At 69.6% G+C, this 115,343-nt stretch carries 93 protein-coding genes, 1 tRNA gene, 3 rRNA genes and 1 other RNA gene (1 of these 98 cut by a window edge); 64 read left to right on the forward strand and 34 right to left on the reverse strand.

Annotated features, from left to right (window positions below; translation table 11 throughout):
- Positions 1-733, forward strand: partial view of a hypothetical protein gene (locus HEB94_RS30390; protein ID WP_192753054.1) — the 3' portion only. The gene continues 647 nt to the left of window position 1, outside the view; the window shows 733 of its 1,380 coding nt (coding positions 648-1,380); its start codon lies beyond the left edge, outside the window; it ends in the stop codon at positions 731-733.
- A gap of 42 nt (positions 734-775) precedes the next feature.
- Here HEB94_RS30390 and HEB94_RS30395 read toward each other — a convergent pair whose 3' ends face one another.
- The 6 genes from HEB94_RS30395 to HEB94_RS30420 form a co-directional block, all read right to left on the reverse strand.
- Positions 776-1,555 (reverse strand): class I SAM-dependent methyltransferase, encoded by a 780-nt coding sequence (locus HEB94_RS30395; protein ID WP_192753055.1) that lies wholly within the window; start codon positions 1,553-1,555, stop codon positions 776-778.
- 24 nt (positions 1,556-1,579) lie between these two features.
- Entirely contained in the window at positions 1,580-2,023 is a 444-nt protein-coding gene (locus HEB94_RS30400) for an NUDIX domain-containing protein (RefSeq protein ID WP_192753056.1), read from the reverse strand.
- A gap of 24 nt (positions 2,024-2,047) precedes the next feature.
- Positions 2,048-2,428 (reverse strand): fluoride efflux transporter CrcB, encoded by a 381-nt coding sequence (gene crcB / locus HEB94_RS30405; protein ID WP_192753057.1) that lies wholly within the window; start codon positions 2,426-2,428, stop codon positions 2,048-2,050.
- Positions 2,425-2,769, reverse strand: coding sequence for a DUF190 domain-containing protein (locus HEB94_RS30410; RefSeq protein ID WP_192753058.1), 345 nt, complete (start codon positions 2,767-2,769; stop codon positions 2,425-2,427). Before HEB94_RS30410 ends, crcB (HEB94_RS30405) begins: the two co-directional genes overlap by 4 nt.
- Positions 2,770-2,774: 5 nt before the next feature.
- On the reverse strand, positions 2,775-3,302 hold the full coding sequence (gene crcB, locus HEB94_RS30415; protein WP_192753059.1) for a fluoride efflux transporter CrcB: 528 nt from the start codon (positions 3,300-3,302) through the stop codon (positions 2,775-2,777).
- A gap of 215 nt (positions 3,303-3,517) precedes the next feature.
- A complete protein-coding gene (locus tag HEB94_RS30420) occupies positions 3,518-4,954 on the reverse strand; it encodes a hypothetical protein (protein ID WP_192753060.1) in 1,437 nt (478 codons plus the stop codon).
- Between the two features lie 239 nt (positions 4,955-5,193).
- On the opposite strand from HEB94_RS30420, the gene HEB94_RS30425 reads away from it, so the two are divergent.
- Positions 5,194-6,660 carry an MFS transporter gene (locus HEB94_RS30425; protein WP_192753061.1) on the forward strand — a complete coding sequence of 489 codons (1,467 nt, stop codon included), beginning with the start codon at positions 5,194-5,196 and terminating at the stop codon, positions 6,658-6,660.
- A gap of 243 nt (positions 6,661-6,903) precedes the next feature.
- On the forward strand, positions 6,904-8,604 hold the full coding sequence (locus HEB94_RS52810) for a lytic transglycosylase domain-containing protein (RefSeq protein WP_192753062.1): 1,701 nt from the start codon (positions 6,904-6,906) through the stop codon (positions 8,602-8,604).
- A 19-nt stretch (positions 8,605-8,623) separates the two neighbouring features.
- Here HEB94_RS52810 and HEB94_RS30435 read toward each other — a convergent pair whose 3' ends face one another.
- Positions 8,624-9,919, reverse strand: a complete 1,296-nt coding sequence (locus HEB94_RS30435) for a hypothetical protein (protein ID WP_192753063.1) — start codon at positions 9,917-9,919, stop codon at positions 8,624-8,626.
- Between the two features lie 115 nt (positions 9,920-10,034).
- Here HEB94_RS30435 and HEB94_RS30440 point away from each other — a divergent pair, with 115 nt between their 5' ends.
- The 6 genes from HEB94_RS30440 (at position 10,035) to HEB94_RS30465 (ending at position 15,685) form a co-directional block, all read left to right on the forward strand.
- A complete protein-coding gene (locus HEB94_RS30440; RefSeq protein ID WP_192753064.1) occupies positions 10,035-11,276 on the forward strand; it encodes an AAA family ATPase in 1,242 nt (413 codons plus the stop codon).
- Entirely contained in the window at positions 11,273-12,268 is a 996-nt protein-coding gene (locus HEB94_RS30445; RefSeq protein WP_337918055.1) for a DUF58 domain-containing protein, read from the forward strand. Before HEB94_RS30440 ends, HEB94_RS30445 begins: the two co-directional genes overlap by 4 nt.
- On the forward strand, positions 12,265-13,218 hold the full coding sequence (locus HEB94_RS30450; RefSeq protein WP_192753065.1) for a VWA domain-containing protein: 954 nt from the start codon (positions 12,265-12,267) through the stop codon (positions 13,216-13,218). The genes HEB94_RS30445 and HEB94_RS30450 overlap by 4 nt, the downstream gene beginning before the upstream one ends.
- A gap of 34 nt (positions 13,219-13,252) precedes the next feature.
- Entirely contained in the window at positions 13,253-14,014 is a 762-nt protein-coding gene (locus HEB94_RS30455) for a DUF72 domain-containing protein (protein ID WP_192753066.1), read from the forward strand.
- Positions 14,015-14,159: 145 nt separating this feature from the next.
- On the forward strand, positions 14,160-14,654 hold the full coding sequence (locus HEB94_RS30460) for a DUF3145 family protein (RefSeq protein WP_192753067.1): 495 nt from the start codon (positions 14,160-14,162) through the stop codon (positions 14,652-14,654).
- A gap of 494 nt (positions 14,655-15,148) precedes the next feature.
- Positions 15,149-15,685: a TetR/AcrR family transcriptional regulator C-terminal domain-containing protein gene (locus HEB94_RS30465; RefSeq protein ID WP_192753068.1), complete on the forward strand. Its 537-nt coding sequence runs from the start codon at positions 15,149-15,151 to the stop codon at positions 15,683-15,685.
- 48 nt (positions 15,686-15,733) lie between these two features.
- On the opposite strand, the gene HEB94_RS30470 is transcribed toward HEB94_RS30465, so the two are convergent.
- The 4 genes from HEB94_RS30470 to HEB94_RS30485 all read right to left on the reverse strand — a co-directional run bounded on the left by HEB94_RS30470 (position 15,734) and on the right by HEB94_RS30485 (position 21,548).
- A complete protein-coding gene (locus tag HEB94_RS30470; protein WP_192753069.1) occupies positions 15,734-17,119 on the reverse strand; it encodes a (Fe-S)-binding protein in 1,386 nt (461 codons plus the stop codon).
- 139 nt (positions 17,120-17,258) lie between these two features.
- Positions 17,259-18,428 (reverse strand): FAD-binding protein, encoded by a 1,170-nt coding sequence (locus tag HEB94_RS30475; protein ID WP_202896641.1) that lies wholly within the window; start codon positions 18,426-18,428, stop codon positions 17,259-17,261.
- 4 nt (positions 18,429-18,432) lie between these two features.
- Positions 18,433-19,887, reverse strand: a complete 1,455-nt coding sequence (locus HEB94_RS30480) for an FAD-linked oxidase C-terminal domain-containing protein (protein ID WP_192753070.1) — start codon at positions 19,885-19,887, stop codon at positions 18,433-18,435.
- Positions 19,888-20,090: 203 nt separating this feature from the next.
- Positions 20,091-21,548, reverse strand: coding sequence for an MFS transporter (locus HEB94_RS30485; RefSeq protein WP_192753071.1), 1,458 nt, complete (start codon positions 21,546-21,548; stop codon positions 20,091-20,093).
- 140 nt (positions 21,549-21,688) lie between these two features.
- On the opposite strand from HEB94_RS30485, the gene aceB reads away from it, so the two are divergent.
- Positions 21,689-23,287, forward strand: coding sequence for a malate synthase A (aceB, locus tag HEB94_RS30490; protein WP_192753072.1), 1,599 nt, complete (start codon positions 21,689-21,691; stop codon positions 23,285-23,287).
- A gap of 61 nt (positions 23,288-23,348) precedes the next feature.
- Entirely contained in the window at positions 23,349-24,608 is a 1,260-nt protein-coding gene (locus HEB94_RS30495) for an IS701 family transposase (RefSeq protein ID WP_192753073.1), read from the forward strand.
- A gap of 245 nt (positions 24,609-24,853) precedes the next feature.
- Here HEB94_RS30495 and HEB94_RS30500 read toward each other — a convergent pair whose 3' ends face one another.
- From HEB94_RS30500 to HEB94_RS30510, 3 genes are read right to left on the reverse strand one after another with little or no spacing between them, the layout of a single operon-like run.
- Positions 24,854-25,624 carry an SDR family oxidoreductase gene (locus HEB94_RS30500; protein ID WP_192753074.1) on the reverse strand — a complete coding sequence of 257 codons (771 nt, stop codon included), beginning with the start codon at positions 25,622-25,624 and terminating at the stop codon, positions 24,854-24,856.
- Complete coding sequence (locus tag HEB94_RS30505) at positions 25,621-26,724, reverse strand: mandelate racemase/muconate lactonizing enzyme family protein (RefSeq protein ID WP_192753075.1); 1,104 nt, start codon at positions 26,722-26,724, stop codon at positions 25,621-25,623. The genes HEB94_RS30500 and HEB94_RS30505 overlap by 4 nt, the downstream gene beginning before the upstream one ends.
- Positions 26,724-27,752, reverse strand: coding sequence for a LacI family DNA-binding transcriptional regulator (locus HEB94_RS30510; protein ID WP_192753076.1), 1,029 nt, complete (start codon positions 27,750-27,752; stop codon positions 26,724-26,726). The genes HEB94_RS30505 and HEB94_RS30510 overlap by 1 nt, the downstream gene beginning before the upstream one ends.
- A 290-nt stretch (positions 27,753-28,042) precedes the next feature.
- Between HEB94_RS30510 and HEB94_RS30515 the strand changes: the two genes are divergently transcribed.
- The 5 genes from HEB94_RS30515 to HEB94_RS30535 all read left to right on the forward strand — a co-directional run bounded on the left by HEB94_RS30515 (position 28,043) and on the right by HEB94_RS30535 (position 34,886).
- Positions 28,043-29,338 (forward strand): ABC transporter substrate-binding protein, encoded by a 1,296-nt coding sequence (locus HEB94_RS30515; RefSeq protein WP_192753077.1) that lies wholly within the window; start codon positions 28,043-28,045, stop codon positions 29,336-29,338.
- Positions 29,339-29,488: 150 nt separating this feature from the next.
- Positions 29,489-30,355: a carbohydrate ABC transporter permease gene (locus HEB94_RS30520; RefSeq protein ID WP_238361678.1), complete on the forward strand. Its 867-nt coding sequence runs from the start codon at positions 29,489-29,491 to the stop codon at positions 30,353-30,355.
- The gene (locus tag HEB94_RS30525; protein WP_238361679.1) at positions 30,337-31,167 is read left to right on the forward strand and encodes a carbohydrate ABC transporter permease; all 831 of its coding nucleotides are present in this window, start codon (positions 30,337-30,339) and stop codon (positions 31,165-31,167) included. Before HEB94_RS30520 ends, HEB94_RS30525 begins: the two co-directional genes overlap by 19 nt.
- 120 nt (positions 31,168-31,287) lie before the next feature.
- Positions 31,288-32,739 carry a hypothetical protein gene (locus tag HEB94_RS30530; protein ID WP_192753080.1) on the forward strand — a complete coding sequence of 484 codons (1,452 nt, stop codon included), beginning with the start codon at positions 31,288-31,290 and terminating at the stop codon, positions 32,737-32,739.
- On the forward strand, positions 32,736-34,886 hold the full coding sequence (locus tag HEB94_RS30535) for a beta-galactosidase (RefSeq protein WP_192753081.1): 2,151 nt from the start codon (positions 32,736-32,738) through the stop codon (positions 34,884-34,886). Before HEB94_RS30530 ends, HEB94_RS30535 begins: the two co-directional genes overlap by 4 nt.
- Positions 34,887-35,006: 120 nt before the next feature.
- Here HEB94_RS30535 and HEB94_RS30540 read toward each other — a convergent pair whose 3' ends face one another.
- From HEB94_RS30540 to HEB94_RS30570, 7 genes are all read right to left on the reverse strand, one after another.
- A complete protein-coding gene (locus tag HEB94_RS30540) occupies positions 35,007-37,784 on the reverse strand; it encodes a hypothetical protein (RefSeq protein ID WP_192753082.1) in 2,778 nt (925 codons plus the stop codon).
- 211 nt (positions 37,785-37,995) lie between these two features.
- On the reverse strand, positions 37,996-39,450 hold the full coding sequence (locus HEB94_RS30545) for an acyl-CoA carboxylase subunit beta (RefSeq protein WP_192753083.1): 1,455 nt from the start codon (positions 39,448-39,450) through the stop codon (positions 37,996-37,998).
- Between the two features lie 47 nt (positions 39,451-39,497).
- Positions 39,498-40,733 carry a beta-ketoacyl-[acyl-carrier-protein] synthase family protein gene (locus HEB94_RS30550; RefSeq protein WP_192753084.1) on the reverse strand — a complete coding sequence of 412 codons (1,236 nt, stop codon included), beginning with the start codon at positions 40,731-40,733 and terminating at the stop codon, positions 39,498-39,500.
- 96 nt (positions 40,734-40,829) lie between these two features.
- Entirely contained in the window at positions 40,830-41,075 is a 246-nt protein-coding gene (locus HEB94_RS30555) for an acyl carrier protein (RefSeq protein ID WP_192753085.1), read from the reverse strand.
- Positions 41,076-41,142: 67 nt separating this feature from the next.
- Positions 41,143-42,141 carry a beta-ketoacyl-ACP synthase 3 gene (locus HEB94_RS30560; RefSeq protein ID WP_192753086.1) on the reverse strand — a complete coding sequence of 333 codons (999 nt, stop codon included), beginning with the start codon at positions 42,139-42,141 and terminating at the stop codon, positions 41,143-41,145.
- Positions 42,138-43,328, reverse strand: a complete 1,191-nt coding sequence (locus tag HEB94_RS30565; RefSeq protein WP_192753087.1) for an acyltransferase domain-containing protein — start codon at positions 43,326-43,328, stop codon at positions 42,138-42,140. The genes HEB94_RS30560 and HEB94_RS30565 overlap by 4 nt, the downstream gene beginning before the upstream one ends.
- A gap of 87 nt (positions 43,329-43,415) precedes the next feature.
- Positions 43,416-44,588, reverse strand: coding sequence for a PucR family transcriptional regulator (locus HEB94_RS30570; RefSeq protein ID WP_337918056.1), 1,173 nt, complete (start codon positions 44,586-44,588; stop codon positions 43,416-43,418).
- 254 nt (positions 44,589-44,842) lie between these two features.
- Here HEB94_RS30570 and HEB94_RS30575 point away from each other — a divergent pair, with 254 nt between their 5' ends.
- From HEB94_RS30575 to HEB94_RS30585, 3 genes are all read left to right on the forward strand, one after another.
- Positions 44,843-45,868 carry a PHP domain-containing protein gene (locus HEB94_RS30575; protein WP_192753088.1) on the forward strand — a complete coding sequence of 342 codons (1,026 nt, stop codon included), beginning with the start codon at positions 44,843-44,845 and terminating at the stop codon, positions 45,866-45,868.
- 161 nt (positions 45,869-46,029) lie between these two features.
- Positions 46,030-46,230 carry a hypothetical protein gene (locus HEB94_RS30580; RefSeq protein WP_192753089.1) on the forward strand — a complete coding sequence of 67 codons (201 nt, stop codon included), beginning with the start codon at positions 46,030-46,032 and terminating at the stop codon, positions 46,228-46,230.
- A gap of 511 nt (positions 46,231-46,741) precedes the next feature.
- Positions 46,742-48,241, forward strand: coding sequence for an SPFH domain-containing protein (locus HEB94_RS30585; protein ID WP_192753090.1), 1,500 nt, complete (start codon positions 46,742-46,744; stop codon positions 48,239-48,241).
- Between the two features lie 157 nt (positions 48,242-48,398).
- On the opposite strand, the gene aceE is transcribed toward HEB94_RS30585, so the two are convergent.
- Entirely contained in the window at positions 48,399-51,164 is a 2,766-nt protein-coding gene (gene aceE / locus HEB94_RS30590) for a pyruvate dehydrogenase (acetyl-transferring), homodimeric type (protein ID WP_192753091.1), read from the reverse strand.
- 210 nt (positions 51,165-51,374) lie between these two features.
- Here aceE and HEB94_RS30595 point away from each other — a divergent pair, with 210 nt between their 5' ends.
- From HEB94_RS30595 to HEB94_RS30615, 5 genes are all read left to right on the forward strand, one after another.
- On the forward strand, positions 51,375-51,575 hold the full coding sequence (locus tag HEB94_RS30595; protein WP_192753092.1) for a DUF1918 domain-containing protein: 201 nt from the start codon (positions 51,375-51,377) through the stop codon (positions 51,573-51,575).
- A gap of 16 nt (positions 51,576-51,591) precedes the next feature.
- Complete coding sequence (locus HEB94_RS30600) at positions 51,592-51,990, forward strand: YjbQ family protein (protein WP_337918057.1); 399 nt, start codon at positions 51,592-51,594, stop codon at positions 51,988-51,990.
- Positions 51,991-52,122: 132 nt separating this feature from the next.
- Entirely contained in the window at positions 52,123-52,554 is a 432-nt protein-coding gene (locus HEB94_RS30605; protein ID WP_192753094.1) for a DUF3052 family protein, read from the forward strand.
- A 16-nt stretch (positions 52,555-52,570) separates the two neighbouring features.
- Positions 52,571-53,119: a peroxiredoxin gene (locus HEB94_RS30610; RefSeq protein WP_337918058.1), complete on the forward strand. Its 549-nt coding sequence runs from the start codon at positions 52,571-52,573 to the stop codon at positions 53,117-53,119.
- A gap of 32 nt (positions 53,120-53,151) precedes the next feature.
- Positions 53,152-53,226, forward strand: a tRNA-Val gene (locus tag HEB94_RS30615).
- Between the two features lie 79 nt (positions 53,227-53,305).
- Here HEB94_RS30615 and HEB94_RS30620 read toward each other — a convergent pair.
- Positions 53,306-54,343 (reverse strand): Gfo/Idh/MocA family protein, encoded by a 1,038-nt coding sequence (locus HEB94_RS30620; RefSeq protein ID WP_202896645.1) that lies wholly within the window; start codon positions 54,341-54,343, stop codon positions 53,306-53,308.
- 215 nt (positions 54,344-54,558) lie between these two features.
- Here HEB94_RS30620 and HEB94_RS30625 point away from each other — a divergent pair, with 215 nt between their 5' ends.
- Complete coding sequence (locus HEB94_RS30625) at positions 54,559-55,701, forward strand: Gfo/Idh/MocA family protein (protein WP_192753095.1); 1,143 nt, start codon at positions 54,559-54,561, stop codon at positions 55,699-55,701.
- A gap of 96 nt (positions 55,702-55,797) precedes the next feature.
- Here the strand turns inward: HEB94_RS30625 and HEB94_RS30630 are convergent, their stop codons facing one another.
- From HEB94_RS30630 to HEB94_RS30660, 7 genes are all read right to left on the reverse strand, one after another.
- Positions 55,798-56,463 (reverse strand): hypothetical protein, encoded by a 666-nt coding sequence (locus HEB94_RS30630; protein WP_192753096.1) that lies wholly within the window; start codon positions 56,461-56,463, stop codon positions 55,798-55,800.
- On the reverse strand, positions 56,463-56,663 hold the full coding sequence (locus HEB94_RS30635; RefSeq protein ID WP_192753097.1) for a hypothetical protein: 201 nt from the start codon (positions 56,661-56,663) through the stop codon (positions 56,463-56,465). The genes HEB94_RS30630 and HEB94_RS30635 overlap by 1 nt, the downstream gene beginning before the upstream one ends.
- 246 nt (positions 56,664-56,909) lie before the next feature.
- Entirely contained in the window at positions 56,910-58,283 is a 1,374-nt protein-coding gene (locus HEB94_RS30640) for a mannitol dehydrogenase family protein (protein ID WP_192753098.1), read from the reverse strand.
- The gene (uxaC, locus tag HEB94_RS30645) at positions 58,280-59,695 is read right to left on the reverse strand and encodes a glucuronate isomerase (RefSeq protein WP_192753099.1); all 1,416 of its coding nucleotides are present in this window, start codon (positions 59,693-59,695) and stop codon (positions 58,280-58,282) included. The genes HEB94_RS30640 and uxaC overlap by 4 nt, the downstream gene beginning before the upstream one ends.
- Positions 59,692-60,600, reverse strand: a complete 909-nt coding sequence (locus HEB94_RS30650; RefSeq protein WP_192753100.1) for a VOC family protein — start codon at positions 60,598-60,600, stop codon at positions 59,692-59,694. The genes uxaC and HEB94_RS30650 overlap by 4 nt, the downstream gene beginning before the upstream one ends.
- A gap of 12 nt (positions 60,601-60,612) precedes the next feature.
- Positions 60,613-61,425 (reverse strand): sugar phosphate isomerase/epimerase family protein, encoded by an 813-nt coding sequence (locus HEB94_RS30655; RefSeq protein ID WP_192753101.1) that lies wholly within the window; start codon positions 61,423-61,425, stop codon positions 60,613-60,615.
- A 102-nt stretch (positions 61,426-61,527) separates the two neighbouring features.
- Positions 61,528-62,640: a LacI family DNA-binding transcriptional regulator gene (locus tag HEB94_RS30660; protein WP_337918059.1), complete on the reverse strand. Its 1,113-nt coding sequence runs from the start codon at positions 62,638-62,640 to the stop codon at positions 61,528-61,530.
- 235 nt (positions 62,641-62,875) lie between these two features.
- Here HEB94_RS30660 and HEB94_RS30665 point away from each other — a divergent pair, with 235 nt between their 5' ends.
- The 8 genes from HEB94_RS30665 to HEB94_RS30700 all read left to right on the forward strand — a co-directional run bounded on the left by HEB94_RS30665 (position 62,876) and on the right by HEB94_RS30700 (position 71,166).
- Positions 62,876-63,703 (forward strand): sugar phosphate isomerase/epimerase family protein, encoded by an 828-nt coding sequence (locus HEB94_RS30665; protein WP_192753103.1) that lies wholly within the window; start codon positions 62,876-62,878, stop codon positions 63,701-63,703.
- A 127-nt stretch (positions 63,704-63,830) separates the two neighbouring features.
- Positions 63,831-64,922: a Gfo/Idh/MocA family protein gene (locus tag HEB94_RS49600; protein ID WP_202896646.1), complete on the forward strand. Its 1,092-nt coding sequence runs from the start codon at positions 63,831-63,833 to the stop codon at positions 64,920-64,922.
- Positions 64,919-65,776, forward strand: a complete 858-nt coding sequence (locus HEB94_RS49605) for a sugar phosphate isomerase/epimerase family protein (RefSeq protein ID WP_238361680.1) — start codon at positions 64,919-64,921, stop codon at positions 65,774-65,776. The genes HEB94_RS49600 and HEB94_RS49605 overlap by 4 nt, the downstream gene beginning before the upstream one ends.
- Positions 65,777-65,842: 66 nt before the next feature.
- The gene (locus tag HEB94_RS30680; protein ID WP_337918060.1) at positions 65,843-67,102 is read left to right on the forward strand and encodes a lactate racemase domain-containing protein; all 1,260 of its coding nucleotides are present in this window, start codon (positions 65,843-65,845) and stop codon (positions 67,100-67,102) included.
- Positions 67,103-67,155: 53 nt separating this feature from the next.
- Positions 67,156-68,322, forward strand: a complete 1,167-nt coding sequence (locus HEB94_RS30685) for a glucuronyl esterase domain-containing protein (RefSeq protein ID WP_192753105.1) — start codon at positions 67,156-67,158, stop codon at positions 68,320-68,322.
- Positions 68,323-68,357: 35 nt separating this feature from the next.
- A complete protein-coding gene (locus HEB94_RS30690) occupies positions 68,358-69,212 on the forward strand; it encodes a Nif3-like dinuclear metal center hexameric protein (RefSeq protein ID WP_337918061.1) in 855 nt (284 codons plus the stop codon).
- 20 nt (positions 69,213-69,232) lie between these two features.
- Positions 69,233-69,952: a zinc ribbon domain-containing protein gene (locus HEB94_RS30695; protein ID WP_238361681.1), complete on the forward strand. Its 720-nt coding sequence runs from the start codon at positions 69,233-69,235 to the stop codon at positions 69,950-69,952.
- Positions 69,949-71,166, forward strand: coding sequence for a bifunctional RNase H/acid phosphatase (locus HEB94_RS30700; protein ID WP_202896647.1), 1,218 nt, complete (start codon positions 69,949-69,951; stop codon positions 71,164-71,166). Before HEB94_RS30695 ends, HEB94_RS30700 begins: the two co-directional genes overlap by 4 nt.
- A 23-nt stretch (positions 71,167-71,189) precedes the next feature.
- Here HEB94_RS30700 and HEB94_RS30705 read toward each other — a convergent pair whose 3' ends face one another.
- Positions 71,190-71,729: an adenine nucleotide alpha hydrolase family protein gene (locus HEB94_RS30705; RefSeq protein WP_192753106.1), complete on the reverse strand. Its 540-nt coding sequence runs from the start codon at positions 71,727-71,729 to the stop codon at positions 71,190-71,192.
- A 56-nt stretch (positions 71,730-71,785) separates the two neighbouring features.
- Positions 71,786-73,075: an SLC13 family permease gene (locus HEB94_RS30710; RefSeq protein WP_192753107.1), complete on the reverse strand. Its 1,290-nt coding sequence runs from the start codon at positions 73,073-73,075 to the stop codon at positions 71,786-71,788.
- 284 nt (positions 73,076-73,359) lie between these two features.
- On the opposite strand from HEB94_RS30710, the gene HEB94_RS30715 reads away from it, so the two are divergent.
- The 3 genes from HEB94_RS30715 to HEB94_RS30725 all read left to right on the forward strand — a co-directional run bounded on the left by HEB94_RS30715 (position 73,360) and on the right by HEB94_RS30725 (position 76,693).
- Positions 73,360-74,796 (forward strand): RNB domain-containing ribonuclease, encoded by a 1,437-nt coding sequence (locus tag HEB94_RS30715; protein ID WP_337918062.1) that lies wholly within the window; start codon positions 73,360-73,362, stop codon positions 74,794-74,796.
- Positions 74,797-74,877: 81 nt separating this feature from the next.
- Positions 74,878-75,280: RNase P RNA component class A (gene rnpB, locus HEB94_RS30720), an RNA gene on the forward strand.
- Between the two features lie 174 nt (positions 75,281-75,454).
- Entirely contained in the window at positions 75,455-76,693 is a 1,239-nt protein-coding gene (locus HEB94_RS30725) for a CaiB/BaiF CoA transferase family protein (protein ID WP_192753108.1), read from the forward strand.
- 43 nt (positions 76,694-76,736) lie between these two features.
- Here the strand turns inward: HEB94_RS30725 and HEB94_RS30730 are convergent, their stop codons facing one another.
- Entirely contained in the window at positions 76,737-77,360 is a 624-nt protein-coding gene (locus tag HEB94_RS30730; RefSeq protein WP_337918063.1) for a uridine kinase family protein, read from the reverse strand.
- A gap of 134 nt (positions 77,361-77,494) precedes the next feature.
- Between HEB94_RS30730 and HEB94_RS30735 the strand changes: the two genes are divergently transcribed.
- The 9 genes from HEB94_RS30735 to HEB94_RS30775 all read left to right on the forward strand — a co-directional run bounded on the left by HEB94_RS30735 (position 77,495) and on the right by HEB94_RS30775 (position 87,792).
- Positions 77,495-78,478, forward strand: a complete 984-nt coding sequence (locus tag HEB94_RS30735; protein WP_192753109.1) for a CE1 family esterase — start codon at positions 77,495-77,497, stop codon at positions 78,476-78,478.
- Positions 78,479-78,825: 347 nt separating this feature from the next.
- Positions 78,826-79,449, forward strand: a complete 624-nt coding sequence (gene infC / locus HEB94_RS30740; protein WP_420481607.1) for a translation initiation factor IF-3 — start codon at positions 78,826-78,828, stop codon at positions 79,447-79,449.
- Between the two features lie 138 nt (positions 79,450-79,587).
- Positions 79,588-79,782, forward strand: coding sequence for a 50S ribosomal protein L35 (gene rpmI / locus HEB94_RS30745; protein WP_192753110.1), 195 nt, complete (start codon positions 79,588-79,590; stop codon positions 79,780-79,782).
- A gap of 115 nt (positions 79,783-79,897) precedes the next feature.
- The gene (gene rplT, locus HEB94_RS30750) at positions 79,898-80,275 is read left to right on the forward strand and encodes a 50S ribosomal protein L20 (protein ID WP_192753111.1); all 378 of its coding nucleotides are present in this window, start codon (positions 79,898-79,900) and stop codon (positions 80,273-80,275) included.
- A 55-nt stretch (positions 80,276-80,330) separates the two neighbouring features.
- Positions 80,331-81,194, forward strand: a complete 864-nt coding sequence (locus tag HEB94_RS30755; RefSeq protein WP_192753112.1) for an RNA methyltransferase — start codon at positions 80,331-80,333, stop codon at positions 81,192-81,194.
- Positions 81,195-81,388: 194 nt separating this feature from the next.
- On the forward strand, positions 81,389-82,498 hold the full coding sequence (gene pheS / locus HEB94_RS30760; protein WP_192753113.1) for a phenylalanine--tRNA ligase subunit alpha: 1,110 nt from the start codon (positions 81,389-81,391) through the stop codon (positions 82,496-82,498).
- Positions 82,498-84,987 (forward strand): phenylalanine--tRNA ligase subunit beta, encoded by a 2,490-nt coding sequence (gene pheT, locus HEB94_RS30765; RefSeq protein ID WP_192753114.1) that lies wholly within the window; start codon positions 82,498-82,500, stop codon positions 84,985-84,987. Before pheS ends, pheT begins: the two co-directional genes overlap by 1 nt.
- Positions 84,988-85,061: 74 nt before the next feature.
- On the forward strand, positions 85,062-85,916 hold the full coding sequence (locus HEB94_RS30770; protein WP_192753115.1) for an SDR family NAD(P)-dependent oxidoreductase: 855 nt from the start codon (positions 85,062-85,064) through the stop codon (positions 85,914-85,916).
- Positions 85,917-86,217: 301 nt separating this feature from the next.
- The gene (locus HEB94_RS30775; RefSeq protein WP_192753116.1) at positions 86,218-87,792 is read left to right on the forward strand and encodes an MBL fold metallo-hydrolase; all 1,575 of its coding nucleotides are present in this window, start codon (positions 86,218-86,220) and stop codon (positions 87,790-87,792) included.
- 22 nt (positions 87,793-87,814) lie between these two features.
- On the opposite strand, the gene HEB94_RS30780 is transcribed toward HEB94_RS30775, so the two are convergent.
- Positions 87,815-88,636, reverse strand: coding sequence for a siderophore-interacting protein (locus HEB94_RS30780; protein ID WP_192753117.1), 822 nt, complete (start codon positions 88,634-88,636; stop codon positions 87,815-87,817).
- A gap of 429 nt (positions 88,637-89,065) precedes the next feature.
- Here HEB94_RS30780 and HEB94_RS30785 point away from each other — a divergent pair, with 429 nt between their 5' ends.
- The 19 genes from HEB94_RS30785 (at position 89,066) to rrf (ending at position 115,280) form a co-directional block, all read left to right on the forward strand.
- Positions 89,066-89,902, forward strand: coding sequence for an SDR family NAD(P)-dependent oxidoreductase (locus HEB94_RS30785; RefSeq protein ID WP_192753118.1), 837 nt, complete (start codon positions 89,066-89,068; stop codon positions 89,900-89,902).
- Positions 89,903-89,911: 9 nt separating this feature from the next.
- Positions 89,912-90,649, forward strand: a complete 738-nt coding sequence (locus HEB94_RS30790) for a M50 family metallopeptidase (protein ID WP_192753119.1) — start codon at positions 89,912-89,914, stop codon at positions 90,647-90,649.
- 642 nt (positions 90,650-91,291) lie between these two features.
- Positions 91,292-93,256, forward strand: coding sequence for an ABC transporter substrate-binding protein (locus HEB94_RS30795; RefSeq protein ID WP_192753120.1), 1,965 nt, complete (start codon positions 91,292-91,294; stop codon positions 93,254-93,256).
- Between the two features lie 46 nt (positions 93,257-93,302).
- Positions 93,303-94,295: an ABC transporter permease subunit gene (locus tag HEB94_RS30800; protein WP_192753121.1), complete on the forward strand. Its 993-nt coding sequence runs from the start codon at positions 93,303-93,305 to the stop codon at positions 94,293-94,295.
- Between the two features lie 12 nt (positions 94,296-94,307).
- Positions 94,308-95,474: an ABC transporter permease gene (locus HEB94_RS30805; RefSeq protein ID WP_192753122.1), complete on the forward strand. Its 1,167-nt coding sequence runs from the start codon at positions 94,308-94,310 to the stop codon at positions 95,472-95,474.
- Positions 95,475-95,511: 37 nt separating this feature from the next.
- A complete protein-coding gene (locus HEB94_RS30810; RefSeq protein WP_192753123.1) occupies positions 95,512-97,836 on the forward strand; it encodes an ABC transporter ATP-binding protein in 2,325 nt (774 codons plus the stop codon).
- Between the two features lie 202 nt (positions 97,837-98,038).
- Positions 98,039-99,070 carry an N-acetyl-gamma-glutamyl-phosphate reductase gene (argC, locus tag HEB94_RS30815; protein ID WP_192753124.1) on the forward strand — a complete coding sequence of 344 codons (1,032 nt, stop codon included), beginning with the start codon at positions 98,039-98,041 and terminating at the stop codon, positions 99,068-99,070.
- Positions 99,071-99,211: 141 nt separating this feature from the next.
- Complete coding sequence (gene argJ / locus HEB94_RS30820) at positions 99,212-100,390, forward strand: bifunctional glutamate N-acetyltransferase/amino-acid acetyltransferase ArgJ (protein ID WP_192753125.1); 1,179 nt, start codon at positions 99,212-99,214, stop codon at positions 100,388-100,390.
- 154 nt (positions 100,391-100,544) lie between these two features.
- The gene (gene argB / locus HEB94_RS30825; RefSeq protein WP_192753126.1) at positions 100,545-101,525 is read left to right on the forward strand and encodes an acetylglutamate kinase; all 981 of its coding nucleotides are present in this window, start codon (positions 100,545-100,547) and stop codon (positions 101,523-101,525) included.
- Positions 101,522-102,730 carry an acetylornithine transaminase gene (locus HEB94_RS30830; protein ID WP_192753127.1) on the forward strand — a complete coding sequence of 403 codons (1,209 nt, stop codon included), beginning with the start codon at positions 101,522-101,524 and terminating at the stop codon, positions 102,728-102,730. The genes argB and HEB94_RS30830 overlap by 4 nt, the downstream gene beginning before the upstream one ends.
- On the forward strand, positions 102,730-103,701 hold the full coding sequence (gene argF / locus HEB94_RS30835) for an ornithine carbamoyltransferase (RefSeq protein ID WP_192753128.1): 972 nt from the start codon (positions 102,730-102,732) through the stop codon (positions 103,699-103,701). Before HEB94_RS30830 ends, argF begins: the two co-directional genes overlap by 1 nt.
- Positions 103,698-104,234: an arginine repressor gene (locus HEB94_RS30840; protein WP_192753129.1), complete on the forward strand. Its 537-nt coding sequence runs from the start codon at positions 103,698-103,700 to the stop codon at positions 104,232-104,234. Before argF ends, HEB94_RS30840 begins: the two co-directional genes overlap by 4 nt.
- Positions 104,235-104,238: 4 nt before the next feature.
- Entirely contained in the window at positions 104,239-105,438 is a 1,200-nt protein-coding gene (locus tag HEB94_RS30845) for an argininosuccinate synthase (RefSeq protein ID WP_192753130.1), read from the forward strand.
- Positions 105,439-105,609: 171 nt separating this feature from the next.
- Entirely contained in the window at positions 105,610-107,082 is a 1,473-nt protein-coding gene (argH, locus tag HEB94_RS30850; protein ID WP_192753131.1) for an argininosuccinate lyase, read from the forward strand.
- Positions 107,083-107,098: 16 nt separating this feature from the next.
- Positions 107,099-107,800, forward strand: a complete 702-nt coding sequence (locus HEB94_RS30855; protein ID WP_192753132.1) for a DNA-3-methyladenine glycosylase — start codon at positions 107,099-107,101, stop codon at positions 107,798-107,800.
- Between the two features lie 99 nt (positions 107,801-107,899).
- Entirely contained in the window at positions 107,900-109,198 is a 1,299-nt protein-coding gene (gene tyrS / locus HEB94_RS30860; protein ID WP_337918064.1) for a tyrosine--tRNA ligase, read from the forward strand.
- 794 nt (positions 109,199-109,992) lie between these two features.
- A 16S ribosomal RNA gene (locus HEB94_RS30865) occupies positions 109,993-111,507 on the forward strand.
- A gap of 398 nt (positions 111,508-111,905) precedes the next feature.
- Positions 111,906-115,022, forward strand: a 23S ribosomal RNA gene (locus HEB94_RS30870).
- A 141-nt stretch (positions 115,023-115,163) separates the two neighbouring features.
- Positions 115,164-115,280, forward strand: a 5S ribosomal RNA gene (gene rrf, locus HEB94_RS30875).
- The 16S, 23S and 5S rRNA genes sit together here, the layout of an rRNA operon.
- Positions 115,281-115,343 lie beyond the last annotated feature (63 nt).

The following is a 115,343-nucleotide window of genomic DNA, read 5'->3' on the forward strand; positions in this document are numbered from 1 at the left end:
GTCGGCCCGGCTCGCCCGCCCGCTCGGCGACGTCGACCTCGTACTCGACTGGCCGTGCTGCCCGCTGTGCGCGGCGGCCCAGCGGGTCGAGTGGCGCTACCTGCGGTGGTTGGTGGGGCTGCCCGCCGCGGAGGCGGGGGAGTTGCGCGGTGCGGCGACCCTGTGCACGACCCATCTCGCCGACCTCACGAGCAGTCGCGTCACCACGGGCGACATGGCGGGCGTCGAACTCACCGAGGACGGCCTGCTCGCTTCGGTCGGGAGCGTCATCGAGCATGTGGGCGGTCTGTGGCGTACCGACCTGCAGACCTTCCTCCGCAAGGTGGTGGACGGTTCCTCGGCCGGAGCGTCCCGCACCGCGGCGGGCGACGTCGGTCGCTGGATCCGGTGTCACCTGTGCGACCTTCGGGACGCGGCGGTCGAACGTGAGCGGCGCCTGCTGACCCTGGTGGCTGCTGATCCGGCCTACGGCGAACGGCTCGGCCACGCGCACGGTGTCTGCCTGCGGCACGGACTCGCGGGTGAGCTCGCGCCCGCCTGGCGGCACCTGCTCGCGGCGCGGATCGGGCTGTTGTCGTACGAGGTCGACGAGGCCGAACGCAAGGCGGCCTGGGAGGCACGGTGGGAGGTCCGCGGTACGGAGATGGCGGTGTGGCGGCGAGCCCCGTACCTGCTGGACGGCTTCGTCCTCGGCCCCGTCGCACCGGGCATGCCGGAGGGCGACGGCGACTGACCGGGCAGCGACAGGCCGGCCAGCGACTGACAGGCCTGAGCGTCAGGCCGGCGAGGCGGCAGCGCCACGCAAGGCGGGCTTGACGGCGGTGACGCGAATCCGCCGGTAGTCGGCCCACCAGGATCCGTCCCGGTACAACACGGGTCGCAGGCGGGTCGCGAGCTCGGCGAGGAAGCCGTCCACGTCGGGAACACCGACCAGCAGGTGCGCGCAGAACATCGTGAGCCAGTTGGCGAGCCCGTCCTCGCCGACGAGCTGGGTCGGCCGGTCGAACAGCCAGGCGCCGCTCACCTCCAGGCCCACCGCCTCGAGCATGGCGGCGTAGACACCGATGGTCGGGAAGAACCACGGGCTCTGCGCGGGTGCCAGTCCGAGGTCCTTGCGCAGGGTCTGCGCGCCGTCGGCGATCGTCGCGATGTTGCCGGCGCCGCCGAACTCTGCGACGAACCGCCCACCAGGTGCCAGGGCACGGGCGATCGAGGAGGCGGCCGCGGGCGCCTCGCGGACCCAGTGCAGTGTGGCGTTGCTGAGCACGGCGTCAAACTCCGCGTCGAAGGGCAGATCGCGGACGTCGGCCACCCGCACCGGGAGGTCGGGAAACTTCTCCCGCGCCCGGCTGATCATGTCGGCACTCGCGTCCACCCCGGTCACCTCGACTCCGGCGGCTCGCAGCGAGGCGACGTGGTCGCCGGTGCCGCAGCCGACGTCGAGGACCCGCTCGCCCGGCCTGGCGTCGAGCAGGTCGATGACACCTGCTCCCAGCGCGGAGACGAAGCCGTGCTTGTCGTCGTACAGCGAGGCGTTCCAGGTCTGTGACGTCATGCGCGGCACGTTACTCGTGCTTGCTCAGAATTCGAGACCCGAGTCTCGACATATGGACAGACGGTTAAGGTGGGGGAGCGCGAGGGACACCTGGCGATCGTCGGCGAGCAGCGACAGGTCCCGCCAACCGACCTGCCGGATCACCCGGGCGTCGGCGGCGAGTTCCGGGTCGAAACCCTTCTCCGGTCGCGCGTCAGGCGAGACCTCGACCAGGAAGCACGTCTCCAGTACGTCGCGGTCGTCGACGGAGCGATACGCCCGCTCGTACAACACCGGACCCACGGTGCCGGCGAGCCGCGTCTCCTCCGCGACCTCGCGCAGCACCGCCTGGGCGGGCGTCTCTCCAGCCTCCACCCCACCGCCGGGCAGGGTCCAGAACTCGCGCCGCTCCTCGACATGACGCACCATCAGAACTCGCGTGCCGCGCAGGATCACCGCGCACACCCGTACGACAACAGGTCGCCTCATCGGCTGATCGTGTCAGGCGGCAGCTCATCCGGGCCAGATGGCGTGGCCCAGGGCGAAGCCCAGGAACGCCGCGGCCAGGCCGGCGCCGAGACTGCCCCCGACGTTCGCCGACGCGGACCGGAACGCCCCGCTCTCGAGGAGCCGCAGGGTCTCGAAACTGAACGTGGAGTAGGTCGTGAACGCTCCGCAGAAACCTGTCCCGAGCAGGGTGTAGAGCGTCGGGCCCAGTGCACCGGTCAGGCTGCCCGACCACAGGAAGCCGAGCACGAGGCAGCCGAGGACGTTGACGAGCAGCGTGCCCCACGGGAACGTCGAGCCGATCCGGTTCTGCACCAGCCGGTCCAGGTGGTAGCGCAGCGGCGCGCCCACGACCGCTCCGAGCGCGACGGCGAGCACTGGGCTCATGCCTGGCGCCCGACGTAGCGGACGACCTCGACGTCCTCGACGATGACCAGGCCGCCGTTGACCAGGAGTTCGTCGAGGCCGGGGAGGAAGGCCTCGATCCGCTCCGCGACGTCGACGATGATCACGGTGAGGGGGAGATCCTCCGACAGGCTGAGGAACCTGCCGGTGTGCAGACGCCGGGACGCGCCGTATCCCTCGATGCCACGGATCACCGTCGCCCCCGCGAGGCCAGCCTCCCGGGCCCGGGCGACGATCTCGGCGTAGACGGGCCGGTGCTGCCAGAGGTCGTCCTCGTCGACGAAGACGCTCAGCCGTTTGGCCGGACCCTCGATCGGATTCATCCGCGTCACCCCGTCCCAGGCCGATGGTCGTCCTGATGATCTTTCAGATGGTCGTTCCGCGCTCGTTCTGCCGGACCTCTCGGGTACGCGTGGAGGACGAGGCGAGTGAGGTGGGCGCCGAGCCAGACGGCGACGAGGGCGGCGGCGAGGGTCCCGAACAGGTACGCGAGTCCGGTGGCCGCCGCGCCGTCACGGAACAGGCCCAGGGAGTCGACCGCGTAGGTCGAGAACGTCGTGAAGCCGCCGAGAACACCCACACCGAAGAACGGCCGCAGCAGCCGGTGTGGCTTGGGTGCCTCCAGTAGCAACGCCATCAGAACGCCGATCAGGGCGCAGCCCACCGCGTTGATCAGGAACGTCGACCACGGAAAGGCGTGCGTACCGTGCGGGATCAGCACCGAGAGGGCGTAACGGGCGAGCGCGCCGAGAACACCACCCACGGCGATCGCCGCCGTGGTGTCGAATCCCCGTAGCCGCTGAAGCGGTGTCGCGGCCGTGCGGCCGGTGCCGGATCCGGTGCTCTGTGCCGCCATGGTTCCTCCCATTGCGCGTCGACCGTCGTGCGCAACAGGGACCGTTGGCGGCGTCGTTGCCGCGGTTGTGGTCCGGCGAGCCCCACCGCCGGTCAGCCCGGACCCGGGCCCCGAACCGCTTCAGGATACGTGAGCGCCGACCAGCGCCTGACGGCAGCGCTGGTCGGCGCGTTGGGTTCGGCGGGGTTGGTTCGGTCCTCGCCGGGCGGGCGCGGTCAGCGGCGCCAGAGGACGGCCGTGGGCTGGTCGGCGGTGAGGGTCATGTCCCCGGACCAAGTGAGGAACGACGGCTGCGGCAGGTAGTCGGTGCCGAGGAGGAAGCCGCGCTGGATTCCCGTCACGTGGACGGCCGCGCCGGAGTCCGTTCCGACGACCACCCGGCGGGCGGTGATCTCCGCGATGTCGTCCTGCGTCGTACCGGCCGGAAGTTCGACGGTCGTCGCGGCCGGGTCGTCGCGCTGGAGCGACCGGGTGGGATCGACGTGGTGGGAGAGGTAGACCGTCTCACCGGAGGTGAGGCGAACGCCGAGCGCGACACCGACCCACGAGGAGCCGGTGTTGGCGCCCTCCGTCGTCTTCTTCACCACAGCGTAGAGGTAGTTGCGCTGGTCGCTGACCTCCGGCGTGTCGGGAGCGTTCGGCGCGGCCGCCTCGATCTTGCCCTCACGGATGAGCTCCTTGGCCATCACGAGGTAGGTCCAGGGGTTGGCGTCCATGACCGCTTCGCGGGCCTGGTCGGCCGGGCGCGTCTCCAGGGTGGAGAGGAAGAACCGCATCGGGTCGTCCACCTGGTCGCAGAGGTTGTTGTTGGACGTGCAGGTCTGCAGCTTGGCGTGGTCACCCTCGTACCCGCCCTTGAACTGCAACGTCGCGTGGTTGGGCGCCTGGTAGGTGTCGCTGCCCGCCACCCGCTCGCCGTTCGCGTCGAGCTCGACGGCGTAGATCCACTCGATGTCCGTCGTCCGTCCCCATCGGGCCATCAGAGCGGGTGTGTTGGTGCCACCGTCCTCGTTGCTCCAGATGACGGAGTAGGTGATCCGGACGTGGCCGGGCTTCGACCCTGGTCCGGTCTCGTGCCAGGCGATGAGCGGGGTGTCGGTGGTGGCGTTCTGGTAGGCGTCACCGAACTCCGCCATGTTGCGGCCGTACAGGATCGGCGCGAAGCGCAGGGCGGAGTACTCCGGGTCGTTGCGGGCGTACGTCTCGACCTGCAGGTCCGACGCCACGACGCTCTTCGCGCCCGCCGCCGAGGACGCGTCGGCGTAGCGGAGTTCGAGGGTGTGGGGGCCGCGGCGCAGCTGACCGAGGGCCACCTGGTGGGCGGAGGGCGCGTCGCCGGTGACAACGACGTCGGTGGCGTAGCGGCGATCGACATACACCGAGACGACCGCCGACTCCTTGCCCTCCACCGCCCAGTCCGTGCCCGGCGCGGCGACGGTCAGGTCCAGGAGTGCTTCGCCGGTCGAGTCGGCACGGACGTGCAGCCGCTGAGTCGGGCGGTCGCGCTCGACGACGATCGGAGCGCTCGGGCGGGCCTTGGCCTGGACCGGCTCCGCCGCGGCGGGCACGGCGGTCGCCACGGTGGGAACGACGAGGGTGAGTGCGGCGGCGGCGATTGCCGCTGCCGAGACGCCGGTACGGCGGACGCGCATGGATTCCTCCCCAGAGGTCGGCGAGTTCCCCACCCTGGTGGAAAGGTCCGGAGTGCGCAGGTAGCTCGGGAGGAACTTCTGACCAACAGCCGTCGGCGGAGCCGGGGAAAGCACCGGCACGATGCGCTGAAGGTCGGGTGCGGGTGAGGCGGTCCGCGACCTAGGCCTGATGGCGGAGAAGAGCTTCGGTCAAATTCCGGATAGGTGTGCGAGGGTCCTGGCTATTAGCGTGACTCCTCGTGAACGTCTCGAAGACCCCGTCATCCGGAGAAGTCAGGACCGAGCCCGACGACCAGACAGCGAAGGAGGGTAAGCCGGGAGACGGCGGAGCGGGCGTCCTCAGCCCGACCTACCGTCCGCTCACCATCGGCATCGTCGCCCTCGTCCTGCTGGTGGCCTTCGAGGGGATGGCCGTCGGTACGGCGATGCCGGTGGCCGTCGCCGACCTGCACGGTCTGGAGTTCTACGCGTGGGGCTTCTCCGGCTTCATGACGGCGAGCATGTTCGCGACCGTGCTGTCCGGCGAACTCTGCGACCGGGTTGGTCCGCGGCTTCCGTTCCTGACCGGAGTGGGATTCTTCGCCGTTGGTCTGGTCGTGGCCGGCGCGGCGCCCTCGATGGTGCTGTTCGTGCTCGGCCGGATGATCCAGGGCCTCGGTGGCGGTGCCGTCGTCGTCGCGCTGTACGTCATCGTCGGGCGCGCGTTCCCGCAGGCGCTTCGGCCCCGGGTGTTCGCCGCGATCTCCAGCGCCTGGGTGCTGCCCTCGATCGTTGGACCGGTGATCGCGGGCACCATCACCGAGCACGCGTCCTGGCGGTGGGTGTTCCTCGGCCTGGTGCCGTTCGCGCTGGTGCCCATCGTCCTGGTGCTGCCGCGCATGGGCGGGTTGCCGACGGTGGAGCCCGCCCCGCGCCGGGCGGGTCGCAAGCGTCGTGCGCTCGGTGCCGCGCTCGGGATCGGGCTGCTGCAGTACGCCGGGCAGGAGCGGACCTGGTGGAGCCTGCTCCTCGTGGTGGTGGGCGTACTCGCCCTCGTCGTGAGCCTGCCCCGACTGCTGCCGCCAGGCACGCTCCGGTTCGCCCGTGGTCTGCCCAGCGTGGTCGCCATGCGCGGCATCTTCGCCGGCTCCTTCTTCGGCGCCCAGTCGTTCGTGCCCCTCATGCTCATCGAGCACCGAGGTCTGTCGGCCACCCTCGCGGGGATCGCCCTCACTGTCGGCTCGCTCGGCTGGAGCACGGGCTCGTGGTGGCAGAGCCGGCCCAGCCTGCGGATGACCCGTACGCGACTGGTGGAGACGGGTGCCATCTTCCTCACCGCCGGTCTGGCCCTGTGGCTGATCAGCGTCATCCCCGCCGTACCCGTCTGGGTGGCGGTGCCCGGCTGCGTGGTGGCCGGACTCGGCATGGGCCTCGCGACGGCCAGCCTGTCCGTCCTGCTGCTCGGCTACTCCCGCCCCGAGGAGCACGGAGCCGCCGGTGCGGCCGCCCAGATGTCGGACTCCTTCGGAAACGTCGCGCTCGTCGGCCTCGGCGGGGTGATCTTCGCGGCGCTCCATCAGAGCGCGCATCCAGCCGTTGTCTTCGGGGCGATCTTCGCGTCCATGATCGTGGTCGCCGGCGCCGGGACGATCCTGGCGCCCCGGGTCCGGGCCGACGTGGCCCCCGCCGGTGGCCTCCCGTCGGTCGCGAACACCGGCGCCGACTGACCGGGCCGGTCGCGAAAATCGGGAGCAGACCGAGGGTTTCGGACGGCGGCGCGTCCGTGCACGCGGGGCCGACGGCTGAAGCCGCGAGGGGGAGGAGCGCATCCTCCCCTTCGCGGGGTTCGGCCCACTCGACCGGTTGCTTCCGATCCTTCGTCGGTAGTCCCCCGAAGGTTCGTCGTCGGGCTGCCAGCCGCTGACTCCCCGTGTCATCGTGGGGTGACCGGGGGGTTGGCGATGAGGCTGATGACGGCAGTGCGCTTTGCCGCGGCAGCTGTCGTGGTGTCGCTCGTTCCGGGCGTGTCCAGCCTGCCGTACCGCGACAACGCGTCGGCCTATCCGTCCGACGGCACCAGCAACGGCACCCGCACCGAACTCGTGCCGGGCGAGCCGATCGGTGGGGGAGGGCACGGCGGGTCGGACAACGGCGAGTTCGGGATTCCCGCGATCCTCGTGCAGGCCTACCGTGGCGCCGCGCTCCGGCTGGCGTCCTCGACCCCGGGCTGCCGGCTCACCTGGCAGATGCTCGCCGGTGTCGGGAAGGTCGAGACCGACCATGCCCAGGGCGGTGCCGTCGACTACCGGGGTACGACACTTCGCCCTATCCTCGGACCGGTCCTCGACGGGAAGCGGTACGTCGCCGTCGCGGACACCGACGACGGTCGGATCGACGGCGACACCGCCTGGGACCGTGCCGTCGGGCCGATGCAGTTCATTCCGGGTTCGTGGGAGCGCTACACCGCCGACGGCAACAACGACGGTCTGTCCGACATCAACAACGTGTACGACGCGTCGCTCGCGACGGCGACGTACCTGTGCGCCGGTGGACGGAACCTCTCCAGCCGGATGGACCTCGCGGCCGCGGCCTACAGCTACAACAACTCCGCGTCGTACGTGCAGTCGGTGCTGTCGTGGATCGACGCCTACACCGCGGGCAGGTCGGAGCCGCTGCCCGGTGGGGATCAGAACCTGCTCGCGGGCGGTCCGATCCTGCCCACGCCCGAACCCACAGGAGCATCGACGACGCAGCCGACGCCGGGGGCGTCGCCTGGGCCCGGAACGCCTGCTCCGGGTACACCCGCGCCGACGCCTGGTGCGCCGACGCCTGGTGCGCCGCCGCCTGGTGCGCCGACGCCTGGTGCGCCGACGCCGGGGGCGTCGCCTGGGCCCGGAACGCCTGCTCCGGGTACACCCGCGCCCACGCCTGGGCTGACGTCGGGACCGACGGCACCTCCGTCGAGTACGCCCGTACCGACGCCCGCGACGCCCGGAACGGCGACACCTACGCCCAGTCCGGCGCCCACGGATCCGGCGCCGACTGAGACGCCAGATCCAGCTCCATCACCGACCGCGGAACCGGAGCCGACCGCGGAACCGGAGCCGACCGTGGAACCGGAGCCGACCGCGGAACCGGAGCCGACTGAGACGCCAGATCCAGCTCCATCACCGACCGCGGAACCGGAGCCGACCGCGGAACCGGAGCCGACCACGGAACCGGAGCCGACTGTCGAACCGGAGCCGACTGTCGAACCCGAGCCGACCGAGCCGCCGACACCAACCGACACACCCACGCCTTCGAGCACGCCCACGCCCACGCCCACGCCGACGCCGACGCCGACGACGCCTCCGGCAACTCCCACACCCACGCCCACCTGTCCGCCGCGGGTACCGCCGTCGCCGAAGCCCAGCGCCAGCGCGACGCCCGCACCCACGCCGACGCCCGGGGTGACGTCCTCGCCCACACCGCGAAAGCCGACGCCATCCCCCTCGAGCAGCACCTCGCCGGAACCGTCGCCGACGAACGCACCGCCGCCCTCGTCCACGCCGGAGCCGACCGCACCGACGGGCGCCGCGCACTCCACGAGCACCCCGACGCCCGCGCCGGAGCCCGGCCCTTCGGCCTGCCCCAGGCCATCCGCGTCCGCGACGCGAGCGTCAGGCTCGTGAGGCGGCCATGGACCGTCGCTCAGGGGGTCCGGTTGCGGACGTCGTTGATCACCTTCTGCATGGCTCTCAACTCCTGCGGCGGACCCGCGAACCGGACCATGACGTGCCGGTTGTTCGGTCCACCAGGGGTGGAGGGGAACACGTGACTCATCGCGACGGAGACCTGCGTCGAGCCCTCGAAGTCCACGGTCACTTCGGAGTACTCCGTCACCGAGTCGATGCGTTGCCAGGTTCTGGACGCCACGGAGGCCTGATCCCGGACCTGGGTCCGCTCGACCTCACCGCACGGAGCTGGACAGGTGGTCACGTCGATGAGACCGCCGGGCCCCTCCTCCACCAGTCCGGCGTTCGCGTAGACCTGGTCCAGGCACGCCACCCGGAGCACCCCCGGCGGGCCGGTGTCGACGGGCAGGCAGTCCCAGGACGCGGGTGTCCGGAAGTCGAAGGGCAGATCGTTGACGTCCTGGAGGGCGGTGGGTTCGTTCTCGCCGAACGTCGGACCCACGACGAGCCCGTTCTGGCCGTCGAGCTCGGTGGGCTGGGGGGCGGGGATCGAGGCCAGCGGAGACCTGGTGGGGGCCGGTATGGCAGGCGGCAGCGAGGTGGGCAGGGAGGGCAGCCCCGGGAAGGACAGGGTCGGTTCGGGTATCGGGATCGTGAAGTCGGTCGACCCTGGGAGGGGCGGGGGAGGCACGGTCAGCTCGAACTCGGGCGTCGGTGTGGACCCGCCGGCGCTGGTCTCGCCCTTCTTCGTCGTGAAGAAGCCGCCGATGACGAACGCACCTCCCACGACCACCGCGAGGGCGGTCACCACGGCGACGGCCAGGATCGCCAGCGAGCGGGAGGAGTTCGCCGGCCGCACGCCTGCCTGCGCGGCGAGGGGGACCGGTCGGGGTGCGTCGCCGTCGCTCCCGGGCGTGCCGGGAGTCAGGTGTGGCCCCGTCCCGGGCACCTGGCCCGGTCCAGCGCCGGTTCCGTCGACGACTGGCATCGCCGCGGCGCCGGCGAGCAGGCGGAGTGCCGGGTCGACCGCGTTGCCGGCGTGCGCCGTGGCCACCCACGGAACCGGCGCACGGAGGCCCGCGGTGAGTACCCTGCCAGGCTCGCGGACGGCGAGGTTGTCGACCTCGCGCCCGAACCGGTCCCGGACGGCTGGGTCGGCGGCCGCTCCCGCATGGAGCACGGTGAGGACGCCTGGACGTCCCTGAGCGTCGTATCCGAGAAACACCGTGCCAGCGCTGTGCCAGGCGAGTCTCTCTCGCAGCGTGAACGGTCCAAGCGCGCTCGGATCACCTGGTCGAAGCGGCTCTGTCATCCGTACCCCCCGTCCGGTCGGCCCCTGGGAAGGGCGAGGTGCACACACTGATGGCACGCTTGGTCGCGTGGCAGACGACGAGACGACGTCCCCATGCCCGGAGAGGAATCGCCCCATGACGACGCCGGAACGCAGCGAGGCCGAAACCGGGGGAACACAGGACCCGAACCCGACACCGGTACGTGACGGGCAAACCGCGCACGAGTCGGAACGCCATGCCGTCGACCCACCCCCTCTGTCCCCGCGGGTGAGCGGCGACGGGGAGGCCACCGCAGATTATCCCGGAGCATCCGCCTTCGGACATCCCTCGCCGGCGGAACCTTCCGCGCCACCCGGCGAAACCGGTCGGGGGAGCGGTGCCGAGGCGGCCATCCTGGGCGAGGCTCTGCACGAGATCAAACGGGTCATCGTCGGCCAGGAGCACATGGTCGAGCGGCTGATGGTCGCGCTGCTCGCCCGTGGCCACTGCCTCCTCGAGGGTGTTCCGGGCGTGGCGAAGACGCTCGCCGTACGCACCTTCGCGACGGTGGTCGGCGGTGACTTCGCCCGCCTGCAGTTCACGCCGGACCTCGTGCCCTCCGACATCGTGGGCACGCGGATCTACCGTCCGAGCAAGGAGTCCTTCGACATCGAGCTCGGTCCGGTGTTCGTCAACTTCGTGCTGGCGGACGAGATCAACCGCGCACCGGCGAAGGTGCAGTCGGCGATGCTGGAGCTGATGGGGGAGCGGCAGGTGTCGATCGGCGGCCGGACGTTCCCGATGCCCGCGCCGTTCATCGTCATCGCCACGCAGAACCCGCTGGAGTCCGAGGGCGTCTACCCGCTTCCGGAAGCCCAGCGCGACCGGTTCCTGGTCAAGGTCGACGTGCACCTGCCCGACGCCGAGCAGGAGTACCACATCCTCGAGCGGATGAGTGTCGATCCGCCCCGGCCTCGCAGGGTGCTCGACGCCGACCGGATCCTCGCCCTCCAGCACGCGACCGACCGCGTGTTCGTCCACCGTCTCGTCGCCGACTACATCGTGCGCCTGGTACTCGCGACCCGACGCCCGGTCGAGTACCACCTGCCCGAACTCGCCCCGGTCATCGAGGTGGGCGCGAGCCCCCGTGCCACGCTCGGCCTGGTCTCGTCGGCGCGGGCGCTCGCGTTCATGCGCGGGCGCGACTACGTGCTGCCGCAGGACGTCCAGGAGGTCGCGGGCGACGTGATACCGCACCGCCTCGTGCTCGGGTTCGACGCCGTCGCCGACGGCATCAGCGCGGCCGGTGTGGTCGACCGGGTTCTCTCCGTCGTACCCCCACCGCGCCCGGTCTGGAGACAGGAGCACAACGACGCGGGTCGGCCGGAGTTCCGGTGACACGGCAGATCCCCACCAACGCCCGGGGCGAGATCAGCCTCGCGCGTCTCGCGCCCGAGCGCGCACTGCGCCGGCTCGAGCTCACCATCGTGCGGCGGCTGGAGGGGTTCCTGCACGGCGAGCACCTCGGGCTGCTTCCCGGCCCCGGCACCGATCTGGCCGAGGCGCGCGTCTACCGCCCCGGCGAGGACGACGTACGCCGAATGGACTGGGCCGTCACCGCACGGACCACCACACCGCACGTGCGGGACGTGATCTCCGACCGGGAGCTCGAAACGTGGACACTGGTGGACATGTCCGCGTCGATGGACTTCGGCACCGCCGCCCTGGAGAAGCGTGAGCTCGCGGTCGCGGCGGTGGGGACGGTCGGCTTCCTGACCCACCGGCTGGGTGACCGGTTCGGTGGCGTGATCCTCCGCGGCGGCCGGACCCGGCGCTGGCCGGCGCGTTCCGGACGCCTCGCGCTCTACGGCCTGTTGCGCTCCCTGCTCGACGAACCCCGCACGGCCGCGGACGAGCCGGACGACGACTTCTCCGGAGCGCTGGACAAGTTCTCCCGCAACTACCAACGGCGCGGCCTGCGGGTGGTGGTGTCGGACTTCCTCGACGGGTCCGGCGACGACCCGAGCGTGCCCTTCGGATGGGAGCGCCCGCTGAGACGCCTGTGCGGACGGCACCAGGTCCTGGTGGTGGAGGTCCTCGACCCCCGGGAGCTGGAGTTGCCCGACGTGGGCGTGGTGTGGCTGACCGACCCGGAGTCCGGTGAGGCGCAGGAGGTGGACACCGGCAACGTCGTACTTCGCGCGAGGTACGCCGAGGCCGCCGCCGCGCACCGGGCCCGCGTCCGCGCGACGCTGCGGCGTTCGGGCGCGGCGCATCTCACGCTTCGGACGGACCGGGACTGGGTGGCCGACACGGCCCGCTTCGTGCTGGGGCACCGGCGGGTGGCCCAGCGCCTGCACGGCACGCCGACGAGAGGAGCCGGCGCATGACGTTCCTTGCACCCGGACGGCTGTGGTTGCTGCTCCTCGTTCCGTTGCTGGTCCTGGCGTACTTCCTGCTCCAGCGCCGCCGGCGAAGGTACGCCATGCGGTTCACCAACCTCGCGCTGCTCTCCCGGGTGGCGCCGCGCCGTCCCGCCTGGCGGCGACACGTGGCGATGGTGCTCATGCTGGTCACCGTCGGGCTGATGGTCACGGCGTTCGCCCGCCCGCAGACCGAGGTGCGCGTACCCCGGGAACGCGCGACCATCGTCGTGGCGGTCGACGTGTCCATCTCCATGCGCGCCGATGACGTGAGCCCTGACCGGCTGCGCGCGGCGCAGGAGGCCGCAACGGAGTTCGTGGGCAGCCTGCCGAAGAAGTTCAACGTCTCGCTGGTGTCCTTCGCCGGCACCGCGAGCATCCTCGTGCCCCCGACGACGGACCGCGGAGCGGTGGACCGCGCGATCGACGGCCTGGAGTTGGCGGAGTCGACCGCCACGGGTGAGGCGATCTTCACCTCGCTGGACGCGATCAAGCAGGTCCCGAACGACCCGTCGCATCCGAGCGAGCCGGCACCGGCCCGGATCGTGCTGCTCTCCGACGGCTACCGCAACGTCGGCCGGAGCGTGGAGCAGGGTGTGGCCGCCGCCCGGCAGGCGCACGTGCCGATCTACACGATCGCGTTCGGTACGCCGTTCGGCACCGTCGACATCGAGGGACAGCGGACCCCGGTGCCGGTCGACGAGGACACCATGCGGGCGATCGCCCAGCAGACCGGCGGACAGACCTACACCGCCGAATCCGGGCAGGAGCTCGAGCAGGTCTACGCCGACATCGGCTCCTCGGTCGGTTACACGACCGAGGAACAGGAGATCACCTCGTGGTGGGCGGGCCTCGGCCTGCTCGCGGCGATGGCCGCCGCCGGAACGTCGCTGTTCCTGCTTGGCAGACTTCCCTAGCAGCTGCCCTGATCCTGGAAGGGGAGGAGCGCGGATGCCGATCCTCGTGGGGACCTGCGGATGGAGTTACCGGGACTGGCGTGGCGTGTTCTACCCGGAGAAGCTTCCCCAGCGTGCCTGGCTGGATCACTACGCCGAGCACTTCGCCACCGTCGAACTCGACAACGCGTTCTACCGGCTGCCGTCGTACGACACCTTCCAGGCCTGGCACGAACGGCTGCCGGCCGACGTGGTGGTGGCGGTGAAGGCGAGCCGCTTCCTCACCCACATCCGCCGCCTGCGTGAGCCGGTGGAGCCCGTCCACCGGCTGATGGAGCACGCGGCGGGCCTGCAGGGTCACCTCGGCCCGATCCTGGTGCAGCTGCCTCCGAACCTGCGGGCCGAACCGGACCGGCTCGCCGAGTGTCTCGCCGCGTTTCCCGCCGGCACCAGAGTCGCGGTGGAGCCGCGGCACGAGTCCTGGTGGACCGACGACGTACGCCGTCTGCTCGAGCGTCACGGCGCGGCTCTGACCTGGGCGGACCGGCTCGGCCGGCCTGTCACGCCGCTGTGGCGTACGACGGACTGGGGCTACGTCCGTCTTCACGAAGGGCGGGCTCGACCGTGGCCCCGCTACGGCAAGGCCGCGCTCGCGTCCTGGATCGATCGGATCGCGGCCGGCTTCGACGACGGAGCCGACGTCCACGTGTACTTCAACAACGACCCAGGTGGAGCGGCCGTGTCGGACGCCGCAACGTTGGGTCGGATCGCCGCTCGGGCCGGCCGGACAGTCACCAGAACCCCGAATTCTTCATGATCGCTTCGCGACTCGCCGGGGGCGACACGCGGAGGACAGATGGCGCGTCGGCTGTCGTTCCGGCACACTGAGCGCGGTACCGGGTCTGTCCCACTCAATCGAGGACGCTGGGGAAGGCGCTCCCTCGACCAGAGAGGTGGTCCCGGTGACAACACGAGGCGTGCTGTACATCCACTCGGCGCCGTCGGCGGTTTGTCCCCACGTGGAGTGGGCCGTCGCCGGCGTTGTTGGTACGCGGGTGAAGTTCGACTGGATATCCCAGCCGGCCTGCGTAGGCACCCAGCGCACCGAGCTCTCCTGGCAGGGAGAGCCCGGCACTGCGGCGACGATGGCTTCCGCCCTGCGCGGATGGCGTCAGCTGCGCTATGAGGTGACCGAGGAGCCCAGTCCGGGCTGCGAGGGTGCCCGCTACTCCTACACACCCGACCTGGGGTTGTTCCACGCCGTCACCGGCCCCCACGGCGACATCCTCATCCCCGAAGACCGACTCAAAGCCGCGATGGTCAAGGCGAGCCTGGGCGAGTCGCCGCTCGAACACGAGCTGACCCGGTTACTCGGGAAGCAGTGGGACGACGAACTCGAGTCGTTCCGGTACGCCGGTGAAGGTGCCGCGGTGCGCTGGCTGCACCAGGTCGTCTGAGCTGGACGAACCCCCGAGGCTGCGAAGTGTGTCGACTTCGCGGCCGGCATCCGCGAGCCCAGTGGGCCGGATTCCCCAACGGGACAACGAAGTTCACGAAACTTACTCGATGGTCAGGTCTTGACCCGGACAACGTGCTTATGGGTAATCTCTTGGTGACGCAGGGCTGCAGGTGAGGAAACTCCCCGCACCGGGCAGGGGCAACCAGACGTGGCCGCGCGGCGAGCCGACAGGGGCGACCTCGGCAGCCGACAACGCGGCCGCACCACGTAGGGCGTGGCCGATTTCCTCGGCCACGCCCTTGGCCTTTCCGGCCCGTCCGTCCTCACCGTCAGCCCGCACCGCGTGGTCCCTGGTCCCGACGCCCGCCTGCGGGCTCAGCTTTCAGCGAGCTGTTCCTCCGCCGTGACGAAGACCGGCGTGACGGACACCGGCACCCGGATGAAGCCGTCGTAGGTCTCGACGTCGGCCGACGACTCGGCCCCTACACCCCGATGGCGCTCTATCGGTACGTCGGCAGCAAGGACGGGTTGACGGATCTGATGCTGGACGCCGCCGTCGCCGAGGTCGCGCTGCCCGAGCGCGGCAGCGACTGGCGCGCCGACCTGCACGAACTCGCCCTGCGCAGCTGGGCGATGGTCCGGCGACACCGGTGGTACGCCCAGCTGGTGCACACCCGTCCGCCCGCCGGTCCGCACATGATGCGGCGGACGGAGTTCATGCTGAGCGTCCTCACCGACCGGGGCGTTCCGCTGGTGTCGGCGATGACGTACGCCGCGCTCGTCGACCGGCACATCTTCGGCAGCGGCCTGCAGGACGCGGAGGAGCACCGCATGCGGACGCGATACGGACTGGACAGCGCGGAGAAGTTCCTCGCCGCGATCACGCAGGTGCGTGACCTCGCCGCCGCCGACGGTCGCTGTCCGCAGCTCACCCGATGGCTGTCCGAACCCGCCGGTCCGAGCATGGACGAGCAGTTCGAACTCGGACTCGACTGCCTGCTGGACGGCATCGCCGAACGCCTGCCCTAGTGCCGGCTTCGAGGCGCGACCCGGTCATGGCCCCGAGCTGGGCGGCCGCTACTTCTGGGTCGGCAGCGCCTCGCCCCGGATGGAGGCGTCGACGAGCTCGATCGGATGCAGCAGCGGAAGGCCGGGATCGTCGAGGTGCCGCCGCATCTGCAGCAGGCAGCCGGGGTTGGCGGTGGCCACCGCGTCCGGGTGCACCGACCGGACGTTGGCCGCCTTGCGCTGACCCAGGTCGCTCGCCGCCTCCGGCTCGAGCAGATTGTAGACACCGGCCGACCCGCAGCACAGCTCCGCCTCGGGCAGGTCCACGACCTCCACGCCGGGAATGGTCCGCAGCACCGCACGCGGCGCGGCCCGGACGCGCTGGGCGTGGCCGAGGTGACAGGCGTCGTGGTAGGCGACCCGGGCCTGGATCGGATGGCGCGGCGCCCGGGGCTCGAGTTCGGCGAGCACCTCCGTCACGTCGCGGACCTTGGCGGAGAAGGCCGTCGCCCGGTCGGCCCACTCGGGGTCGTCCCGCAGGAGCGTGCCGTACTCCTTCATCGTCGAACCGCACCCGGCGACGTTGACCACGATGGCGTCGACGTCGTGGGCCTCGAACGTCGCGATCGTCCGGCGCGCGCGTTCGAGCGCCTCCGGCTCGCGACCGGAGTGCATGCTGAGGGCCCCGCAGCATTCCTGGTCGCGGGGGATCAGCACCTCACACCCCTCGGCGGCGAGCGTACGGACGGTGGCGGCGTTGACCCCGGTGAAGAAGACCCGCTGGACGCACCCGGTGAGGACGGCCACCCGTCGGCGCGGGGTCCCGACGGCGGCGACCCGCTCGGGTGGTGACGCCACCAGGTCGCGCACCTTCACCGGCGGCAGCAGTGCCTCCAGCGCCCGGAGCCGGGGCGGCAGCCGGTCGAGCAGCCGACGTCGACGGACCACGCCCGCCAGTCCGCTGCGCTGGTAGAACAGGCCGCCGAGGGCCGCCACCCGCAGCCGGCGCGGGTAGGGGAAGAGGGCGAAGATCAGCTCACGGAAGGTGCGGTCGCCCCGGCCGCGCTCATGGTGGCGCTCGATCTGGGGCCGCATCGACTCCAGCAGCTTGTCGTACTGCACGCCGGACGGGCAGGCCGTCACGCAGGCCATGCAGCCGAGGCAGGTGTCGAAGTGGCGTACGAGGGGCTCGTCGAGGGACGCGGTGCCCTCCCGCACCATGTCCATGAGATAGATGCGGCCGCGCGGCGAGTCCATCTCCTCGCCCCAGAGCGCGTACGTCGGACAGGTCGGCAGACAGAAGCCGCAGTGCACGCAGTCGTCGATGAGTGCCTTGTCCGGGGGATGGTGCGCGTCGAAGTTGCCGGGCCCCTTGTCGGTCGGGGCATCGAGCCCCGCCTCCAACCCCGCGAAGATGTCGCCGGACTCGGGGGAGTTGGCGAGATGCTGGGTCATCGGAGTCCTCCCGGGGTCCGTGGGGCGGGCGTGAGGTGCGCGAGACGGATGACGTGGCTCACCCGGTGGCTCACCCGGTGGCTCACGCAGAGGCTGACCCGGTGGCTCGGTCCTGCGCCCACCTGGTCACCGTGACGGCTCAGAACCATGGCGCGAACCGTCCCGGTGCGAGTCGGTGCTCGGGGTCGAGTTGCTTCTTGATCGACTGGAGGAGCGGCACGGTCGCCGGTGCCGGTCCCCAGCTCGGGACCAGGTCGTCGAGCCCGACGATCCGGCGATGGAGCGTCACGCTGGCCCCAGATGCCAGGAGGGCCTCCCGCCACCCCGCGACCACCGCGGCGTGTCCCGCCGGATCGCCACCGGACAGGGCGACGGTCTGGACACCCACGCCCACGCTCGTCGTGAGCCTGGCGGTGACGTCGTACTCGGCGGCCAGCGCCTCCAGCGCGGCGGCGTGGATCGGGAGCTCGTCTGGTCGGGTCCCGGCACGCATGACGGTCTCGCCCTCGGCACCCCGGACGAGGTCGGCCAGCGACGTCCAGGCGGCGTCCTCCTCCTCGCCCTCGAGCACCACACCGTCGGCGCCGGCGAGTTCGGCCGCCTTGCGCACTCTGGTCTGCGCCCCGCTCGCCGTCCCCTCGAACCGCGCCAGCAGGCGACCGGCGTGCCAGTCCAGAGCGACCGGCTCCAACGGGGAGTCGAGCAGTGTGCGGGCCCGGTCGAAGGCCGTGCCGACCTCGCAGGCAACCGCGAGCGTCGCGGTCGCCTCCGGAGCCGGGTGAACCCGCAGCACGATCTCCGCGACCAGGCCGAAAGCGCCGAGCGAGCCGGTGAACAGCTTGGCGAGGTCGTAGCCCGCGACGTTCTTGATCACGTGACCACCGGAGCGGGCGACCGTGCCGTCGGCGAGGACGACGATGACGCCGATGACGAGGTCGCGCAGCGTGCCGTACGTCGCGCGGACCGGCCCGGCGTCGGCGGTGGCGAGCAGGCCACCGACCGTGGCGCCGTCCGTCACGCGGGCGGCGTCCAAGGCCACCCGCTGGCCGTCGAGACTCTGCTGCAGCTTCGCGAGCGGCATGCCGGCACCGACGGCGACCGTCATGTCGGCCGGGTTGTAGGCCACAAGATTGTCGAGCCCGGTCGTGTCCACCACCAGGTCGGCCTCGCGCACGGGCGCGCCCCAGGACTGCGCGGTGCCCGCACCTCGCAGCAGGACACGCTGACCCGCGCGGGTCGCGTCTCGCAGCGCGTCCCGCGCCTGCGCGAGGTCGGTGGGCCGGATGGTCGGCAGGTCGCCCGTCCGCACGTGGTCAGAGACGCTCGATGACACCCGCGGCCTCCAGGGGATGGGGACGGTAACGGCCGGGCTTCTCACCACACAACCGTGGGGTGGGCAGCACCTTGCCGGGGTTGCACAGATTGTCGGCGTCGAAGGCGCGGCGTACGCGGTCCATCGTCGCGAGATCCTCCTCGCCGAACATCACCGGCATCGAGCACGCCTTGTCGGTGCCGATGCCGTGCTCACCGGACAGGGAGCCGCCGAGTTCGACGCAGAGTTCCGCGATCGCCTTGGACAGCCGCTCCGCCCGGTCGTGCTCGCCCTTGCTCTCGTCGTACAGCACCAGGGGGTGGAGGTTTCCGTCGCCGGCGTGGAAGACGTTGGCCACCCGAAGGCCCGCCTCGTTGCCCATCGCGCCGATCTTGCCCAGTGCCTCGGACAGCCGGGTACGCGGGACGACGCCGTCCTGGACGAAGTACTGCGGACTGATCCGGCCGACGGCGGCGAAGGCGGCCTTGCGGCCGGTCCAGATCCGGGCCCGCTCCTCGTCGTCGGCGGCGACCCGGATCTTCGTTGTGCCGTTGTGGTGGCACAACTCCTGCACCGCGTCGAACAGCGCGTGGCACTCGTCGGTCGGCCCGTCGAGTTCGACCACCAGCGCGGCCGGCGTGTCGAGGGTGTAGCCGGCCCCGACCGCGGCCTCCGAGGCCACGATCGCGAGGTGGTCCATGATCTCCATGGCCGCCGGGACGATGCCCGCCGCGATGATGTCGGTCACGGTGTCGCCGGCCTGCTCGATCGAGGGGAAGTCGGCGAGGAGTGTCCGCACCGCCTCGGGCTTGCGCAGGAGCCGGACGACGATGCCGGTGACGATCCCGAGCGTGCCCTCCGAACCCACCATCACGCCGCGCAGGTCCGGACCGGCGACCTCGGGAGAGGGGCCGCCGAGGGTCACCTGGGTTCCGTCGGGCAGCACCGTCTCCAGGGCGAGGACGTGGTTGGTGGTGAAGCCGTACTTCAGGCAGTGGGCGCCACCGGAGTTCTCGGCGACGTTGCCCCCGATGGTGCAGACCTGCTGGCTGGACGGGTCGGGTGCGTAGTAGAGGTCGTACGGCGCGGCGGCCCGGCTGATCGCGAGGTTGGTGACCCCGGGCTCGACGACGGCCCGGCGGTTGATCGGGTCGACCTCGACGATGGAGCGCATCCGCTGCAGGGAGATCACCACACCGTCGGCGACCGGAAGAGCTCCGCCGGAAAGTCCGGTTCCCGCGCCTCGTGCGACGAAGGGCACCTGGGCGCGGTGACAGGCACGGACGGCCGCGGCGACCTCCTCAGTCGACTTCGGCAGCACCACCAGACCCGGAACCACGCGGTATCCGGCCAGGCCGTCGCACTCGTAGGTGCGGAGCTGGGTGGGGTCGGAGATCACCGCGTCCGGCCCGAGGATCGCCGTGAGCGTGTCACGTAGGCGCGCGATGACGGTCATGTCGCCTCCACCCCTCATGTGTGTCGTCGGGCAACGCACCACGCGCGGACCCCGCGCGGATCCGCGCCGCGTGCGACGCTGCACGCCCGAGGTCCCGCCACCACGCTAACGCCTACCGCCCGCCCCGGGCCGGCCCGAACCGGCCAAACCAGGGCTCACCTGGCACGACCGGCCCCGGTGGGTCCCAGTCGGCCCGGGCACGGTCAGGTCGCGTCGGCGGCGCCCCGAGCGGGCCGCCGCCGGGCACCACTCTGCCGTACCAGCGCGAGGACCAGGAGGCCGGCCGCCGCGACGGTCATCACCAGCCCGACGTGGTGCAGGCCACGTGTGCTCAGGTCGCGCTCGAACACGATGCCGAGCACGCTGGTGGACATGATCGCACCCAGGTAGCGGAAGGTCTGGAAGAGGCCTCCGGAGGAGCCCATCCGCTCCGGTGAGCTCGCCTCGTACAACGCGGTCTGCAGGCCGAGGTTGTTGAAGCCGTTCGGTACGCCGAACAGCAGGGCGGCGATGAGGATGACCACCACCGGGCTGGACTCGTGCAGGACCTGGACCACCAGCGTCCCGATCAGCAGGACGACCGTCCCGAAAACCAGCGTCGCGCGGGATCCGCGCAGCCTCACCACGCGCGCCGCCACCGGTGTCATCAGCACGCCCATCAGGGCCAGCGGGAGGACCAGGAGCCCCACCGTGTCGGCCCCGAACCCGCGGACCGACTCGAGCCACACCGGGAGTCCGAAGAAGACGCAGTAGAAGACCAGGTTGACCCCGCCCTGCTGGCCGAGGACAGAGGTCAGCGCCCGGTTGGCGCGGAGGTCCCGGATGTCGAGGAAGGGCGCCGGCGCGGCGAGTTCGCGGCGGACGAGGAGGAACCCGAGCACGACCACCGCCGGCGCCAGCCACCAGGTCGGCCGGTCCGCGAGGGAGAGCAGGAAGACGAGCAACGCCGTCAGGCTGCCGCTGAACAACACGATGCCCGGCAGGTCGATCGCCGCGAGGAGGGGTCCGCGGGCCGGCTGGGGCGGCGACTTGGGGAGCAGCTTCAGGGCGAGAACGATGCCGAGGGCCGTGAAGGGCACGTTGACCAGGAAGACCGCCTCCCAGCCCGCGAACGCGACCAGGAAGCCGCCGAGGACCGGGCCGAGCCCGGCGCTGGTCGACGCGGCGACGCTGAGCGCGGCGAGTGCCCCCGCCGGTGGACCGGAGGGCCGCGGGGCCGCGCCGCCGGATCCGTCCAACTGTCCGCCTCGAGCCAGCCGGTCGTCGGCCTCGCGTTCGACGGCGGCGCGGATGAGGACGAGCGCGGCGGGGAAAGCAGTCGATGTGCCCACCGCCATCAGCACCCGGATACCGACCAGCCACCAGAACCCGGGTGCGAACGGCGCGACGGCGCATACCGCGCACATCAGCGTCAGCCCGCCGACGAAGAGCCGCCGCGCCCCGAACAGGTCCACGAACCGCCCCATCAGTGGCTGTCCGACAGCGGCGGCGAGGTAGAAGCCGGAGACCAACCAACTGGAGGTCGCGACACCGACGTCGAACTCCCGCTGCAGGGGTACCAGCGCGACGGCGATCATGGAGGAGTTCAGCGGATTCAGGACCGTGCCGAAGGCGAGCGAGGCGAGCAGGTAGGTCGGTACGCCGAACCTCGGTTTCGACACGCGCCGCTCCTTGGAGGTGTCCGGGGCACTGGTCCGTTCGACGGCCAGTCGGTCAGGGGCAGATCCTCGCGCTGACCTCCCGCCGGGAGGTCTCCGATGTGCAAGACGTTGGCACTAGTCCGGGAAGAAAGGTGCGGATCGTGGTCGAGATCACCGTCACGGGCGGCCAGGTCGAACGCGGTGAGGAGATCCTCACCGACGCGGCGATTGGCTTCCTCGGTGAGTTGCAGCAGCGCTTCGGGACCCGCCGCGACGAGCTTCTGTCCGCCCGCCGGGAACGCCGGGCGGAGGTGGCCAGGACCGGACGGCTGGACTTTCTTCCCCAGACGAGGGAGGTCCGGGAGGACCGGACATGGCGGGTCGCACCGGCCCCGTCGGACCTGCGCGACCGGCGGGTCGAGATCACCGGCCCGACCGAGCGGAAGATGACCGTCAACGCGCTCAACTCCGGCGCCCAGGTCTGGCTCGCCGATCTCGAGGACGCCAACACCCCGCACTGGGCCAACGTGATCGGTGGCCAGGTCAACCTCGCCGACGCCGTACGCCGGAAAGTGTCGTTCACGTCCCCGGAGGGCAAGTCCTACACGCTGGGCGAGGAGGAGTCGCTCGCGACCATCGTCGTACGCCCGCGCGGCTGGCACCTCGACGAACGCCACCTCTCCCTGGACGGGCGTCCTTTCGTGGGTGCGCTCGTCGACTTCGGTCTCTACTTCTTCCACAACGCGGCGGAGCTGCTGTCGCGGGGGAGCGGACCATACTTCTACCTGCCGAAGATGGAGAGCCATCTCGAGGCCAGGCTGTGGAACGACGTCTTCACCTTCGCCGAGGAGCGGCTCGGAATCGCGCCCGGTACGGTGCGGGCGACCGTGCTGATCGAGACCATCCCGGCCGCGTTCGAGATGGAGGAGATCCTCTACGAGCTGCGCGACCACGCCTCGGGCCTGAACGCCGGCCGCTGGGACTACCTCTTCAGCATCATCAAGAACTTCCGCGACGCCGGACCGTCGTTCGTGCTGCCGGACCGTAACGCCGTGACCATGACGGCGCCCTGCATGCGTGCCTACACCGAACTGCTGGTCGCGACCTGCCACCGGCGCGGCGCGTTCGCGATGGGGGGCATGGCGGCGTTCATCCCGAGTCGCCGCGACCCGAAGGTCAACGAGACCGCCCTCGCGAAGGTAAGGGCCGACAAGGAGCGCGAGGCCGGCGACGGGTTCGACGGCTCCTGGGTCGCTCACCCCGACCTCGTACCCGTGTGCCGGGAGAAGTTCGACGCGGTCCTCGGCGGCCGGCCCAACCAGCTCGACCGCCAGCGCGACGACGTACGCGTCGGCGCTGACGACCTGCTGGATGTGAAGTCCACGCCCGGGTCGGTCACCGAGGCGGGGCTGCGTAACAACATCGCCGTCGCGCTGCAGTACCTCGCGGCCTGGCTGGGCGGCAACGGCGCGGTCGCGATCTACAACCTGATGGAGGACGCCGCCACGGCGGAGATCTCGCGGTCCCAGATCTGGCAGTGGATCGCCAACTCGGTGAAGCTCGACACCGGCGACGTGGTGACGCCGGAACTCGTGCACCGCATCGAGGACGAGGAACTCACCAAGATCCGGGAAGCACTGGGCGAGGAGGCGTTCAAGACGGCTCACTTCGCGCAGGCGCGGGAGCTGTTCGAGACCGTGGCTCTCGCGAAGGACTACGCGGACTTCCTCACCATCCCCGCCTATCGCCTCATCGACTAGTAGTACTTTGTTAGGTGTGTCGTTTCGTGTTCTGTGGTTGATGTTCTGACATGGTCGGTGCATGACTCCTGATCAGATAGCGGAGTTGCGGCCGAGGCTTGGCGAGTTCGCAGCCGACATGCTGGGTTGTCTTGCGCGTTCGGATCAGCGTGCCACGGGTGAGTTGTATCTGCGTGGCCTGTTGACTGATGGTCGGCGTAAGTCGATGCAGCCGATGGCGGAGCGGCTGGGTGTGGATCATCAGCGGTTGCAGCAGTTCGTCACCTCCTCGACATGGGATTTCACCGCGGTGCGGCGCAGGTTGAGCTCGTGGGCTGCGCAGGCGATTGGGCCGCGGGCATACGTGATCGACGACACCGGATTCCCCAAGGACGGACCTGCCTCGGCGTGTGTGGCCTGGCAGTATTCCGGGACGTTGGGCAAGACCGCCAACTGCCAGATCGGGGTGAGTGTTCACGCGGTCAACGACACCTGCTCGGCGGCGGTCGACTGGCGGTTGTTCTGCCCGGAAAGCTGGGACGACAAGGCCTGTGATGATCCCGAGCAGGCCGAGAAGGTCCGCCGGAAGCGAGCCGAATCCAAAGTCCCTGACGACGTGAGGCATATCGAGAAGTGGCGGCTCGCGCTGGACATGCTTGATGAGCAGACCGAATGGGGGTCGCCGAGGCTTCCCGTCGTTGCCGATGCCGGATATGGGGATTGCACCAGGTTCCGGCTCGGCGTGGAAGAACGTGGCCTGGACTATGTGGTCGCACTCAAAGCCGGCACCAGCGCCCACCCCGGCGAAGCGGAGCCGGTGAGACCGCCACGTAACGGTGGTCCTGGCAGACGTCCCAAGCCCCACTACCCGAAGCCGGCATCGAGTCTGCGCGAGATCGCCATGGCGGCCGGCCGCGATGCCTACCAGGAGGTGGCGTGGCGGCAGGGGACCAGAAAAACGAAAGGTAATCCGAGTGCTGCCATGACCTCGAAGTTCGCGGTGTTCGTGGTACGTCCGGCCAACCGCGACATCCCTCGCGCAGACGATGGGACCTTGCCGGCGAAGCTGCTGCTGGTCGAATGGCCCGATGAGGCGAACGAGCCTACCGACTACTGGCTTTCTAACCTGCCTGCCGACACACCGATCGATCAGCTCGTCGACCTGGCAAAGATCCGGTGGCGGATCGAACATGACTACCGCGAACTGAAAACCGGGCTCGGCCTCGACCACTTCGAAGGACGCTCCTGGACCGGCTGGAACCGCCACGTCACACTCGTCGCGATCGCCCAAGCTTTCTGCACCATGGTCAGACTCGACCCAAAACAGGATGCGCCGGCCTGAGCTTGTACGCAGTCGTACACGAGCTACAAATCGTGCTCGCCCTCATCGCCGGCGCATGCCCCACCTGCCGACAAGAAGTCACCATCGACCACATCGAAGCACTCGCCCCACCATGATCGACATGACAAAGTCCTACTAGGACACGCCCTAGGTTTCGCGGCGTCGCGTCGGGCTGCGCGCCGCATCCAGGCCGGCGGCGTTGTGGCCGTCCGGGGCGGCACGGCCGCGCCGCCCCGGAGGATCGGTCAGAAGAGGGTGAACCCGCCGTCGATGACCATGACGGAGCCGGTCATGAAGCTCGAGGCGTCGCTCGCGAGGAAGACGACGGCCGGCCCGAGCTCCTCCGGAAGGCCGTACCTCTTCATCGCGGCGGGCTCGACGCACCACGGCTGGTACTCCGGCTGGTCGACAGGCGACATCTCGGTGAGGAAGTAACCGGGCGCGAGGGCGTTCACCCGGATGCCGTGCGGGGCCCACTCGGCCGCCAGCGCCTTGGTCAGCTGGTGGACCGCCGCCTTGGACGCGAGGTAGGGAGGTTGCCAGCGCGGCTGGTTGACGATCATCGCCGACATCGAGCCGATGTTGACGATGGACCCGCCTCCGCGTTCGACCATCTGTCGTCCGACGGCCCGGCTGCACAGCCACACGCCGTCGAGGTTGGTGGCGAGGACCTCGCGCCACGCCGAGTCGGGTGTCTCCAGGGCGCGTCCCGCGACACTGATGCCGGCGTTGTTGACGAGGACGTCGATCGGGCCGAGCTCCCGGGTCACCTGCTCGACCATCGACTCGACCTGGCCGGAATCGGTCACGTCGGCCTGGACGGCGCAGGTACGGATGCCCTGCTCCGCCAGCTCCTTGGCGGCCTCCCGGGTCGCCTCGACCCCCCGCGCCACGAGCGCCACACTCGCGCCGGCCTCGCCGAGCGCCTGCGCCATGGCCCGGCCGAGGCCCCTGCTCGCTCCGGTGACCAGCGCGACCTTGCCGGCGAGGGAGAACTTCTCCAGCACCTTCGTCACTCGTGCGCTCCTTCGTGCGGTGAGAGTTCCACGCCGAAGCCGGGCGCGGAGGAGAGTTCGATGGAGCCCTCGACCAGGTGGTAGCTGGCGGGCTCGACACCGGTGGTGTGTCCGGGCACCCCCTCGACGACGGCGACGTTGCCGAGGCCGGCGGCGATGTGGGCGGCGTACAGGCTCTTCAACGGCTGCCCCCAGGCGTGCGGCGAGGCGGCCACTCCAGCAGCCACCACCTCCGGCATGACCTGGCGCCAGGCCGTGAAGCCGTAGGACACGACGTCCATCAACAAGACGTCGAGCAGGCCCCCTGCGGCGAGGTCGAGCAGCAGGGGGATGTCCGGTCGGGCCTCCCCGTCGGCGATCAGCGCGGTCGACCCCAGCCGCTTCAGGTCGCCGCGCAGCCGGCGCAGATCCTCGTGCGTCTCCGGGAACGGCTCCTCGATCCAGTAGAGGCCGCAGTCGGCCACGGCCTCGAGGTAGTCGACGAACCGCTCCGCCGGATAGCCGTCGTTGGCGTCCACCAGGATCCGGGCGTCGGGATAAGCGGCCCGCACGGCTCTGGTCACCTCGATGTCGCGGGCCACCCCGTCGGCCGCGGCCATCCAGCGGTTGCCGCGGCCGATCTTCAGCTTGAACGCGCGATGGCCGAGCGCGTGGTCGGCCGCGCAGTTGGCGAGTACGGCGTCGAGGCCGCGCGGATCGTCGTCCGGATCGAGGTCGTCGAAGTAGATCGCCGCGTCGTAGCAGGGGACCGTCGTGGAGCCGGCCGCGCCGAGCATGGCGTAGACGGGCTGGTCGAGCAGGCGGCCGGCGAGGTCGTGCAGGGCGAGGTCGAGGGGCATCGCGGTCGGTTCGGTGACGCCGAGAGCGGGGTCGAACACGTCCTCGACGCGGCGTCCCACCAGCGGCTGGCAGGGGTCGACGTCGCCGAGGGCGATGCCCCAGCCGGAGGCGCCCTGGTCGGTGTGGACGACGGTGACGGTGTAGGTGCCGCCGGATCCGTGGGAGCCGAGCCGGGCGTTGCGGCCGACCGTCCTCGGGTAGTGGTCGTGGAGCTTTCTGGTCGAGATGCGGTCGATCCGGTGGTCGGCCAGTGCTGACATCAGGTCCTCTCGACGGGCGTATGGGCGGTGGATCCGCGGACGACGAGTTCGCAGGACAGCTTTGTGACGGTGGCTGCGGTCGGCTCGCTGGAGGACTCGGCGATCCGGTGGCGCAGGCGTTCGATCCCGGCCTCGACGATGCCCTGGACCGGCTGGTCGACCGTGGTCAGGTCGAACGCCTCCCACGAGGCCATGTCGGTGTTGTCGAACGCCGCCACCCACACGTCGTCGGGAACCCGGACGCCGAGTGACCGGGCGCCGTCGAGCACGCCGAAGCCCAACATGTCGGTGACCGCGAAGATGGCCGTCGGTGGTGACCTGCGGGCGAGAAGGGAACGCGCGGACCGGTGTCCGTCGGCGTGGTTGAAGGGGCCGCGGCGAACGTTGCGCTGGGGGAGTCGGACACCGGCGTCGGCGAGCGCGGCGCGGAAACCCTGCTCCCGGTCCCGGGCGGTGCTGACCGAAATCGGCGAAGTGACGAGGCCGATCTCGGTGTGTCCGGCCTGGACGAGGTAGCGGCCGAGGTCGTAGGCGCCCTGCCAGTTGTCACCGAGAACCTGGTCGCCGCCGAAGTCGTCGACGCCGCGGTGGAGGAGCACGGTAGGGGTCCCCGAGGACAGCGCCAGCGTGTGCAGCTCGGAGGAGAACGTCGCCGAGGTGAAGACGAAGCCGTCGACCAGCCGTTGGTGGATGACCTGACGCACCGTCTCCTGCGGGTCGTGCTCGACGTTCCAGAGGATCATCTGCAGCCCGAGGTCGCTCAGCCGGCGCCCGATCAGATCGAGCATCGTGGAGTGAAAAGGGCTGGTCACACGGCTCATGAAGACACCGATGGAGCCCGTGCGGCCGGTCTTCATCGCCCGCGCGAGAGCGTGCGGTGTGTAGTTGGCCTCCTCCAGAACCTTCAGCACTCGTGCGCGGGTCTCGGCATTGACCCGCGGGCTGTTGGTGAGCACCCGGGAGACAGTCGACTGTGAGACGCCCGCCAGGCGGGCGAGGTCCCTGCTCGTCGGAATGCGGTTGCCCATTCGTCTCTCCTGCCCCCATCCAGAACACGCGCCATCGCGTGGGGTGGGGGTCATCATGCCGCTCGAAGGCGCCTTCAGACCAGTCCCAGGCGCCGGCGGGTACGCCCAAGAATCGTCGCTGTCGAGGGCTCCGTCCAGTTCCTGCCGGACTGTTGACCTTGGTCGGCCAACGGGTGTACATACGTATTCACACGTTCGTTACGCCGGTGGTGAAACCCCGCCGAAGAGGCGGATTCGCTTTGTGGGAAGGAATCCGCGATGCACGACACGTATGAGTTGGGAGTTTCCCCATGACCACACACATGGCCCCGCTGAGTCGTCGCTCGCTCCTCGGTGGCGCGCTCGGCCTGGCGGGCGGGAGCCTTCTCCTCGGCTGTGGGAAGTCCGGTGGCGGCGGTTCCGGCGACGGGATCACCATGCTGAACTGGGAGCAGACGGCCGGGACGCCACTGGAGAAGGCGATCCGCGAGTACGAGAAGCAGAGCGGAACCAAGGTCACCATCCAGCCCGCCGTGACCGGCGATGCCTACGACACGAAGATGCGGACGCTGCTCGCCGGTGGCGACCCGCCCGACGTGATGAGGATCAACGACGACTTCGTCCGCGGCTTCTCCGACCAGGGCGCGCTCCTGGACCTGAACACCTACGTCAAGCGCGACAAGCTCGACACCAGCCAGTTCGCCAAGGAGGCCTTCGAGTTTCCGAAGCAGGCGGACGGCTCCCATACCGCCTGGGTGCTCGGGTACCAGCCACGGCTGATCTTCTACAACGTCGACATGTTCAAGGAGGCCGGCGTTCCGCTGCCTCCGACGACCTGGACGTCCGACGGCTGGACGTGGGACGACTTCGCCGACGCGGCGAAGAAGCTGACCATCCCGGGTAAGCGGTACGGCGGCCTGATCTACCTCGACACCGGTTACGAGCAGACCTTCGCCGTCAACCACGGCAGCGCCACCGGCATCTTCTCCAAGGACGGCACGCAGTTCACGCTCGCCGACCAGAAGGAGGTCGAGGCGATGCAGTGGGCGACCGACCTCACCTGCAAGGCGCACGTGCAGCCGCCGTGGTCGGAGCTGCAGCAGGACAGCATCCAGAACCAGATGTTCGCGCAAGGCAAACTTGCCATGCTGTTCACCGGGTTCGGGACCGTTCCCTACCTGCGCCAGACCATAAAGGACTTCACCTGGGACATCGCGCCGCCGCCGGGTGACGTCGAGCAGAAGACCGAGTCCAGCGTCATCGTCTTCACCATCGCCAAGTCCGCGAAGAACCCGGACAAGGCGTGGGAGCTGCTGAAGTTCCTCTCCGGCGAGGAGGGCGGCAAGATCCTGCTCGAGGGCGGAGCCTTCACGCCGATCAACCTCAAGGCGGCCGAAGGACTCAAGCCCGGCAAGGAAGCGCCCGCCCACATCGAGTTGTTCGCCGAGGCAGCGAAGCACCTCACGGCGACCAACCAGACGAAGAACACCATCGGCGCCCGGCAGTTGTACCGCCCCGCTCTGGACGCGGCCTACAACTGCGAGAAGTCCGTCGGAGACGTCCTGAAGGAGATCAAGCCGCAGGTGCTGGACGCGCTCAAGGGCTAGCCCGGATCCGCGTCCCGCACGAGCGACCCCGGAGCACCATCTCCGATCACCCCAGACCCGGTGAGGCGGAATCTTATGCAGTCAACGTTGTCGGCCCGTCCGTCTGGGCCCGGCTCGATACCGATCGCACCCAAGGAGCGGCACGCCAGGTTGCGGCGCAACGTCACCGGCTGGCTGTTCATCGGCCCGATCGTGGTGGGTGTGGCGGCGTTCCAGCTCTTCCCCATCCTGGTGTCGATCGCTGCGTCCCTGACGGACTGGAACGGCATTTCCACGCCGAAGTTCGTGGGCCTTTCCAACTTCGTACAGCTGTTCACCAGGGATCCACTGTTCCTGGTGACGTTGAAGAACACGGTGTACTTCACTGTCGTCAGCATTCCCTTGACAATCGGCCTCGGCCTGGTCCTCGCGATGCTGTGCGCCAAGCCCAAGCGGGGAATCGCCTTCTTCCGGACGGCGTTCTTCGCGCCGTACGTCACCAACGTGGTGGCGATCGGGTTCGTCTGGTTCTACTTCTTCCACCCCAGCGCGGGCGTCATCAACGGCCTGCTCAAAGAGGTGGGAGTGACCGGGCCCGCCTGGCTGTCGAGTTCGACCTGGGCGATGCCGGCGGTGATCCTGGTCAGCGTCTGGCAGGGCGTCGGTTATCCGATGATCATCCTGCTCTCGGGCCTGCAGGGAATCCCGGAAGTGCTTTATGAGTCGGCGAAGATGGACGGCGCCACCGGGTGGGCCCGGACGAGGTACATCACGCTTCCGCTGCTGACCCCACACTTCCTGTTCCTGTTCATCACACAGTTCATCAGTTCGTTCCAGGTCTTCGGGCTCATCTACGTCATGACCAAGGGCGGACCTGGACACTCCACCAGCGTCTACATCTACAACCTGTACCAGAACGCGTTTGGATACGGAAAGGTCGGATACGCATGCGCGATGGCCTGGATACTCTTCGCCGTGATCGCGAGCGTGACCTTCGCTCAGTGGAAGCTCCAAAAGCGATGGGTCTTCTATACCTGAGGTTCGGGCAGTCGACTCTGTACTACGTCATCATGGCCGTCTTGGCGGTGGCGTTCCTGCTGCCGCTGATCTGGATGCTCTGCTCCTCGCTGAAACCGGAGGCGGACGTCCTCTCGATCCCGCCGACGTTCATCCCGACGAACCCGGAGTGGACCAACTACGCACAGGTCTTCGACCGCATCCCGATCTTCTTGTTCAACAGCGTCAAGCTCGCCGCGTTGAACGTCGTGGGGATCCTGATCGTGGCCTCGCTGGCGGGGTACGCCTTCGGACGACTGGAGTTCGCCGGCCGGGACGCTGCTTTCATGGTGCTGCTGGCGACCTCGATCATCCCGGGAATCGCGTACCTGATCCCGCAGTACATCGTGTTCCGCCAGATGGGCTGGGTGGACACGCACTATCCGCTGTGGGTGCCGCGAGTGTTGACGCCGGTGTTCGGCACCTTCCTGATGCGCCAGTCGTTCATGACGATCCCGAAGGAACTCGAGGACGCGGCGAAGATCGACGGGGCGTCCACCTTCACGACGTTCTGGCGCATCATGTTGCCGCAGACCAAGCCCGCGTTGGCGGCGATCGGGGTGTTCACCTTCCTGGAGTCCTGGAACGACCTGTTCGGGCCACTGATCTTCCTGAACTCCGAAGATCTGCAGACACTTCCTGTGGCGCTCGCGCAGTTCCAGAGCGAATACTTCACTCAGGTCAGCCAGATGATGGCAGGCGCTACGGTGGCGGTCGTACCAGTGATCATCGTGTTCCTGTTCGCCCAGCGTTACTTCATCCAGGGCATCACGATGACCGGACTGAAGGGGTGAGGCCTCCGGCCGTGAGTGTGGGAGGACGTTGACAGACGTCAGGCATGAACCGCTGACGAGGACGTCAGGCAAGAACGTCGTGAGTATGTAGCCCGTGGCATGAGGAAAAGGGAGCGTAGCGTGACGGATCGTATTGTTGCGATGCAGATCGGAGCCGTTTCGTTCGTCGACGAAGGCGTCGGCGAGACACTGGACATTCTCGCGGAGCGGGGTGGCGTCAACGCGCTGTTCCTCGCGACACCCACCTGGACCCGGGGCACCGGAGGGCGGCAGATCCCCGGCCACCCGCTGCCCGACCACGGTGCGCAGGACTACGACCTCGGATGGCGCGGCGGCAACTACGCCACGGTGCACCCGGAGTACTACGGCAACACCGTGCTGGGTTCGGTCGGCCGGGCGCCGGAGCACCCGGACTTCGACATGCTCGCGGAGGTTCTCCCCGAGGCCCGCAAGCGCGGCATGAAGTCCTACGCCTGGATGGAGGAGAGCGGGCCGGCGCGTGAGCTTCGCACCTACCCGAACTTCCCGAAGCTGCTCGAGGTCGACGCCTGGTCGCGGCCGGGTCTGCGACCCTGCTTCAACAACCCCGACTACCGCAACTGGCACCTCGGCTTCGTCGAGGACTACACCAAGAGCTACGAGCTGGACGGCATCGCCTGGTGCTCGGAGCGTCCCGGACCGCTGAACCTGCTGATGCAGGGCCCGGTGCTGCCCGGCGACATCGGCTGCTTCTGCCCGCACTGCAAGGCGATCGGCCGGGACCGCGGCATCGACGTCCGCCGTGCGCAGGAGGGCTACCGTGCCCTGCTCGACTGGAACCAGCGGATCGGCGCGGGTGAGCGTCCGAGTGACGGCGCGTTCGTCACCTTCTGGCGGATCCTGCTGCAGTACCCGGAGATCCTGTCCTGGCAGACGCTGTGGACCGAGGCGCAGCGCCAGATGTACCGCGACATCTACGGGGTGGCGAAGGCCGTCTCCGCGGAGATCCAGGTCGGCTGGCACGTCTACCACAACATCTCCTTCAGCCCCTTCTACCGGGCTGACCAGGACTACGAGGAGATGGCGAAGTTCTCCGACTTCATCAAGGTCGTCATCTACAACAACTGCGCGGGTCCCCGCTTCTACACCTGGGTCCAGAACATCTGCCAGGCGCTGTTCGCCGACGCGGACCCCGAGGACGTCTACCCGCTGATGCTCAAGCTGCTGAAGCTGGACGAGGGCGCCTACGACAAGCTGCCGCAGTCGGGCTTCTCCGCCGACTACGTGCGCCGCGAGACCGAGCGGGCGGTCGCCGGTGTCGCCGGGAAGAGCAAGATCCTCCCCGGTATCGACATCGACATCCCGGTCGGTGTGCTCAAGGAGCGGCTCGAGCCGAAGCGTGACGTCGGCAAGATCAACTGGGACGCCAACGAGGGTGAGCTCACCCAGTGCACGCCCGAGGGTGTGCGCGACGCGACGCTGGCGGCGTTCGAGGGTGGCGCCGAGGGCGTCGTCCTGAGCCGGAAGTACTCCGAGATGAAGCTCGACAACCTCTCCGGCGTCGGTGAGGCACTGAAGAGGCTCGCGAAGTGACAGCGGCCGCCGAAGTGCCCTGGTACCGCCGAGCCTTCCGGTGGGGGCAGACCAACCTCACCGAGAAGGACCCGGCGCGCTACGACGCGGCCTGGTGGCGTTCGTACTGGCAGCGGACCCGCGTCCAGGGCGTGATCGTCAACGCCGGCGGGATCGTCGCCTACTACCCGAGCCGCTATCCGCTGCAGCACCGGGCGGAGTTCCTCGGCGACTGCGACCTCTACGGCGAGATCGTCACAGCGGCGCGCGAGGAGGGCCTGGCCGTGCTGGCCCGGATGGACTCCAACCGCGCCGACGAGGACTTCTACCAGGCCCATCCGGACTGGTTCGCGATCGACGCCGCGGGGCAGCCCTACCGCGCCGGTCCGCTCTACGTCGCCTGTGTCAACGGCCCGTACTACCGCGAGTACCTCCCCTCGGTGCTCGAGGAGATCATCGAGCGGAGCGCGCCGGACGGCATCACCGACAACAGTTGGAGTGGTCTCGACCGCGACCACATCTGCTACTGCGGGAGCTGCCAGGCGGGCTTCCGGGCCGACACCGGTCTGGCTCTGCCCGTGAAGCCCGACTGGGACGACAACGCCTACCGGCGCTGGATCGTCTGGAGCTACCAGCAGCGGATCGCGGTCTGGGAGCTCAACAACGAGGTGACCACTCGTGCGGGCGGACCGGACTGCCGCTGGATCGGGATGAACGGCGGCGAGATCGCCTCGCAGGCCTACCGGTTCCGCGACTACCGGGCGATCTGTGAGCGGACGCCGATCCTCATGCTGGACTCGCAGTACCGGCACGAGGGCCGTGGCTTCCAGGCCAATGGTGACAGCGGCAAGCTGCTGCACGGGCTGCTCGGCTGGGACACCCTCATCCCGGAGAGCACGGCCATGTACGACGCCGGCACCCCGACCTTCCGGATCGGCAGCAAGCCCGCGCCGGAGGCACGGATGTGGGCGGTGGAGGGCTTCGCCGGCGGCATCCAGCCCTGGTGGCATCACATCGGGTCCTACCACGAGGACCGGCGTCAGTACTCCACGCCCGAACCGTTGTTCCGGTGGCACGAGGCCCAGGAGGATCACCTGCTGGGCCGGCGGCCCATCGCCACGGTCGGTGTCCTGTGGAGCCAGCGAAGCGTCGACTTCCACGGGAAGGAGGATCCGGAGAACCGGAGCATCGCGCCCTACAAGGGTTTCGCCGATGCACTCATCCGGGCGCGGATCCCCTATCTGCCGGTGCACGTCGACGACCTCGAGGAGCAGGGTGCGCAGTTCTCCGTGCTCGTCGTCCCTGACGTGGGTGCCCTGAGCGACGAGCAGGTCGCGCGGGTTCGCGCCTTCGCCGAGTCCGGCAAGGGGCTCGTGGTGAGTGGGGAGTCGGGCAAGTACGACGAGTGGGGCGACCCGCGCGCCGACTTCGCCTTCGCCGACCTGCTCGGCGTGCACGCGACGGGCAAGACCGAGGGCTCCCTCAACCCGGCGGTGGCCAGTTGGGAGGCCTACTCCGGGCACACCTACCTGCGGGCGGCCGCCGAGGTGGCGAGCCGGGAGCCCGCCGAGGTCCTGCGGGGCTTCGAGGACACCGAACTGCTGCCGTTCGGTGGCCGTATCGAGGTGGTCCGGACCGACGAGGACGTCCAGGTGCCGTTGACGTTGGTGCCGGCGTTCCCGATCTACCCGCCGGAGAAGTCGTGGATGGCCGTCGAGGCCAGCGATGTTCCGGCGGTCACGACGAGGACGCTGCCCGCGGGAAACCGGGTCGCGTACCTCGCCGCGGACCTCGACCGGCGTTACGCGCGTCACCACCACCCTGACCACGGGCGGCTGCTGGCCAACCTCGTGCGCTGGGCGTCGGCCGACGACGTGCCGCTCACGGTCGAGGGAGCCGGAGTGCTCGACTGTCACCTCTACCGCAAGGGCGACTCGCTCGTCCTGCACCTGGTCAACCTCGACCAGGGTGGCGCGTGGCAGGGGCGGCTGGAGGAGTTCACCCCGGTCGGGCCGTTCGTGGTGAAGGTACGGCTCCCTGAGGGCCTGCGGCCCGAGGTGGCACGACTGCTCGTGGCCGGCGAGGAGGTCGGCTTCTCGGCGAGCGACGGTTGGGCGTCACTGCGGATCGCGCGGGTCGTCGATCACGAGGTGGTCCTGCTCGCCTGAGCACAGCAGGTGGCCAGGACCCCGCCACGTCGAAGGTCGCCATGCCCTACCCCGCTGGGCATGGCGACCTTCTTCTTTCGCGGCCTGACCGGCTGCCTCGCTGTCCGCCGCCGGGTGGACTCAGCTCCGTCGTACCCGGAGGTGGTGAGCCGCCCGGTCGGGAAGGTCGATCGTGAACGTCACCCCGGCGTGGTCCCGCCGGACCGGCACCGGCGTGCCGTCCAGCTCGACCACGGGTCGCGCCCCGAAACCCGTCACGTCGAAGGTGAGTTCCCCGGGCGCGTACGCAGTGGCGGTGAGATCGAGAGCGCGGCCGGTCGAGTACGACGTGACGTCGACGTTCGCGTCGGTGCCCGAGGTGAGGGTCACCGGGAACGCCCCGAGGTCGGTGGGCCCGCTGCCCGCATGCGCCTGGTACAGCACGGGGAAGCGCAGCGCGTCGCCCTTCATGGCCAGCTGGTACGCGCGGACGTACTCGTCGCGGCCCAGCGCGGCCTTCGCCGCGGCGAGCTGCCCGGACGCCGGACGGTCACCGGGTCGCAGGTCACCGGTCACGTTGGCGATCGCGTCGGCCGCGTCCCGACGCCACTGGAGGACCAGGCTGCGGTCGCGTTCGGCCGGCATGTCGAGACCCGTCCGGATCGCCAGTTCGCCGCCCACGGTAGGGAAGTCGTACGCCGGGGCGACCACAGCGGCCTGGCCCGCCTGGCCCACGTGCTCGACCGTCACGTGGTAGGTCCGGCCCTTGTCCAACGTCATCACCGGTACGGCGAAGGACGCCCAGCCGTCGGCCGGCAGCTCAGCGCCGGACAGGTGTCGCATCGTCACGACCCGACCGTCCTCGTCGGACACCGTGAGCCGGAGAGCGGCCGCCGCGCCGGTCCGCCGTACCCGGACGTCGACGGTGTTCAGGAGTCGGAGGTCGCCCGCGGTGAAGGTCGTCTCCACCCGCGAACGGCCGGTGAGCTCGCCGTCGGGTGGCTGGTCGCGGCGTACGTCGTAGGGGCGCAGGTCGTCCACGAACGGGTTGACCCAGTTCGCGGCGGCGTCGGGGGAGTCCGCACCCTGCCAGTTGTAGATGGAGGTGTAGCGCGAGCCGTTGACGTAGGTCTGGCGCAGCAACAGGGTCTTGTCGGGCGCGTAGCCGGAGACGGAGTTCTCCAGGTTGGGGTTGGCGATGCGGCCGAACTCCCGACTCCGCTGGAGGTGCTCGAAGCCGCCCGGTGTGTAGTCGTCGAGCTCGATGTACTCCGAGCCCGGTCGGGCGTGGCGCAGGATCCCCTGGGCGATGCTCGCGTGCGTCGCGTCCCAGTACGGCTCCTGTTGGCGCGAGTACACCTCGGAGTGCACGTTGTGGCGCAGTTGGTCCGTGGGGTAGTCCGGCCCGCCCGTGGTCAGCATGATGCGTTCGCGGGGGAGGCCGGCGTAGAAGATGTCGGCGAACAGCTGCTGCGGATAGGACTGGTTCCGGTAGAGCCAGTGCTTCTCCTGCTCCGAGAGCCCGTCGGCCGGGTCGAGGTCGACCCCCTCGGCCTTCGCGGCCGCGACGGTGCTCGGGTTGTAGTCGGCGTAGAGGTCCCGGCGTTCGACGCCACCGTTGTAGTCGGTGTACGCCTGGTCTGCGACACCCTTGCCGTCCCGCTTCGACCAGTAGGTGCTCTCCAAGGTGGTGGAGAACGGCAGCAGCCGGTCACCCTCTCCGGTGCGCTGGAGGTCCCAGGCGAGCGGGCCGAGCAGGGCGAGGGAGTCGTCGGCCTTGCGTTCGTAGAAGGCGTTGAGGTCCGGGTCGCGCCAGGTGAGCCACGGGGTGTTGCCCCAGATGTTGGGGACGGACAGGCCGTAGCGCGGTTCGTAGCGGTCGCCGAGCAGCTGGTCCAGCCGTTCGCCGTCCCACACGTCCTGCTCCGGCCCGGTCTGGTCCTGCGGACTCCAGAGCACCTGCTGGTACTTCAGGTCCCCGAAGGTCCCGCCCTTGCCGTCAGGAACGTTGCCGGGCGTGCCCTCCCAGTCGCTGGTCGACTCGATGCCGAAGGGCAGGCCGTACTCGCGGGAGAGCCGGAGCCACATCGCGTAGTTGGCGGCGAGCTGGTCGGGGCTCCGGTTGGCGAAGTAGTCGAGCACGGCCATGCCGCGACCCACCTCGGGGCTCTCGTGGATCGCCGACGTCACGTAGTCCAGCCGGTCCCGGAAGTACGCCTCGCCTCGATGGTCCTGGCCGAGCACGAACACCATCCGGTCAGGCGTCCGCATGCCCTGCGCCGCCACCATCCCCGGCAGGTCGGCGTAGGACCAGATCTGCCCGACGTAGGCGGACTCGGCGCTGGTGCCTTCGACGGTGACGACCACCCGGCCGTCCCCGATGACGGCGGGGTCGGCGCTCTGGAGGAAGAAGGAGGTGTACGGACCGCCGCCGGCGTCCTTGCGGGCCGGATCGCGGACGTGGGCGAGGGTCCCGTCGAGCAGGACCCGGAAGCCGTACGCCACGCCCCACTCGTCGTTCGGGCGAACCTCCCGGAACTGCAGCGTCAGCGGCTGGTCGCGGGCGACGTCGAGGCGGACGGTGAAGGTGCCGCCGGCGCGTACCGAGCGGGCGGTGTAGGGCTCGGTGAGCTGGCCGGCTTCGACACTGCCACGGGCCGCGCCGCTGGCTCCGGTGGCCCGAACGTCGTGTGCGCGCTCGGCGGCGGCGTCACCGAGTCGTACGGTGTCGACGACGCGTCCGGGAGACGGCGTGTCGCCGGCCGTCGCGCCGGCCGTCGCGGTGGGCTGTTCCGTGGCCCCCGCGGTGCTGGTGGTCGCCACCGCGGTCGGGGCGATGCCGGCATTCGTGACGCCCAGTCCGGCGAGCACGGTGGCGAGCAGGAGCGCGAGTCGAGTCGCGGTATGTCGTCCCCTCATGACGGGGCCCTCACAATCGTCGCGGGAGCTGCGGACACCACCGGGATCGTGGGCCGGGCCGCCGAGACGGTCAACGTGAGTGGCGGAGAGTGGTCGCTCGCGGACCGTGACCGGTCAGCCGGGGACCGAAAAGCCGTGACGGTGGACGGTCACTGGGAACCGTCCGCCGTCACGGCCGCGACCATGATCACTGGGCGCTCGAGTGAACGGCTCAGAGCGGGATGTTGCCGTGCTCGCCGCGCTTGCCCGGAGCCTCCGCGATCGCCGCGGCCAGCCGGCCGCGGGTCAGCGCCGGGGAGACCACCTCGTCGATCACTCCGATCGACACGGCCTTGTCCAGGCCACCGACGAGCGTTTCGTGCTCGGCGGCGAGCTCGGCCTCGACCTTGGGCCTGATCTCCGGCTCGACCTCGGCCAGCTTGCGCCGGTGCAGGATGCGGATCGCCGCGACCGAGCCCATCACCGCGATCTCCGCCGTCGGCCAGGCGAACACCTTCGTGGCGCCGAGCGAGCGGGAGTTCATCGCGATGTAGGCGCCGCCGTAGGCCTTCCGGGTGACGAGCGTGACGCGGGGGACGATCGCCTCGGCGAACGCGTGCAGCAGCTTCGCGCCGCGGCGTACGACACCGTCCCACTCCTGGCCGACGCCGGGCAGATAGCCGGGGACGTCCACCAGAACGACGAGGGGTACACCGAACGCGTCGCACATCCGCACGAAACGCGCCGCCTTCTCGGCGGAGGTGGAGTCGAGACAACCGCCGAGCCGCAGCGGGTTGTTGGCGATCACGCCGACCGTGCGTCCACCGAACCTGCCGAGGGTGGTCACGATGTTGGGCGCCCAGCGTGGGTGGAGTTCGAGGGCGGTGCCTTCGTCCAGCAGGTTCTCGATCAGCGGGTGGACGTCGTAGGCCCGGCGTGCCGACTCCGGCAACAGGTCGGACAGGTCGGTGTCGACCACCGACGAGACGTCGACCTCACCCTGGGTGCCGAGCAGGTCGGCGAGCCGACGAGCTTCGCCCAGAGCGTCCTGCTCGCTGTCGGCGACGACGTGGACCACGCCCGAACGCCGGCCGTGGGGCTCGGGGCCGCCGAGCCGCAGCATGTCGACGTGCTCACCGGTGACGGAGCGGACGACGTCCGGCCCGGTCACGAAGATCCGGCCCTCCGGGCCGAGGATCACCACGTCGGTCAGCGCCGGTCCGTACGCCGCTCCACCGGCGGCGGGCCCGAGCACGACCGAGATCTGCGGGATCCGTCCGGAGGCACGGGTCATCGCGTGGAAGATGAGGCCGACCGCGTGCAGGGAGAGCACACCCTCGGCGAGACGGGCGCCACCGTTGTGCCACAGCCCGATGATCGGCACGCCGTCCGCGAGTGCTCGGTCATAGGCCTGTACGACGACGTCGCACCCCTCGTGGCCCATCGCTCCGCCCTGGATGGTCGGGTCGGAGCAGAACGCGACGACCGGACGGCCGGCGACGGTACCCGTCACGGCGAGCATCCCGCTGCGGTCCTCTGGTGTGAGGAGTTCCAGGCTGTCCGGGTCGAGCAGAGCGGCGAGCCGGTTGCGCGGGTAGCGCGGGTCCTGCTCACGGGGCGGCTTAGCCGGCGTGGCAGCGGGATTGCCCGCTGCCTTCGCGCCGGTCGGGTTCTCGGTGACGGTCACGTCCCTTTCACTCCGGTGCGGGTCAAGGTTTGCGCGGGTCGCCCCGCTCAGACCGTACGAATGGCGATGACGAGGTTGTGGCCGCCGAAGCCGAAGGAGTTGTTCAGGGCGGTCAACGGTCCGTCCGGAAGCTTGCGCGGCTCGCGGGCGATGTCGAGCGTCACCTCGTCGTCGACGTCGTCGAGGTTGGCCGTCGGCGGGACGACACGGTTGTACAACGCCAGCACGGTGGCGATCGCCTCGGCGACCCCAGCCGCACCGAGCATGTGTCCGAGCGAACCCTTGGGCGCGGTCACGACCACATTGTCCGCCGCGTCACCCAGAACGGCGCGGATTCCGGCCGCCTCGGCCACGTCACCGGCCGGGGTGGAGGTCGCGTGCGCGTTGATGTGGGTGAGCTCCTCCGGCGCGATGCCGGAGTCCTCCAGGGCCTCGACCATGGCGGCCGCGTTGCCCTTGGCCTCCGGGTCGGGCTGCACGATGTGGTGGCCGTCCGCCGACGCGCCCGCACCGGCGATCTCGGCGTAGATCCGGGCGCCACGACGCGCGGCGTGCTCCACCGACTCGAGCACCATGCACGCGCCGCCCTCGCCGAGCAGGAAGCCGTCGCGTGCCTTGTCGAAGGGACGGGACGCGTGCTCGGGGTCGTCGTTGCGGCGCGTGAGCGCCTTCATCGTCCCGAACGCCGCCATCGGCAGCGGGTGGATGATCGCCTCGGCGCCACCGACCAGGACGACGTCGGCCTTGCCCGAGCGGATGAGTTCCAGGCCGTGGCGGATCGCCTCGTTGCCGGACGCGCACGCCGCGACGGGAGTCTGGACGCTCGCCTTCGCGCCGATCTCGAGCCCCACCCAGGCAGCGCCGCCGTTCGGCATGATCATCGGGATCATGAAGGGCGAGACGTGGCGCGGGCCCTTGGTCTGGAGCACGTCGTAGCTGTCCAGCAGGGTGATCAGGCCACCGATGCCGGAGGCAAGTGAGACGGCGAGCCGCTCGGGAGGCACCTCACCCTCGGAGAGTCCGGAGTCCTTCCAGGCCTCGCGGGCGGAGATGAGCGCGAACTGCTCGTAGCGGTCGAGCTTGCGGGCGTCCACGCGGCGGATGACCTCAGACGGGTCGACGGCTGCGGGCGCGGCGATCCGACAGGGGAGTTCGGCGTACCGGGGGTCGGTCAGAGCCTTCGCGGCGGAACGACCGGCCAGCAGTCCGTCCCACGTCGAGGCGACGTCGCCCCCGAGCGGGGTCGTGGCACCTAGTCCTGTGACGACAACCTTGGTGCTCATCGGATTCTCCTTTGTTTCTGCGTCGCGCGCGCGGAAGCCGCGGGAGCCGGGTGAGCCACCGCCGGAGCGGACGGCTCACCCAGCGACCCGAAAACCTCAGCCCTGCGACCGCTCGATGTAGGCGACGGCGTCACCGACGGTCTTGAGGTTCTTGACCTCGTCGTCGGGGATCTTGACGCCGAACTTCTCCTCGGCGGCGACGACGACCTCGACCATCGACAGCGAGTCGACGTCCAGGTCGTCGGTGAAGGACTTTTCGAGCTGGACGTCGTCGGCCGGGATGCCCGCGACCTCGTTGACGATCTCCGCGAGCCCGGCGCGGATGTCCTCGGTTGTGGCCATGCCTTGGTGCTCCTTCTATCTTGTGGGGGTGCCGCGCCCGGGGAACGAGGGCGGGGGTCGCTGCTGACTAGGGAACTGTGATGACCTGGGCGGCGTAGACCAGCCCGGCTCCGAAGCCGATGACCAGTGCGGTGTCACCCGACTTCACCTCCGCCGTGGCGAGCATGCGCTCCATGGCGAGGGGAATCGACGCCGCCGAGGTGTTGCCCTGCTCGGCGATGTCACGGGCGATCACCACGTGGTCAGGCAGCTTCAGGGCCTTGGCCATCGCGTCGGTGATGCGGTTGTTTGCCTGGTGGGGGATGAAAGCGTCCAGATCTTCGGGTCGTACACCTGCACGGTCGAGCGCCTCCTGTGCCACCTTCGCCATGGCGTAGGAAGCCCACCTGAAGACCTGGTTGCCCTCCATGGTGAGGTGTGGAAACTCACCGGAGGCAAGTGCCTGCTCCCAGGTCTGCTTCTGGCGGATCACGTCGGCCTGGGAGCCGTCGGAACCCCAGACGACGGGGCCGATGCCCGGCTCCTCCGCCGGACCGACCACCACCGCGCCCGCGCCGTCACCGAAGAGGAACGCGGTGGAACGGTCGTCAGGGTCGGTGAGGTCGGAGAGGCGTTCGACACCGACGACGAGGACGTACGTGGCGGATCCCGTGCGCACCATCGACTGGGCGAGCTCGAGGCCGTAGCAGAAGCCGGCGCAGGCGGCGGAGATGTCGAACGCCGCCACGCCACCCGCTCCGAGCTCGGTCGCGACACTCGTCGCGATCGCCGGCGTCTGGGCCAGATGGGACACGGTGGAGACCAGGACGCAACCCAGCTGGTCGGCCTGGATCCCAGCGGCGGCGAGGGCCTTGCCACCCGCCGCGACCGACATGGCGGCGACCGTCTCCTCCGGCGTCGCCCAGCGCCGACTCACGATGCCGGACCGGGTGCGGATCCATTCGTCGGAGGAGTCGATCCGCTCCACGATCTCGGCGTTCGGCACGATCCGGGACGGTCGGTAGCCGCCGACCCCGAGGATTCGGGCGTGCTCGGCGCCGGTGGAGGTGCGGATCGCACTCGTCACTGGACGCTCACCGCGGGGTGCAGGCGTACGAGGGGCTGACCGGGGGAGACGGGGTCGCCGTCCTCGACCAGCCATTCGACGATGGTGCCGCCGTGCGGTGCGGAGACCTGCAGGTCGTCACGCAGGCTCTTGACGTTGCCGACGACGTCGCCGGGGGCGAGCGCGGCGCCGGTGGGTTGGTCGGTCGCGAGGTTGAAGATGCCCTTCATCGGCGAGACGAGCAGCCGCCAGGTCGGGTTGCCCTCGAGCGGGCCGCCCTCGCCGTGCTTCTCCACGAAGGCGCGCGCGTCGTCGAGCTGGTCCGGGGTCTTCAGCGCGAACGTCTCGACGCCGGGCATGGCCCGCCGGGCGATGCCGGTGAGCGTGCCGGCGGGCGGCATCTCGAGCATGCCGGTCACGCCGAGGTCCTGCATGGTCTGCATGCACAGGTCCCAGCGGACGGGCGAGCTGACCTGGGTGACGATCCGGTCCAGGACCTCGCGGCCGTTGTGGACGATGTGGCCGTCGCGGTTGGACAGCAGCCGGGTGCGCGGGTCGTGGGTGCTGATCGCCCGGGCGTAGCCGCCGAGCAGATCGACCGCGTGCGCGACGTAGTGGGTGTGGAACGCACCCGCGACCTGCAACGGCACGAGGCGGGCCTTCGCCGGCGGGTCGGCCGTGAAGCGCTCGAGGTCTGCCAAGGTGCCGGCCGCGACGACCTGACCGGGGCCGTTGTTGTTGGCGGCGATGAGGTTGTGTCGCTCGATCGCCGCGAGCACCTCTTCGGGGTGGCCGCCGAGCACGGCCATCATCCCGGTGGGGTTCTTGGCCGCCGCCTCCGCCATGGCCTTTCCGCGCTGGCGGACGAAGACCATGGCCTGTTCGGCGCTGATGACACCAACACCGGCGGCCGCCGTGATCTCGCCCACACTGTGGCCCGCGGCGAGGTCGATGACACGGAACGCGTCGCCGGCCGGGTGCGGGAACAGCGCGAGCGCCGCGACCAGGCCGGAGGCGACCAGGAGCGGCTGCGCGATCGCGGTGTCGCGGATGGTCTCCGCGTCCGCCTTGGTGCCGTAGTGGGCGAGGTCGACGTCGCTGACCGCGGACAGCCAGTTGATGCGGTCGGCGAAGGCGGGGTCCTCGAGCCACGGTGCGAGGAATCCAGGCGTTTGCGCCCCTTGCCCAGGCGCGACGATGACGAGCACGAAATCCACCATGACGGTTGAACGGGATGGAAGGGCGACCTGCGGGGACGAAAGTTCTGGGCGGTTCGCTGTAGGAACCCTACAAATTCACCGTGGCGTATGCGGCTCGTCCCCCTGGAGTCGGCCTAAAGTCAGCGCGATCCGAAGGGTGTAGGCATGGCGCGGATTGGACGGTGAGTATCCGCTGAGCTCGGTGATCCGGCGCAGGCGGTAACGCACCGTGTTGGCGTGTACGAAGAGCATCCGGGCCGTCGCCTCCACCGAGCCGCCGTTCTCCAGGAACGCCGCCAGGGTCTCCAGGAGGACCGGACCGGCGTGGGCGAGCGGGGTGTAGATGTCCACGACGAGCTGCCGGCGGGCATCCTCGTCACTCGACAGCGCGCGTTCGGGCAGCAACTCCTCCGCGGCGACCGGCCGTGGCGCGTCCAGCCAGGCCGGCGCGGCCAGGAACCCCGCGATGGCCGCCCGGGTGGCGCTGGAGGCGGCCATCAGGTCCGGAACGATCGGGCCGTAGACGACCGGGCCCGGACCGAAGTGGGCGGCGAACCTGCTGGCGGTCTTCCCCGGATCGGTGACGCCGCCGAGGATGGCGATCAGCCGGTCGCCCTGGACGCCGGTGAGGACGTCGAGCCGGGTCTGGCGGGCGTCGCGCCGGATGAGTTCGACCCCGGCCTCCGGGTCACCCGGCGGCGTACGCCCGACGACGACCAGGACCGGCGCCGCCTCCGACCAACCGAGTGCGGCCACCCGCGACCGGACCGCCTCGTCGGCCTCGCCGCGGAGGACGGCGTCGACGATCAGCGCCTCGAGCCGGGCGTCCCAGGCTCCTCGCATCTCCGCGGCCCGCGCGTAGAGTTCGGCGGCGCTGAAGGCGATCTCGCGGGAGTACAGCAGGACCGCCTCGCGTACGCGTGCGACGTCCTCGCTCGGGACGATCTGGTCGACCCGCTCCTCCGCGACCTCGATGCCGATCCGGATCATCTCCACGGTCTGGTGCAAGGTGACCTTGCGGGTGAGCTCCCGTGGTGCGGTGCCCAGAACGTCGGCAGTGAAGACCGGGCCCCGGCCCGGGTCGCGGAACCACGCGACGAAGGCGGCGAAGAACGTCTGCGCGACCAGGCCGATCCAGGAGCGGTCCTGTGGGTTCATCCGGCGGAACCACGACAGGCGCTCCTGCATCCGCTCGATGGTCGCGGAGGCGAGTACGCCGCTCGCGCGTTCCAGATGGCCCGCGGTGGACGTTCGGTGAAGACTCGGCACCTGCGCAGTGTCCCACGCACACAAGGAGTGGTCGTGACCGTTCGTGAGCGTTGCTGAAGGCCTGGCCGTACGATCTGGCCGACTTGCAACGAATTCACCAGGTTTCGTACGGTATTTGTCGAGTCCGGACGAGCTGGAAAGGCTGACCGGTCTGGACAGGGCTGGTGCGGCGCTGGTAGCGGCTGGTACGCCGCGAACGACCGGCGTCGGCGCCGCGGAGGGCGATTCGCTCTGGTTCGCTCTATCGTGTGGACGTGACCGCGACCAGGGCGATCGACCAGCTCCGACGGATCGCGTTCCTGCTCGAGCGCGGCAGGGCCGAGACGCACCGGGTGCGGGCGTTCCGTGGGGCGGCGAAGACGCTCGAGGACCTGCCCGCCGCCGAGTTCGACCGGCGGATCGAGGACGGCACGCTCACCGACCTCCCGGGCATCGGGCCCGTCTCGGCCAAGGTGATCGGTGAGGCCTTCGCCGGCGCGACCGCGGGTTACCTCGGCAGGCTCGAGGACGAGGTCGCGCCCCTGGTCGAGGGAGGGGAGGCGTTGCGCCAGGCACTGCGCGGCGACCTGCACACCCACTCCGACTGGTCCGACGGCGGCAGCCCGATCGAGGAGATGGCGGTCACCGCCCGCGACCTCGGCCACGACTACATCGTGCTCACCGACCACTCGCCCAGGCTCAAGGTGGCCAACGGCCTGTCGATCGATCGCCTGCGCCGACAACTCGACGTCGTTCGCGACCTGAACACCAAGCTCGCGCCGTTCCGGATCCTGACCGGCATCGAGGTCGACATCCTCGAGGACGGCGCGCTCGACCAGGACCCGGACCTGCTCGCCGAACTCGACGTGGTGGTGGCGAGCGTCCACTCCAAGCTGCGGATGCCGGCGGCCGACATGACGCCGCGCATGGTCGCCGCGATCGCCAACCCCGCCGTCGACGTGCTCGGTCACTGCACCGGTCGGCTGGTGACCGGCGGACGGGGGACCCGGCCGGAGTCGACGTTCGACGCCGAGGTGGTCTTCGAGGCCTGCCGCAGGTTCGGTGTCGCGGTGGAGATCAACGCCCGCCCCGAACGCCTGGACCCGCCGCGACGGCTGCTCCGACTCGCTGTCGAGGGCGGATGTGTGTTCTCCATCGACACCGACGCGCACGCACCGGGCCAGCTGGACTGGCAACCGTACGGCTGTACGCGGGCCGAGGAGTGCGGTGTTACGGCCGACCGTGTGGTCAACACACTGTCCGCCGAGGAGCTGTTGGCCTGGACCCGGTCGAAGGCTTAGCGGGCGGTCGGTCTGGTTGACGTGGCCGGTGTGGCTGCGGGGGTGCTTCCAGGCGTGCGCAGGCTCGCGGTCGTCCGGGCCGACCGATAGCGTTGATCCAGCGTGGGCATTCGTGTCCGCTGTGGTTGGTCCCTCGACGGACGGTTCCCGGAAAGGTTGCGATGGTCGGCAAGGAGGGCAGGGTCACCGGGACGATCGGACCGGGCCTCATCGGTGAGGTCATGGTGCCGGTCAGAGGTGGTGTCGAAGCGTTCTACGCCTACTCCAGCATCCCGGGCGAGCGGTTCGATCTCGGCGCCCAGGTCATCGTGGTCGAATACCTCGCGCCCCGCACCGTCTACGTCGCACCGGCACGAGCCTAGGGTGCGTCTCCCACATCCCGCCTGACTCGCGATACCCCGCATCCACGCTGGCCACGTTGTCCTCGTCGCGCGTAGAACACCGCTACGCGCTCCTCCTCCGCCTCGCCACCGCGGCGCGGATGCACCGCTCGCTTCACTGGCTCGATGTGGGAGACGCACCCTGGGCCTCTCCCACCGGGATTCCACGGCGCCGCCGGACACGACTCTTCGGCTCCGGTCCCACTCGGTCCGCCCTCACCTCACGGCCGAAGCCGGGTCCTCACCCGCGTGGGTCGCGCTGCCCGCGAGGACGCAGCCATGAGTCCCTCTGTCCACAGCCGCGCACCGTGGCGCGTTCGCGCCGTACACAGCCGCGGCCCGCGAACCCAACTGTCCACAGGCCGTCGCCACGGCCGGGTCCGGACCGCTCGTTTCGCTCTAAGCTTGGCCAACCTCACGGGGAGGCTGCACTTTTCAAGCTGGGACTGCGACCCGTCTCACCGGGTTCGCGAGGGGAGCTCTGACCTCATCCATGGCGTGGTACATCTATGCGGCCATCGTGGTTGCCGCGGTCGTGCTCATCGTGCTGACGTTTCGCGCCATCTGGAAGGTGGCCGAGCCCAACGAAGCGCTCATCATCTCCGGGCTCGGCGCCCGGGGTGAGAACGCCGACACCGCCGAGAGCCTCGGCTTCAAGATCGTGACCGGCAAGGGCAAGCTCGTGCTGCCCGGCTTCCAGACCGCGCGCCGGCTGTTGCTGGACTCCCGGTCGGCGACGCTGCAGGTCGGCTGCGTCACCAAGCAGGGGATTCCGGTCCACGTGCGGGGCGTCGTCATCTACAAGGTGGGCGACGACTTCGCGTCCATCGCCAACGCCGCCCGGCGTTTCCTCGACCAGCAGAACACCATGGACAGCAAGATCCACGAGCTGTTCGCGGGACATCTGCGCTCCATCATCGGCAACCTCACGGTCGAGGACCTCATCCTCAACCGCGAGCGGCTCGCGTCGGAGATCCGGGGCTCCTCGGCCGACGAGATGAGCAAGCTGGGCCTGGTGGTCGACTCGTTCCAGATCCAGGAGATCGACGACACGACGGACTACATCACCAACCTCGGCAAGCCGCACGCGGCGGCCGTGGCCGCCGCGGCCCGCATCGCCGAGGCCCAGCGCGACCAGGAGGCGACACGGGCGGAGCAGGACGCCGCCGCGGGCAAGGCCGGCGCCATCCGGGAGAGCCAGATCAAGCAGTCGCAGTACCAAGCCGAGGTCGACCAGGCCGCGGCGAAGGCGCGCCAGTCCGGGCCGCTGGCCGAGGCGTCGGCGAAGCAGGACGTCATCCGGGCCGAGACCGAGGCGGCCGAGCTCGCCGCCCAGCTGGCCGAGCAGCGGCTGCAGTCCGACATCCGTAAGCCCGCGGACGCCCGGGCCTACGAGACCCGGACGACCGCCGACGCCGACCGCGACGCCCGGATCTCCGCGGCGCAGGCGGCGGCGAAGGAGACCGAGCTGCGGGCCCAGGCCGAGGCGGCCCGGGTGAAGCTCGCGGCCACCGCCGAGGCCGAGGCGACCAGGGCCCGTGGTGATGCCCAGGGCCACGCGACCCGCGCGACCGGTGAGGCCGAGGCGGCGTCCGCGCAGGCACAGGGTCTGGCGAAGGCGGAGGCGGCGCGTGCGCTCGGCCTCGCCGAGGCGGAGGCCATCAAGGCACGTGCGGCGGCACTGGCCGACAACCAGGAAGCCGTCGTGGCCCAGCAGCTGGCCGAGAAGTGGCCGGAGATCGTGGGCGCGGCGTCCGGCGCGTTCAGCAACGTCGACCACATGGTGGTCCTCAACGGCGCCGACGGCGTCTCCGAACTCCTGGCCAAGGCACTCACCATGGGTGGGACCGGCCTGGGAGTGGCGCGCACCCTGCTCAGCGCGATGCAGGAGCAGGGTCAGAAGGGGGAGCTGAACGGCGCGGTCAACGGCAAGTCGATGCCCTCCGACCCGCCACCGGTCACCCTGACGGGTGGCGAGCCCAGCGCCAACTGAGGCGAGAACCGCACAGACAGATCGGGTGCCCGACCAGTGGTCGGGCACCCGATCTGTTGTGTGTGTGGGGGAGGCGGGTTGGTCTTCTCCGAACCGCCGCCCGCCCCGAGGGGCCGCGGACGCCCAGGCCGGGAACGGCCTGGGAATCGCTGACTTCCTAGGCGTCGCCGCCTTCCTGGGCGACGTCGCGCACGGCGGTCGGGTCGGCGATCGCGTAGCGGTCAGCCGCCTCCCGCACGGTGGAGGGCTTGACCTCGCCGCGCCGGGCGAGAGCGGCCAGCGTGGCGACGACGACCGAGGGAGCGTCGACGTTGAAGAACCGTCGCGCCGCCGGCCGGGTGTCGGCGAAGCCGTAGCCGTCCGTGCCCAGCGAGCTGTAGTCACCGGGAACCCAACGCGCGATCTGGTCGGGTACGGCCCGCATCCAGTCACTGACCGCGAGGATCGGCCCGGCGGCGTTCTCGAGCTTGCTCGAGACGTAGGGCACCTTCGGCTGGCTGTCGGGGTTGAGCAGGTTCCAGCGCTCGACCTCGACCGCCTCACGGCGGAGCTCGTTCCAGGAGGTGGCGGACCAGACGTCGGCGGCGACGCCCCAGTCCTCCGAGAGCATCTGCTGTGCCTCGAGCGCCCAGGGCATGCCCACGCCGGAGGCGAGGATCTGTGCCCGCGGCGTGCGCCGCTCGGTCTGTCCGGCGTAGGGCGCGTACAGGTAGAGCCCGCGCAGCAGCCCCTCGACGTCGAGGTTCTCCGGCTCGGCCGGGTGCACCAACGGCTCGTTGTAGACGGTGAGGTAGTAGAAGATGTCCTCGCCGTTGGGGTGTTCGTCGCTCGAGCCGTACATCCGCCGCAACGCGTCCTTGACGATGTGCGACAGCTCGAACGCGAAGGCCGGGTCGTAGGACACGCACGCCGGGTTGGTCGACGCCAGCAGGTGGGAGTGCCCGTCGGCGTGCTGGAGGCCCTCACCGGTGAGGGTGGTACGGCCCGCGGTCGCGCCGATCAGGAAGCCGCGCGCCAGCTGGTCGCCCAGCGCCCACATGAAGTCGCCGGTCCGCTGGAACCCGAACATCGAGTAGAAGATGTAGACCGGGATCATCGGCTCGCCGTGGGTGGCGTAGGCGGTACCCGCGGCCGTCACCGACCCCATCGCGCCGACCTCGCTGATGCCCTCGTGCAGCAGCTGGCCCTGCTCCGACTGCTTGTAGGACAGCAGCAGCTTGCGGTCGACGCTCTCATAGGTCTGGCCGTGCGGGTCGTAGATCTTCGCCGTCGGGAACATCGAGTCCATACCGAAGGTACGGAACTCGTCCGGGGCGATCGGCACGAAGCGCGAACCCATGCCCTTGTCGCGCATGAGGTCCTTGAGCAGCCGCACGAACGCCATCGTGGTGGCGATCTTCTGCTTGCCCGAACCCTTGCGGAGCTCGCCGTAGACCTTGTCGTCGGGCAGCTTCACCGACGTCGGGCGTACTCGGCGCTCGGGGGCCGGGCCGCCGAGCTGACGCCGACGCTCGAGCATGTAGGCGATCTCGTCGGAGTCCTTGCCCGGGTGGTAGTAGGGCGGCAGGTCGTTGTCGTCGATGTCCTTGTCGGAGATCGGGAGGTAGAGCCGGTCGCGGAACTTCTTGACGTCGTCCTTGGTGAGCTTCTTCATCTGGTGGGTCGCGTTGCGGCCCTCCAGCGCCTCGATCGTCCAACCCTTGATGGTGTGGGCGAGGATGACGGTCGGCTGACCCACGTGGTCAGACGCGGACTTGAACGCCGCGTAGACCTTGCGGTAGTCGTGGCCACCGCGGGAGAGCTTGCGCAGGTCGTCGTCGGACATCCCCTCGACCATCTTGCGCAGCCGCGGGTCGCCGCCGAAGAAGTTGCCCCGGATGTACTCACCGGTCTCGACGGAGTAGGTCTGGAACTGCCCGTCGGGGGTGGTGTTCATCTTGTTGACGAGGACGCCGTCGACGTCCTGGGCGAGCAGCGGGTCCCAGTCGCGGCCCCAGATGACCTTGATGACGTTCCAGCCGGCACCGCGGAAGTAGGACTCCAGCTCCTGGATGACCTTGCCGTTGCCTCGCACCGGGCCATCGAGTTGCTGGAGGTTGCAGTTGATGACGAACGTCAGGTTGTCGAGCTCCTCGCGGGAGGCGACCCCGATCGCGCCGAGCGACTCCGGCTCGCTCATCTCGCCGTCGCCGAGGAACGCCCACACGCGCTGCTCGCTGGTGTCCTTGATGCCGCGGTTACGGAGGTAGCGGTTGAACCGCGCCTGGTAGATCGCGTTGACCGCGGTGAGCCCCATCGAGACGGTGGGGAACTCCCAGAAGTTCGGCATCAGCCGCGGGTGCGGGTAGCTCGACAACCCCTTGCCGACGCCGTGGGACACCTCCTGCCGGAAGGCGTTGAGGTGGTCCTCGGTGAGCCGGCCCTCGAGGAACGCCCGGGCGTAGATGCCGGGGGAGGCGTGGCCCTGGAAGAAGATCTGGTCGCCGCCGCCGGGGTGGTCCTTGCCGCGGAAGAAGTGGTTGAAGCCGACCTCGTACAGGCTCGCCGCCGACTGGTAGGTCGCGATGTGGCCGCCGACCTCGAGACCCTTACGGTTGGCGCGCGACACCATGATGGCGGCGTTCCAACGGATGTAGGCGCGGATCCGCCGCTCGACATGCTCGTCACCTGGGAACCACGGCTCCCGGTCCGGCGGGATCGTGTTGATGAAGTCGGTGCTCCGCAACGCGGGGACGCCCACCTGACGCTCGCGCGCGCGTTCGAGGAGCCGCAGCATCAGGTAGCGGGCGCGCTCCTGGCCGCGTTCGTCGAGTACCGCGTCGAGGGACTCGATCCATTCACGGGTCTCGTCTGGATCGGTATCAGGGAGCTGGGTGGGAAGACCATCTGTAATGATGGGCCTACGCTCTGCTCCGGAAGCCACGGCGTTCCCTTTCTCGGGGGTGTGGGGGGTTGCTCCACACGAGGTACTGCATGTTCGTCCTGACCCTCATAGTCTCTCGCGAACGGGAGAACGCCGACGCCGGTCCCGGTTGTGGCGTTCCGTCGGGTGTCGACCGCAGCGGCGGGGTTTTCATCCGAACGGCAACCGGGCAGTCTCTGTGACATCGCAACTACGGGGACGGAGATCGACATGCGTGCACAGGTCGGTGACCGACTTCACGTCTACGGACGGCACGTCGGCAGCCCCGAGAAGGTGGGACGGATCGTCGAGGTCCGCGGAGATGACGGGAGCCCACCCTACGTCGTCCGTTTCGAGGACGGGCACGAGGCTCTAGTGTTTCCCGGACCGGATGCGGTCGTAGAACGTCCCTCGGAGCAGCAGAAAGGCTGATATGCGTAGTGAGGTCGTGGATGTCCGAACCGGCTCGAGCCCAACGGTCCACGACCTGACTGACGTGTGTGAGCGGTTCGTCGCCGAGTCCGCGGGCGGTGGCGACGGGCTGCTCCATGTCTTCGTCCCGCACGCGACCGCCGGCGTGGCGCTGATCGAGACCGGTTCGGGCAGTGACGACGACCTGCTGGCCCTCCTCGAGACGCTCCTGCCCGGCGGCTTCGGCTGGCGGCACCGGCACGGCTCGCCGGGACACGGTCGAGACCACGTGCTTCCGGCGTTCGTCGCGCCGTATGCGACCCTTCCAGTAATCAGTGGTCGACTGGAGCTCGGCACCTGGCAGCGTGTCTGCCTGGTCGACACGAATCAAGACAATCTGCAGCGAAAGGTCCGGTTGTCGCTCCTCCAGGGCTGAGACTGTCCCTGTGGGCGTCATGCATGATTCAGGTGCGACGTGTGCGCGACACTCCGTGGACACTTGCGTACGACGCGCCGGCACGCTGAACTACCGGCCAGCATCTAATTCGGAGAACAGGAGGGCGACGTCGTGAGTGCGACCGCAGGCGAGGCCGAGGGCCAGTCTGGGCCAGCAGAGCGGCTGGGTCTACAGCCCGGCATGGTGGTTCAGGAGCTCGGTTGGGACGACGACTGTGACGAGGACCTGCGCCGAGCGATCGAAGAGCACACCGGAAACGATCTCGTGGACGAGGAGTACGACGAGGTCGTCGACGCGGTGATCCTCTGGTGGCGGGAGGACGACGGCGACCTGGTGGACGCGCTCGTCGACACCAAGCCGGACCTCACCGACGGAGGCGTGATCTGGTTGTTGACGCCGAAGGTCGGCCGGGAGGGCTACGTCGAGGCGAGCGACATCGCCGAGTCGGCCCCCACCGCCGGCTTGTCGACGACGACGAGCCTGGCCGTGGCGCCGGACTGGCTGGGCACCCGGCTCGTCACGCCGAAGTCCCGTCAACGCTGAGCGCTGGCTGCGGGGCGTGCCGGCCGAGGGGGCGGCCGGCAACCGTTTCACCCGCGTGAGCGCCGAGTCGGAGGAGGTGTGTGCCGTGCCGGTCGAGACCGGATCGGTGGAGGTCGGGGCCGCGGCGCCGGACTTCACGCTCGCGGACCAGCACGGCGCACGGTGGCGCCTGGGCCAGCACCTACCGACGCAGACGGTGGTCGTGGTGTTCTACCCGTTCGCCTTCACCGGCGTCTGCACCGGCGAGTTGCGCGCGATCCAGGAGGCACTGCCGCGGTTCCAGGCCGAGGAGGCGACCGTGGTCGCGGTCTCCTGCGACTCGATGTTCTCCCTCCGCGTCTTCGCCGAGCGTGAGGGGCTCACCTTCCCCCTGCTGTCCGACTTCTGGCCGCACGGGGCGGTGGCCCGCGACTACGGCGTGCTCGACGAGGAGCGCGGTTGCGCGCTTCGGGGCACCTTCGTGGTCGACCGGGGCGGCGTCGTGCGGTGGAAGGTGGTCAACGCCATCCCGGACGCCCGGGAGCTCGACGACTGCCTCAAAGCGGTGGAGCAGCTGTCGGCCTGATCGACCCACCAGGTAATCTGTCGCCTCGACACGGGGCCGTAGCTCAGTGGTAGAGCATCGCGTTTACACCGCGAGTGTCGGCGGTTCGATACCGTCCGGCCCCACCAGCACCAACACCCGCAACACGGCAGGCGGTGCGAGCCAGATCCGGCTCGCACCGCCTGAGTGTTTTCTGCGGCCCTCGAACTACTGGAGGGCCGGGAGCGCCTGCGGCGCGACCGTCGTCCCGGTCGCGCAGGCCCGGTAGAACGCCTCGCACGCCGCGAGGTTCTCCCACGCGTCGTCGACCGTGGCGAGCGGCTCACCCTCCCGCCGGACGGTGGTGAGCAGGTCGTTGATCGTCGTCGGGTGGGCGACCGGCGCGGGCAGCTGGATCCAGCCGCCGTAGACCGGGTCGGTGACCGAGAGCCGCCCGCTGAGGGTGTCGTGGCTGATCGCGCCCTCGGTGCCGACCAGCGTGGTCGACTGCCGGGATCCGCCGGGAGCCGCGCACCAGGTGTCCTCGATCGCCGCGACGAGTCCGGTGTCGAACTCCATCGTGGCGTGGCCGAAGTCCTCCATCGCGAGATGGGTGTGCCGGAGGTTTCCGAGCGCACCGCCGACCTTGGTGACCCGTCCGCCGGTCAGCCACCGCAGCACGTCGATGTGGTAGATGCTGTGGTCGATCCAGCCGCCACCCGGAGCGCGCTCGGGGTCGATCCACCAGCCGGGGTCGGAGTCACCGGGCCAGCCCTTGGGGAGCCCGCCCCACATCTGGAAGCTCGCCGTCAGGAGCTTTCCGAACCGTCCCTCCTGCTGCCACCGCCGCAGCTGCAGCCCGAGCGCGCCGGCCCGATGACGCGACTCGGCGGGAACGAACACGACACCAGCCCGGTGCACGGCCTCGCGGATCTCGGTGGCCTCGGCGAGCGTGTTGGCCAGGGGCTTCACGGAAAGGATGTGCTTGCCGTTTTCGGCCGCGGCGACGCACACCGCGGGGTTCTTGTCGGTGCTGCCGAACGACGCGATGACGTCGACCCGCGGGTCCTGGAGAAGTTCCCTCTCCGACGTGGGCGTGGCGTCAAGGCCAGCTTTCGCCCTGACCTCGGCGGCGCGGTCGGGGTCGGCGTCGGCGATCGCGACGAGTTCGACCTCGGGATGGGCCGCGAAGGCCTGCGCCAGTGGAAGCGCGGTGTACCAGTGGTCGAGGCCGATCATCGCGATGCGCAAGGGCGTGGAGATCATGTCCGTGGACGCTAACAACGAGCCGCTCGGCGTGACAAGAGTCGCCCACGTGTCCTGGTCACGGTCGATCCGCCCTCGCCTCCCGCCTGTCGAGCGGTGCGCCTTTCTGGCAGGCTCGCGTTGCCAGGATCGGCGCGGACTCGACCGGACGGGCTCGTCGGCGCTGGAATACCTGGGCGGAGAACCACGGAGACGCGACGAGTGCGGAGGTCGGCATGGCGCAGGCGAACGACGGAACCACGCATCACGAACCGCTCAGGATCGGAGTCCTGGGTGCGGGGATGATCGCCAGCACGAGGGTCGGCGTACTCCCCAACCTCCCGGCGATCGCCGACAAGGTGACGGTCGTGGCGATCGCCGACACCGTCGCGGAACGCGCGAAGGAGGTGGCCAAGGAGTTCGCCATCCCCGAGACGTACGCGTCGCTCGACGCGATGCTGGAGCAGTCCGACATCGACGCCGTGGTCAACCTGACGCCGATCGCCTTCCACGGTGAGACGTCGCTGAAGATCCTGCGTGCGGGCAAGCACCTCGCCACCGAGAAGCCGCTCGGCAGCACGATGGAGGACGCGGACGCCATCATCGAGACGGCAGCCGCCTCCGGACTTACCGTGGTGTGCGCACCGCCCGACGCGTTGTTCCCGACCTATCAGGAGGCGCGCCGGCTGCTCGACCAGGACGCCATCGGGAAGGTGGCGTTCGCGCGGGTACGCAGCTCGCACGCCGGACCCGGCGGCGGACCCTTCGGCTGGCCGACCGACCCGAGCTGGTTCTACCAGCTGGGCTCCGGCCCGCTGCTCGACATGGGCGTCTACGGCATCCACGAGATCACCGCGCTGCTCGGGCCGGCCGAGCGGGTGGTGGCGTTCTCGGGCATCACCGAGCCGACCCGGGTCGTGCGCGGAGGTCCGTTCGAGGGCACGGTCATGGACGTCACCGCCGACGACAACACGCTCTTCATGCTCGACTTCGGTGGAGCGACGTTCGCGGTCGTCGACGGCACGTTCAACGTCCATGCGGCGAAGAGCCCCAAGATCGAGATCTTCGGTCGACGCGGCGCCCTCAACATCAAGGACGGTGGCGGCGGAGACTCGCCGATCGAGCTCTACCGCGCGGACGCCGCACCGGGCCTGGACGGCTGGGTGGACCCCCGCGGTTGGCGCCACCTCCAGGCCGGGCAGCGGCGGCTGGACACGCTGCACCGGGCGGTCGTGGTCGACCACCTCGTCGACTGCGTACGCACGGGCGCGCGGCCGGTCCTGAGCGCGGAGCACGCACGGCACGCGCTGGAGATCATGCTGAAGGTCGTCGAGTCGTCGCGGACCGGCCAGGCGCTGGATCTGGCCACGACGTTCTGACCCGACGTCCTCCGCCGGACGTTCCCAGCGGAGTGTGTCGGGTCCGACCCTTCCGGCCGGGGCGCGGTGGAGGCCATGCCCCGGCCGGAAAGCCTTCTACCGGTGGTCGGCGCAGCCGTCCTTGCGCGGCCGGGCGAGGATGCTCTGCCGGACTCGCGTGCCTCTCCGCGCGGACTGGCGCAGCCGGCCGACGGTGAAGAGGTAGACGACGCCGGACAGCAACGCGATCATGGGCGGCCGGACCGTCGACTGCGGGAGCCGGTGCCGCCCCGCCGGGTGGGTCAGGCGGTCGTCACGCCGGCCGGGACGATGCGGATGGGTCAGTCGCTCGCTCTCGGTCGCGCCGGCCCGGACGTCCGTTACCTCGCCGAGTGCCCCGGCGTGCCTCGAAGTGTCGTCGACGCGCACCCTGTCGTCGGCAGGCTCCCTGTCGTCGCCGGGCTCGGTGTCGTCGCTGGGCTCGGTGTCGTCGGCGGGCTCGGTGTCGTCTGGGGACGACGGGGAGACCGGCTCGTTCGACGTCGTGTCAGGCGAGGGGGCACCGGTCTCGTCGACGGTGGTGTCCGGGTCGAGCGGGCTCGCGTCGAGCGGTGTCCGTTCGGCCGTGGTCGGCGCCTCGTCGAGGGCGGCCGGGCTGGTCGTGGACCGTGCTCCGGGCGTGGCCGCGGCCGTGCTGGCGCGGCGCCGGCGCGTCGTGGTCGTGTCGGTGCGCCGCCGGCGGGAGGTCGCGGTCTGGTTCGTGGCGGTCTGGTTCGTCGGCATCATGCGGCTCCGATGACGTCGATCTGTTGGCCCGTCCGTCTCGGCTGTTGCCGCGGACGGCTGTTCCCGGTCGGCCGCACGGTGTCGTCGCGTAACGGGCTCTTCCGGGGCGCGGGGACGGCGCGGACGGCGACCTCCGGGTGGGAGGTGCCGAGGTAGGCGCGGTGAGGCCGAAAGACGACGGGTGGCAGGGACGTCATGTGCCGGGCTCCTGGGTCGATGACAGTGCGGATCACCGGGGACCAGGGCAATACCGACGGAGTGTGGCACAAATATTACATGCGGTGATTATCGACGAGGTGGAGACCTTCACGACCCCCGCTGGTGAAGTGCGCGTTTGTCCGATGTCGGGAGTCCGTGGGTCAGGTCGCCGCCGGACGCGCCTCCCCGGACCGTGCCCGAGGACGGGGCTCGGCGTCTATCGCCGAGCCCCGTCCTCGCGAGTTTCAGGCCTCGAGTTCGCGCAGGGTGGCGCCGACTGCGGTCACCAGGTCGGCGTCGTCGGCGAGTGCCGGGTCCAGCAGGGCGAGAACCTGGTGTACGGCCGTCGGCACGGACCCCGCGGCGAGGTCGGTGAGCTCCGCGGCCCGTGGGTCGCGGACGTCACTGCCCTTCCGCAGGTGCGCGAGCCAGCCGGCGAGGGCGCGGACGCCGCCCTCGGGAAGTACGCCGTTGGCGCGCTCCCGCGTGAGCACCGGCAGGATGCGGATGGGCAGCTTCTGCGAGCCGTCCATCGCGATCTGCGCGAGCGCGTGCCGGATCCGGGGGTTGGCGAACCGCTCGACCAGATCCGCCCGGTACTTCGCGATGTCGTCAGCCGTGAGCGGCAGGTGGCGGGCGGCCTCGTCCCACCACGCGTCCACCCAGCCGCGGCAGATCGGATCCTCGATCGCCTCCGCCACGGTGGTGTGGCCCCGGGTGGGTCCGGCGTAGGCGAGCAGTGAGTGCGCGCCGTTGAGCAACCACAACTTGCGCTGCTCGAACGGCTTGACGTCGTCGACGAACCGCGCCCCGCCGCGCTCCCACTCCGGTCGCCCGGCCGGGAACTCACCCGCGAGCACCCACTCGGTGAACGGCTCGGTCACCACGGGCGCCTGGTCGGCGAAGCCGGTCAGGGTGGCGACGACCTGGCGGTCGTCCGGTGTCGTCGCCGGCGTGATCCGGTCGATCGTGGTGGAGACGAAGGAGACGTTGTGCTCCACCCAGTCGGCGAAGCCCTCGTCGACCGCCGCGGCGAGCCCGACGACCACCTTGGCGAGCGTCGGCCCGTTGTCGACGAGGTTGTCGCACGGGACCACGGCCAGCGGGCCCCCCTCCGCGGCGCGCCGGGCGAGCAGCCCACTGACCAGCCGCGCGGGCGCGGTGGCGACGTCGGCGTTGCCGGCCCGGAGCCGGACGAGGTCGTCGGCCAGGGCCGGGTCGTCGAGGTCGGGCCCGCCGTCCGCGCCGCGACGGTAGCCCGCCTCGGTCACGGTGAGGGTGACCGAGCCGACCTCCGGTGCCGCGAAGGTGGCGTGCCGGCGAGCGGTGTCGGCACCGTCGTACGCCCCGGACAGGCTCGTCACGAGTTCGGTCTGGTCGCCCTCGCGGTCGCGGACCAGGACGTGGTAGAGCCCGTCCTGGTCGCTGATCGGACGGGCCGCGTCGGGACGCCGGCCGGTGAACGCCGCGATGCCGGCTGGCTCCGCGCCACCCTCGGCGTTCGCCCGGTGGGTGTACCACGCCTGGTGTGCCCGGAAGAAGGCGCCCAACCCGAGGTGGACGACGCGGACCGGGGCGGGTTCGGGGGCTCCCGCGTTCGCCCTGCTCAGCGGCTTCATGCGACGCGGAAGGTCGAGGCCGGCAGCCGGTAGGCGAGGTCGGCGGCGGTCTCCGCCGCCTCGTCCTCGGGCAACCGGTGTTCGGCGACCAGCCGGGCGAGGAACCCGCAGTCGAGCCGGCGCGCCATGTCGTGGCGGACCGGGATCGAGCAGTAGGCGCGGGTGTCGTCGACGAAGCCCGCCGTCTTGTGGAAGCCCACCGTGTCGGTGACCGCCGCGCGGAACCTGCCGATCGCGTCGGGTGTGTCGATGAACCACCAGGGCGCGCCGACGAACACCGACGGGTAGAAGCCGGCGAGCGGGGCGATCTCGCGGGAGAACACGTCCTCGTCGACGGTGAAGAGCACCATCCGGAAGTTCGGATGGGTGCCGTAGCGCTGCAGGAGGGGCCGCAGTGCGCGGGTGTACTCCGTGACGACCGGGATGTCGCAACCGACGTCGCGGCCGAACGCCTCGAACGTCGCGGTGTGGTGGTCGCGCAGGACGCCCGGGTGGAGTTGCATGACGAGGCCGTCCTCGGAGGCCATCCGGGCCATCTCGGTCAGCATGTGGCGCCGGAACGCCGTCGTCTCCTCGAGGGTCGCGGCGCCCTTCAGCGCCGCGGCGAAGATCCGGTCCGCCTCGGCGGACTCCAGGGGTTCGCTGCCGGCGTCGGCGTGCCCGTGGTCGGTCGCGGTGCCGCCGTGCTGCTTGAAGTACGCACGGCGCTGCTCCAGGGCGGCGACGTAGCCGGCGTAGGTGGTGGTGTCCTCGCCGGTGACCTCACCCAGTCGGGCGACCCTGCTCGCCCAGTCCTCCCGCGCGGGTTCGAGGTAGGCGTCCGGCCGGAACGTGGGGACGACCCGCCCCTTCCACGAAGCGTCCTCGGCGAGCCGCTGGTGCGCACCGAGGTCGTCGCACGGGTCGTCGGTGGTCGCCATGACCTCCAGACCGAACCGCTCGTACAGTGCCCTCGGCCGGAACTCCGGTGTCGCGAGCCGCTCGGTGAGCTGGTCGAAGATCGCGTCCGCCGTCTCGGCGGAGGGGCGCAGGTGGATGCCGAAGACCTCGACGAGCTCCGCCTCCAGCCAGTAGCGCGACGGCGTACCGCGGAACGCCCACCAGTGCGAGCAGAACGTACGCCAGATCTCCCGCGGTGCCACGTCGCTTCGGGGCGCTCCCGGCGGCACGCCGAGCTGGTCCAGTCCCACGCCGTGGGCGTGCAGCAGCCGGGTGACGTAGTGGTCCGGTACGACGAGAAGGTTCGCGGGATCGCCGAACGGCTCGTCGTCGGCCAGAATCGCCGGGTCGACGTGCCCGTGCGGGGAGATGATCGGCAGTCCGGCCACCTCGTCGTAGAGCCGCCGGGCGATGGAGCGCACCGTCGGGTCGGTCGGGAACAAGCGGTCGGGGTGGAGCTCGATGTCGCTCATCCGATCCCTTCTCCTGGGTCTGGGTTCTGCGCGGCGCCGTTCGGCGCGTCGCTGTCGTGGGTTCCGCCGCGAGGGCGGTCGATGCTGGCTAGGTCGTCGCGACCCGTCGTGGGCAGGTCACGAAGGTCCGGCCGGTCGACGAAGAGGACCAGGACGTCGTCGGGGTCGCGGACCGCGCACCACCCTCCGATGCCGTCGCCGGCGGCCTTCGGGTGTCCCGGCTCGATCTGGACGCCCGCCGCGCGCAGCCGCTCGCTGGTCTCCTCGACGTCGTCGACGCGCAGGCCGATGTGCCGGATCCGGGGCAGGCCCGGGTCCGGGGTGGCCGGGTGGTGCAGCTCCAGCGTGTCGATGCCGAAGTGGAAGTAGGAGCGGGTCACCTCCTCGTCGTAGTCCGCGAGGGTGGTGAGCGGGCTCATCCCGAGTTGGCCACCGTAGAAGGCCTCGGAGGCGGCGAGGTCATCGGAGGCGACCGAGAGGTGGTCGAGTGAGCGCACGAGGCCGTCGCTGATCGCCGGTACGCGGAACTCCTCCTCGCGCTGGAGCAGCTCGACCCGCACGCCGCTCGGGTCGGAGAGGAACGCCAGCCGACCGCGGCCGGTTCCGGCCACCTTGGGCGTCACGGAGAACGCGAAGCCGGCGCCGGCCAGGCGTTCGTGTTCGGCGTCCAGGTCGTCGGTCATGAACGCCACGTGGTCCAGACCGAACGTCGATCCGGCCGGTGGGTCGGCGGGGCGGAGCAGCTCGATCATGCCGCCCGCGATCTGGATGTAGACGCAGTCGGTGCGCGAGGCCGGAATGAAGGCCTCGCTCACCACCTTCGCACCGAGCAGCCCGCTGTAGAACGCGAGACTCGCGTCGAGGTCACGGATGCGCACACCCGCGTGGTTGAGCTCGTAGAGCATGGCGGCCGCGTCTCAGAGCGCGCGCATGTAGGTGGCGTACTGCGGGATCGCGACCTCGGGCTCCTCGATCTCGGGGTGCCAGGCCTTCTCCCACTCAAAGCTCAGGTAGCCGTCGTACCCCTCGCGCTGGAGCAGCGACACGAACTCCCGGATCGGCATCGTCCCCTCGCCGGTCAACCGGAAGTCGAAGGAGGTGGGCGAGTAGGCGGCGGAGTCCTTGAGGTGGACGTGCTTGATCCGGTCGCCGAGGGCGTTCCAGGTGTCCTCGAGGGCCTCGCCGTTGCGGTAGGAGTGCAGGACGTCCCACAGGATGGCGAGGTCGTCGTTCGGCGCGTACGCCAGGAGTTCGGCGACCTGGACGGAGGTGCAGAAGCTGTCGTGGGTCTCGAGGACCGCGGTCACGCCCTCGCTCCTGGTCGCGGCGGCCGCCTCGGCGAGTCCTTCGGCGATCCGCCTGGTGGTCGCCTCGCGCTCGGGGCCGGAGTCGGGGACGGTACCGCCGAAGACGCGGATGTAGCGGGATCCGAGCTCGGCCGCGAGCCGGGCGTAGGTGCGGGCGGACTCGAGCTGCTGCGCCCGCTCCTCCGGGTCGGGGGAGGTGAACCGGACGCTCGTGTCGAGGCAGGCCACCTCGATGCCGGCCTGCTCGAGCTTCGCCCGGGTCTGCTTGATCCCGGTGGGGGAGAACTCCTCGAGGTCGTGCAGGCCGACCTCGCCGCGCAGGAACCGCAGCTCGACGCCGTCGTAGCCGCTGTCGGTGGCGGTGGAGATCACCTGGTCGAGGGTGTACTTGGGGCAGCCGAGCGTGCTGAAGCTGAGTTTCATCACGAAGACCTCCGCGTGGGTTCCGGCGGACTCGATGGTCCGGCGGACGAGGGCTGAGCTGTGGACGGGTACTGCGGTGCGGTCGGGGTGGACTGTCTGCGGTCAGTGCGCGGCGCTGACCGGCCCCGCCCGGTCCTGCGCTGATCGGTCGGGTCCGGTCGTGGGGGCGACGGCGGTGCTGTCGCGGATGGTGAGTCTGGTCGGCAGGACGACGTCCTGCCGCGGCGGCGCCCCGGGTTCGTCGCCGTCGAACAGGCTGAGCAGCAGGTCGACCGCGGACCTGCCGGCCGACTCGATCGGCGCCGTCAGGGTGGTGAGCGGCGGGTGGCAGAAGTCGGCGCCGAAGATGTCGTCGCAGCCGACCACGCTGACCTGGCCGGGTACGTCGACGCCGCGGGCGCGCAGCCGGCGCAGCACGCCGATGGCCAGCAGGTCGTTGAAGGTCACCACGGCGGTCACGTCGTTCAGCACGACCGCGTCCGCCGCGGCCACGCCGGCCTCCACGGTCGGCGCCAGCGGTCCGATCCGAACGACACTGAGGTCGCGCTGCCGGGCGACGGCCTGCAGGGTCCGCCACCGGCGGGCGTCCGACCACGAGGCGCGTGGGCCGGCGAGGTAGGCGATCCGCCGGTGACCGAGGGACGCCAGGTGTTCGGCGGCCTGCCTGGTCCCGGTCGCGCTGTCGATGAGAACACCAGGCACCGGTCGCACCCGCCGGTTGACCACCACCAGCCGCGTCTTGGCGTACACCTCCCGCAGCCGCGCGTCGGAGAGGCGGGACGACGCCAGCACGAAACCGTCGACGGCGCCGGTGAGCCGGTCGACCACCGTCGTCTCCTGCTGGCTGGTCTCCTCGGTGTCGGCGAGGACCAGCGTGTAGCCGGCGGTGGCCGCGGCGCGTTCGGCGCCCCGGATCAGGTCCAGGAAGAACGGGTTGGTGATGTCGGGGACGAGCAGGCCGAGCGTCCGGGTCCGGCCGGAGGGCAGGGCCCGCGCGATCGGGTTGGGGTGGTAGCCCATCTGAGCGGCGATGGACAGGATCCGCTGCCTGGTCGCGGGGTTGACGCGCTCGGGCCGGGAGAAGGCTCGCGACACCGTGGACGCGGCGACGCCGCAGCGCGCCGCGACGTCGTGGATCGTCGGCGTTCGACCTGGATCGGGAGAGTCGCCGGCCGGCTCGGCTCGCTGTGCTCGGTCACGGTCGCGGGTCGGCACGGTCTCCCTCCTCCGCGTCGCGGCCGCCATGCGTCGTCATGTCGCCCGTCCTGCGTTGCTCGGTGTGCTGGAGTCGCCACGCCGCGACGCAGCCGTTGTCGGACGGCTCAGTGTCACCCCTCTTGACAAACTTTGGCAACCGGTTGCCATAGTTGCCACAACCGGTCGTGTGTCCGTCGCCGCGTGGGCGCACCGATCCGACCGGCAGACGACAAACAAGGAGCGCGACGCCAGGATGTGGACCCTCTCCGGATTCGCCGACGAGATCGATCCCGACCCTCACACGCAGTTCCAGACCCTGAACGAACTCGGCATCCGCTACGTCGAGTTCCGCAGCGCCTGGGGAACCAACGTCCTCGACCTGAGTGACGTGCAGATCGCCGAACTGAAGCGCCTTCTCGCGCAGTACGGCATCGGCGTGTCCGCGATCGGCTCGCCTATCGGCAAGGTGGGTGTCCACGACGACTTCGACGAGCACCTCGCGCGTTTCGACCGGGCCCTGTGGGTCGCCCGCGAGCTGGAGTCGCCCTACATCCGGATCTTCTCCTTCTGGATTCCCGACGGCGACGACCCGGCCAAGCACCGCGACGAGGTGCTGCGCCGGCTGTCCGCCCTCGCGGCCCGCGTCGGTGACCAGGACGTCGTTCTCGCCCACGAGAACGAGCGCAAGATCTACGGCGATGTGCCCTCGCGCTGCCTCGACATCGTGGAGTCCGTCGGCTCGGAGAAGCTGCGGCTGGTCTGGGACCCGGCCAACTTCGTCCTGTGCGACGTTGCGCCGTTCACCGACGGGTTCGCGAGCCTGCGTCCCTACATCGACTACCTCCAGATCAAGGACGCGCGCCGCGCGGAGGGTCAGGTCGTTCCGGCGGGCGAGGGCGACGGTGAGATCCCGGAGACGATCCGCGCGCTGCGGGACGACGGTTTCGACAGCTTCTTCTCGATGGAGCCGCACCTCGCCTACATGGGGGAGTCCGGTGGCTTCTCCGGCGTCGACCTGTTCGGCAAGGCGACCCGTGCCTTCACCGGCCTACTCGACGCCGAGGGCATCGCCTACCACTGAGCGTTCCCGGTCCGGACCACCCGGGCCGCGTTTCGATCCACCCGGAGTCCGGCCGGTTACCTCGCGAAGGACCGGACGCGCGAGACCAGGTACCGCTACCCAGCGAGCGCGACAGTAAGGGGTATTGATGCGATTCGGAGTGATCGGCGCCGGGGTGATCGGTCGCACCCACGCCCAGACCATCCAGTCCTTGAGCCCGCGGGCGGAGTTGGCCGTGGTGGCCGACATCATCCCCGAACGGGCACACGAGCTCGCCACCAAGCACGGTGTCGACGCGGCGACCTCGATCGAGGAGGTGCTGGAGCGTTCCGACGTGGACGTCGTGACCATCGCCACCCCGAGTGGCCGGCACGCCGACGGGGCCGTCGCGGCGCTCGACGCCGGTAAGCACGTCATCATCGAGAAGCCGCTCGACATCAACCTCGAGGCGGCCCGCCGGGTCGCCGAGGCGGAGAAGCGCTCGGACCGTACGGCGATGGTCGTGAGCCAGCACCGTTACGACCCGGCCAGCCAGATCGTGCACAAGGCGGTGCGGGCCGGGAAGTTCGGTCGGCTCACCTCCGGCAACGCGATCATGTCGTGGTGGCGCAGCCAGGGCTACTACGACTCCGGTGACTGGCGCGGCACGTGGGAGCTCGACGGCGGCGGCGCCCTGATGAACCAGGGCATCCACACCATCGACCTGATGACGTGGTTCCTCGGCGAGCCGGTCGAGGTCTACGCCTGGGCCGACCTCCTCGCCCACGAGCGGATCGAGGTGGAGGACACCGCGGTGGCCACCGTCCGCTTCGCCAACGGCGCGCTCGGCGTGGTGCACGGCACGACCGCCGCCTACCCGGGTCTCACCACGAAGGTCCACGTCCACGGTGACCAGGGCTCCGCGGTGATCGACCACAACAAGCTCGTCTACTTCCACTCCGCCGGCGACAGCTCCGAGGACTACGCCTACGGCGCGGGCGGTTCGGCCAACCAGGCCGAGGCGGCGCTCGCCGCGGCCGGCTATGCCGCGAAGGAGGAGAAGAAGGACGAGCCGACGGTCGCGGGACTGACCGCGACGTCGCACACGACGCAGTTCGGGGACTTCCTCGACGCGGTCGAGCAGGGCCGTTCGCCGCTGGTCACGGTGGCCGAGGGGACGCAGACCCTGGCGCTCATCCGCGGGATCTACGAGTCCGCACGCACCCAGAGCCCGGTCAAGATCAAGGAGCTGACCTCATGAGTTCCGCGGGGTTGAAGTTCGCCGTGTTCACCGCGAGCCTTCCCGAATGGACCCCGGAGGAGGCGGTCGGGAAGCTCGCCGAGCAGGGCTGGGACGGCATCGAGTGGCGCGTCGTCGACCAGCAGCCGCCCGCGGGCGCGGGCAGCTTCTGGACGGGCAACAAGTGCACCTGGCCGCTCGCGACGTTCGAGGACGACGTTCCCCGGATCAAGGAGATCACCGAGAAGGCCGGCCTCGGCATGCCCTCGCTCGGTGCCTACGCGCGCTCCCACGAGATCGAGGACGTCGAGCGCCTCATGCGGGGAGCGGCCGCCCTCGGTGTGAAGCAGATGCGGGTGACGGTCGGCAAGCCTGGACCGGAGGGCTACAACGCGGCGTTCGCTCAGCGCCGCAAGGAGTACCACCGGGTCGCCGAACTCGCCGAGCAGTACGGCGTGAAGGCCCTGATCGAGCTGCACCACCAGTCCCTCACCTCCAGCGCCTCCTCGGCGGCGAGGTTCGTGGAGGGCTTCGACCCGAGGTACGTCGGTGTCATCCACGACATCGGCAACATGCTCCGCGAGGGATACGAGTTCGACGCGTGGAGTTTCGAGATCCTCGGTGAGTACCTCGCGCACGTGCACGTGAAGAACGCCGCGCCGGTGGCCAAGCCGGTCGAGGGCGCCAACCGCACCGACTGGGAGTGGGCCTGGGCGCCGATGCGACACGGGTTCGGCAACCTGCCCAAGCTGTTCGCGGCGCTGCGCGAGCACGGCTACACGGGCTGGGTGTCGGTCGAGGACTTCTCCACGGAGGTCCCGCTGGAGGACCGGGTGCGCGACAATCTTGCGTACCTGAAGGAGATCACCAGCTAGTTCCCGGTCAGACGGTCCGGCCAGCCTCCTGGCCGGATCTCTGGCCGAGGAGCACTGAGGAGCACAGTGAGCGCTGACCTCATCGGAGGGCCGGGCCGCACCGTCACCGCGGAGCAGGCCCGGCGCTTCGTTCTCGAGAGTCTCTCGGACGTTCCGCTGGACGGCCGGAGCCTGTGCGTCGTCGTCCCCGACTCGACGCGCAGTTGTCCGCTACCCGAGCTGCTCGCGGCCGTGCACGCGGCTGTGCACGGCCGGGTCAGCCGGCTGACCGTCCTCGTCGCGCTGGGTACCCACCCGGCGATGGACGAGGCCGCGCTGGCCACCCACCTCGGCTACGCCGAGGGTCGGCTCGCGCAGACCTATCCCGACACCGTGGTGGCCAACCACGAGTGGTGGGTGCCGGAGGCACTGGTCTCCCTGGGTGAGATCCCGGCCGAGGAGATCGCCGAGCTGACCCAGGGACGGTTCGAGGAGCCGGTCGTGGTGCGGGTCAACCGCCACGTCGTCGAGCACGACGTCGTCCTGGTCCTCGGTCCGGTGTTCCCGCACGAGGTCGTCGGCTTCTCCGGCGGCAACAAGTACTTCTTCCCCGGCGTGGCCGGTCGGGAGATCATCGACCTCTCGCACTGGCTCGGGGCGCTGATCAGCAACGTCGAGATCATCGGTACGCCGGGGGTGACGCCCGTCCGCGCCGTGATCGACCGGGCCGCCGCGCTCATCCCGGCCGAGCGCCTGTGCTTCGCGCTCGTCGTCGGCTCGGGGACGAAGGATCTGCACGCGGTCGCGTTCGGCACGCCGGAGGAGGCGTGGGCGGCGTCGGCACAGGTGTCGGCGCAGACCCACGTGCGCTACCTCGACCGCCCGGTGCGCCGGGTGCTGTCCCTCGTCTCCGACCGCTACGACGAGATGTGGACGGCGTCGAAGGGCATGTACAAGGTGGAGCCGATCGTGGCGGACGGCGGCGAGGTCGTCCTCTACGCACCGCACGTCGACGAGGTGAGCCGCACCCACGGCGCCCTGATCGAGAAGATCGGCTACCACTGCCGCGACTACTTCACCGGTCAGTGGGAGCGGTTCAGTGACGTCTCGAGGTCGGTGATCGCCCATTCCACCCACGTCCGCGGGGCCGGTACGTACGACCCGGAGCACGGCGAACGCTGCCGGATCACGGTGACTCTCGCGACCGGCCTGGACGAGGCACGCACCCGCGCCCTCGGGCTGGAGTACCTCGACCCCGACCTGGTCGACGAGGAGGAGTGGGCGCGCGACCCGGACACCCTGGTCGTACCGAACGCCGGCGAGGTGTTGTTCCGGCTGCGGGGTTGAACGTTCGACCGAACGCAACGCACTGTGCGACGACGCGACGGAGAGGGGCGGTCGTGACGGGAATCGTGACGGGCCGGCTGGACGTACCGGAGGCAGACCTCTCGGTGCCGGGCGGACTGCCCGACCCACTGGTGTGCGAGGACGGTACGCCCGTCCGGACGCCGGAGCAGTGGTGGGAACGTCGCCGCCCCGAACTCCTCGACCTCTTCGAGCGGCAGATGTTCGGGCGCACGCCGTCCACGCCGGTCGAGGTACGCACGCAGGTGGTCGAGGTCAGCGAGGACGCCCTCTCGGGACGGGCGACCCGGCAGGTGGTCCGGCTGTCGTTCGGGCCGGACGGCTCCAGCACCACGGTCGACGTGCTCGTCCACCTGCCGAACGCCGCGTCCGGACCGGCCCCGGTGTTCCTGGCCCTGAACTTCCGCGGCAACCACGCGGTCGAGGCCGGCCCGACGGACGGCGCCGACCTCCCCGCGAAGGCCTGGCCACTGGCGGCCATGATCGAGCGTGGCTACGGCGTCGCCACCGCGTGCTACGAGGACGTCGATCCCGACGTCGACGACTTCGGCAACGGCGTCCACCCGTTGTTCTACGCCGCGGGGCAGACCCGGCCCGGCCCGCAGGAGTGGGGCGCCGTCGGCGCGTGGGCGTGGGGACTCAGCCGAATCCTGGACCACCTGCTCGAAAACCCTCGGGTGGACCCGAACCGGGTCGTCGTCGTGGGCCACTCCCGGCTCGGCAAGGCGGCGATGTGGGCCGCCGCCCAGGACCAGCGCTTCGCGATGGCCGTGTCCAACAACTCCGGCTGCGGGGGAGTGGCGCTCTCCCGGCGCCGGGTCGGAGAGACGGTCGAGGCCATCACCGGGCGCTTCCCGCACTGGTTCTGCCCGACGTTCGCGACGTACGCCAACCGCGAGGAGGCGCTCCCGATCGACCAGCACCAGTTGGTCGCGCTGGTCGCGCCGCGGCCCGTCTACATCGCGAGCGCGCAGGACGACGGCTGGGCCGACCCGTACGGTGAGTTCCTCGGCGGCCGGTACGCGAGTCCCGTCTACCACCTCCTCGGGGTCGAGGGACTCGCGGCGACCGAGCAGCCGGCCCTGTCGGAGCCCGTACCCAGTCGGCTCGGCTACCACATCCGGCCGGGCGGGCACGCACTCACCGGCTATGACTGGGAGCGGTTCGCCGATGCCGCCGACCGCCACCTCGGGCGTCCCTGATCCCCGCGACCCGCTCTCCTCGCTAGGGTGGCCAGGTGGCGACGCTTGGGCAGGTGGTCGAGGCCCTCGACGAGTTGTACGACCCACGGTGGGCTGCTGACTGGGACGCCGTCGGCCTGGTCTGCGGCGACCCGGACGCGCCGGTCGAACGCGTGTTGTTCGCCGTCGATCCCGTCCGCGAGGTGGTCGCGGAGGCCCTCGAGGTCAAGGCCCAGCTGATCGTCGCCCACCATCCGCTCTTCCTGCGTGGTGTGCACGGTGTCGCCGCGACGACGCCGAAGGGCCGGGTCGCCCACACGCTCGTCCGCGAGGGCGTCGCCCTGCAGGTGTGCCACACCAACGCCGACGCGGCCGATCCGGGCGTGTCCGACGCGCTGGCCGCGGCGCTCGGCCTGACCGACCTGCGTCCCCTCGACCCGCTCCCGGACACGCCCTGGCTCGGCGTCGGCCGGATCGGCGTTCTGCCACGACCCGAGCCGCTGCGGGAGTTCCGCGAACGGGTGGCGGTGGCGCTGCCGGAGACCGCGCACGGCGTCCGGGTCGCCGGTGATCCCGCCCGGGTGATCCAGACCGTCGCCGTGTGCGGGGGCGCGGGCGACTCCTACCTTGACGCCGTACGAGCCGCCGGCGTCGACGCGTACGTCACCGCCGACCTGCGGCACCATCCGGCGTCGGAGGCGGGGCAGCACCTGGACGCCCCCGCGCTGCTCGACGTGTCCCACTGGGCCAGCGAGTGGCTCTGGCTCCCCGACGCGGCCGCCCGGTTGGCGCAGCTGCTCACTACGCGGGGCACTACGGTGGAGACCCGCGTCTCCACGATTTGCACGGACCCCTGGGCGAGCCACGTTCCCAGTGAGGCCCGGCGTGACCAGGGAGGGAAATCCCACTGAACGCCGACCCCTTCATTCAGATGCGGCTGCTCGACGTCCAGGCGCTCGACCTGCGACTCGACCAGCTGGCTCACCGCCGCCGCACGATCCCCGAGATCGCCGAGAGCGAGCGCTTGCGCGTTGAGCGCAAGCAGCTGGAATCCGACATGATCACGGCGGAGACGCAGGTGACCGACCTCACCCGCGAGCAGCGCAAGGCCGAGGCCGACGTCGAGCAGGTCCGCAGCCGTCGTACCCGCGACGAACAGCGCCTGCAGGCGGGCCAGGTGGGCTCGCCCAAGGAGCTGGAGAGCCTCTCGCACGAGATCGAGTCGCTCACCCGGCGCCAGTCCGACCTAGAGGACGTCGAGCTCGACGTGATGGAACGCCTCGAGACGGCGGCCGCACGCCACGACGAGCTCCGCGGCCAGTACACCGCGCTCGAGGAACGCCTCGCCGAGGTCGACCGGTCCCGCGACGCGGCGTTCGCGGGAATCGACGCGGAGTCCGACCAGATCCGCCGCGAACGCGCCGACACCGCGGCCGGGGTGACCGACACCCTGCTGACGCTGTACGAGAAGCTGCGCGCCCAGTTCGGTGGTGTGGGAGCGGCAGCGCTACACCAACGGCGGTGCGAGGGCTGCCGGATGGAACTCGACGCCAGCTATCTCACCAAGATCGCCTCCACGCCCGACGACACCGTGCTGCGCTGTGAGGAGTGCGGTCGGATCCTGGTCCGCACCCTGGAGCCGGGCGTTTGAGCGCGATCGGGCACCAGGCAGACGCCAACCGACGCCGGCTGGTCGTCGAGGCTGACGGAGGTTCACGTGGCAACCCCGGCCCGGCCGCGTTCGGCGCACTGGTCCGCGACCCTGGCTCGGGTGCGGTGCTCGCCGAGGCGGCGGAGCCCATCGGCACCGCCACCAACAACGTCGCCGAGTATCGCGGCCTGATCGCCGGGCTCCGGCTCACCCGTGAGATCGACCAGGGCGCTGCCGTCGAGGTTCGGATGGACAGCAAACTGGTCGTCGAGCAGATGGCCGGTCGCTGGAAGGTGAAGCACGCCGACATGCGGCGCCTCGCGTTGGAGGCGCGCGAGATCGCACCGCCGGACACCGTGTGGACGTGGGTGCCACGCGAACGCAACAAGGCGGCCGACGCACTGCTCAACAAGGTCCTCGACGGAGGCGACCCGGTCTGGGCGATCACCGGCGTGGCCTCGGCAGACGGTGCGGACTCAGGGACGCCGGGATCAGGGCAACCGGGATCGGTCTCGCCGGAGGATGTCACCCGGGCCACCTCGGAGGAGGAGCCCCGCCCGCTGCTCGGATGGGGTGACGCCACGGGCAGCGCGACGACGTTGTTGCTGGTGCGGCACGGCGAGACGGTCCGTTCGGTGGCGAAGCGCTTCAGCGGCACCGGGGGAGAGGACGTCTCCCTGACCGAGCGAGGACGTGCGCAGGCGCAGGCCGCGGCGGCCCTGGTGGCGGCACGCGCGGACCGGTCGGAGATCGCCGCGGTGGTGAGTTCGCCGCTTCGGCGTACACGCGAGACCGCTGCCTTCGTGGCTGAGGCCCTGGGCCTTCCGGTGACCGTCGAACCCGGATTCGCGGAGACCGCGTTCGGTGACTGGGACGGTCTCACCTTCGCCGAGGTACGGGACCGCTGGCCGGCGCAGATGGACGCCTGGCTCGCCTCGACCGCGGTGGCCCCGCCGAACGGCGAGTCGTTCGACGATGTCCTGCGGCGGGTCCGCTCGGCCCGTGACCGGCTCATCCGGAACTACGCCGGCCGGTCGGTCGTGGTCGTCACCCACGTCACCCCGATCAAGCTGCTCACCTGCATGGCGCTGGACGTACCGACGCGGACGGTCTTCCGGATGGAGTTGCCGCCCGGGTCCGCGACCGAACTGCAGTGGTACGCCGACGGGCTCGCGGCGCTGCGCTCCTTCGGCGTCGTCCCGTCCGACTCCTAGATCGCCGGCGCGCGTCCGGGTCGCTAGCGCGGCGGGGGTGGATGGTCTCCACCCGGTGGATGCGGCCGATGGTGGCCGGGCGGTGGTGGCAGGGTCTCGACACCCGGCGCCTGCGCCGGCCACACCAACAGGACGGCGCAGGGCGCGTGGTCGACGACGAACCTCGTGGCCGGGCCGAGGCTCGGTGGGCCGAGGCGACCCAGGTCGCCGTCGCGCGCACAGACCAGGAGTCGGGCGTCCGCGGCGAGGTGGACGACCTCGCGCTCCACGTGGCCACGGAGTCCGACGGTCGCCACCGGCCCGGATCGGGTTCCGATCCGCTCGGCGGCCGCGGCCAGGAGTTCGCGGGCACTCTGGGTGGCGAGATGGTCGATCAGGTCCGCCGGATCCTGCCCGTAGCGCCGCCGCCCGAACAACGCGCCGAACGCGCCCTCGGCGGCTCCGTGCAACTGTGCCGGAGTGACGTGGGCGAGCAGGATCTTCTCCCCGGGCTGGGCGGCCTCCGTCCCGGCGGTGACGCACGCCTCCCAGGTGTTCTCGGCGACCCAGACGAGCACGGTCATCGCGGTTGCCTCCGGTACGGTCCCCGCGCCGGCGCCGGCGGACGCCGCACGGGCGCTCAGGGACCAACGACGGCGAGTGAACCCCAGAGTGCCACGACCGCGACGACGAGGGTGACCGGAACGGTCAGGGCGCCGAGCGACAGGAACTCCCGCAGGGCCGGATCGATGCCTCGCTGGCGCAGGGTCCGCCGCCACAACAGGGTGGCGAGCGAGCCGACGTAGGTGAGGTTGGGTCCGACGTTCACCCCGATCAGGGCGGCGAGGACCGGACCGGGTCCCCCCGCGCCGAGCAGCGGCAGCAACAACAGCATCGCCGGGAGGTTGTTGACGAGGTTCGCGAGCAGGGCCGCGACGGCCGCGACGCCGAGGAGGGCCAGGAACGACGTCCCCGAAGGCAGGATCGTGTCCACCGCCCGGCCGAGACCACCGGCGGCGACCGCACTCACGACGACGCCGAGGCCGAGGACGAACAACGCGAAGTCCAGGCTCACGGCCCGGCCGACCCGGCGCGGGGTGAGGCGCCGCCGGCGCAGGCCGTCTCCGGAGAGGACGACGGCCCCCGCGACGGCGAACCAGACCGGCTCCAGTCCGAACGGCTGCGCCACCGCGAACCCGGCCAGCACCAGCCCGACGACGACCAACGCGACGACGGGAAGCCGCTCCCGGGTCGGCGTATCCGCCTCCGGCCGGCCGCCCTCGCCCGGCCTGTCCGGGGCTGCCGCGGATGCCTGCTCGCGCAGGTCGCCGGCGAAGAAACGGCGGAAGACGGCGTACTCCACCACGATCACCGCGAGCCACGGCACCAGCATGAGACCCGCGAACGACAGGAACGACAGGCCCGAGGTGGACAGCGCCAGCAGGTTCGTGAGGTTGGAGACCGGCAGCAGCAGCGACGCGCTGTTGGCGAGGTGCGTACACGCGTAGACGTGCGGGCGCGGCGAGACCCGGGCCCGCAGCGCGGACGCGACCACGACCGGGGTGAGGAGCACGACCGTCGCGTCCAGGCTGAGGACCGCGGTGGTGAGCGAGGCGACCACGAAGACCCAGGTGAGCAGGCGGCGCGGGTGGCCGCGTGCGGTCGTGTTCAGGAGGCCGCCGAGGGAGGTGAAGAGACCCTCGGCGTCACACGCGTCGGCGATCACCAGGATCGCCATCAAGAAGACCACCACCGGCAGCAGGTCGGTGATCTGGCGCCAGGCCTGGTCCAGACCGATGCCGCCGGTGACCAGGACGAGCGCCGCCGCGGGCACCGCCGCGACCGCCTCCGGATAGTTGCGGGGACGGGCGACCGCGAAGGCGAGCACACCCACCAGCGCCACGATGGCGACGGCCTCGTGCCAGCTCACCGCGCTGACCACGGTGCCGTCGAGATGCTCACGGCCACCGAGCCTAGGGTCCGCCCCACGTCGATCCGCGCGGATCCCTCCCGAACGCCGTGAGGTCGGCCTCCAGCCCCCCGCCCACGACCGCGGCGAACCCACCCAACCGCTGACCCAGCCGCCGACCCGGGCCGCCGACCCGCGCCGAACCCACGCCGAACCCACCCAACCGACGACGGAGACACCGCCGTTCCGGTCCTCAGGGTGAGCCGGCACTTGCGGTCCTCCGGCGGATATTCGAGGCTTTGGCCGTGCTCCGACGTCAGATCCGACTGGCCGCGGCTGACGGCGCCGACGTTCGCGCCGGATTTGTGCGGATCCGTGCCGAGCTCGACCTGCCCAACGGGTTTCCCGCGCCGGTGGCCGAGGCCGCCCATCGGGTCGCGGCGGAGAGCTTCGCGGTCGGGGGCGAACGGATCGATCGGACCGACCTGCCGTTCGCGACCATCGACCCGGTCGACTCCCGCGACCTCGACCAGGCCCTGCACATCGAACGCCGGCGCGGCGGCTATCGCGTCCACTACGCGATCGCCGACGTCGCTGCGTTCGTGGCGCCCGGTGGACCGCTCGACCAGGAGGCCCATCGCCGCGGAGTGACGCTGTACGCCCCCGACCGGCGCATCCCGCTCCACCCGGAAACCCTCTGCGAGGGCGCCGCGAGCCTGCTGCCCGGTGCCGACCGACCCGCCCTGCTGTGGACGATGGACCTGGACTCCGTGGGCGAGGGCGTGGCCGTCGAGGTACGCCGGGCGATGGTGCGCAGCCGGGCGAAGCTCGGCTACCACGAGGTGCAGCGCTCGATCGACGGCGGCACCGCCTCCGAGCAGATACTCCTCCTCCGCGAGGTCGGGCGGCTGCGCGAGGACCGCGAGCACGACCGGGGCGGCGTCGACCTGCCGACCCCGGAGCAGGAGGTCGTCCAGGACGGATCGGGCTGGACCCTGAAGTTCCGCGCCCCCCTGGCGATCGAGCGCTGGAACGCTCAGATGTCGCTGATGTGCGGCATGGCCGCGGCCCACCTGATGCTCCACGGCGAGATCGGCGTCCTGCGCACGCTTCCGCCGGCCGATCCGCGTGACCTCGCGCGCCTGCGCCGCTCGGCGCAGGCGCTGTCGGTTCCCTGGCCCGAGGACACGTCGTACGCCGCCTTCATCCGCACCCTCGACCCGACCCGCCCGTCGCACGCGGCCCTGCTGGCCGGCTCCACGGTCATGCTGCGCGGAGCGGGCTACACGGCCTTCGACGGTGGTGTGCCGGACCAGCCGTTCCACGCGGCCCTCGCCTCGGAGTACGCCCACGTGACCGCGCCGCTGCGGCGCCTGGTCGACCGGTACGCCGCGGAGACCTGTGTCGCGCTGTGCGCCGACCGGGAGGTTCCGGAGTGGGTCCGGCTCGCGCTCAACGCCGTCCCCAAGGAGATGTCCGAGGCCGACCGCCGCGCCCACCAGTACGAGCGTGCGATCGTCAACCTGGTCGAGGCCGCGCTGTTGCAGGGGCACGTCGGCGCCCAGTTCACCGGCGTCGTCACCGAGGTCGACGAGCGCGCGGCGAAGGGCACCGTGCAGTTGCAGGACCCGGCGGTCGAGGCGAGCATCGCCGGTAAGGACCTGCCACTGGGTGAGCGGGTCCAGCTTCGACTCGTCGAGGCCGACGTCCAGCGCCGGAAGGTGCGCTTCGAGCTCGCCTGAGCTGGCGGTCGCGGCCCGAGCCGGTTGTCGCTCGGCGTCGAGACAGGGCCACCAACGGCCACGTACTACGCTGGTCGCGGACGAGTCGGCCGGGCGGCCGCGTCGAGCGCTCCGTGCGTCTCGTCGAGGAAAGTCCGGACTCCGCAGGGCAAGGTGGTGGGTAACACCCACCCGGGGTGACCCGCGGGACAGTGCCACAGAAAACAGACCGCCAGCGGTCCTCGGCTCCCAGAGTCGAGGATGCGGGTAAGGGTGAAACGGTGGTGTAAGAGACCACCAGCGCCCGGGGCGACCCGGGCGGCTTGGTAAACCCCACCCGGAGCAAGGCCAAGAAGGGTCCGGTGCCTTCGGGTACTGGTCCCGCGCAGACGTTCGAGGGCTGCCCGCCCGAGTCTGCGGGTAGGCCGCTAGAGGTCGTCGGCAACGGCGACCCGAGAGGGATGGCCGCCGACCACAGAATCCGGCTTACAGGCCGACTCGTCCGATCCGCTCGCGTCGCCGGTCCGGTGGCCAGTTGATGCCAAGCCCTTCGTGCGAGACCGGACGCGATGATGTGCTTCCCGGGAAGGCCGCTCGCGCCGCCCGGGCGGGCGGGGTACGTCCCCGGGTGCGGGTTCTGGTTCGATCACTCCCACCGCTATGACCCGGAGGACACCGTATGGCTGGACCGTTGTCGGACGTCGTGGTCGTCGACCTGTCCCGGGCGCTCGCCGGGCCACACGCGGCGATGATGCTCGGCGACATGGGTGCCCGGGTCATCAAAGTGGAGCATCCCGACGGCGGTGACGACTCCCGCGGCTGGGGTCCACCGTTCGTCGGTCCCGACGAGGCTCCCGAGGCGACGTACTTCCTGTCCTGCAACCGGAACAAGGAGTCTGTCGTCCTCGACCTGAAGAGGCCGGACGGGCGGCAGCAGCTCGGCCGGTTGCTCGCGCGGGCCGACGTCCTGGTGGAGAACTTCCGCCCCGGCGTCCTGGACCGGCTCGGCTTCTCCCAGGAGACACTCGCGGAGCTCAACCCACGGCTGGTGGTGCTGTCCATCACCGGGTTCGGGCACGACGGCCCGGAGGGCATGCGCGCGGGTTACGACCAGATCGCCCAGGGCGAGGGCGGCCTGATGTCCCTGACCGGCGCGGGACCGGACGAGCCGACCAAGCTGGGCGTACCGATCGCCGACCTGCTGGCCGGGATGTACGGCGCCTACGGTGCGGTGGCCGCCCTGCACGAGCGGAACACGACCGGGCGGGGCCGCACGGTCCGGACGTCCCTGCTCGCCGCGATCGTGGGAGTCCACGCGTACCAGGGCACCCGCCACACCGTCGCCGGCGAGGTGCCGCGCGCCCAGGGCAACCACCATCCCTCGATCTGTCCGTACGGCACCTTCCACTGCGTCGACGGCCTGGTCCAGATCTCGGTGGGCAGCGAAGGGCTCTGGCGCCGGTTCGCGGCGGAGTTCGGACTACCGCTCGACGAGCCGGGGTTCGCGTCCAACGCCGACCGGGTCCGGGCGATGGAGCGGGTGATCGCCGCGGTCGAGGCGGCGTTCGCGCCCTGGCCCGTCGCCGAACTGCTCAGCCGGCTCGCGGAGATCGGCGTACCGGCCGGTGAGGTGAAGACGCTCGACCAGGTCTACGCCTGGGAGCAGACACGTTCGCAGGGACTGGTCGTCGACGTGGACCACGCGTCGCTTGGACGGATCAGCATCCCCGGCCCGCCGATCCGGCTGGACGACCAGAGCTACGCCGGGGGTCGGGAGACCAACCTCGCTCCGCCGACCCTCGGCCAGCACACCGCGGAGGTCCTCGCCTGGCTGGACCGACTGGACGAGCGGGACGGGCTGGACGAGCGGGACCGGCTCGATCACCTCGACGGGAGCGTGCGGGCCGATCCCGCGTGACCACCTCATGGGGTGGGGAGCCGCGAGCGGCGAGCGCGCCGGCTTACCCGCTGAGCACGAACTCCGCCTGGGCGTCGTACGTCTGGTCCGGGGCGCCGTCGACGTGCACGTCGGCGCGCGCCCTGGTGTCCTGCTGGGCGAAGTGGGCGGCCTCGGCGCGCGCCCATGCCGCCCAGTAGGGACCGAAGCCGCCCTGGTCGCGCGTCACGCCTCGGGCGTACCGCACTTCTTCAGGTGCCTCCACCCACAGGATGAGCGCGGCGGACCGGTCGACCACCCGGCTCGCGGAGCCCACGCCCTCGACCACCAGCACGGGCGCGAGCGGCACCTCGTGCCACTCCGCGTACTCGCCGCGGATCCAGTCGTAGCGCCGGTACCTGCCCGGACGGCCGGCGCGAACGGGGTCGAGCACCCAGTCCCGGAGTCGCTCGGTCCCGGCCTCGAGTCCGTCCCAGCCGTCGTAGAGGTCGTCCATGCGGATGGTCGGTGCACCACCCAACGCGGCGGCGAGCCGGCCCGCGAGCGTCGTCTTGCCCGAACACGTCGGTCCGTCGACGCACACCAGTCGGACCGGTCCGAGCCGAGGCGGCAGGGCGTGGATCCGTTCGGCCAGGTCGGCGAAGGTCATGCTGGCCCGCTCGTCGGGGGAGTGAAGGGGGGACGACACGCCAGCAGGGTAGGGCCTGAGGCATTCGCGGGACCGCACTCCTCCGGTTCGACAGCGTCGAAACTGGCCCGAGCGTGAGCGGAGCGCGCTGCGGTTCCGCCCAGTGGGTTCGTCCAGCCGTTAGGGTTCGCGCCATGCCGTCCCCTCGACGCTCCCGCGTCAGCCTCCGGGTCGCGATGGTCGTGACGGCGGCGACGGCGCTGACGGCGGTGATGGGCTGCGGACCCTGGAGCAGCGCGAACCCCCGCCACCACGCGGCGGCCTCACCGGGGCTGCCCACCGCCGGTGTGTCGCCCGCCGGCGCGGGCGACCCGAACGAGCAGCCGCTGCCGGGAGCGGAGCCGAGCCGTCCCACGCCGTCCGACCTGCCGCTTGGCCCGGAGGAGGTGCGGCTCAGGAGTGGTCGCGTCTACGTGCTGCCCGACCAGGCACGGCCACGTCCGGGCGCGAGCCGACCGCTGCTCATCGTGCTGCACTCCTTCGGGGGCACCTGGCAGCGACTGCGGACCGTCGGAAGGTTCGAGGAACGCGCCGCGCGACTCGGGTTCGTCGTCGCCTACGGCATCGGCGCGGACCGCTCCTGGAACGCCGGCAGTTGCTGCGGCTGGAGCCAGTCCCGCGACGCCGACGACGTGGGCTACCTGGTCTCGGTGGCGGCCGACGTACGCCGCCGGATCCCTGACGTCGACCCGCGCCGGGTCTATCTCACCGGCTTCTCCAACGGCGCCATGATGACGCTGCGTGCTCTGTGCGAGCGCCCCCACGTCTTCGCGGCGGGCGTCGGTGTCGCCGGTCAGCTCGTCGGCCGGTGCGCCGGCGGAGCGCCGATCCACTACCTGGAGATCCACGGAACGGTCGATGCCGTGGTGCCGTACGCCGGCGGCCGGGTCGGCTGGCTCGGGGTGACATTTTCTCCCGTTTCCGGACTTCCGGCCCGGGTGCGGGCGAGCGCGCCGGGCTCGGTGGTGGAGATCCGCACCCATCCCTGTGGGCACGTCTGGCCCACCGGGGGCCAGTGCGGCCTGGATGCCGCTGAGGTCGGTTGGGAGTTCCTCTCGAGGCTCGCCCTGCCGGCGTCCACGCCCCACCACGCGGCGGGACACGAGGCCACTCGGTAGCCCCAGGTGAGCACGCCTGGTAACCTAGGCGTTCGGCCGACCTGGCACGGTGCGACGCGTACCTGGCCGGGTCCCCAAGCGGAGGTCCATCTCCCACCCGCACCGATCGCCAAGATCGTCGGGTCCGGCCGGCCCCGAAGGCGCGGAGCGCCGATGGGGCCCGTGAGGTACCCGCTCAGCGCGGGCGGTGCCCCACACCGGATGATGGCTTCCGCGGACGTAGGCGCGGAAGCCTTTTTCGCGTCCTAACGTTCAGGTGGAGGTGTCCGCACCAGCGGGCACCTGACGCAGACGTCGTTCCACACAGGAGGGTAGCCATCGCCACAGAACTTCGCGTCAACGAGCGGATCCGCGTTCCCGAGGTTCGGCTCGTAGGACCGAACGGCGAGCAGGTCGGCATCGTGCGCATCGAGGATGCGCTCCGCCTCGCACAGGAGGCCGACCTCGACCTGGTCGAGGTCGCCCCGACGGCTCGGCCGCCGGTCTGCAAGCTGATGGATTTTGGGAAGTTCAAGTACGAGACCGCGCAGAAGGCCCGGGAATCCCGACGCAACCAGGCCCAGACGGTCATCAAGGAAATGAAGCTCCGTCCGAAGATCGACCCGCACGACTACGAGACCAAGAAGGGTCACGTCGTACGGTTCCTTCGGCAGGGCGACAAGGTCAAGATCACGATCATGTTCCGTGGTCGCGAGCAGTCCCGCCCCGAGCTGGGCTTCCGACTGCTGCAGCGGCTGGCGGAGGACATCGCGGACCTCGGGTTCGTGGAGTCCCAGCCACGCCAGGACGGCCGCAACATGATCATGGTGGTGACGCCGCACAAGCGGAAGTCGGAGGCACGTGCCGACGTCGAGGCCGACAAGGCCAAGCGGGCGGCCGAGCGGGAGGCGGATCGGGAAGCCGACCGTGCCGGGCGCTCTCCGCAGGTGCAGCGGGAGGAGCGCTTGCCGCAGACCGCTGACGCCGAATAACGCGGGCGTTCAACGACTCAGCGCCGCGTGGCAGACTGCCCCGGCGCGGGGTGGGCAGCGCATGTCGCTGTCGAGTAGCACACACAAAGACGTCAGGCGTGCGCCGTGCGCCTTGAACGGTCGAACCAAGGGACGACTATGCCGAAGATGAAGACCCACAGCGGGGCCAAGAAGCGCTTCAAGGTCAGCGGGACCGGAAAGATCATCCACAAGAAGGCGAACCGCGGCCACATCATGGAGAAGAAGTCGTCGAAGCGCGCTCGTTTCCTGGCCGCTCCCTCCGAGCTCCTCGCCTCCGACGGCAAGAAGGCCAAGAAGCTGCTCGGGATCTGAGTCCCGCCAGTTGCCCCACCGGCCCCCGGTACGCCGGGGACCATGCCCCCAGGTCCCGATGAAGCACCCCGCACTCCGTCACAGGAGCGCGGCAGTCTGAGCAAGGAGCTCGCCAGTGGCACGCGTGAAGCGGGCGGTCAACGCCCACAAGAAGCGTCGCGACGTCCTCGAGAAGGCCAAGGGATACCGCGGCCAGCGCTCGCGCCTCTACCGCAAGGCGAAGGAGCAGGTCACCCACTCGCTCGTCTACGCCTACCGCGACCGTCGCGTCCGCAAGGGTGATTTCCGCCGACTGTGGATTACCCGTATCAACGCCGCGGCGCGCCAGAACGGCATCACCTACAACCGGCTGATCCAGGGCCTGAAGGCCGCCGGTGTCGAGGTCGACCGCAAGATTCTGGCCGACCTCGCGGTCACCGACGCGGCGGCGTTCACCGCCCTGGTCGAGGTCGCGCGGCAGGCCCTGCCGACCGAAACGGAAGCCGCGGCCTGATCAGCACGTCACCGTCGCACTCCGAAGCGTCGATCAATTGTCCATCTCAGCCCGCGTGACAGGCCCCGAGCTCACCGACACCCGCTCAAGCCGGGTGACGGCGGCTCGGCGCCTGATCAAGCGCGCGTTCCGGGCCCGCGGACGTCAGTTCCTGGCCGAGGGTCCGCAGGCCGTGAGCGAGGCGCTCACGCTGCCCGGCGTCGTCCAGGAACTGTTCGCGACAGGTCCTGCCGCTGAGCGCAACGCCGACCTCGTCGAGGCGGCGGCGCGCGAAGGTGTCCCCCTGCGACTCGTGTCCGGCGAGGTGTTCGACTCCCTCGCCCAGACGGTCACGCCCCAGGGCGTGCTGGCGGTGTGCCGGTTCGTCGACGTGCCCTACGACGACGTCGTCGCGGCGTCGCCCCGGCTCGTCGCCGTCCTCGCCCAGGTGCGGGACCCCGGCAATGCGGGCACCGTGCTGCGCTGTGCCGATGCGGCCGGCGCCGACGCGGTGGTTCTGTCCGACGCCTCGGTCGACGTCTACAACCCGAAGTGCGTCCGCGCCTCGGCGGGCAGCCTCTTCCACCTCCCGGTGGCGGTGGGCGTGCCCGCCGCGGTCGGCGTGGCCGGGTTACGCGACCAGGGCGTCACCGTCCTCGCTGCCGACGGGGCAGGGGAGCTGGATCTCACCAAGGCCGCCGAACGCGGCCTGCTGTCCGGGCCGACGGCCTGGATCTTCGGCAACGAGGCCTGGGGTCTCCCAGCCGCGACCCGCGACCTGGCCGACGCCGTCGTGCGGGTGCCGGTCTACGGACGGGCCGAGAGCCTCAACCTGGCGACGGCCGCGGCGGTCTGCCTGTACGCCTCGGCGAACGCCCAACGCGCGCCCGGCGGCTGCCGGGCAGCGGAGGTCGCCGGCGGGGTGAGTGCCGCGGAATGACAGGGAACGCCGGGCTTGCCCGATCTGGGATCGTCCGCTTGGGCCGCGTCCGCGGGGCCGAAACGGCGCCGATCGGGCGCGGCTGCGGTCGCTTCACCGCCCCTGCCTAGACTTTCCGGGCGTACGGCTAGCTTCGCAGGCCAGGCGTACGCCGCTGACCGGCGAACGCCTTGATGAGGGGAACTCCGCGAAAGATGTCGGGCCCGAACTCCAACTACGATCCCGTCGAGGTCACGCCCCTGCACGCCACCGAGGTGGACCGGATGCGTGACGAGGCGCTCGCCGCGGTCGCGGCCGCCGGTGACCTCGAGGCGCTGAGGGCCGTCCGTCTGGCGCACGCGGGTGACCGCAGCCCGCTGGGCCTCGCCAACCGTGAGATCGGCGCCCTTCCGCCGCAGGCCCGCAAGGAGGCCGGGATGCGGGTCGGCTCGGCCCGACGGGACGTCAACGAGGCGCTCACCGCGCGACAGGCCGCCCTCGAGGTCGAGCGGGAGGCCCGGATCCTGGTCGAGGAGGCCGTCGACGTCACGGTCCCCTGGGATCTCGAGCCGCGCGGGGCCCGACACCCCCTCACGACCACCCAGGAGTGGATCGCGGACGTCTTCGTCGCGATGGGCTGGGAGGTCGTCGAGGGACCCGAGGTCGAGGCCGAATGGCTGAACTTCGACGCGCTCAACATCCCGCCGGACCATCCGGCCCGCACCACGATGGACACGTTCTTCGTCGACCCGCCGGAGCGGGGCCTCGTCCTGCGTACGCATACCTCGCCCGCGCAGGCCCGGACGATGTTGAGCCGCAAGCCACCGATCTACGTCGTCGCGCCCGGTCGCGTCTACCGCACCGACGAGCTCGACGCGACCCACACGCCCGTCTTCCACCAGGTCGAGGGTCTGGTCGTCGACGAGGGCATCACCATGGCCCACCTGAAGGGCACTCTCGACCACTTCGCCGAGGCGATGTTCGGCGCCGGTCTGAAGACCAGGCTGCGGCCCTACTACTTCCCCTTCACCGAGCCGAGTGCCGAGCTCGACCTGCAGTGCTTCGTCTGCCGCGGCGAGTCGGTCGGCAACCCCGACCGCCCGTGCCGGACCTGCGCCAGCGAGGGCTGGATCGAGTGGGGTGGCTGCGGCATCGTCAACCCGCGGGTGCTGACCGCCTGCGGTGTGGACGCCGACCGGTACTCCGGCTTCGCGTTCGGGATGGGCATCGAGCGGACGCTGATGTTCCGCAACGGCATCGAGGACATGCGTGACATGGTCGAGGGTGACGTGCGCTTCACCCGGCCGTTCGGAGGGGAGATCTGATGCGGGTCCCGATGTCGTGGCTGCGTGAGTACGTCGACCTGCCCGCGGAGGTGTCGGCCCGCGAGGTCGGCGATGGGCTGATCCGGGCCGGCCTCGAGGTGGAGTCCGTCGACCATGAGGGCGCCGACGTCGTTGGGCCGCTCGTGGTCGGGCGGGTCCTCTCGTTCACCGAGGAGACCCACAAGAACGGTAAGACCGTGCGGTGGTGCTCGGTCGATGTGGGGGAGCAGGGTGCGGAGCCGCGCGGCATCGTGTGTGGCGCCCGCAACTTCGCGGAGGGCGACCTGGTCGTCGTCGCGCTTCCCGGCACCACCCTCCCGGGTGACTTCACCATCACCGCGCGCAAGACCTACGGTCACGTCTCCGACGGCATGATCTGCTCGGTCGCCGAACTCGGGCTCGGCGAGGACCACGACGGCATCCTCATCCTCGACGCCGACGAGGCGACCCCGGGCGACGACGCGGCCGCGCTCCTCCACCTGCGCGACGACGTGCTCGACATCGCCGTCACGCCCGACCGCGGCTACACCATGTCCGTACGCGGTGTGGCCCGCGAGGCAGCGACGGCGTTCGGCGCGACGTTCACCGACCCGGTGACCGACCGGGCGGCCGACCTGCCGCCGGCTGGCGAGGAGGGGTACCCGGTCCGGGTCGAGGACCAGACCGGCTGCCCGGTCTTCGCCGCCGTCACGGTCGTCGGCTTCGATCCGGAGCGGCCGAGCCCACGCTGGCTGGAGCGGCGCGTCCAGCTGGCCGGCATGCGTCCGATCTCGCTGGCCGTCGACGTCACCAACTACGTCATGTTGGAGATCGGTCAGCCGATCCACGGCTGGGACAAGTCCCTGCTGCGTGGGCCGATCGTCGTACGCCGGGCCGAACCGGGGGAGAAGCTGCAGACCCTCGACGGCGTCACCCGTGCGCTGGATCCGGAAGACCTCGTGGTCACCGACGACTCCGGTCCGGTCGGACTCGGCGGCGTCATGGGTGGTGCCACGACCGAGCTCTCCTCGACCACGCGCGACATCGTCGTCGAGGCGGCGTTCTGGGACCCGGTGGCGATCGCCCGGACCTCGCGTCGACACAAGCTGTCCAGTGAGGCGTCCAAGCGCTTCGAGCGTGGCGTCGACCCGCGCATCCAGGTCGCCGCGGCCCGTCGGGTCGCGGAGCTGCTGGTCGACCTCGGCGGTGGCCGGATCGAGGACGGCACCACCGTGGTGGGAACGCCCCCGGAGCAGCTGACCCGCACGATGCCCGCCGACCACGCGAGCAGGGTGGCCGGCTACACCATTCCCGCCGAGCGCACCGTGGGCCGGCTGCGCGACGTGGGATGCACCGTCGAGGTCGACGGCGAGGACCTGCGGGTGACGCCTCCCTCGTGGCGTCCCGACCTCACCGACCCGAACGACTTCGCCGAGGAGGTCATCCGCCTCGAGGGCTACGACGCGGTGCCGAGTGTGCTGCCCGTCGCCCCGCCCGGACTCGGGCTCACGCCGAGCCAGCGGCTGCGGCGTACGATCGGCCGGCTGCTCGCGGGGGCCGGCTACGTCGAGGTGTTGAGCTATCCCTTCGTCGGCACCGCCGACTTCGACCGGCTTCGGCTGCCCGCCGACGACGCGCGCCGCCAGGCGCTGGCGCTCGCCAACCCGCTGTCGGAGGAGGAGCCGCTGCTGCGCACCACGCTGCTGCCCGGCCTGCTCGCCACGGCACGCCGCAACGTCGGGCGCGGCATGACCGACCTCGCGCTGTTCGAGACGGGCGCGGTGTTCCGGCCCACCGGGGACGCCCCGCGGGCGCCGCGGCTGCCGGTCGACCACCCGCCCACAGACGAGCAGATCGCGGCCCTCGACGCCGCGCTTCCGGGCCAGCCCCGCCGGGTCGCGGTCGTCCTGACCGGAGATCGCCAGCCGGCCGGTTGGTGGGGTCCGGCACGTCCGGCCGGGTGGGCCGATGCGATCGAGGCGGCCCGCACGGTCGCGGCCGCTGCCGGGGTGAACCTCACCGTCCGTTCCGACGAGCACGCGCCGTGGCATCCCGGTCGATGCGCGATCCTCGAGGTCGACGGCCGCCTCGTCGGGCACGCCGGCGAGCTCCACCCGAAGGTGATCGAGGCCTACGGCCTGCCGGCACGGGCGGCGGCGATGGAGCTGGAGATCGACCGGCTCGGTGCGGTCGCCGGACCGGTGCGCGCGCCGAAGGTGTCGTCGTACCCGCCCGCGAAGGAGGACGTCGCCCTGCTGGTCGACGCCCAGGTGCCGGTCGCTGCCGTCGAGGCGGCGCTGCGCGCCGGTGCCGGGGAGTTGCTCGAGTCGGTGCGCCTGTTCGACATCTACACCGGTGAACGCGTCGCCGAGGGGACGAAGTCGCTGGCGTTCGCGCTGCGCTTCCGGGCGCCTGACCGTACCCTCACCGAGGCCGAGGTGAGCGCGGCGAAGCAGGCCGCGGTGGCCGCGGCGGCCAGGCGGACCGGAGCCAGCCAGCGCGGAGCCTGAGGCGGGGCCGTCCGAGTCCTCCGACCCGCTCACGTCCGTCCCGCTCACGTCCGATCCACTCACGTAGGAGCCGCATGCCTGCCACCGAGGAGTCGTCCGCGGAGAGCCCGGCGAGCCCGTCGAACCCGGCCAGCGCGGTTGCCCTGGTGACGGGCGCGAGCCGCGGCATCGGTCGGGAGGTGGCGGTGGCCCTGGCCCGAGAGGGGCTCGCACTCGGTCTGACCGCGCGCGACGGCGACGCGCTCGCGAAGGTCCGTGAGGAGTGCGTCGCGGCCGGGGGACAGGCGGTCGTGGCGGTGGCCGAGGTGACGAGCCGCGATGAGGTGGACGCCGCGGTCGAGGCCGTGCGGTCGGCGTTCGGGTCGGTGGACCTGCTGGTCAACAACGCCGGACGGATCGAGTCCCGCGAGGTTCCGCTCTGGGAGACCGACCCGGAGGAGTGGTGGGCGGTCGTCGAGGCAGACCTGCGCGGACCGTACCTCTTCGCCCGCGCGGTGCTCCCCGAGATGGTGGCCCGTGGGCGCGGTCGCGTCGTCAACGTCACCAGCGGCGCCGCGATCCGCGACAGCGCCATCTACAGCGCGTACGGCGCGGCGAAGGCGGGGTTGCTGCGCCTCACCGGCTCGATCGTGGCAGCCGCGGGCGAGGCGGGGGTGACGGCGTTCGACATCTCACCCGGGCACATCGAGACGGACATGACCCGCTCGATGGAGATGCACCAGGGGCGGACGTCGTGGACACCGCCGGAGGCGTTCACCGACCTCGTGGTCAAGGTGGCCCAGGGGCGGCTCGACCCGCTGTCCGGCCGGTACCTCCGGGCCGGGACCGACGACGTCGAGGCGCTGCTACCGGCGGCGGCCGAACTCGGCCGAATCGACGCGCGGACGCTGCGGTTGCGCTCGTACGGACCAGCAGACCCGCTCGGCTGAGGGTCGACCGGGGATCCTGCCCCGGAGGTGGCAGACCATTCGTTTGTTCGTCTCGTCGGTGCGCCGCACTGAACTTCGGGGCGCACTCCGCGCGGTCGGGTAACGCCGTCGGGTCAAGCGTCGTACAAATTCTGGCATTTATTTGTCGCTCCGTATTGAGCGAATACCCTTCTTCTCGCCGATGCGAAGAATGGCTACCCCTCTCACGATGTGAGGTAGCCAATAGGCAGTCATGACGGCTTCTCAGTGGGTACGTTCCATTGAGAACACCTCGTCGACAATAAGAGGGAACGTCAACGTCATGAGGGTTACGTCGATCGGCCATGCCGGTTTCTACATCGAGACGGCGGCGGGAACAATTCTGTGCGACCCGTGGGTGAATCCTGCCTACTTCGCGTCGTGGTTTCCGTTCCCTGACAACTCGGGTCTGGACTGGGCGTCCTACCGAAATCCCGACTATCTCTACATCTCTCACCTGCACCGAGACCACTTCGATCCCGAACACCTGCGCAAGGGCGTCGCTCACGACACGACGGTGCTGCTCCCGGACTACCGGACGACGGACCTGGAGTACACCCTCCGCGACATCGGGTTCACCAACTTCATCACCGTCCCGAACTCGGAGCCGATCACCCTCGGAGGTTCACTTCGGGTGATGATCGTGGCGCTCGTGTCTCCCAGCGACGGGCCGATCGGCGACTCGGCACTGGCCGTCGACGACGGCACCGCACGGATCCTCAACCAGAACGACGCTAAGCCGTTGGATCTGGAGCAGGTGCGCGCGTTCGGGCATTATGACGTGCATTTCCTGCAGTTCTCCGGTGCGAACTGGTGGCCGCTCGTCTACGACCTTCCCGACAACGCCAAGATTTCGTTCGGGACCAGCAAACGGGCCAACGGTCTCGCTCGCGCCTATCGCTACGTCGAGGAGATCGACGCGAGCTTCGTCGTACCGTCGGCGGGTCCGGCGGCCTTTCTGGACGACGACCTGATCGCCTACAACGACATCGACAATTCGCCCGCGAACCCGTTCCCCGACCACCCGGTCTTCATGGAGTACCTCCGGGAAAACGGGCGTGACAACGGCCGGACGATGCTTCCGGGCAGTGTCATGACGGTCTCGGAGGGCCGGGTCGAGGTGGTCCACCGGGGCGAGGACGCGTTCCGGCCCTACCAGGACAAGGCCAAGTACCTCCGCGCCTACGCCGAACGCCGACGCGGGCAGATCGACAGCGAGAAGGCGTCCTGGCCGTCGCCGGGGATCGACTTCCTGGCGGAGCTGAAGGCGTGGTTCGAACCCCTGCTGCGGGTCGCGGACAACATCAGCACCGGGGTCGGTGCGCAGTTGCTGCTCGAGATCGGCGACCGCGAGAAGCTCGTCATCGACTTCGTCGACCGTGAGGTGCGCCGGTGGAACGGCGAGAAGTGCAGGTACCGGTTCCGCTTCGAGCAGCCGCTCATCGAGCACGTCATCGCGATCCACGAGATCGACTGGGTGAACAGCCTGTTCCTCAGCATGCGCTTCAGCGCCTCCCGGATCGGGCCGTACAACGAGTTCGTCTACACCTTCTTCAAGTGCCTCTCGCCCGAGCGCATGGCCTACGCCGAACGGTGGTACGCCACGCAGGAGGACACGGCCGAGGAGATCCAGCTCGGCGACTGGCTGGTCCAGCGCAAGTGCCCGCATCGCCAGGCCGACCTCGGGTACTTCGGGGTGGTCGACGGTGACACCCTGCGGTGCTCGATGCACGGGTACGAGTTCGACCTGACGACGGGGCGCTGCATCACCGCGAGCGACAAGCCGATCCGGGCGAGGCGGGTGCCGGCCGGTGCGGAGCCGACGCAGGAGGAGCAGCACGAGGTTCCGGAGGACTGAGGGCTGGCTCCCGGGCCGTGTCCTAGTCGAGCGAGATCTGCCCGATGGGTTCGCGCTTCTCGGCCTGGAACCGGTCCTCGGCCCTCCCGTACGCCCAGTAGCCGGACAGCGAGAGCTGCTCGCGGGACACGGCGTGGACGTCCTTGAGGTAGTTCCGCAGTTCCTTGACCATGCCGCGCTCGCCGTGGACGAAGACCTGCACCGTGCCTTCGCGCCACGGGCTCTTGGTGACCGCGTCCACGAGCACGGTCGAGGTCCCGGCCGGGACACCCTCCCGGTGCAGCCAGTGCAGCAGGATCCCTTCGGGGTGGGAGAGCGCCTGGTGTTCGTCGGCTGAGTCCACCTCGATGAACGCGTCACCGACCGCATCGGCCGGCATGGCCTCCAAAGCGGCGGCGATGGCCGGCAGGGCCGCTTCGTCTCCGGCGAGCAGGTGCCAGTCGGCGTCGGCACGGGGGGTGTAGGCGCCGCCCGGACTGGAGATCACCAGGTGGTCTCCGGGCACGGCGGCGGCGGCCCACGGTCCGGCGACGCCCTCGTCGCCGTGGACCACGAAGTCGATGGCGACCTGGCGTTCGGGTTGGTGGTACCAGCGCACCGTGTACGTGCGGCGTACCGGCAGGTCCTCCGGTGCCAGCCGGAGTCTCAGCTCCGCGAGATCGTACGGGGGAGTGAGCCCGAGTTCGGGTTTGACGAAGGTGGCCTTGACGTAGGCGTCGGCGTGGAGGTCGTCACCGAAGGCGGCGAGGGACTCCGCGGTGAACACCACGCGGATCATGTGCGGGCTCAGCCACCGCGTCTGGACGACCTCGACCTCGTGGTAGCGGGCTCTGTGTTGCGTCATGGTGGGATCGGCTCCTTGCGACGTGGATCGGCGAGGTGTGCTGCGACCGGCGGTCCGACCGGTTCCGGTCGCCCGACGACCTTCCAGGCGGCACTGGCACGTGCGTGCGCGGCCGCGTGGACAGTGGGCATTGGTCAGAGCAGCCGCCGCGATCACGGACCGGGTGAGTTCCGCGGATGGTCGGCTCGAAGCTGTCGGAGGCGCGCTGGCGCCAGTTCTTTAGGTTAGCCTGACCTAAGGTACTCCGCCTACAGTCGGGCGGCCAGCGTGATGCCGAACTTCGCCAGGGCGCGGCGCCTCCTCCCGGCGGCCGGCGAGGACCGGTGACCCCGCCTCTCCCCAGGTAACGGTGGCCCCGCCTCCGCTCGGGTGGTTCCTCAGCCGGCTGAGCTACGGTCGCCGGATACGCGATCCGAAGGGAGTTGCTCCGTGCGTCCTCTGCCCGAGCAGACGATCATGGTGACCGGTGCGACGGACGGTCTCGGGCGCCACCTCGCGGGTGAGCTGGTCCGAGCGGGCGTGACCGTGCTGGCGCACGGCCGTGACCGGGCCCGACTCGACCGTCTACGCGAGGAGCTGGCCGTAGGGCCCGGCCGGGTGGAGACCCTGCTCGCCGACCTCGCCGACCTCCACCAGGTCGACCGGCTCGCCGATGAGGTGCTGAAGCGTTTCGACCGGCTCGACGTACTCCTCAACAACGCGGGGGTCGGCTTCGGTGAGCCGGGCTCCGTCCGGGAGCTCAGCGCCGACGGTGTGGAGCTGAGGTTCGCGGTCAACTACCTCGCCGGCTACCACCTCACCCGGCGACTGCTTCCCCTGCTGGAGGCGTCCGCGCCGGCGCGAGTCGTCAACGTCGCGTCGGCTGGGCAGGCGCCGATCGACTTCGACGATCCGATGATCGACCACGGGTACGCCGGCGTGCTGGCCTATCGGCGCAGCAAACTCGCCCAGGTCATGTTCACCTTCGACCTGGCGGAGGAGTTGCGTGCGGCCCGGGTGACGGTCAATGCGCTCCACCCCGCGACGTTCATGGACACGTCCATGGTGCGGCTCTCCGGTCGCGAACCGGTGAGCACCCTCGAGGAGGGGGCCGCGGCGACGTACCGGCTCGTCACGGCACCTGACCTCGACGAGGTGACCGGACGGTACTTCGACCGGACCAGGGAGGCTCGCGCCGACAGCCAGGCGTACGACCGGGAGGCGCGGGCGAGGCTCCGGGAGCTCACCGGCGAGATCCTCGGCCGCGTGCTGCCGGCGTCGGCGTAGGTTCGCGCCATGTCGAGTGTGGGGCAGTTGTGGCAGGAAGTGCTCGGAACCCAGCGGCAGCTACCGCTCGCCGGGGTGCTCGGCTGCGCCGCGGCGGGCCTGGCCGCGGTCGCGGTCCGAGCGGTCTGGCGGGTCCTGCGCGGGGTCGTCACCATCGCCCACGAGGGTGGTCACGCCCTCGTCGCGCTGTTCGTGGGGCGACGGCTCGCCGGCATCCGGCTCCACTCCGACACCTCCGGCGTCACCATCTCGCGAGGGCGGCCGACCGGACCGGGAATGGTCGCGACAGCGCTCGCCGGCTACCTCGCGCCGTCCGTGCTCGGGGTGGGCTTCGCCGGCATGCTCACGTGGGGCCGGATCACCGCCCTGTTGTGGATCAGCATCGCGCTGCTCGCGGTGATGGTCCTCGCGGTGCGCAACGTGTACGGCGTCGTCTCCATCCTGGTGACGGCGCTGGCGTTGTTCGTGGTGTCGTGGTTCGGTTCGGCCGCGGTGCAGGCGGCACTGGCCTACTCGTTCACGTGGTTCCTGCTCTTCGCGGCGTTCCGGCCACTCGCTGAGGTGCAGCGCAAGCGGGCCGCCGGGCACGCGAGGGACTCAGACCCCGACCAGTTGGCCCGGCTGACCCGCGTGCCCGGGCTGGTGTGGCTGCTGGTGTTCGGACTGGTCGCGGCGGGCGCGCTCGGTCTCGCGGCGACTTGGCTCGTGCCCTTCGCGGACCTCCGCGCGTGGTGGGCCGCGCTGTGACGGCAGCCGCGTGACAGGAAGGGCCGGGTGACGGGAGCAGCCGCCGGGCGCTGAGAGGCGCGCGTTCGGTGTCGCCGAGTGGGCGGACGCGAGATCGGGGGCACCCGGCACTCGACCAGATGCCCCGCGATCTCGCGATGCCCCGACCCATTCCCGTGCATAGGCTAAGTTTTCGCGGCCGCCGTGTCCAACGTTGTTTCGACAATTTCTGCGCACTTCTTTTCCGCCCGGCTCCGATCTGGGTGCCTGGAACCGGTCCAGGGGATCGCGATGTCCGGTGCGTTGACCGGGCCGAGTATCCAGGAGATGGGCCGATCGGCGATCGGCGCGAGGCCGCCGACCAAGGGACTCGTGGCCGTCTCCGGATGGTCGGAGACCGGCCCGAGAACGCGGAAAATCGGGGGTCCGCGACCACTATGGGACGACGGATGTACACGGCCAGTCGTCGCTGTTGTTTGGGGCCCAAGACTCGCTTATCGTCGCCGCATCCACCCTCGACAAGGGTGTTCGAGAAACGCGTTGGCATGAGGCCGGTGATGTGCGTAGCAGTTCCTGACATCTGAGGTTCCCTCGGGAAGGGCCACGGGAGAGCGCTTGCCCATTCGGCAGCTCGATCGAAGGCCAGACGAAGGAGGTTGTGCGATGACGCCCGATGACCTACGTCCGAGCCGACGAGACCTGCTCCGATGGGGAGGTGGCACGCTCGCGGTGGCTTCACTGACGAGCTGTTCGTTCCTTTCCACCGACCCGACGAGCGGACCCGGTGCCGCTGGGGTCAAGGCGAAGAACGCCAAGGAAGCCCCGGCACTGTCGACACTCGTCGAGCAGGGGAAGCTGCCGAAGCTCGCGGAACGGATGCCGAAGATCCCGCTGGTGGTCCAGAACACCGAGAGCGTGGGCGTGTACGGCGGCACCTGGCGCAGCGTCCTGCTCAACGCCGCGGACACCTCCTGGCTCTCCCGCACGATCGGCTACGAGACGCTGCTGCGGTGGGACACCACCGGCACGAAGGTGGTCCCGAACATCGCCGAGAGGATCGAGGCCTCCGACGACGGGCGGGAGTTCAGGATCAGGCTGCGCGAGGGGATGAAGTGGTCGGACGGGCAGCCGTTCACCGCGGACGACCTGATGTTCGCCTACAACGACGTGATGCTCAACAAGGAGATCAGCCCGGTCGTCTCCGACTACATCACCAGCGACGGCGTCCCGGCGAAGCTCGAGAAGGTCGACACCCACACCGTCCTGGTGACCTTCCCGAAGCCGAACGGGCTCTTCCTCCAGAAGCTCGCCTATCAGGGCGCCCTGATCTCCTACCCGCGGCACTACCTCGAGCAGTTCCACAAGGAGCACAACCCCGAGGCCGTGCGGATGGCCAAGGAGGAGAAGCTCGCCGACTGGACCGACCTGTTCGGTGCGCGGGCCGACCGCTGGGCGAACGCCGACTTTCCGACACTGTGCGCGTGGGAGATCCAGAACCCGCTCGGCACGGGCAACCAGGTGGTCGCCGTACGGAACCCGTACTACTGGAAGACCGATCCGAACGGCAGTCAGCTTCCCTACATCGACCGCGTCGTGTTCAACGTCATCTCCGACGCGCAGGTGATCCTGCTGCGGGCCACCGCCGGCGAGGTCGACATGAGTACGCGGCACATCAACACCCTCCCCAACAAGCCGGTCCTGGCAAGTGGACGCGGCAAGGGGAAGTACCACTTCATCACCCTCGAGAACACCGTAATGAACGACCTCGTGCTCTCGCTCAACCTCAACCACAAGGACCCCGTACTCCGGCAGATCTTCCAGAACAAGGACTTCCGGATCGGGCTGTCCCATGCCATCGACCGCCCGGAGATGATCAAGTCGGTCTGGCAGCGCCAGGGCGTCCCGTGGCAGGCCGCTCCAGACGATCGGTCGGAGTTCTACGACGAGGAGTTCGCCACCCAGTTCACCGCCTACGACCCGGACCGGGCCAACGATCATCTGGACCGGGTGGGTCTGACCCGCAAGGACGGCGAGGGCTTCCGGCTCCGCCCGGACGGGAAGCGGTTGGTCTTCCAGATCGAGGTGGCGAGTCCGGCGGTCACGCCGTCCTGGGTCGACGGCACCGAGATGGTCACGGCGTACTGGCGCAAGGTCGGCGTCGACGTGAGGACCAAGAGCGAGGACCGGACCCTGTTCTACGAACGCAAGGACCCCCTCGCGAACCAGCACGACGCGGGGGTCTGGAGTGGCGACGGCGGCCTCAAGATCGAGATCGTCGAGCCTCGTTGGTACTTCCCGTTCAGCAACGAGTCTCTCTACGCCGTCCTGTGGGCGGACTGGTTCAGCTCGCGAGGCAAGCGGGGCCAGAAGCCGTCGGGGGCGACGCTGCGGCAGATGGAGCTGTACTGGCAGTTGACGGCCACCATCGACGTCGAGCAGCAGAAGCAACTGTTCCGGGAGATCCTGAAGATCGCCAAGGAGCAGTTCTACTGCATCGGCACGGTCCGCATTCCCAACACGTACGGAATCGTCAAGGACAACTTCTACAACGTCCCGAACAACCTGCCCGAGTCCGCGGTCATGAACACTCCCGCGCCCGGCAACCCCGAGCAGTGGTTCATCTCTTGAAAGCGATGCGGCATATCTCGAACAACGGCGTGAGGAGGTCACCTTCGTGTTGACCTATATTGGTCGACGGGTCATGCTGATGGTGCCGACCGTCTTTGTCATCTCGGTGGTGGCGTTCGTCATCATCCAACTGCCCCCTGGCGACTATCTGACGACGATCGTCTCCCAGTTGCAGGCGCAGGGTGACCAGATCGACAAGGCGGAGTTGGCATCCCTGTCGGCCAGATACGGGCTCGACCAACCGGTCGTGGTGCAGTACTGGAAGTGGATCAGCGGAATCCTTTTGCATGGCGACTTCGGCATGTCGTTCGCGTGGAACAGACCGGTCTCCGCGCTGCTTGGGGAAAGACTGCCGCTCACCATCGTGCTGGCGATCACGACCCTGTTGTTCACCTGGGCGGTGGCGTTCCCGATCGGCGTCTACTCCGCCGTTCGCCAGTACTCCGCCGGTGACTATGTGGCCACCACGCTGGGCTTCATCGGCCTCGCGATCCCGGACTTCCTGCTCGCCCTGGTCCTGATGTGGATCGGCCTGAACTACTTCGGCATGAGCGTGGGTGGGTTGTTCTCCCAGGAGTACCTCGACTCCGCGTGGAACCTCGGCAAGCTCATAGACCTGCTCGGACACCTGTGGGTGCCGGTCGTCGTCCTGGGCGCCGCCGGTACGGCGGGCCTGATCCGTGTCCTGCGCGCGAACCTGCTCGACGAGTTGCACAAGCCGTACGTCGTCGCGGCGCGGGCCCGTGGCATGCCCGAACGTCGGCTCACGATGAAGTATCCGCTCCGTGTCGCGCTGAACCCGTTCGTCTCCACGATCGGTTGGGTGCTCCCCGGGCTCGTGTCGGGCGAGGTCATCGTGGCGCAGGTGCTGTCGCTGCAGACGACCGGACCGCTGCTCCTCGACTCACTGAAGAGCCAGGACATGTATCTCGCGGGGTCGGTCATCTTCATCGTGAGTGTGCTGACCGTGATCGGAACCCTGATCTCCGACATTCTCCTGGCGTGGCTGGACCCGCGGGTCCGGCTCGGCCACGGTTAGGCGGGAGTAGCCATGACGCAGACACTGCCTGCCGGCGAGCGCCCGGAGGCGAGCACGCCCACGCCGCCTGGCGACACCCCGGCTGCCGATGGCGCCGCCATCGCGGTCGCCCCCCAGTGGAAGCTCGTGTGGTGGGGCTTCAAGCGACACCGGCTCGCGGTCGCGGGTCTGATCGTGACGGCCGTGATCTACATGATCGCGATCTTCGCGGAGTTCCTCGCGCCCTACTCGAGCGGCCACTACGACCCCGACTACGCCTACGCGCCACCGCAACGAATCCATGTCGTCGACGACGGCGACTGGGGGTTGTACGTCTACGGCTACAAGTCGGAGCAGGACCCCGAGACGCTGGACCTGACCTGGACGACGGACACCTCGAAGAAGATCCCCGTGGGGCTGTTCGCGCGCGGTGAGTCCTACAAGCTGTTGGGCCTGATCCCGGGTGACCGTCACCTGATCGGCGCCAAGGAGGGTACGAAGGCGCCGCCGATGTACCTCCTCGGCGCCGACCGCAACGGCCACGACCTGTTGTCGCGCATCATCCACGGCACCCGGGTCTCGATGTCGATCGGCCTGATCGGTGTGGTGGTCGCGTTCCTGCTCGGTGTGGTGCTCGGCGGGATATCGGGCTTCTTCGGCGGGATCGTCGACACGGCGATCCAGCGGGCCGTGGAGTTCTTCATGTCGATCCCCACGTTGCCGCTCTGGCTCGGCCTGGCGGCGGCGGTGCCACCTGGCTGGGGGCCGTTGAAACGCTACTTCGCGGTCACGGTGATCCTGTCGATGATCGCGTGGACGCACCTCGCCCGCGTCGTGCGAAGTCGCTTCCTCTCCCTGCGTGAGGAGGACTTCGTCACCGCCGCCAAGGTCGACGGCGCGAGCCAGCCACGCATCATCTTCCGGCACATGCTGCCGTCGTTCTCGAGCTATCTCATCGCGTCCCTGACCCTGTCCATCCCCGGCATGATCCTGGCCGAGACGTCGCTGTCGTTCCTCGGTCTCGGCCTGCAGTCGCCGGTGGTGAGCTGGGGCGTTCTGCTCCAGGAAGCGCAGAACATCCGGGCGGTGGCCACGGCACCGTGGCTGTTGCTGCCAGGCGTGACGGTGGTGATCGCCGTCCTGTCGCTGAACTTCTTGGGTGACGGCCTACGCGACGCAGCGGACCCCTACAAGCACTAGACGTCCCGGCCATGTGTGCGCCGATGGAGGAGACCCGATGAACCAGACCCCACGGACCCGGGAGATCGCCGCCGGTGACGGTCGCGGCCGCGGCCGCCGGCGTGCCCGCCAGGGTGCGGCGACGGCGGCGCCGGCCGTCCTGACCGCAGGTGCCGGGGACGGCGACGACACGACGCTGTTGCGGATCAACGATCTCCAGACCCACTTCACGACCCGCGACGGTGTCGTGAAGGCCGTCGACGGGGTGAGCCTGCGGGTGCCGAAGGGCAAGACCGTCTGCGTCGTGGGGGAGTCGGGATGCGGCAAGTCCGTCACCGCCCGCTCCATCCTGCAGTTGGTCGAGCGTCCGGGCGAGATCACCGGCGGGTCGATCGAGTGGCGTCCGAACGCCGAGTCGGACTGGATCAACCTCGCGGCGCTGGACGCGCGGGGTGAGGACATCCGGCGGATTCGCGGCGACGAGATCGGCATGGTCTTCCAGGAGCCGATGGCCTCCCTGTCACCGATGTACACCATCGGCGACCAGCTCGTGGAAGCGATCCAACTGCACCGCCCGCTGAACCGCGCGGAGGCGCGGGAACTCGCCATCGACCAGCTGCAGCGGGTGGGTATCCCGCAGCCGAAACGGCGGATGGACGCCCACCCCTTCCAGCTGTCCGGCGGCATGTGCCAGCGGGTGATGATCGCGGTCGCGCTGTCCTGTGATCCGGCCCTGCTGATCGCCGACGAGCCGACGACCGCGCTCGACGTCACCACCCAGGCGCGGATCCTGGACCTGCTCAAGGACCTGCAGGACCAGACGGACATGGCGATGGTCTTCATCACCCACGACCTCGGGGTGGTCGCGGAGATCGCCGACGAGGTCGTGGTGATGTATCTCGGCAAGGTCGCCGAGCACGGAACGGTGGAGGAGATCTTCGACGATCCGAAGCATCCCTACACCCAGGCGCTGCTGCGTTCCATCCCCACGATGCGCGGCAGCTCCTCCCGGCAGCGCCTGGCGGCCATCAGGGGCATGGTTCCGCACCCGCAGAACCGCCCCGCCGGGTGTCCGTTCCACACCCGGTGCGACCACGCGATTCCAGGGGTGTGCGACCAGGAGCACCCGCCGGAGGCGCGGTTCTCCCCGGAGCACGTGGCCCAGTGCCACCTCTACGACGCGCAGGGTCGGCTGACCGCGACCACGCAGGCGAACGGTACGGCGGGGGTGGCCGTCGGCGCGGTGCCGGCGAGCGCCGCTGTGCCGGTGGCGCCCTCGCAGGCCCCGGCGGCGAGCCGCTCGGCCACCACCGTCAAGGAGCGTGAGCCCGCGACGAAGGCGGCCGCCGCCGCGGGACCGCTGGTGGACGTCCAGGACCTCGCGATGCACTTCCCGATCCGGCGCGGGATGTTCGGCCGAACGGCCGGCCACGTCCGGGCGGTGGACGGAGTGGACCTCACCATCCAGCCGGGCGAGACCCTCGGCCTGGTGGGGGAGTCGGGCTGCGGCAAGACGACGCTCGGTCGCTGCCTCGCCCGGGTCATGGACCCCACCTCGGGGAGCATCCACTACCGCCGGGAGAACGGCACCACGGTCGACCTCGCCAAGCTGGGCAACCGCGAGCTCGCGCCGTTCCGCAAGGAGATCCGGGTGATCTTCCAGGACCCGTTCTCCTCGCTCAACCCGCGGATGACGCTGCTGCAGTTGGTGGGCGAGCCGCTGCGGACCAACAACCTCGCCTCCGGTTCGGAGTTGCAGGACCGGGTGGCGGAGATGTTGCGGCGGTGCGGCCTGCGTCCGGAGTACATGCGTCGCTACCCGCACGCGTTCTCCGGCGGCGAGCGGCAGCGGATCAACATCGCCCGGGCGCTGATCACCGAGCCGCGGCTGGTGATCGCGGACGAGGCCGTGTCCGCGTTGGACGTTTCGGTGCGGGCCCAGATCCTGAACCTGCTCGCCGACCTGCAGGCGCAGTTCGACCTCACCTACCTGTTCATCTCCCACGACCTCTCGGTCGTCGAGCACCTGTGTGACCGGGTGACGGTGATGTACCTCGGCTCGATCGTGGAGACGGCCGAGACCGGTTCGCTCTACACCCAGCCGCACCACCCCTACACCGAGGCGCTGCTGAACGCCGTACCGCTGCCCAACCCTCACCAGCGCCGGTCCCGGCACGTGCACGGCCTGCCCGACGATCTCCCGGACGCGGCGAACCCGCCGTCGGGATGTCTCTTCCACACTCGTTGCCCGCATGTGCGAGAAGAGCGGTGCAAGTCCGAATCGCCCGCTCTGCGGGAGACCGGTGCTCGTCACTTCGCGGCGTGCCACTTCGCCGAGGAGTTCACCCTGACCGGGGCGACGAAGGAGCGAGGGGGAGACTAGGTCCTTGTAGCGCGGATCATGGCGTGTTCGCGTGCTCCCGCATCCGGGCACGACCATGATCCGCAGGGCATCACCTGGCCGGACGAACCGGTCAGGACCACGACACACAGCCCCAACTGGTTTGCATGAGATTGCATGAACAGGCATACTCATGCACAACGTGGTGCCAGACCACGCACGACCAACTGAGGGGCGACGCGAGATGGGCTTCAGCGCGGCGGTGGCGGGTGCGAGCGGCTACGCCGGAGGCGAGCTGCTGCGCCTCCTGCTCGGCCACCCCGAGATCGAGATCGGCGCGCTCACGGCGGGAGGCAACGCCGGCACCCTGCTCGGGCAGCACCAGCCGCACCTCACACCGCTCGCCGACCGGGTGCTCGCCGAGACGACCACCGAGACCCTCGCCGGGCACGACATCGTCTTCCTCGCACTGCCGCACGGGCAGTCCGCCGCGGTTGCGGCGAGCCTGCCCGACGACGTGCTCGTGATCGACTGCGGTGCCGACTTCCGGCTCGAGGACCCCGCTGACTGGCAGCGGTGGTACGCCGGCGAGCACGCCGGCACCTGGCCCTACGGGCTGCCCGAGCTTCCCGGTCAGCGTGACCGGCTCCGTACCGCCCGCCGGATCGCGGTCCCGGGCTGCTACCCGACGGTCGCGAGCCTCGCCCTGCTCCCCGCCGTCGCCGCCGGACTGATCGACGCGCGGGACCTCGTCGTCGTGGCCGCCTCGGGCACCTCCGGGGCGGGTAGGTCGCCGAAGCCGAACCTGCTCGGCAGTGAGGTCATGGGGGCGGTGTCGGCGTACTCCGTCGGCGGCATCCATCGGCACACCCCCGAGATCGAACAGAACCTCCGCAAGGTCGCCGGCGGCCCGGTCACGGTGTCGTTCACACCGGTCCTGGCTCCGATGCCCCGTGGCATCCTCGCGACCTGCACGGCCCGGACGCAGGACGGTGTTGACGCCGCCGCCGCGCGGCGGGCCTACCAGCAGGCGTGGGCCGCTGAGCCCTTCCTCCACCTGCTCCCGGAAGGGACCTGGCCGACCACGGCGGCGACCGTCGGCTCCAACGCCGTCCATGCGCAGGTCACGGTTGACGAACGCGCGGGCCGGCTGGTCGCGATAGCCGCGCTGGACAACCTCACCAAGGGGACCGCCGGCGGCGCGATCCAGTGCATGAACCTCGCGCTCGGGATCGCCGAAACCACCGGCCTCAGCACGGTTGGGGTCGCGCCGTGACCGCCCGGTCGGCGCCGCTCCCGCACCGGCCGTGTCTGCCGTGCCTGGCAGCACCGCGACGATGACGATGCGGCGTACGCCGATAACCCCACGCTCACCCGCACCCGTCGTTCATACTTCGCTCGCCCGAAAGGCACGTACGTGACCGTCACCACTCCCCTCGGATTCCGGGCCGCCGGCGTCACCGCCGGCCTCAAGCCGAGTGGCAAGCCCGACATCGCCCTGGTCGTCAACGACGGCCCGACCTTCACCGCCGCCGCCGTCTTCACCGAGAACCGCTGCAAGGCGCACCCTGTCCTGTGGAGTGAGCAGGTGTGCAAGGACGGCCAGGTTCGCGCCGTCGTGCTCAACTCCGGCGGGGCCAACTGTTACACCGGCCCGGAAGGGTTCCAGACCACCCACGCGAGCGCCGAACTCGTCGCGGAGAAGCTCAGTGCCACCGCCGCCGCGGGCGTCGAGCCGACCGGCGCGATCGACGTCGCGGTCTGCTCCACCGGCCTGATCGGTGACCAACTCGACCGCCCCCGACTCCTCGCCGGCATCGCCGACGCGGTCGCGCAACTCGACCTTGCCGGCGGGACGGCTGCCGCCACGGCGATCATGACCACGGACACCCACTCCAAGGAGTCGACCTACGCCGGTGCCGGTTGGTCGATCGGTGGTATGGCCAAGGGCGCGGGCATGCTCGCCCCGTCACTGGCCACGATGCTCGTCGTGATCACCACCGACGCGGTTCTCGATCCGGTGGGCGCCGATCTGGCCCTGCGGGCGGCCACCGGTGTGACGTTCGACCGGCTCGACTCCGACGGCTGCATGTCTACCAACGACACGGTCCTGCTGCTCGCGAGCGGTGCCTCCGGGGTCACACCGTCCCACGAGGAGTTCACCACCGGGCTCACGCAGGTGTGCCACGACCTCGGCCAGCAGCTGATCGGTGACGCCGAGGGCGCCGACCACGACATCGCGATCGAGGTCGTCAACGCGGCCAACGTGCAGGACGCGGTTGACGTCGGCCGCGCGATCGCCCGCAACAACCTCTTCAAGTGCGCGGTCTTCGGCAAGGACGCCAACTGGGGCAGGATCCTCGCGGCGGTCGGAACGACGCAGGTGGCCTTCGACCCGACGACCCTCGACGTCGCCTTCAACGGCGTCTGGGTGTGCCGCAACGGCGGCATCGGTGAGTCCCGCGACCTGGTGGACCTCACGCAGCGCAAGGTGAACGTGACGGTCGACCTGAAGGCGGGCGCCGAGACCGCGACGATCTGGACCAACGACCTCACGCACGCCTACGTCCACGAGAACTCCGCCTACTCGACCTGAGCCGACCCATGCAACGTGTCCTTGACGACCCGGGCGCCCTCGACGAGGGCAGGGTCAGCACCGACCCCGACCCCGAGCCCGCCCCGGCCCGCTCATCAGGCCGCGGACAGGTCGCACGCACAGGCCCTACACAGAGGAACGTGTCGACGCATCCATGAGCACCCATCTGAGCAGGAACCGCGCGGAGGCCCAGAAGAAGGCCGAGACGCTGATCGAGGCGCTGCCCTGGTTCGAGCGGTTCTCCGGTTCGATCGTCGTGATCAAGTACGGCGGCAACGCCATGACCGACGACGCGCTGAAGCGCGCGTTCGCCCAGGACATCGTCTTCCTCCGTTACGCCGGACTGCGTCCGGTCATCGTCCACGGCGGTGGCCCGCAGATCACCGAGATGCTGGGCCGGCTGGACATCCCGAGCGAGTTCCGCGGCGGTCTGCGCGTGACCACGCCGGAGGCCATGGAGGTCGTCCGGATGGTGCTCGTCGGGCAGGTCGGGCGCGAACTGGTCGGTCTGATCAACTCCCACGGCCCGTTCGCCGTCGGCCTGTCCGGCGAGGACGCCGGACTCTTCACGGCCGAGCGACGTACGGCCACGGTCGACGGTGAAGCCGTCGACATCGGCCTGGTCGGGGACGTGGTCGACGTTCGTGCCGAGGCGGTCGAGGATCTCATCGACGCCGGCCGGATTCCGGTGGTCTCCAGCGTCGCGCCGGACGTGGACGGCCTGGTCCACAACGTCAACGCCGACACCGCCGCCGCGGCGCTCGCGGCGGCGCTGGGAGCACGCAAACTCGTCGTCCTCACCGACGTCGAGGGCCTCTACCGCGACTGGCCGAGCAGCGAGGAGGTCATCAGCGTCCTGGACTCCGACGAGCTCGCGAAGCTGCTGCCGACGCTCGCCTCCGGGATGGTCCCGAAGATGGAGGCATGCCTGCGCGCCGTCCAGGGTGGCGTTCCACAGGCTCATGTCATCGACGGGCGGGTCGCGCACTCGCTCCTGCTCGAGGTCTTCACCGACGAGGGAATCGGCACGATGGTGCTGCCGGAACCGACCGACGAAAGTGCCGACGAGACCGCCGACGAAAACGGCGACGCCCCGGGCCACAAGGCCCACAAACTGGAGGAAAACGGCGCATGAGTGTCTGGCCGCAGTACGAACGGTGGGCAGAGCGGTTCTCCGCAGCCTTGATGCCGACCTATGGCGTACCTCCCGTCGCGATCGCTCGCGGTGAGGGCTGCACGGTCTGGGACGTCGACGGCAACAGCTACCTCGACTTCATCGCGGGGATCGCCGTCTCCTCTCTCGGGCACGCCCACCCGGCCCTGGTGCGGGCCGTCTCCGACCAGGTCGGCACGCTCGCACACACCTCCAACCTCTTCCTGCACCAGCCGGAGGTCCTGCTCGCGGAGAAGCTCATCTCCCTGCTCGGGAACGAGGCGCGGGTCTTCTTCACCAACAGCGGCACCGAGGCCAACGAAGCGGCGCTCAAGCTGGTCCGTCGGCACGCCGCCGGTACCGACCGCGGCTACGTCGTCGCCGCCGAGAACGGTTTCCACGGCCGCACGATGGGCGCGCTCGCCCTGACCGGCAAGCCCGCCATCCGCGAGCCGTTCGCGCCGTACGGTGTGGATGTCCGCTTCGTGCCCTACGGCGACGCCGACGCGCTGAAGAACGCCGTCACCGACCAGTGCGCGGGGGTCTTCCTCGAACCGGCGCTGGGCGAGGGCGGCGTCGTCCCCCCGCCCGCCGGCTACTTCACCGCGGCGCGGGAGATCTGCGACGCGACCGGCGCCGTCCTGGTGCTCGACGAGATCCAGAGTGGCATCGGCCGGACCGGGACCTGGTTCGCCCACCAGCACGAGAACGTCGTGCCCGACGTCCTGACCCTCGCCAAGGGGCTCGGCGGGGGCCTCCCCATCGGCGCCTGCATCGGGGTCGGTGCGTTCGGAACGACGTTCGGCAAGGGCGATCACGGCTCGACCTTCGGCGGTAACCCGGTCTCGGCCGCGGCGGCGCTCGCCGTCATCGCCACGATCGAGGACGACAACCTGCTCGAGCACGTCCGCACCGTCGGCGAGACCCTCGCCGCCGGCATCGCGGCGATCGACCACCCGCTCCTCGCGGGCGTCCGTGGCCAGGGCCTGTGGCGGGCGGCGGTGTTGCGCGAGCCCAGGGCGGCGCAGGTGCAGGCCGCCGCGCAGGAGGCCGGCTTCCTCGTCAACGCCGTCCAGCCCGACGCCGTCCGGCTCGCCCCGCCGCTCGTCGTCACCGCCGAGCAGGTGCAAGCCCTCCTTGACGCGCTGCCCGGTATCCTCGACGCCGCCGTACTGAAGGAGTCGTGATGGTCCGCCACTTCCTGCGCGACGACGACCTGAGCCCACAGGAGCAGGCACAGGTCCTCGATCTCGCCGACGCGATGAAGAAGGACCGGTTCGCGTTTCGGACCCTCCAGGGTCCGAAGGTCGTCGCGGTGCTGTTCGACAAGTCCTCCACCCGGACCCGGGTGTCCTTCAGCGTGGGGATCAACGAGCTCGGCGGCTATCCGCTGGTGATCGACGCGCAGACGGCCCAGCTCGGGCGCGGCGAGCCGATCGAGGACACCGCGCGGGTGCTCGATCGCCAGTGCGCCGCCATCGTCTGGCGGACCGCGGGCCAGGAGCGGATCGAGGCGATGGCCTCCGCGAGCGGCGTACCCGTGATCAACGCGCTGACCGATGAGTTCCACCCCTGCCAGACCCTCGCCGACCTGCAGACGATCCGGGAGCACCGGGGCCGGCTCGCCGGTCTGCGCTTCACCTATCTCGGTGACGGCGCCAACAACGTCGCCCACTCCTACCTGCTGGGCGGAGCGCTCGCCGGCATGCACGTCCGCGTCGGCACGCCGCAGGGATACGACCCCGACCCGGCCATCCTGTCCCGGGCCGCCGAGATCGCCGCCGAGACCGGTGGGTCGGTGGCCGCGATCCGTGACCCCCGTGAGGCGGTCGAGGGAGCCGACGTCGTCGCGACCGACACCTGGGTGTCGATGGGTCAGGAGGACGAGGCGGACGAGCGGGCGGCGCCTTTCGTGCCCTACGCCGTGACCGAGCAGGCGATGAGCCACGCCGCCCCGGACGCGCTCGTGCTGCACTGCCTGCCGGCTTACCGCGGCAAGGAGATCGAGGCGAGCGTCATCGACGGGCCGCACAGCGTGGTCTGGGACCAGGCCGAGAACCGTCTGCACGCGCAGAAGGCCCTGCTGGTGTGGCTGCTGGAACGCTCGGGCGGAGCCGGCTCGGCCGACCGCACCGAGCCGGGGGTGCACCGACGATGAAGCGTGAGCTGACGCAGAAGTGGCCGGCGACCAAGACGGCGCGCCAGCAGTTCGTCGTCGAGGTGTTGTCGCGCTCCGAGGTTCGCTCGCAGGCCGAGCTGGCCGACCGGCTGGCCGAGGCGGGGATCGCCGTCACCCAGGCGACCCTGTCCCGCGACCTCGACGAGCTCGGGGCGGTGCGTGTCCGCGGCACCGAGGGTGTGCTCGTCTACGCGCTGCCGGGCGAGGGTGGTGACCGCACGCCGCGGGCCACCCCCGACGCGCCAGTCGCCGCGGAGGGCCGGCTCGCCCGGATCTGCGGCGAGCTGCTCGTCTCCGCGGTGCCGTCGGCCAACCTCGCGGTGCTGCGCACACCTCCTGGTGCCGCGCAGTTCTTCGCGTCCGCTCTCGACCACGCCGAGCTACCCGACGTACTCGGCACGATCGCCGGTGACGACACCGTGCTGGTGGTCGCCAAGGATCCCGACGGCGGTGCCTCCGTCGCCGACCAACTGCTTGCGCTCGCTCGCAAGAACAGACCCACGAAGGAGTAACGACATGACCGAGCGCGTAGTACTCGCCTACTCGGGCGGGCTCGACACGTCCGTGGCGATCGGCTGGATCGCCGAGCAGACCGGCGCCGAGGTCGTCGCCTGCGCGATCGACGTCGGCCAGGACGGCGAGGACCTCGACACCATCCGCAAGCGCGCGCTCGAGTGCGGAGCGGTCGAGGCCGTCGTGGTCGACGCGAAGGACGAGTTCGCCGACGGCTACTGCCTCCCGGCCCTGGCCGCGAACGCCCTCTACATGGACCGCTACCCGCTGGTCTCCGCGCTCTCCCGGCCGCTGATCGTCAAGCACCTGGTGGAGGCCGCGAAGGAGCACGGCGCGACCGTCGTCGCCCACGGCTGCACGGGCAAGGGCAACGACCAGGTGCGGTTCGAGGTCGGCGTGGGGGCGCTCGCCCCCGACCTCAAGGTGCTCGCGCCGGTCCGCGACTTCGCGTGGACGCGGGAGAAGGCGATCGCCTACGCCGAGGACCACGACCTCCCGATCGACGTCAGCAAGAAGTCGCCGTTCTCCATCGACCAGAACGTCTGGGGCCGCGCGGTCGAGACCGGCTTCCTCGAGGACCTCTGGAACGCCCCGACCGAGGAGGTCTACGACTACACCCAGGACCCCTCCACCCCGCGTGCCGCGGACGAGGTCGTGCTCACCTTCCAGGCCGGCCGCCCCGTCGCGATCGACGGCAAGCCGGTGACGATGCTCCAGGCGATCCAGCAGCTCAACGAGCGCGCGGGCGCCCAGGGCGTCGGACGCCTCGACATGGTGGAGGACCGACTCGTCGGCATCAAGAGCCGCGAGGTCTACGAGGCACCGGGCGCCATCGCCCTCATCACGGCACACCAGGAGCTCGAGAACGTCACCGTCGAGCGCGACCTCGCCCGGTTCAAGCGGGAGGTCGGCAAGCGCTGGACCGAGCTCGTCTACGACGGGCTGTGGTTCTCCCCGCTGAAGCGGGCGCTGGACAGCTTCGTCGAGTCCTCCCAGGAGCACGTGACGGGCGACGTCCGGATGACGCTGCACGCCGGGCGTGCGGTCGTCACGGGTCGGCGTAGCCCGGCCTCGCTGTACGACTTCAACCTCGCCACCTACGACGAGGGCGACGCGTTCGACCAGTCGCTGGCGCGTGGCTTCGTCGAGCTATGGGGTCTGCCGAGCAAGATCGCCGCGAAGCGCGACCTCGGCCAGTCCTGAACCCAGCCGCTCGGTGCGGCCGCCACGCGCGGTCGCACCGAGCGGTCACCGACGTCCGCCACACACCACCTGACGCCCCTCGGCGCCGTCGAGGGCACACCACATCAGGGGCACCACCCCATCGGGGCACCGAGTCATCGAGGCCCGCGGGTCCCTCAAGGAAGGAAGACCGTGACCGAGCAGGAGCAGCCGGAGCAGCGGGCGACTCGACTCTGGGGCGGTCGGTTCGCCGGCGGGCCCGCGCAGGCGCTGGCCGCGCTGTCCAGGTCGGTGCACTTCGACTGGCGCCTCGCGCCGTACGACGTCGCGCAGACCGGCGCGCACGCGCGCGTCCTGCGCCGGGCCGGACTGCTGTCCGCCGAGGAACTCGGCCAGGTGCTCGACGCCCTGCGCAGTCTCGCCGACGACGTACGCACCGGTGCCGTCCAGCCGGCGCCCGACGACGAGGACGTCCACACCGCGGTCGAGCGGGAGCTGCTCGCGCGGCTCGGGCCGCTCGGCGGCAAGCTGCGCGCCGGCCGCAGCCGCAACGACCAGGTGGCGACCGACTTCCGGCTCTACCTGCGCACGCAGGCCCGGCACATCGCCGCCGCGGTCGCGGAGTTGCAGGACGCCCTGCTCGACCAGGCCGAACGGCACGCGGGATCACCCGCACCCGGATTCACCCATCTCCAGCACGCCCAGCCGGTGTCGTTCGGGCACGAGCTGGCCAAGCACGTCCACGCCCTCGCCCGCGACGTCGACCGTCTCCAGGACTGGGACGACCGTGCGGCCACCTCCCCGCTCGGCGCGGGTGCACTCGCCGGCTCGTCGCTGCCGCTCGACCCGGAGGCAGCGGCCGCCGACCTCGGCTTCGCCCGGGCCGCGGAGAACTCCATCGACGCCGTGTCCGACCGCGACTTCGTGGCGGAGTTCCTCTTCTGTACGGCGATGCTCGGCGTCCATCTGTCGCGCCTGGGCGAGGAGTACTGCCTGTGGGCCTCGACGGAGTTCGGCTGGGTCCGGCTCGACGACGCCTTCGCCACCGGCTCCTCGATCATGCCGCAGAAGAAGAACCCCGACATCGCCGAACTCGTCCGCGGCAAGTCAGGTCGGCTGATCGGCAACCTCACCGGCCTGCTGGCGACCCTGAAGGGCCTGCCGTTCGCCTACAACCGCGATCTCCAGGAGGACAAGGAGTCGGTCTTCGACTCGGTCGACCAGCTCCTCCTCGTACTCCCCGCGCTCGCCGGGATGGTGGCGACCAGCACCTTCGACACCGACCGGATGGCTGCGGCGGCCCCGCTGGGCTTCGCCCTCGCGACCGACGTCGCCGAATGGCTGGTCCGGCAGGGCGTGGCGTTCCGGGACGCGCACGAGATCTCCGGCGCCTGTGTCCAGGAGTGCGAGAAGCGAGGGATCGACCTGCCGGAACTCTCCGACGCCGACCTCGCCGCGATCTCACCCCACCTCACCCCGGAGGTGCGGTCGGTCCTGTCCGTCCAGGGCGCCCTGGACGCCCGGTCCGCGCTCGGAGGTACGGCACCGGCGCGGGTCCGCGAGCAGTTGGAGCGGCTGCGGGCGCGCACGCGGACGGCGGCGGAGTGGTCGGCCGAGTCGGCTGGGTCATCCGAGTCGTCCCAGTCGTCCCAGTCGGCCGAGTGACCACGTAGGGGCAGGCATGACGGACGACCCGCGCGACGCTCTGGAGCGGCCGATCCTGCAGGTGGCCCCGACGCTCCTCGGACAGGTCGTCGAACACGAGAGTCCGCAGGGACTGGTCGCCGTACGCCTGACCGAGGTCGAGGCGTACGACGGCCCGAACGACCCCGGCTCGCACTCCTACCGGGGACGGACCCCTCGCAACGCGGTGATGTTCGGCCCGCCGGGCTACGCCTACGTCTACTTCACCTACGGCATGCACTGGTGCCTCAACCTCGTCTGTGGTCCCGAGGGACGTCCGAGCGCGGTCCTCCTCCGGGCCGGCGAGGTCATCGAGGGGGAGGAGCTCGCGCGGTCACGCCGTCCGGCCGCACGCACGGCACGTGATCTCGCCCGGGGCCCCGCGCGGCTCGCCCAGGCCCTCGGCCTGGATGGAACGTTCAACGGAGTGGACGTCTGTGACCCCGCCTCGCCGCTGCGGATGAGGTGGGGCACCACCCGGGTCGCCCGGAGGCGGATCAGGCGGGGGCCTCGGGTGGGCCTGGCCGCCGCCCCCGACTGGCCCTGGCGGTTCTGGGTGGACGGCGACCCGACGGTCTCCGCGTACCGGCCATACGCGGCCAAACGCAGGCGTACCACCGCCACGACGGTTGCCCAGGTGGAGCCCACCTCGGGCACCCTGGGAGACGGGTCCGGACCGCGCGAGACTCCGTCCGGGTGACGACCCACATACTGAGCTTCGAGAATGTCGTTGAGAACGCACCCGTCGTCGCGGCTCGCGGCCGGTCGGGTGCTCCGTCCACATGAGGAAGGAACCACGGTGGCCCGTCCCGGGGATCAGACAGTTCTGGACGAGTTGCACTGGCGCGGCCTGGTCGCTGAGGCGACCGACGAGGACGCGCTGCGTGCCGCGCTCGCGCAGGGACCGGTCACCTATTACGTCGGGTTCGACCCGACCGCGCCGAGCCTCCACCACGGCAATCTCGTCCAGCTCGTCACCGCCCGGCGCTTCCAGCAGGCGGGTCACACCCCGCTGCTCCTGATCGGCGGCTCGACCGGGCTGATCGGTGACCCGAAGCCCGACGCCGAGCGCACGCTCAACGACCCCGAGACCGTCGCCGGATGGGTCGAACGCCTGAAGCGACAGGTCGAGCCGTTCGTGTCCTTCGAGGGGCCCAACGCCGCGCGGATCGTCAACAACCTCGACTGGACGGCGCCGGTCAGCATCCTGACGTTCCTCCGCGACATCGGACGCCACTTCCGGGTCAACAAGATGATCCAGAAGGAAGTGGTGAAGACCAGGCTCGAGTCCGACGCCGGGATCGGGTACGCCGAGTTCAGCTACCAGATCCTGCAGGCCTTCGACTACCTCGAGCTCTACCGGCGCTACGGCTGCACGCTGCAGACCGGCGGCAGTGACCAGTGGGGCAACATCACTGCCGGCGTCGACCTGATCCGACGGGCCGAGGGGGCGACCGTGCACGCCCTGGCGACACCGTTGCTCACCAGGTCCGACGGCACGAAGTTCGGCAAGAGCGCGGGCGGCCTCACGGTGTGGCTCGACCCGGAGATGATGTCGCCCTACGCCTTCTACCAGTTCTGGTTCAACACCGCCGACGCCGACGTCGCGCAGTACCTCCGGGTCTTCAGCTTCCGGTCCCGTGAGGAGCTGGAGGAGTTGGAGAAGACCACCGCCGAACGCCCGGCCGCCCGGGAGGCGCAGCGGGTGCTCGCGGAGGAGCTCACCACGCTCGTGCACGGGCAGGAGGAGACCGTCCGGGTGATCGCCGCTTCGGCGGCGTTGTTCGGCCGGGGAACGCTCGGGGAGATCGACGCCAGGACGCTCGACGCCGCGTTGCGGGAGGCGCCGCACGTGCGGGTGGAGGTGGCCGGAGGTACGCCCTTGCCGTCGGTGGCCGACCTGCTCGCCGACGCCGGGCTGGTGCAGAGCCGGTCCGCGGCCCGGCGCACGATCGAGGAGGGTGGCGCCTACCTCAACAACGAGCGGGTGACCGACGTCGACGCCGTACCCACGGCAGGCGACCTGCTGCACGGCAGGTGGCTGGTGCTACGCCGGGGTCGGCGCAGCATGGCCGGCGTCGAGGTCGCGGCCGGCTGAGAGCCCAGGGGCCTAGGGGGACGTCCAGCGCGGCACACACCGCCCTCAGCTCGCCTGGGGCACCGCTGGACGATCACCTGGTAGGACCGTCACTGGTGGGGGGATCCGATCGTCGGGTCCCCCCACCGGCGCGTCGAGGGCTCCCAAGGGGGACGAACGGGACGTCCGCGGGGGTCGCCGATAGCCTGATGCGAACTTTCTTCGCGCCCGACTTGACGGGGAGCCGTGGGGTACGTAAGGTTCTCTACGCCTCGCAGGGATGTGCGGGACGCCGATCGGCGGCCGGGCCAGCGAGGATCCCCTGAAATCTCTCAGCTCATACAACGCGCATTGCGCCTTGTCTTGGCTGCGCGAAGTGAGGGGGCCGATTTGAAAGCAGCCCGATTTGACCAGGTTGCAGGCAGGTCGGTAGCGTGGAGATGTTGTTGGAGAGCGGGACATCAAGTTTTGGTGGCCGATCCGGCGAGATTCATTCCTTCACCAAATGGTTCTGACCGATGGATTTCCATTCGGGCATTATCTGCGGATTGGAATGATGGAGATTCACCGGGCGGATTTGACCGGCTGGTGAGAATCCAGTAAAGTAGAGGAGTTGCCCTGGTTCCGGGCTGGTAGGTCTGGGGCTGGGAAGCGTCTGATCCTTGAGAACTCAACAGCGTGCCGAAAGTCGATGCATAAGTTTGTCCCCGTCTGGGATGCTGGTGCATTTATGTGCTGGTGTTTCGACGGATTCCTTTGGTATGCAGGCGACCTCTTTTGGGGTTGTTTGTTTGCCGGGATGTTTTCTCCAGTTTTCAACGGAGAGTTTGATCCTGGCTCAGGACGAACGCTGGCGGCGTGCTTAACACATGCAAGTCGAGCGGAAAGGCCCTTCGGGGTACTCGAGCGGCGAACGGGTGAGTAACACGTGAGCAACCTGCCTCTAGCTCTGGGATAAGCCCGGGAAACTGGGTCTAATACCGGATATGACTCTTGCTGGCATCGGTGAGGGTGGAAAGATTTATTGGCTAGAGATGGGCTCGCGGCCTATCAGCTTGTTGGTGGGGTAATGGCCTACCAAGGCTTTTACGGGTAGCCGGCCTGAGAGGGCGACCGGCCACACTGGGACTGAGACACGGCCCAGACTCCTACGGGAGGCAGCAGTGGGGAATATTGCACAATGGGCGAAAGCCTGATGCAGCAACGCCGCGTGAGGGATGACGGCCTTCGGGTTGTAAACCTCTTTCAGCGGGGACGAAGCGCAAGTGACGGTACCCGCAGAAGAAGCGCCGGCCAACTACGTGCCAGCAGCCGCGGTAACACGTAGGGCGCGAGCGTTGTCCGGAATTATTGGGCGTAAAGGGCTCGTAGGCGGTTTGTTGCGTCGAAAGTGAAAATCCGGGGCTTAACTCCGGACTTGCTTTCGATACGGGCAGACTAGAGGTAGGCAGGGGAGAGTGGAATTCCTGGTGTAGCGGTGGAATGCGCAGATATCAGGAGGAACACCGGTGGCGAAGGCGGCTCTCTGGGCCTTACCTGACGCTGAGGAGCGAAAGCGTGGGGAGCGAACAGGATTAGATACCCTGGTAGTCCACGCCGTAAACGTTGGGCGCTAGGTGTGGGGGACTTCCACGTCCTCCGTGCCGCAGCTAACGCATTAAGCGCCCCGCCTGGGGAGTACGGCCGCAAGGCTAAAACTCAAAGGAATTGACGGGGGCCCGCACAAGCGGCGGAGCATGTTGCTTAATTCGAGGCAACGCGAAGAACCTTACCTGGGTTTGACATGCAGAGAAATCTCGTAGAGATACGGGGTCCGTAAGGGCTCTGCACAGGTGGTGCATGGCTGTCGTCAGCTCGTGTCGTGAGATGTTGGGTTAAGTCCCGCAACGAGCGCAACCCTCGTCCTATGTTGCCAGCGGGTAATGCCGGGAACTCATAGGAGACTGCCGGGGTCAACTCGGAGGAAGGTGGGGATGAGGTCAAGTCATCATGCCCCTTATGTCCAGGGCTGCAAACATGCTACAATGGTCGGTACAATGGGCTGCGAAATCGTGAGGTGGAGCGAATCCCAAAAAGCCGGCCTCAGTTCGGATCGGGGTCTGCAACTCGACCCCGTGAAGTTGGAGTCGCTAGTAATCGCGGATCAGCAACGCCGCGGTGAATACGTTCCCGGGCCTTGTACACACCGCCCGTCAAGTCATGAAAGTCGGCAATACCCGAAGCCGGTGACCCAACCCTTGTGGAGGGAGCCGTCGAAGGTGGGGCTGGCGATTAGGACTAAGTCGTAACAAGGTAGCCGTACCGGAAGGTGCGGCTGGATCACCTCCTTTCTAAGGAGCTTTTCTGGCAGCGCGTGAGTGTTGTCCAGGGCGCCGTTGTCTGGCCGAGTGTGTCAGAGCGGTGAGCTCATTAGTGGAGCATCGGCTAGTGGGTATCCGTCCAGGGTGTGCCCGCCGTAGTACTGCTCACGTCACTTGTGGTGTGGGTGTGGAAATGGTGGGTGTGGTTGGGTGGTGCTGAGGCACGTTGTTGGGTCCTGAGGGATCAGGCCATGTGGTTTGTGGTTGTGGTTTCTTGGTGGGTCTGCCCTGCGTTCGTACGGCCATTCTTCGTCTGTGGTTTGGGTGTTGGGTGGTGCGCGGCGGTTGTGGGTGGGTTTCCGTTCGTATCTTGAGAACTGCATAGTGGACGCGAGCATCTTTTTTGCCGAGACGTTGTGTGTCTTGTGAGACAAGTTAGTAAGGGCACTCGGTGGATGCCTTGGCACCAGAAGCCGATGAAGGACGTAGGAGCCTGCGAAAAGCCCCGGGGAGTTGGCAACCGAGCTGTGATCCGGGGGTGTCCGAATGGGGAAACCCGGCTGGAGTCATGTCCAGTCACCGGCGCCTGAACACATAGGGCGTTCGGAGGGAACGCGGGGAAGTGAAACATCTCAGTACCCGCAGGAAGAGAAAACAATTGTGATTCCGTGAGTAGTGGCGAGCGAAAGCGGAAGAGGCTAAACCGTGTAGGCGTGATAGCTGGTAGGCGTTGCCTATGCGGGGTTGTGGGATCGTCCGGTCGGAGCTACTGATCCGGCAAGGAGTGATAAACCATCGCGGAAGTCGAAAGGTCTGGAAAGGCCTGGCATAGCAGGTGATACCCCTGTAGACGTAACGTGATGGCTCCTGGACGTTTTCCCAAGTAGCACGGGACCCCTGAAATCCTGTGTGAATCTGGCGGGACCACCCGCTAAGCCTAAATACTCTCTGGTGACCGATAGTGAACCAGTACCGTGAGGGAAAGGTGAAAAGTACCCCGGGAGGGGAGTGAAATAGTCCCTGAAACCGTGTGCCTACAATCCGTCGGAGCGGTCCTTTTGGGCTGTGACGGCGTGCCTTTTGAAGAATGAGCCTGCGAGTTAGTGGTACGTGGCGAGGTTAACCCGTGTGGGGAAGCCGTAGCGAAAGCGAGTCCTAATAGGGCGTTGAGTCGCGTGCTCTAGACCCGAAGCGGAGTGATCTACCCATGGGCAGGGTGAAGCGCGGGTAAGACCGCGTGGAGGCCCGAACCCACCGGCGTTGAAAAGCCGGGGGATGACCTGTGGGTAGGGGTGAAAGGCCAATCAAACTCCGTGATAGCTGGTTCTCCCCGAAATGCATATAGGTGCAGCGTCGCGTGTTTCCTACCGGAGGTAGAGCACTGGATGGTCTAGGGGGCCGACAAGCTTACCGAAATCAGCCAAACTCCGAATGCCGGTAGGTGAGAGCGCGGCAGTGAGACTGCGGGGGATAAGCTTCGTAGTCGAGAGGGAAACAGCCCAGATCACCAGCTAAGGCCCCTAAGCGTTCGCTAAGTGGAAAAGGATGTGGAGTCGCAGAGACAACCAGGAGGTTGGCTTAGAAGCAGCCACCCTTGAAAGAGTGCGTAATAGCTCACTGGTCAAGTGATTCTGCGCCGACAATGTAGCGGGGCTCAAGCGAACCGCCGAAGCTGTGGCATTTGCGTATTTGTTCGGCCGTGTCCTTCGGGGTGCGGTCCAGACGCGTGGATGGGTAGGGGAGCGTCGTGTGGCGTGTGAAGCGGCGGGGTGACCCAGTCGTGGATGCTACACGAGTGAGAATGCAGGCATGAGTAGCGAAAGAGGAGTGAGAAACTCCTCCGCCGAATGACCAAGGGTTCCAGGGCCAGGCTAATCCGCCCTGGGTAAGTCGGGACCTAAGGCGAGGCCGACAGGCGTAGTCGATGGACAACGGGTTGATATTCCCGTACCGGCTTTGTCGCGCCCATGCTGAGTCCGGTGATGCTAAGCGCCCGATCCTGGGATGACCTTTCGGGGTTGTTTCGGGTGAGCGCGTGAACCGATCCGGTAGTAGGCAAGCGATGGGGTGACGCAGGAGGGTAGCTCTACGCGGCGATGGTAGTCCGCGGGCAAGGGTGTAGGGCGAGGCGTAGGTAAATCCGCGTCTCTTGTGCTTGAGACCTGATGCCGAGCCGATTGAGGCGAAGTGAGTGATCCCATGCTGCCGAGAAAAACCTCTAGCGAGTGGCAAGGCCGCCCGTACCCCAAACCGACACAGGTGGTCAGGTAGAGAATACCAAGGCGATCGGGCGAACCATGGTTAAGGAACTCGGCAAAATGCCCCCGTAACTTCGGGAGAAGGGGGACCGGATCCGTGAGGGGACTTGCTCCCTGTAGCGGTGAAGGTCGCAGAGACCAGGCCCAAGCGACTGTTTACTAAAAACACAGGTCCGTGCGAAGTCGCAAGACGATGTATACGGACTGACGCCTGCCCGGTGCTGGAACGTTAAGGGGACCGGTTAGACCTTCGGGTCGAAGCTGAGAACTTAAGCGCCAGTAAACGGCGGTGGTAACTATAACCATCCTAAGGTAGCGAAATTCCTTGTCGGGTAAGTTCCGACCTGCACGAATGGCGTAACGACTTGGGCGCTGTCTCAACCATGGACCCGGCGAAATTGCATTACGAGTAAAGATGCTCGTTACGCGCAGCAGGACGGAAAGACCCCGGGACCTTTACTACAGCTTGGTATTGGCGGTCGGTTCGGTTTGTGTAGGATAGGTGGGAGACTGTGAAACCTGGACGCCAGTTCGGGTGGAGTCAACGTTGAAATACCACTCTGATCGTATTGGCTGTCTAACCTCGGTCCGTTATCCGGATCAGGGACAGTGCCTGGTGGGTAGTTTAACTGGGGCGGTTGCCTCCCAAAATGTAACGGAGGCGCCCAAAGGTTCCCTCAGCCTGGTTGGCAATCAGGTGTTGAGTGCAAGTGCACAAGGGAGCTTGACTGTGAGACCGACAGGTCGAGCAGGGACGAAAGTCGGGACTAGTGATCTTACGGTGGCACGTGGAAGCGCCGTGACTCAACGGATAAAAGGTACCCCGGGGATAACAGGCTGATCTTGCCCAAGAGTCCATATCGACGGCATGGTTTGGCACCTCGATGTCGGCTCGTCGCATCCTGGGGCCGGAGCAGGTCCCAAGGGTTGGGCTGTTCGCCCATTAAAGCGGTACGCGAGCTGGGTTTAGAACGTCGTGAGACAGTTCGGTCCCTATCCGCTGTGCGCGCAGGAGACTTGAGAAGGGCTGTCCCTAGTACGAGAGGACCGGGACGGACGAACCTCTGGTGTGCCAGTTGTTCTGCCAAGAGCACCGCTGGTTGGCTACGTTCGGGAGTGATAACCGCTGAAGGCATCTAAGCGGGAAGCACGCTTCAAGATGAGGTCTCCCACCGGGTTAACCGGGTAAGGCCCCCAGTAGACGACTGGGTTGATAGGCCAGATGTGGAAGCGAGGACGAAAGACTCGTGGAGCTGACTGGTACTAATAGGCCGAGGGCTTGTCTTCACACTCTCATGTTTTTTCGTCGTGTTGGCTTGAAAGATTGTGCGTCCACTATGCGGTTCTGAAGGTACGGGCCGGATCCATCACTCACCCCAACGTTTGTTGTGGTTGTTGGGTGTGGTGGGCCTGATATTTTCATAGGGTTACGGCGGTCATGGCGAAGGGGAAACACCCGGTCCCATTCCGAACCCGGAAGTTAAGCTCTTCAGCGCCGATGGTACTGCAGGAGGGATCCTGTGGGAGAGTAGGACACCGCCGGACATTCTTTCGTTGAGGGCCACCCCGCATGGGGTGGCCCTTGACGCATGTACGGAAAGCCGCGTC

Source organism: Actinopolymorpha pittospori, assembly GCF_014873875.1.
Taxonomy (GTDB): Bacteria; Actinomycetota; Actinomycetes; order Propionibacteriales; family Actinopolymorphaceae; genus Actinopolymorpha; species Actinopolymorpha pittospori.

Bases quoted from the DNA above. Each gene is read 5' to 3' on its own strand.
- HEB94_RS30625 (WP_192753095.1), top strand. From the start codon at position 54,559: ATGGCGCAGGCGAACGACGGAACCACGCATCACGAACCGCTCAGGATC.
- HEB94_RS30585 (WP_192753090.1), top strand. From the start codon at position 46,742: ATGGCGTGGTACATCTATGCGGCCATCGTGGTTGCCGCGGTCGTGCTC.
- HEB94_RS30465 (WP_192753068.1), top strand. From the start codon at position 15,149: ATGGCGCTCTATCGGTACGTCGGCAGCAAGGACGGGTTGACGGATCTG.
- HEB94_RS30620 (WP_202896645.1), bottom strand. From the start codon at position 54,343: ATGATCTCCACGCCCTTGCGCATCGCGATGATCGGCCTCGACCACTGG.
- argF (WP_192753128.1), top strand. From the start codon at position 102,730: ATGGTCCGCCACTTCCTGCGCGACGACGACCTGAGCCCACAGGAGCAG.
- HEB94_RS30515 (WP_192753077.1), top strand. From the start codon at position 28,043: ATGACCACACACATGGCCCCGCTGAGTCGTCGCTCGCTCCTCGGTGGC.
- HEB94_RS30845 (WP_192753130.1), top strand. From the start codon at position 104,239: ATGACCGAGCGCGTAGTACTCGCCTACTCGGGCGGGCTCGACACGTCC.
- HEB94_RS30410 (WP_192753058.1), bottom strand. From the start codon at position 2,769: ATGAATCCGATCGAGGGTCCGGCCAAACGGCTGAGCGTCTTCGTCGAC.
- HEB94_RS30805 (WP_192753122.1), top strand. From the start codon at position 94,308: ATGACGCAGACACTGCCTGCCGGCGAGCGCCCGGAGGCGAGCACGCCC.
- HEB94_RS30400 (WP_192753056.1), bottom strand. From the start codon at position 2,023: ATGAGGCGACCTGTTGTCGTACGGGTGTGCGCGGTGATCCTGCGCGGC.
- HEB94_RS30440 (WP_192753064.1), top strand. From the start codon at position 10,035: ATGACGACGCCGGAACGCAGCGAGGCCGAAACCGGGGGAACACAGGAC.
- HEB94_RS30795 (WP_192753120.1), top strand. From the start codon at position 91,292: ATGACGCCCGATGACCTACGTCCGAGCCGACGAGACCTGCTCCGATGG.
- HEB94_RS30540 (WP_192753082.1), bottom strand. From the start codon at position 37,784: ATGAGGGGACGACATACCGCGACTCGACTCGCGCTCCTGCTCGCCACC.
- HEB94_RS30630 (WP_192753096.1), bottom strand. From the start codon at position 56,463: ATGCCGACGAACCAGACCGCCACGAACCAGACCGCGACCTCCCGCCGG.
- HEB94_RS30855 (WP_192753132.1), top strand. From the start codon at position 107,099: ATGACGGACGACCCGCGCGACGCTCTGGAGCGGCCGATCCTGCAGGTG.
- HEB94_RS30780 (WP_192753117.1), bottom strand. From the start codon at position 88,636: ATGACGCAACACAGAGCCCGCTACCACGAGGTCGAGGTCGTCCAGACG.
- HEB94_RS30655 (WP_192753101.1), bottom strand. From the start codon at position 61,425: ATGAAACTCAGCTTCAGCACGCTCGGCTGCCCCAAGTACACCCTCGAC.
- HEB94_RS30775 (WP_192753116.1), top strand. From the start codon at position 86,218: ATGAGGGTTACGTCGATCGGCCATGCCGGTTTCTACATCGAGACGGCG.
- HEB94_RS30395 (WP_192753055.1), bottom strand. From the start codon at position 1,555: ATGACGTCACAGACCTGGAACGCCTCGCTGTACGACGACAAGCACGGC.
- HEB94_RS30735 (WP_192753109.1), top strand. From the start codon at position 77,495: ATGCCGTCCCCTCGACGCTCCCGCGTCAGCCTCCGGGTCGCGATGGTC.
- HEB94_RS49600 (WP_202896646.1), top strand. From the start codon at position 63,831: ATGCGATTCGGAGTGATCGGCGCCGGGGTGATCGGTCGCACCCACGCC.
- argC (WP_192753124.1), top strand. From the start codon at position 98,039: ATGGGCTTCAGCGCGGCGGTGGCGGGTGCGAGCGGCTACGCCGGAGGC.
- HEB94_RS30650 (WP_192753100.1), bottom strand. From the start codon at position 60,600: ATGCTCTACGAGCTCAACCACGCGGGTGTGCGCATCCGTGACCTCGAC.
- HEB94_RS30665 (WP_192753103.1), top strand. From the start codon at position 62,876: ATGTGGACCCTCTCCGGATTCGCCGACGAGATCGATCCCGACCCTCAC.
- HEB94_RS30435 (WP_192753063.1), bottom strand. From the start codon at position 9,919: ATGACAGAGCCGCTTCGACCAGGTGATCCGAGCGCGCTTGGACCGTTC.
- HEB94_RS30810 (WP_192753123.1), top strand. From the start codon at position 95,512: ATGAACCAGACCCCACGGACCCGGGAGATCGCCGCCGGTGACGGTCGC.
- HEB94_RS30510 (WP_192753076.1), bottom strand. From the start codon at position 27,752: ATGGGCAACCGCATTCCGACGAGCAGGGACCTCGCCCGCCTGGCGGGC.
- HEB94_RS30595 (WP_192753092.1), top strand. From the start codon at position 51,375: ATGCGTGCACAGGTCGGTGACCGACTTCACGTCTACGGACGGCACGTC.
- HEB94_RS30830 (WP_192753127.1), top strand. From the start codon at position 101,522: ATGAGTGTCTGGCCGCAGTACGAACGGTGGGCAGAGCGGTTCTCCGCA.
- HEB94_RS30470 (WP_192753069.1), bottom strand. From the start codon at position 17,119: ATGACCCAGCATCTCGCCAACTCCCCCGAGTCCGGCGACATCTTCGCG.
- HEB94_RS30505 (WP_192753075.1), bottom strand. From the start codon at position 26,724: ATGTCAGCACTGGCCGACCACCGGATCGACCGCATCTCGACCAGAAAG.
- HEB94_RS30555 (WP_192753085.1), bottom strand. From the start codon at position 41,075: ATGGCCACAACCGAGGACATCCGCGCCGGGCTCGCGGAGATCGTCAAC.
- HEB94_RS30480 (WP_192753070.1), bottom strand. From the start codon at position 19,887: ATGACCGTCATCGCGCGCCTACGTGACACGCTCACGGCGATCCTCGGG.
- HEB94_RS30525 (WP_238361679.1), top strand. From the start codon at position 30,337: ATGGGTCTTCTATACCTGAGGTTCGGGCAGTCGACTCTGTACTACGTC.
- HEB94_RS52810 (WP_192753062.1), top strand. From the start codon at position 6,904: ATGACGGCAGTGCGCTTTGCCGCGGCAGCTGTCGTGGTGTCGCTCGTT.
- HEB94_RS30770 (WP_192753115.1), top strand. From the start codon at position 85,062: ATGCCTGCCACCGAGGAGTCGTCCGCGGAGAGCCCGGCGAGCCCGTCG.
- pheT (WP_192753114.1), top strand. From the start codon at position 82,498: ATGCGGGTCCCGATGTCGTGGCTGCGTGAGTACGTCGACCTGCCCGCG.
- HEB94_RS30550 (WP_192753084.1), bottom strand. From the start codon at position 40,733: ATGAGCACCAAGGTTGTCGTCACAGGACTAGGTGCCACGACCCCGCTC.
- HEB94_RS30580 (WP_192753089.1), top strand. From the start codon at position 46,030: ATGGTCGGCAAGGAGGGCAGGGTCACCGGGACGATCGGACCGGGCCTC.
- crcB (WP_192753059.1), bottom strand. From the start codon at position 3,302: ATGGCGGCACAGAGCACCGGATCCGGCACCGGCCGCACGGCCGCGACA.
- HEB94_RS49605 (WP_238361680.1), top strand. From the start codon at position 64,919: ATGAGTTCCGCGGGGTTGAAGTTCGCCGTGTTCACCGCGAGCCTTCCC.
- HEB94_RS30455 (WP_192753066.1), top strand. From the start codon at position 13,253: ATGCCGATCCTCGTGGGGACCTGCGGATGGAGTTACCGGGACTGGCGT.
- HEB94_RS30705 (WP_192753106.1), bottom strand. From the start codon at position 71,729: ATGACCGTGCTCGTCTGGGTCGCCGAGAACACCTGGGAGGCGTGCGTC.
- HEB94_RS30420 (WP_192753060.1), bottom strand. From the start codon at position 4,954: ATGCGCGTCCGCCGTACCGGCGTCTCGGCAGCGGCAATCGCCGCCGCC.
- HEB94_RS30840 (WP_192753129.1), top strand. From the start codon at position 103,698: ATGAAGCGTGAGCTGACGCAGAAGTGGCCGGCGACCAAGACGGCGCGC.
- crcB (WP_192753057.1), bottom strand. From the start codon at position 2,428: ATGAGCCCAGTGCTCGCCGTCGCGCTCGGAGCGGTCGTGGGCGCGCCG.
- argB (WP_192753126.1), top strand. From the start codon at position 100,545: ATGAGCACCCATCTGAGCAGGAACCGCGCGGAGGCCCAGAAGAAGGCC.
- HEB94_RS30790 (WP_192753119.1), top strand. From the start codon at position 89,912: ATGTCGAGTGTGGGGCAGTTGTGGCAGGAAGTGCTCGGAACCCAGCGG.
- HEB94_RS30725 (WP_192753108.1), top strand. From the start codon at position 75,455: ATGGCTGGACCGTTGTCGGACGTCGTGGTCGTCGACCTGTCCCGGGCG.
- HEB94_RS30495 (WP_192753073.1), top strand. From the start codon at position 23,349: ATGACTCCTGATCAGATAGCGGAGTTGCGGCCGAGGCTTGGCGAGTTC.
- HEB94_RS30640 (WP_192753098.1), bottom strand. From the start codon at position 58,283: ATGAAGCCGCTGAGCAGGGCGAACGCGGGAGCCCCCGAACCCGCCCCG.
- rpmI (WP_192753110.1), top strand. From the start codon at position 79,588: ATGCCGAAGATGAAGACCCACAGCGGGGCCAAGAAGCGCTTCAAGGTC.
- HEB94_RS30695 (WP_238361681.1), top strand. From the start codon at position 69,233: ATGCGGCTGCTCGACGTCCAGGCGCTCGACCTGCGACTCGACCAGCTG.
- HEB94_RS30635 (WP_192753097.1), bottom strand. From the start codon at position 56,663: ATGACGTCCCTGCCACCCGTCGTCTTTCGGCCTCACCGCGCCTACCTC.
- HEB94_RS30450 (WP_192753065.1), top strand. From the start codon at position 12,265: ATGACGTTCCTTGCACCCGGACGGCTGTGGTTGCTGCTCCTCGTTCCG.
- uxaC (WP_192753099.1), bottom strand. From the start codon at position 59,695: ATGAGCGACATCGAGCTCCACCCCGACCGCTTGTTCCCGACCGACCCG.
- pheS (WP_192753113.1), top strand. From the start codon at position 81,389: ATGTCGGGCCCGAACTCCAACTACGATCCCGTCGAGGTCACGCCCCTG.